The sequence below is a fragment of the Ornithinibacillus caprae genome (assembly GCF_009728145.1).
In the GTDB taxonomy this organism is placed as follows: Bacteria; Bacillota; Bacilli; order Bacillales; family Amphibacillaceae; genus Ornithinibacillus; species Ornithinibacillus caprae.
Genome location: NZ_WOCA01000008.1, coordinates 57672 through 143532, shown reverse-complemented (window position 1 = coordinate 143532; position 85861 = coordinate 57672). Strand labels below are relative to the sequence as shown.

Here is an 85861-nt window from a genome sequence, read left to right as displayed (position 1 = left end):
TTTCCTTTTCCGTAAACAATCTCTTACTCATATTCTTTCCCCATTTACTATTTTTTCTTTATTATTACACAAAAGTACCCTATAGGTAGACTTTTTTTAAAGTGTCTACTCTATAGGGTACATTTTAACCCCTGATGGTATTGTTTTTTCTATAAATCAATTTTTGTACGTGCTGCTTCATCAGCAATGATTGTTACGTTACCATGAGTTTGTAGAATAGAAGCTGGAAAATCCTCCGAAACCTCGCCATGTACTAATCGAGCAAGAGGTTCCGCTTTGTTTGCACCAGATACTAGCAAAATTATCGATTTACTTTCCATTATTGTTTCAATTCCCATTGTAATCGCTTGTGTCGGAACATCATCAATAGAATCAAAAAAACGTGCATTCGCATTTCTAGTTGATTCATCTAATTCCACCACATGTGTACGACTACTAAATGATGTTCCTGGCTCATTAAATCCAATATGACCATTTAATCCTAGACCTAGTATTTGTATATCAATACGGTCTGCCTCTTGAATTAGTTGCTCATAATCCTTACATTCCTGTTTTGGATCTTCAGCCACACCACTTGGAACATGTGTGTTTTCATCTTGAATATTTATATGTTTGAACAGCTTTTCATTCATGAAATATCGATAGCTATTTGGATCATCTTTTGCCAAACCAACGTATTCATCTAAATTAAAGGTAGTTGTATCTTCGAATGTTACCTCATGCTGCTCGTACTTTTCAATTAAATTTCGATATAAGCCTTCCGGTGTTGATCCCGTAGCCAATCCTAGCACTGGCTTTCTTTCGTTTTCTACAACATCTAACAGCAAAGAGCATGCTTTCTGACTCATTTCTTCATAATCTTTTACCTTGATGATATTCATTGATGTTCATCCTCCTCAAATGCGATAACTCCACGACAGATTGTATAGGAAAGATTTAGGTTATCATCTACTATTAACAAATCTGCATCCTTCCCAACAGCAATACTTCCCTTTTGGTCAAACATATTTAGTTGTTTAGCTGGATTTACAGAGGCCATTTCAATTACTTTTTCTAATGACAAACCTTCAATACCAAGCATTCGTTGTGCACCGTGTTGTAATTTTAAAATACTCCCTGCTAAGGTCCCATCTTCTAATACTGCACGGTCCTCTGTAACCGTTACAGGTTGTCCACCTAACTCATATTCTCCAGCCTGTAAACATTTTGCCCGCATTGCATCGGTGATTAAAATCAAACGTTCACTACCAACATTTTGATATATTAATTCTAGCATTTCTGGTGAAACATGAATGCCATCTGTAATTAATTCTGCACGTAGCTCCTCTAACAGAAATGCAGCACCAACTACACCAATATCTCGATGATGAATACCGTTCATTGCATTACATAGATGCGTCACCTGTCGTACTCCATGCGATACAGCCCGCTTCATCCCATTAAAATCTGTTGCGGTATGACCTGCAGACACATTAACGCCTGACTCATATAAATATCGGATAAAAGAACCATCCTCATCATGTTCCGGGGCCATTGTGATCGTTTTAATGTTATTTCCTGACATTTCTTGCCACTTATTAAACTGTGTAATATCAGGCTCCATAATATGTTCTATTGGTTGTGCACCTTTTTTACTTTTTTCAATAAAAGGTCCCTCTAAATGAACTCCAACTACTTCAGCATATCCAGGTTTATTTGTATAATCAGCAATATTCTTTAAAGCTTTCTCTATATTTTCAGGGGATTGTGTAATCGTTGTTGCTAAAAAGCTTGTCGTTCCTTCTTTCGGCAATACCGATGCCATGGAATCTATCGCTTCTTCTGTTGCATCCATAACATCCGCACCATTTGCACCATGGATATGACCATCGATAAAACCTGGAATTACATTTAAATTTGATCCATCTATTATTTTAAATCGGTTTGGGTAGCTATCTGGCTTTTGATTTTCTGAAAAAATTTCTTTGATTTTTCCATTTTCAATCAATACACTACCATTTCTAATCACATCATTTTCACCATATATATTAATGTTTCTTATGTAGAGTGATGATGATACATCTTTCATTAATTCTCATCCTTTCCGTCAACCCTCTGCCAGTACTAAAGTAGCACATCATGAATTAGTTGTCATTTGACAGAAAAATCTAGCGGTGAACCGAGGCTGCCATTCGAATATATGTATGTCTTTTCCCACGAATTGCAATTGAATAGTGCATGATGTTTTCCGGAACTGCAATTCCATGCATTCCTGCATCACCTATATGATGCATATCCGCTCCAGCCATTTTATTATACAATGCCATTTGCTGGATCGTTTCTTTCTCAGCACCTTCTTGACTCGTACCAATGCTTGTTAATGCTAATGCACCTTCCTGATGGGCAATAGATATAAGCTTTTCTGTTTGTTGAGATGTTGCACCTGGAACTGTTCCAACTCCTGGTACAAGAATAATATCTGCTCCAGCTTTAACATATTGTTTTATAGTATCTGTATCTGCAAGCCCTTCTGGTGTATCAGCTTTCACACCTGCTCCATGCATTTTACCAGCTATAATTACAACTTCTTCACCAGCCACTTCATTTGCAACCTCTATTGATTTCAAGATCGCCTTCGTAGATACTCCTGTTTTAGGGTTACCGGTAAGACAAATCAAATCCACACCAAGCTCTTTCGCTTTCTTTAATGAATTTCTAGTCGCTCTTCTTCCCTCTTGCAATACATCTAAATCTTCTAGGTTATCCGCATCGGGATCTACTGGCTCCAAGTTAATTCCTACAGGTCTGCCAATTAGTTTCTTCAATGTATGAATAACTTCTTTCGGTTTTACTTTATCTAATCCTTCAATATGTGGTTGATCGACATCAAAAATATTTAATAATATGATGTCCGCCCCAAAACTAGAGGCATATTCCGCATTTGTTAACCCAGGATATAATGGAACACTTGTACAAACTACTTCTGCAATCATTGTTCTTCCTTCTGAAGCTTGAATGGATTGAAGCAAATCATGTTTATTCATCTGCTCAAAATCGGATGCTGTACAATTTAATATTCGTTTCACAAAAGATCCCTCCAGAGTTTGTCCATAATTAGAGCATGCTTCTAAGCTAGTGCATTTATACACACACTAGCGCTTAACCTTACTATACTATTTCACCAAAAAAATTACTAGCCAAGTACAGCTAGTATAGAGATGGATTAGAGACTTAATTAACCATAGTATTTTTATTTGAGTTTTTCATGTTATTGGAAAGGTGATTTATTAAGGTTTGGACTAGCTCTTCTGAAGTTTTGATCTGGTCATTTTCCGTTTCTTCTATTACCTTTTTCATAACATTTTTAAGGTATTCTCGTTCTCTCATTTCCAACCGCCCTCAAAATTCGACTTAAAAAGTAGTTTAGCATAAAAAATAAGAGTATTGTGTAACTTATTAATTACGTTTCGTTTTCAATTGTTTACAGCAAACTAAAAACAATCCTGCGATAAAAGCTCCAAAGCTATCTAATAGTACATCTCCTACATACGGAGTTCGATTCGGAGTAAAACCTTGATGTAATTCATCAATACCAGCATATGTAACGGTAAACAAAAACGAGACAACGATTATCGTCCTTTTTGATAAATCGGTTGATTTTTTAAAAGCGAGATAAAAGAAGATCATTAGTAGAAAGAATACCGTAACATGTGCACCTTTTCGAGTAAACACAATCCAATTCAGATATGGTTCTAAGAAGGAAAGGTCTATTGTGTTCGATAATAAAGGCTTTATATCTTGTTCCTCATAAGGCTGCGATGAAGAATGAAAATTAATTCTCATCCAACCAAGAGGTAAGAGCCAATACAAATAATTACGCATATGTTTCACCAAAATTTTCTTTGGCAGATAGGAAAGTATAAACTTTCTTACCCTACATAAGTGCAACTAAGGCATTCACCATACAAGCTTAGCGAATGCGAAGTTTTCTAAAGTTTTAAGAGATAAGTTTAACATAATTTTCAATCGAGTTTTTATCTATTGTTTGTGTAGTTGGGTAGGATATCTCCCGTTCCTAGCAAGATAAAGCAAAAAACCGCTAGCAAGGCTAAGCGGTTTTCGTATGTAAATCTATTCTTGTTCTTTACGCCATTTATTAAATTCTAGATATTCTTTAAATTGTTCCTTTGACACACCTGAATCCATTGCCTCTTGAACAATTTTAATCCATTCATCATCTAGATCTTCTAATTGCTTTGATTTATCTGTATTAATTATTTCATTGACAGATACACCTAGAACCGAACTAATCTTCTCGATGAACTGGATCGATGGGTTAGACTGGAGGTTACGTTCGATTGAACTCAAATATGATTTTGCTACATTTGCTTTTTCAGCTAGTTCAGATATAGACATCTTTTTTTCTTGTCGTAATTGTTTTATTTTTTCACCGATCAAGTTCCCTCACCTCTTTCTCTGGAAATTATATCATAAAATAGGTGAGCGGTTCTATTGTAAGCACACTTTTCTTAAAAATTTATCAATTTAGTTGTGCTTCTTTCAAAAATAGCCGAACCTCATCTACCGTCATACCGATTTCCTTCGCTTCTTTGATTAGTTCCACCCATTCATAATCCAGCTTCGTACTCTCCACGACCTTTTCCAATTTCCCATCCCCCATTACTTCTCCAGGTAATCCAGCCATCATAGCATAATGCTTTAGACCTGTGACTTTGCGCCCCCATTTTTCAATGAGTATGCCTTTCACTGGGAATATTTGAAAATGTTTATATGACTATTATACTGTATATTTGAGACTTTTAGGGTGTCTTGTTTTGTCAGATGGACACTAGTTTTGTAAAGATTCTGACATATGCATTTACATTTATATATGTTGCTTATTATTTCTTATCTTTTTTATTGCACTAGCTGCCGCAATAATTACACCCATTCCTAGCAAGATACTTCCTATTAATACGATATTAAACATGTTAGTAGCAGTGTTTGGCAATGCAGACCCAGATCCAGTGCCATTAGCATCATCATCACTACCAACTGAACTCTCAATATTTTCTTCATCTCGATCATTTATATCTGTATCTTCCGTTCCTTCAGCTGTAAATATGAAGGTGAATTGAGAATCTAAACCTTGAAACTCGTTTCCTAAATGCTCTGGATAGCGAACGATAATTTCTAATTCTTCCTCTGAAGATGCTTCTAATTCCCTTATGGGTAAACGTTCGAAGTCTGCAAGCTTTCCATTATACAATTCGTCACTATCATCTTTTATTTCTAATAAAAACTCATTGAATAGTCTTTCAGAACCCTCGTTTTGAACAGACATCTGATAGTTAAAATCAAATTTACCACTGTTTTGGATAACTATTGATCTTGGAGCCCAGTCACCTGGTTTCATATTATCAATATCAAACAACACATCACTTGGAGAAAGGGTAATATCAATCTCTGAAACTTTTTCAGAATTTGATTCATCCGCTAAACTTGTAACTGGACCACTTAATATAGCCATATTAATAATAATCGACAGACACAAAATTAATATTCGCTTCAAATCATCGCCTCCTTTACAGGCTAAATTAATCCCCCTAGATTACGTTAAACTACTACTGTCATTTTCTTTTGACTCTTTTTTATTGGAAAGTTCGAGCTCTTTAATTGCTTGCCATATTGTAAAACCTGCATATCCAATCAGTATAAATCCTGGGATTAATAACAAGAATGCTCCATTTTGTGACTGAGCTAGGTTTACTAGATATCCTAAATATGGGATCGTAACCCCAGTATATTCAGCAACTACATTTTCAGATAAGACAGGATTTAAGTCTTCAGCGTTATTATTGTCCCCTTTCGTACGGTACATCACATTATCGCCACTTTGGATTACTTCTGTGACTCTGTGGGTAATTAATTTACCGTCTTCTTCCATGAATGTGATAACATCATTTTCTTTAAATCGTTTCATATCACCAGCTGGTTTCACTGCAATAATGGAGCCTGTTTTGATATCCGGTTCCATTGAACCCGAAAGAACTGTTTTTAACTGATATCCCATAATTTCAGGTTCCCCGCCAGAAGCTTTGGTCGAGATTACGAGAAAGATCATGCTAATTAGTACTAGGAATAATAGAGCAGTTGTTACATGATTAAGGAAGCTGAATACTTTTTTCTTATTTAGCTTCTTCATCTGATTTACCCTCCTCATTAGTTGCTTTCTCCGTATTCTCTTCTTGTTCTTCTTGTTCTTCAGAAGATTCGTTATGTTCCTCTTCATCACTTTCATTATCATTTGATTCAGTCGAATTATTTTTGGCATCACCTGACTCAGTAGTACTATTTTCCTTTTCATTTGTTTTACTCTCAGTAGTAGAATTTTCTTCATTGTTATCAGTTTCATTTACTGAATCCTCAGATTCAATCGATTCATTGTCCTTAGAGTTATCTTCTTCATTTTCGGACTCCGAATCATTATTATTTTCATTACACTTAACCTTTATCTTTTCACTCCAGATTTCTTTGTCAGACCCTTCATACCCCTCACGTTGAATTGCTTTAAATTCATAAAAACCTTCATCATCAGCTTCAAATACTAGGTTTGCTATTTCGTCTTTTCCTAATGGCTCAATTAATCCCTGATCAATCTTTTCACCATTTACTCTTGGTTCACCATTTTCTACATAGAAAACTTCATACTCAGCTGGACCAATCATCTCAAACCCAACGTTTTTTATTTCTACTATAATATCAACTTCTGGACAAACTTTTATATTTTGATTACCTTTACCTATAAACACTAATTCACTACCATCAAACCATGTACCAGCTTGTAGTGTAAAAGAATCTTGGTTTGATGAATTAAAATATGCATCTGTTGCTGATGAGAGATAACTAAATGAGAAGATTAATAAATAGAACAACAGCGTAAATTTACTTATTAGGATAAACTTTTTCTTCTTTTTGAATTTCTGAAGGCGACTCATTCTCAAGACCCTCCCTCCTCTAAAAGATTATTTTGTTTTATTAAAAAAAGCATTGGTTGCACTATTTAATAAAACAAAATAAAACCAGTTTACGTATATGTATTGATGAATATTAGAAGACTCAATTTTGCCTATGAATTATTGACAAATTCAGTCTCTTTATTATTAACTAACCAAATAATGGATGAGGAGGACAATAAGCCCCCCTCATTTAAGGGAATTTTATCTCATTTCACCTTCTGTTTGATGAGCATTAAATGTCCAAGTTAGCTGTAACGCGTCTCCTTGGAATTCATTTTGATCTTCCCCATTGTCTACGAATTCAAAGGCTACATACATTTGGTCACTATCTCCTGCTGCTAACCCACTTTCTTCACCAGTACCACCAAATAACCAAGTCCAAAAGCTCTCCAAGTCATCTACAGCATCTGGTGTCATAGCTTGTAAATCAGCTAATGTAGTTTCACTCACTACGTCGTTGTAATCCCAACCTTCAATTGGATTCCAATCTGTTTTATCTCCATTTTCTAGGAATAGAACTTTTATATGTTCTCCCATATCTCCCGTATTGTCCCCATTTGCATCATCAACTGTATATTCTGTTGTTAAATCTACAGAAGAGATATCTAATGACCCGTCATTGATTAGTTCAAACTCACGGAAAATTACATCCCCAGGTTTCAAATTGTCAACATCCACTATAGTAGTAGGATCAACTGATAAATCTAACGTACCTGCTGCAAATGTGTTGTTTGTTTCTTCCGCATCACTAAAATACGCAAATGTTCCTCCACCTACTAAAGCAATCCCTAGTGCTGCAGCTGTAATCCCCATACCTAATTTCTTTTTAATACTCATTCTTGTTTCCTCCTTAAAATTTTAGAATTTTCATTTTGAACCCTATGTAGGTCAAAAACAAATTTGTGTTTCTTAATAAAGAACGAACCGTGTGATCACAGGTGAGATTTTTAAATGAGACGTAGAAAAAACATCCTTCCCTTAAAATTCATCCTTTTTACTTAGTAAAAAAGTAACAGCAAACCCACAAGAAAACATCATTCGTTCTTTTTAAAGAACCACAATCAGAGTATATACCATTTCGTTCTTTTTAAAAAACACCAAAAACCGTCATTTTACTTTATAAAGAACAAAATATCTATAATTACCTTCCAAATACTTTGATTTTCTTACAATTCTGTTCTTTTTAAAGAATAATAATGTTTCTGTTAAAAGAACGAACCCGTGAGTATGTATCGTGAATATGTATGCTAACTAACTATAGATACTAATTATTAAAATACTTTAAAAATTAACTATTAAACTTTTCTATTCCTAACTTATTCCTTATAATGAACATAAGAAAATAAAAATAAGGAGCACGTACTATGAAAAAATTTTCCCTCCTACTAATACTTACTGGTGTGATCTTCTTAGGATTCGGCGGCTATCAACTCATCAAAACAAATATGGATCAAAATAAAAGTCTGGCCGAAGCAAAGTCATTATTAAATGACGACAATCCAAAACAAGGCGTTAATTCGTACTCAGAAGATCCAACAATTCCATCTGACTTTGACCCAGGAATGGGAGAAACAGTTGGTATTTTACATATTCCGAAATTAGATTCAGACCTGCCAATTGTGGAAGGAACAGACGAAGATGAGCTCGCTAAAGGGGTTGGACATTATAGAGGTACTGCTTATCCACTACAAAACGATCAAATTGTTTTATCTGGACATCGTGATACCGTTTTTCGACGTATGGGTGAATTGGAATTAGGAGACATTTTAACGATCCAACTACCATATGGGGATTTTTCATACGAAATAGTTGATACGAAAATTGTCGATGCAGACGATCGAACAATTATTGTACCGACTGCCCCAGATGAAGTATTAACCGTAACAACCTGCTATCCGTTCAATTACGTTGGAAGTGCACCTGATCGATATATCATTACTGCATTACCTGTTAAAAAATGACTGAGTAAATACTCCTAAAAAGAATAGACTAAAACTACAATATTCGATATAATTTATCCAAGATTTACTATTTTTCGCACTACTTGAAAAACAAACGTTTTTCTTAAACAGAGGAGAATATATTGTGGCAGAGTCTAGAGTTGAAAAAAAACAGGGCAAGAAAAAACGTAAATGGCTCTATTGGGTCGGAGGAATTATATTAGGAATACTCCTTATTGGTGGAGGATTCTTATCCTATGTATATGATAAGATTGGCGATACCGTATCATCTATGCATGACCCATTAGAACGTGATAATGATCCAAACAGACAGAAAGAAATTGAATCTATTTTTAAAGATAAAAAATCCATGAATGTGTTATTACTTGGTGTTGATCAACGTGCTGGCGATAAAGGGCGTTCCGATACGATGATTCTTTTGTCCTTAAACCCACATACTGACTCCATGATCATGTTAAGTATCCCTCGAGATACATATGTAAATATTCCAGGTCGTGGAATGGACAAAATAAATCATGCCTATGCATTTGGCGATGTAGAACTATCCGTACAAACAGTAGAAGAAGCTTTTGATCTTCCAATCCACTTTTATTCACGAGTGAACATGGAAGGTTTCCAACAAGGAATTGATGCAATCGGTGGTGTAACGATTAATAATGAACAACAATTCTCACAAGGTGGAACTAATTTTTCCGAGGGACAAATTCACTTGAATGGTAAAGAAGCATTGGATTATATCCGAATGCGTAAAAATGACCCTCGTGGAGATTTAGGTCGAAATGAAAGACAGCGTAAGGTAATCACTGCTTCCCTAAATGAAGCAGCAAGCTTTTCAAGTATTACAAAGGTCGGTGAAATTTTAAATATTGTCGGTGGCAATGTAAAAACTGACTTAAACATGGGGAATATGCAGAACTTATTTACCAATTACCTAGGTACAAGAAATAATATCAAAACACTCGAATTGAATGGAAGTGGACAAACTATAGGTGGAGTTTGGTACTACATCGTTCCAGATTCAGAGTTTGAGCGGGTAACCACAGAAATTAACAACCATATGGAAGAGAAGTAAGATGAGTCACCTGTTTTAGCAGGTGACTTTTCACTATTTCTCAATAAATTTTCTATTTAAAAAATGTTATAATATAGGAGATGTAATTCAATAGAGGGGGATTCAAATGAGGAGAGTAACCTTACTACTATCCATCGTTTTTTTCGTCATATTAATTGGATGTTCCGAAGACGATGTAGTAACACCACATGAACGGTTTGATAAATACGTAGAACATTGGAGTAATCAGGAATTCTCAAAAATGTATGAGATGCTGACACCTGAATCTCAACAGGAATACTCAACGGAAAACATGGTTGATCGATATACTAAGATTTATGAAGATCTGCAAATAAGTGATGTCACCATTTCTTATACAAAATTATCTGACGATGAACTGGAAACTTCACTTGAAGAGGGGACAGCAACGCTTCCTTTTACCGTGGAAATGAATAGTATGGCTGGTCCTATTTCATTTGAGTATGAGGCAAAACTTACCCAAATAGACGAAGGAGAAGATGAAGAAAGTCTAAACTGGTTTGTATCTTGGGATCCTGGATTTATTTTTCCAGAGATTAAAGATGGTGGTGAGATTGGAATCTCCACTACTGAGCCTGTTCGAGGAGAAATATTGGATCGAAATCTCATGCCATTAGCAATTAATGATACAGTTTGGGAAATTGGAATAGTACCTGGAAATTTTGATACAGACTCAGATATAGAGAAAGTCGCTAGCTTACTTAATATGTCTGTCGAAGCGATTGATAGTCAATTAAGTCAAGGCTGGGTTACTGAGGATACCTTTGTTCCATTACGAAAGGTTCCCGAATCAAATGAAGAATTATTAAATCAGCTTTGGGAAATTGATGGAATCATGGGTTCTGAAGCAACAGGACGCGTATATCCATTAGGAGAATCAGCAGCACACCTTGTAGGGTATATAAGACAAATTACTGCAGAACAATTAGAAGAAAAGGATCCGGAAGTATACAGTCCGAACGATATGATTGGAAATACAGGTCTTGAAAGGGTCTATGAAGAGCAATTAAAAGGTGAAAAAGGGGTTCGTATCTATGTCACCAAAGAAGGCGAAGAGGATATTACACTTGCCGAAAAAGAAGTAAAAAATGGTGAGAAGATTGTTACGACTATTGATGCAAATATTCAAGAAGAAATCTTCAACTCCTACGATGGTGAAGCAGGAACAACAGCAGCCATTCATCCGAAAACTGGTGAAACTTTAGCACTTGTAAGTAGTCCATCGTATGATCCAAATGATATGGTGTATGGCATTTCCCAAAGTAAATGGGATAGCTTACAAAACGATCCGAAAAACCCATTACTAAATCGTTTCACTTCTACGTTCGCACCTGGTTCTGTAATCAAGCCTGTAAGTGCAGCTGTTGGATTACAAAATGGAAGCATTGATCCGAATGAAACGTTTGAAATTGAAGGATTAACATGGAAACCAGAAGGCTGGAGTGATTATGAAATACGTCGTGTATCCGAATCCAATGGCCCGGTTGACCTAAGAGATGCTATTGTACGTTCCGATAATATATATTTTGCTATGCAAGCATTAGAAATGGGGGAAGATGCATTTCTAAACGGATTACAGCAATTTGGTTTTGGTGAAAGTATACCTTTCGAATATCCTATTGAGACTTCAACTGTTTCAACAAGTGGCAACCTAAGTGATCCGGTTTTATTAGCAAATGCCAGCTATGGTCAAGGTGAATTAGAGATAAGTTCCCTCCATATGGCAACTGCTTATACTACATTCTTAAATGATGGAAATATGATAAAACCAACATTACTTGAATCAGAAGAAACTTCTCAAGTTTGGCAAGAAGAGCTGATTACGAAGGAACAAGCAGACATCATTAGTGAAGCATTACGTGGTGTAGTAACAGATGGAACAGCAGGGTATGCTAAAAACGCTAACCTCCCAATATCCGGTAAAACAGCAACAGTAGAACTAAAGCTGACACTCGAAGATGAAGAAGGAGCTCAAAATGGATGGTTCGTTGGCTACCCAACAGAAGACCAAGACATCCTTATCGCAATGATGGTCGAGGATGTTCATGAACTTGGTGGCAGTAGTATTGCTGTTGAAAAAGTAACCGATATTCTTGAGAAAATAAAATAACTTCAATTAAAGAAGTATATCGCCTTTTTTATTAGGTGATATACTTCTTCTTTTCATCTATAAATACTTCAATAATTGATGGAATGTTTCTTCGTCTCGCTCATCTAATGCGTTATCAATTAAACGTCTTATATTTTGCTGTTCTAATTCATCAATAATTATATCCATATTATCATTTACATTTAATTCTTGAGTGTCTGTTTTTTCATCAAAATATGGTTTCGTTAAGAAATATAGTTTAATAAGAAAATCTGGAATATTGATTAATTCTTTCATTGTGATATATACAATATCATCCGCATTTTTAAATGCAAAAGCAGCGTCTACGTCCTGAATCTTTTTCGTATCCCGTTTAATTTTTATTTCATTTGCTTTTACAGGTATAAAATCATATGCCACGTCTTCTATAGAAATTGAGAAACATTGTTTTTCCAATTGAACGTATAAATATTCAGCGTCTTTCTTTATTGAATAGGGCTCTAACATTTTAACAGTCACCATGTACTTTTTCCTCCCAATTCCCGGCTTAATATACTATTCGTAATGACTTATAAAAATAAATACCCTATTCACATAATAATAAACTTATTTTTTAAAAAATAGGAAAAAAGAAGTATGCCTTATTTAAATAGGACATACTTCTTATTATTAAAGTAACTTAACCAAGTTGTAGAATGCTTCCTCATTACGCTCATCTAATGCTCGATCTATTAAACGCTTCACATTCAGATGTTCTAGCTCATCAATGATAATAGCGCTTTCATTTATTGATTGGTTTTTTTCCTCTTCTACATTTTCATAATATGGTTTGGCAATGGTGTGTAATTGAAATAGAAAGTCTGGTAATGATAGTAATTCACTCATTGTCATATAGACGATGTCTTTCCCTTTTTGGAATGCAAATCTTGCACCTATATTCTCAACTTTTCTAGTTCTTCGGTTTATTCTAATTTCTTTCGCTTCAACAGGAATAAACTGATATACTTTTTTATTGATTACAACTGCAAAATACTGATATGCCAATATAATTCGTACATAATTTTCATTTGACTTAATATAGTACGGTTTCAGCATCTTAACCGATATCACCCATTACACCCCCATTATTTTCTATACTCTCAATTTTCAGTTAATTCATTTTAACTTATTATTTTCAAAAAAACAATAGCTAAATTTTCCCAGTTATTATATTAAAGGAATATAGTTAATTATTTGAAAGGTCCTGCGGAGCAGGACCACATTTACTGAACTATTTTCTCAAGGATAAAATTAGTTATTCGATCAACTTCTTGTTCATTAAACACAAATTGCTGTTCAACTTGTTCTAAATATGCACCAGCATCCCTTAAATGTACAATTCCTTTTTTCATGTAGGCCTTATAATCACGATTCAATTTATCAATCTCAATTGCAAACTTTTCATCTGTTCCAGGGGTTACAAGTTCTTGATAGAGATCTACTATCTCATCTTTTTCATGTTCAGGAAAAAATTCATGTGGATCCGTACTATCAAAAATACAAAAATCAAGTTCACGAACAATCACCATATCAATACTGTTTGGATCGAAACTGCAATGATATAATTCAACGTCAAATCCATGCTCTAGACAAGCATTTTTAATTTTTTTCATAAACGTTGATTTGCCAGTTCCCGCTCTACCTTTAATATAATAATTTTTTGATTGCCCCTTAAGTAGATCCGGCACAATATTGACAACACCGTCTTTTGTATTGGTTCCAAATAATCGATCGAGAACCTTCCCCTTAGCATCTTGCTTATCTACATTCTCTAATAGCTTTTTGATAAAATTCTCTGTAAGCCTATCCGCTTTTTCAAAATCCATTTGATTAATATAAATTTCTTCTAAATCATCATGCAGTTCTAGTCCAATAGAGAAATTCTCATACGCTTCTTCCGTTGCTGTATCAAAATTATTTTTTGCCTCAGTGAATTTTTCATTTCTAGGAATTTCTTCAGCCAAAAATAAATTTAAATCCATCTCAATTGCTCCAGATAAACCTTGGGTTGAAATAGTGTCATTAACTACAGCAAACGATTTCCCCCTTACGATTACACCATCTAAAAAATTTCCTCCTAAAGCACTTAAGAGCACCTCCACTTCATGATCTTTTTTATAATGTTCAATGGCGTTTTGAATTACCGTCGTTTTCAGTGTTTCAGATGGATGGTTTAGAATGATTACGTGATTAAAATTCCTAACATTCGATGGTAAAAAATTAACAAACCCTTTCGCTGTATTTCCACCAACATAATAGGAACTAGCTTTATAATTCAAGGAGACACTTCCTTTATTTTTTTATTTAATGTATGTATATTTCTTCAGCTGAGTGAATTATTCTTAAAATCCATTATTAAAATGAAAACACCGTGACAAACCGCGGTGTTTCAGCTCACAGAAATATCATCACATATTCGTATTTAAAACTGCTCTTTCTTCTTCTGTAAAAACCCTAGACCTTGTTAAAAACCTTTTCCCTTCAGGACCTTCCAATGAAAACATGCCTCCACGGCCATCTACAACATCAATAATTAACTGGGTATGCTTCCAGTATTCGTATTGATCTTTAGATATATAAAAAGGTGTATTCCCAATTTCTCCTAACCGTACATCTGATTCCCCAACACGAAATTCGTCTCTTGGATAGCACATTGGTGAGCTTCCATCACAACATCCACCTGATTGATAAAACATTAAATCACCATGAATTCCTTTTAGCTTCGAAATCAAATTCAACGCTTCCTCCGTTGCCGTGACACGATTAACCATTCTTACACCTCGCTTTATTTGATTACTATCAGTATATGAAGAAAGGAGCTATTGTTTGACATAGCTCCGCTAATTTTTAGATATAGAAAACATAACTATTCACCAAAGTCTATGTTGCAATTTTGCAGGATAATATATCTTTGTTAACTGCTAAAACAAGCCTGCTGGACCTTCACTATAGCTAACAAGTAAATTTTTCGTTTGTTGATAATGATCTAGCATCATTTGGTGATTTTCTCGACCTATTCCTGATTTTTTATAGCCACCAAACGCTGCATGGGCAGGGTATTGATGGTAGCAATTTGTCCAAACACGTCCTGCTTCAATCTCACGTCCAAAGCGATATGCCGTATTAATATTTCTGGACCAAACGCCAGCTCCCAAACCATATAATGTATCATTGGCAATTTCCAATGCTTCCTCAGGCTCCTTAAAGGTGGTAACCGAAAGTACCGGTCCAAATATCTCCTCTTGGAAAATACGCATACTATTATTTCCTTTGAAAATAGTCGGTTCCACATAATATCCTTCTGCTAGCTCACCTTCCAGCTTATTAACTTTTCCACCAGTAAGGACTTCTGCACCTTCCTGCTTCCCAATATCTAAGTAGGATGAGATTTTTTCCATTTGTTCTAGTGATGCTTGTGCACCCATCATCGTTTCCGTATCTAACGGGTGACCTATTTTTATTTGTTTTACTCGTGCAATCGCACGCTCCATAAATTCCTCATAAATGGATTTATGTACTAAAGCCCGAGATGGACATGTACAAACCTCTCCCTGGTTAAGTGCAAACATAACCATTCCTTCAATTGCTTTATCCAAAAATCCATCATCCTGATCCATGACATCTTCAAAGAATATATTTGGAGATTTGCCACCTAATTCCAATGTAACTGGAATAATATTTTCTGATGCATATTGCATAATCAAGCGACCTGTTGTCGTTTCACCTGTAAAGGCGATTTTTGCTATACGACTACTAGAAGCAAGTGGTTTTCCAGCTTCTACACCAAATCCATTTACGATATTAACAACACCTGGAGGGAGTAGATCATGGATTAACTCCATTAGCACATGAATCGAAGCCGGAGTTTGTTCTGCTGGTTTTAACACAACACAGTTTCCAGCAGCTAATGCAGGTGCCAGTTTCCACGTAGCCATAAGTAATGGAAAGTTCCATGGAATGATTTGTCCTACGACACCTAATGGTTCATGAAAATGATATGCAACAGTATCATTATCTATTTGACTAATTCCACCTTCTTGCGCGCGAATTGCTCCTGCAAAATATCGGAAATGATCAATCGCTAATGGTAAATCCGCTGCTAATGTTTCACGAACAGCTTTTCCATTATCCCATGTTTCAGCAACAGCAAGCATTTCTAAGTTTTCCTCGATACGATCTGCAATTTTATTTAAGATATTAGCGCGTTCTGTTACAGATGTTTTCCCCCATGCATCCTTAGCGGCATGCGCTGCATCAAGTGCTGCCTCGACATCCTCTTTGGTAGATCTAGCTATTTCACAGAAAACTTGTCCAGTTACAGGAGATACATTTTTAAAATAGTTACCATTCATTGGCGGTTGATACTCACCACCTATAAAGTTATCGTAACGTTCTTTGAAATTAACTAGAGCACCTTCTGTATTTGGGTTTGCATACTTCATAATAAATTTCCTCCTTCATAAGAAATCCCTTGCATTTTTCGGTGATAAATCTAGAAGAAGTCTCTATTACAACGTATTCGTCCCATTGAAAAATATTCCATTTTTTTTGCAAAGTAAATCCATGCTCGAATTACTGCGAATTCTATACCTTTTATACATTTAACGGAATGAGGACCCACTCCATTGATTTTGTTGGATCCTCATTCTGCTATTCTCTACATTTTCCCCATTGGAAGCATGACTTTGAAGCACCGTACCGATCAATCTACTTCAAATTCACCGAACATAGCGCAAAAAACAATCCTCAAAAAAAGCAAAATAAAAACAACCCCGATTAACAGTCACACCGAGATTGCATTTATATTAGAAAATGAATTACTATTATTTTATTTCTGGAAGCACACGTACTTCCTGAGTCATTGAAGATTTACATAATGGACATTCTGGCTTTTCATTGAAACTCCATGACTCGCGCATCCATCCATTACAATCTTCACTTGTACAAGACCAAATAGTTGTTTCGACTTCTTGCACAGGTTCTTTTGGTCCACGTGAAAAAGACATGACAGCATCCCCTTTCATCGTTCTAATATTATTATACTCTTTTTTCCGATCCAATGAAAGGAATGGTCATACTATTTATTTGTTGCCTTCCAATTTAGGAACTCTATATACTTCTGAAATTCCTCTAAATCTGCTTTTATTGTTCCTTCCTCAATAGCGTTTTTTAAATAAAACACCACTTCGTCATCAAGTTCTTCCTTTAACTGTTTCTCAACTGCAATCATTTCATCCCCTAACAAATATTCTAGAGAACATCCTAATGCCTGAGCTATTCTTGTTAAAACCTGCAAAGAAGGATTTGTTCGTAAATCCCTTTCTAAATAACTCAAATACGACTTAGAAACACCTGACATTTCAGCTAGCAAGGCTAGCGAGTATCCCTTATCTAACCTTATCTTATTGATCCGTTTTCCGATCATTTCCATTTCTCCTTTACCATAAGGCAATCATCATATGTACATTATATAGAACAATTCCAACTTTACAAAATATGATAATTCAAGTAAATAGGAGAAAAATCGCGTAAACGAAAGATAAGTGTTCTTTATAACGTATTAATAGAGAAATTTAAGGGAATTAGGAAACTCACAAACGCCCGGGGCAGAGTGGTACGGACTGGATTTGCGCTTACTCATCATTCTCTCTAGATTCAGCATTATATTTGATTATTCAGCATTTTGGAGAATAATTCAGTATTTCAAGCGACTAATTCAGCATTTCCAAAATTTATTCAGCACATCTACTCACTAATTCAGTATTTCATATATAGCATGTTACGATAATACAAATCGTTCAATAGCTTTTGCTACACCGTCGTTGTTGTTTGTATCCGTTACATAATTTGCTACATTTTTAATGGCTTCCTGTGCATTTCCCATTGCAACACCAATACCTGCTTCTTGAATCATTTTTATATCATTCAAGCTATCACCAACAGCCATTACTTCGTTCATGGTGATCCCTAGCTTTTGACAAACTTTTTTTAAGGCACTTGCTTTACTTACACCCTTTGGATTTACTTCTATATTTGTAGGCAATGAATTAGTTAGTTCAAGACCCTTTAAATAGGATAGCTCTTTGACCATGTGATCTAGCTTATCTGTATCATATGAATCACAACCAAATTTTAGCCATTGATGTTTCTGAAAATCTTCTGGTCGCTCCCCACGGTATACATCCTCCGTAGAAATCATCCACATATGGACACCAATTTCTTCTCCTAATTGCCACATCTTTTCAACATCTGTTGCATTCAATAGATGCTGTTCAACTAATTCTTTCTCCATGGTCCATATTTCACCACCATTACATGTAACCAAATAAGAAGGTAATTGTAATGCTTCTGCGTATGGGTAACAAGACTGTAGCCACCTGCCTGTACTTAAAACAACATGGACTTCCTTTTTCAAAGCTTGAGCAATCACTTGTTTTGTGTAATCAGAGACTTCCTCGTTCATATTTAGGAGTGTTCCGTCCATATCAAGTGCAACTAATTTAACTTCTGACATATCGATTCTCCTTTTACTTAGCTTCTGCTAGTTCTTTTTCCGGTTGAACCCCTCGGTCGAACAGTTTCGTAGTCACAAATGGAATAAAGAGTAAGAACAATAATATATAGAATAATAATTGAATATTAAAAACATCCACAATTACTCCACCAACAACAGGTCCAATCATTCGGCCAGCTGCTGCAACACTATTTATAAATCCTTGATAGAAACCAGCTCTTCCTTTCGGTGCGAGCTCATTTGCCAATGTTGGAATAGCCGGCCAAACAAGTATTTCTCCAATCGTTAAAATTATCATTGCCACTGCGAACACCGTAAACTGTTCTGCAACCATTGCAATTACGAATGAAATAATTAATATGAAATTCCCAATATAAATATGTGCCTTTATATTGGTTACTCTTTCTGTAATCCATTTTACCAAAGGTTGCAGGAGAACGATAAGAAAACCATTTATTGCCCAAAGCGTACTATATTGCTCTAACGGAATTCCAATATCCTGTGTATGGGATGCGATTGTTGATTGCCACTGACTATAAGCTAACCATGTAACAAAAAATCCACTACTTAAAATAATCAACGCCATAATGGAAGATTTGTTTTGAATCTTTTTACTTTGCTCAATAACGGAAGTATGCATTTGGCGATCACGTTCCTGATCCATTCCTTTAAAGGTAAATAAAACCATTAGAAAAAAAATAACAAAAAGAGAAGCGTTCGCTACGAAAATATAATCAAACGAAATACTAGCTACATATCCACCTATCGTTGCACCTAAAGCTACACCTAGATTCTGTGCAACATAGATAGCATTAAATGCTCTTCTACCGCCTTGTGGCCATACTGATCCTGCCATGGCAAACATAACTGGCCCGGTAATACCGGAACCAAATCCAATAACAACCAACAAAATTGAATACGGAACAATATTATGATTAAACGATAAAATAATGGAAGCAACTAAGGCAAGTACCGTTCCAAAAATAATAGTTTTATAAGCACTGAACTTGTCAAATAGTATACCACCTATTAAATTCCCAACAATAGCTGCACCTTGGTTAAACATTAAAATGACCCCAGCAAAAGCAAGACTTTTACCGAGCTCATTGTGCATGTAAATCGTATTAAGTGGCCATAGAAAAGAGGCCCCCGTTACATTGATTGCCATCGCAATTACTAACAACCAAATATATTTTGGCATCTTTATCAACTCTCATTCTAGTTATCTATTATGCATTCGTTCAAATTCATTCAACTTATTCTAATACATTTAAATAAGATAGGCAATGAGAAAACTCTGTGCTAGGATGCCATTTTTTTAATCTTTATCATAAAAATTATAATTGTAATTATGGGGAGAGCAATTATTATTGGAATTAGCAAACCAGTTCCGGTTATATTCCCTTTTGCTGTTTGAATCATCACTACGGTTAGTGCAGTCATAATTAGAGCCATTTCTACATTCATGATCGTTAAAACAAGTCTTCCTAGCTTATATAGATCTATCGCATTTTCCTCTGTAACTTTAACGGGATAATTAATCATGGAAGGAGACTTACTTACGAAATAAAGAATCAAAAAAATCACCTTAAACATAAGTGGTAATATAAAGATAAGTGCCTTATTTCCCCAATTATCCGCTTCCCCTGCTAGATTAAAATGAATCGGGATTTCATCTGGCAAACTAGTGAATGAAATAATGGCATATATCAAGTTACCTAAGATAATACATATTAACGGTTTATTTAAATTTGAAACTATTTTGCTAGTAGGTAATTCATTCATGGGATTATTTTGCATGCTCGTCACCCTAATTACTTTTGGTATATTATTTCAATTGTATCCTGTAGTGAAAGCTTCTTCATCACAATTGTAACGTAAGAATGAAGGTGGCTTTAATATTCTATACGTTCAATCTCTACTTTTATTTTCATAACCACCAATTTCTAAAGACAAGAAACCGCTATCCGAATCCCCTTTTCTAAAACTTCCTGTGCCCAGCTTGGAATATTTTTTTCTACAGCTAGTTCATGGGAAGCTGGAATATGGATAAATCCCGATGGAATAGTTACATTCTGTTGCTTAAAATGATGTAAACCATGATACATTACATTATTACAAAGATATGCACCAGCAGTGTTCGAAATTTTTGCTGGTAGCTTGTTCTCTTTTAGCTTATTAACGATCTCCATGATCGGCAAGGTTGAAAAATATCCATCTGGTCCATCATCAAATATCTTTTCTCCATTTGGTTTATGTCCATTATTATCAACTGGACCATCATTACAATTTATTGCAATTCGCTCTGGTGTAATACAGTTTCTACCACCTGCTAACCCAAGAGAAATGACCGCATCTGGATTCTGTTTTTCAATCAGTTCAAGTAATTGTTTTCCAGATTTTTTAAAATCCACGGATAACACTTCACCAATAATTTCATAATCGTTAATTGTTTCACCATCTAGAGAATTAGCGATTTCTGTTGTTGGGTTAATTGGAAATTCTAAAAATGGTTCAAATCCTGTTAGTAACAGTTTTTTCATGGTAAGCACCTCTTTTGTATTAATGAATATATTTACGAAATATTGTTAATTTACGAAGATATTTTTCCATAGCAATCGCATACTGTTGGGCCTTGTCGACGGATATCGGATAAAAGCTAATTTTACCACGTGGTATTAGTTGGGCTACTTTAGGAAGATCACTAGATATCACCGTTCCAATGCGTGGGTAACCACCTGTTGTTTGTCGATCAGCCATAAGTATGATTGGTTGACCATTTGGAGGAATTTGAATAGCACCAATTGGAACGGCATCTGACCATATACTAGTCTTGCTTTTCCACTGATCTGTATCCGTACGAAGTCGATACCCCATACGATTAGAGTTCGCCTCTAATGTATGAACTTTATCATAAAAATGCTTTCGCTCTGCATGCGAAAATAACTCCGTATGTGGTCCTTCTATAACTCCGACCTTAACATGTTTGGGATAGGTTGGGATACTTGTAGGAAATATACCGACACCAGCTGTTGTAATCATTGGGTTTCCACATATGTTATCCTGTTTTTCTAATGGAGAACCAAAACCACTTTTTACATCCGTTGATTTACTTCCAAGAAAAGTTGGACAATCAAAACCACCTGCAACAGCGATATATGCATATACTCCTGCATGTTGCTGTCCAAAAGTTAAACGGTCTCCTTTTTCAACCCGAAATGAAGTCCACATCCGCTTTGGTTGTCCATTAACTTTAGGCTCAAGATCAGCCCCCGTAATAGCAATCGTCATCGATTGTCCGGCTACTAATTCAGGACCTATTAAGGCTACTTCTAGACAAGCCTCATCCCGCCTATTACCAACCAATATATTAGCTATTTGTAGGGAAAAACGATCCATTGCACCAGAAACTGGCACTCCAAAGCGTTGGTAGCCAACCCGCCCCATATCTTGATATGTTGTCATCAAACCTGGTTTAACAACATGAAAAATTTGTTGACTTGCCATTAGTAACACCTTCTTGATTAACTTGGGATATTTAAGAACTTTATGTTCTCACCTCTTCGGATCAATTCTGATCAAAGGTAACTACTTCCATTCCATCATCCGCTAAACTCTCTCTTAATTTGGTTACAAATCGAACTGGATCTGTACCATCACCATGTATACAAACCGTATCCGCCTCTATAGCAATGGTTTCACCATTCAAAGCCTTTACCTCACCAGCAGCAACCATTTGTGTTACTTGTGTCACTGCTTGATTCACGTCTTCGATAAGAGCACCTTCCTGATTACGAGGGGTAAGACTTCCATCCGGCTGGTAACTACGGTCAGCAAAAACCTCCGATGCAACAGCTAAACCAATAGCACGACCAGCAGCTAATAATTCACTTCCCGCTAGCCCAAATAATACTAATGAACTGTCTAAATCATATACAGCCTTCGCAATCGCATCGGCTACCTGCCGATTACGTGCGGCAAGATTATATAATGCACCGTGTGGTTTTACGTGTTTCATCTGAACATCATGGATATGGCAAAAAGCCTGCAAACTTCCAATTTGATAGATTACCGATCGATAAATCTCATCTGAAGAAAAGTCCATCACCCTTCGACCAAAACCAGCTAAATCAGGAAAACCAGGGTGTGCTCCTATAGCTACCCCATATTGTTTTGCTAACTGTACCGTTCGATCCATGACATGTGGATCACCAGCATGAGCACCACATGCAATATTGGCAGAAGTAATCCATTTCATTAATTCTTCATCGGATCCAATTTTAAAGGCACCAAAACTTTCTCCCATATCACAATTCAAATCAATTCGCTTCTGCAAAACAGCCACCTCACTTTCAGTTATTTTCTATGATCTCTTGTTTAAGTTTATAAACTCCAGCATCTACCTGATCCGTAATGTGTTGAAATTCTTCCTTAGAGACCTCGTAAAACCGAATCATATCCCCAGCTTTAAACTGAAAAACTTCTTCCCTTTGTTCTGGTCGAAACAACTTAATAGGTGTTTTCCCAATGATATTCCAACCACCAGGTGATTCCATTGGATAAATCCCGGTCTGCTCATGAGCAATTCCCACCGCACCAGCAAATGTAGACTTTCTCGGCTCATCCAGACGAGGTGTTGCAATTATAGGATTTAAACCACCTAGATAAGGGAATCCTGGTAGAAAGCCAATCATATATACAAAATAATTTGGTTGTTGATGTAGCTTAATCACTTCTTCGATTGATAGATTATTGTAACTAGCAACCCTCTCTAGATCCGGACCTACATTTCCACCATATAGTACTGGTACATGAAATAACTGAGTTACAGGATCAAACTGATTGGTTTTCGTTGATACCAATCTATTCATTTTCTCAGCTAATTCATGGAATAATATGATAGTAGGATCATAATAAATGGTTACTGAGTTAAACGCTGGTACCCACTCGATCACACCAGAAATCTCAGCATCTTGTAGCGCAACACAAAACTGTTGTATCACTTGATTTAGTTTAGTAGTTACCTCTCCAGGAAACTCTACTTTAATGCCTGAATCACCTATAGCAGTTAATTTCATAGTAATCACCTCGATTGGATTTAGAGGAGTCTGATATTTGGGATTATGTGTCTGATGTTCTTGCTCCTGTGTCCGATGTTTGCGCTCCTGTGTCCGGTGTTCGCGCTTTTGTGTCCGATGTTCTCGCTCCTGTGTCCGATGTTTACGCACCAGTGTCCGATGTTTGCGCTCCTGTGTCCGATGTTCGCGCTCCTGTGTCCGATGTTCGCGCTCCTGTGTCCGATGTTCGCGCTTTTGTGTCCGATGTTCGCGCTTTTGTGTCCGATGTTCGCGCTTTTGTGTCCGATGTTCTCGCTTTTGTGTCCGATGTTCGCGCTTTTGTGTCCGATGTTCGCGCTTTTGTGTCCGATGTTCTCGCTCCTGTGTCCGATGTTCTCGCTCCTGTGTCCGATGTTCTCGCTCCCGTGTCCGATAGTTTCGCTCTGCGTCCGACGATTTCGCTCCTGTGTCCGATGTTTGCGCTTTTGTGTCCGATGTTTGCGCTTTTGTGTCCGATGTTTGCGCTCCTACGTCCGAAAATCCCACTTTAGCGTCCGTTCCTTAAATCACTTCTACAGCACATAACGATTTCTTCCGGCACCTAATCCAAACAGTACCACTAATATAGCTACGATAATTAACGTAAATAAAGGAATCGTCCACACATGAGTTATATCGTATAAATACCCAATAAACATTGGACCAAAGGCCGCTAATATGTATCCAAATGCTTGGGCCATACCAGAAAGTTCTGCAGCTTGTTTAGCGTTCCTTGCTCGCATTGCTAAGAAGGAGAGTGCTAATGCAAAGCTACCACTTAATGCAATCCCGATTAATATCGTACTAATAACCATTACAATGTATGAGGATCCAATTAATAGACCTCCATAACCACTAACTGCAAATGTCCCCATAACAAGAACAATTCCACGTTGGGAAGCAAATTTCTCTGCAATAACTGGAACGAGAAAACTTGCTGGCAATCCAACAAACTGTGTAAAAGAAAGCATCCAACCTGCTGTCTCCATACTTACACCATAGTCATGTAAGATTTCTGGAAGCCAAGATATTGTGACATAAAATAAAAAAGACTGAAAACCCATGTATGCAGCTACTTGCCAGGCAAGTGGTGAACGCCACATACGATTGTCAGTAGTACTCACATACTGCATCTCCATGGTTGTTTCGGCTTTACGACGTTTTGCTAAATATGCCCAAATCACAATTCCTAAAACAGCAGGAATGCTCCATACAATTAACGCTAACTGCCAGCCTAAATTCAATCCACTAGCTAAAGGAACACTAACACCAGAAGCACCTGCAGCGAATATCCCCATTGCTGTTGAGTAGATACTTGTCATTAAACCCACTTTGGTTGGAAACTTTTCCTTAACAACTCCAGGAAGTAAAACATTACTAATTGCAATTCCTAATCCTACAAATAGAGTACCTAAAAATAACAAAAATATCACTGAGATAGACCGAACTAATATGCCAATCAATAAAAGAAGTAATCCTAGTAATAATGCTCGTTCATTTGTAAATCTATTTCCTAATCTTGGAGCAACTGGAGACATTACCGCGAATGCAATTAACGGTAAACTCGTTAACAAACCTACACTCCAATTAGATAAACCTACATCATCACGAATAACACCGATTAATGGCCCAATCGATGTAATCGCAGGTCTTAGATTAAATGCTACAATAATTATTCCTGTAATAATGAAAAAGCGATAGATTTGACTTGCTTTTTCATTAACCTGATGTGTTCCCATGTTGCTCGCCCCTTCAAATAACCTATCTTTAACTATAGCATATTGAAGGAATATTAGAAAATTTAATATTTCATCAACCCACATGTGGCAACACTTAACAGAAAACGCATTTACGTTTCCTAATTATTTCCGAGGAAATAATCGGATTTTGTCGAAGTAACATTTCCCTTGGAAAAAAACTAAGGCTTTTGCAGGATAGGACTTTCCTATCTCCAAAATAAAAAGCTACCAAGACTGAAAATCTTAGTAGCTATCTATCAAAATGAATTAAACAGACCCTTGTATCGTAACTTTTCCTCCATCATCTTCACGCTGTTTTTGAATAAACCATACTGCTAACATAATGACAATACCAATCGAACTGGTAAGAACTTCTGGTAAAATCATTAATATTCCCCCTGCGAATAAAAGGATTCTTTCCCAGCCTTTAGAATTACGGATGAAGAATCCGATAACGGAACTACTTACCGCCATAATTCCTAATAACGCTGTTGTTACAGAAATAATGAACATGACAGGGGTTGCATCCACTAATACTAGAATCGGGTTATAGATGAATATATACGGTACGATAAATGCTGCTATGGCTAGTTTGACAGCATTCACACCTGATTTAAACGGATTCGCCCTGGCAATACCTGCACCAGCATATGCCGCTAAGCAAACTGGTGGAGTAATATCAGCAACGATACCAAAGTAAAACACAAACATGTGTGCAGCGATTGGTGCAACGGCAAACTCGTTAATAAGAACCGGTGCAGCAATGGTTGCTGTTACAACATAGTTTGCTGTTGTTGGTAATCCCATACCTAAAATGATACATGCAACCATCGTAAAGACTAATGCAAATGGTAATATTCCACCTGACAAGGCTATAATACCAGCAGCAAATTTATTACCAAGACCTGTGATACTTACAACTCCTGCGATAATACCTGCTGTCGCACAGGCCGCGATTACTGGAAGTGCAACACGTGCACCTTGCTCGAAAACATCAATTATTTTTCGAAAGCCCATACGTGTCTCTTTACGGATAAAGCTTATAATAAACGCGGAAATAATCCCCATTAGTGCCGCTCTTTGTGGAGTGTAACCAACTAAGATTGTTCCAACAATAATGAACAATGGAAGAAGCATAAAACCATTCTTAACCATTAGCTTACGAAAACTTGGTAATTCTGATTTCGGCAACCCATGAATTCGCAATCTCTTCGCTTCAAAGTGTGTTCCAATAAAGATACCAGAGAAGTATAAAATTGCTGGTACAACTGCTGCTAACATAACTGTGCCATAATCTACACCTAAGTACTCCATCATAATGAAGGCTGCAGCCCCCATAAGTGGTGGCATGATTTGTCCGCCAGTAGAAGCAGAAGCTTCTGTTGCTGCCGCAAACTCTGGCTTAAATCCTGCACGCTTCATCATTGGAATCGTAAATGATCCAGAGGCAACTGTGTTCCCAACTGAACTCCCTGAAACCATACCTTGTAACGAACTAGCTGCTACGGCCGCTTTGGCAGTACCGCCTGTATACCTTCCAGTTAGAGCAAATGCTAAATCATTGAAAAACCGTCCGATTTTCGTATGCACAAGAATGACACCGAAGAATAGGAAAAGGAAGATAAATTTTGCGGAAATTTGGATAGGAGTTCCAAACACACCACTTGTTCTAAACCAAAGGTTAGTAGTTATGTCATTGAGTGAGAATCCAGCATGTGATAGGACTTGTGTTGGAATATAGCTTCCAAAAAGCGTATAAAGAATCATAATCCCTGCTACGATAATAATTGGAACACCAACTGTACGTCTAGTAGCTTCAAGTAATAATACGATACCAATTATCGCTACAATAATGTCGAACGTCGTATACCCGTTAATCGTTGCAAGAGACAATCGATCATAGAATATAATCTTATGATATCCAGCATACATAGCTGTAAACGCTAATAAAACATCATACCATGGAACTGTTTTTTGCTTTTTTTGTAATCCTTTTTTAGCTGGAAAAAGTAAAAAGATAATTCCTAAGGCAGTACCTAAATGAATAGCACCTTGCTGTTGGGATGGTAAAACACTTGAGGCAGCTGTATATAAATGGAAAACTGTTAACGATACACCTAGAAAAGTGATCACCCAGGCCCATTTTCCTATGTTAACTCGGAAATTACTTTCCTTATCGTATTTCTCTAGTATTTCCTTTGTCTTATCTTGATCGACTTGTTGGTTTTCTTTCATCTAACCACACCCCTTCTTAAATTAGGTAGAAAGAAAAGGGATCTTATTTAGCAAAGATCCCTATCCTTTTTACATGCGGTAAGTCGATGTTATGAAATTATCATAATCAGCGTTTTATTTCAAATCTTCGAAGCTGTCGATACCAAATTCTTCACGAGTTACGATTTGAACTACCTCTGGATAGATATGACCAATAAATGCTGCGTTTTCAACTGGAGCATCAAAGTCACCTTGACCTTTTACCGCGTCAATTGCTGGACCATGTACTGACATACCTAAGTCCATTTTATCATCACGAATGCTAGCTAAGTTTTCTAAAGAAGCACCAGTTTCAGTACTTGTTACATTAATTCCATCAATGTTGTTATTCCAAACTGTAGCCATTTCACCACCAAGAGGATAGTATGTTCCACCAGAGCTACCAGTTCCTAGTGTTAACTCATTGGGCTGGTCAGCAACATTAAGTTCTGCAACTAGATTATCAAATTCTAAGCCTTGTTCCTCATAATAACGTGCTGCACCTGGGTGGATAGGTAAATCTTCTAATCCATTTAATGCATTATCAAGTGTCATTTGAGCACCTTGAGCATGACTGATTTCGTTTGAGTTCTCAATCATTGCTTTAGCTAGCTCATATCCTAATTCTTCACTTATTGTATTTGTATTTCCCATTAGAATCGCATAAGCAGTAACTGTTTTCACATCTTCCTCTAGAAAATCATAGGAATCTGCAGGAATAGTCATTTCTCTATATGCACTGTTTTCCTCGATATAGGAAATAGCTTCATCAGAAAGACTGATCATTTTTACATCACCAGCAGAAGCTTGTAAGCTTTCAATACTAGAAGCTGGTAATCCTAAAATACCAACAGAAATGTTGATGTTACCATCTTGAACACCTTCGGCTGCATCTCCAAATCCTTCTTCAAATGTATTATAGTCTCCTTCTTCTAATTCATATGCGTCAAAGATCAGCTTAGAAATGGTGTTTGTAGCACTTCCAGCAGGTCCGATCGCAACGTTATTATTACTCCCACCACATGCGGCAAGTAATAAAACCACACTAAAAAGAATACCTACAAAACCTAGTAATCTCTTTTTTGTCATATACATACCCCTTTTCAATAGTTTTTGTGCTTCCAAATGGCATCGCTTTCACAACTTAAGTACATGAAAGATAAGAATGTTCTATGTACTATGCACATGTATAGAAGCATACTACAATTATACTTGTTTTTGAAAAAAATTCAATACGTTTATTCTCTATTTTCTGATTATTGTAAATTAAGGATAGGTTTTTATTGCTATTATTCATAGGTTAAAGAAGCTACACAAATCAAAAACCAGGAACCAATAATAGCTCCTGGTTTTTGATTGTTCCCTCAGACAAGAACTCCTTCTCCTAAGATTTCTGGTGTCTGAAACGGTTCTATCAACATCTCCATTTCTTACACCTCGAAAATCTGCCTACTAGCTTTATATAGTTAGAGAGAATTTGTATTTTATCTGATTACAGTCAAATATTCGTCTAAACTTATGTTACTTCTCTCCCCCATACCATTTCATAGATAAATCCCTAATTTCTGTTAGCTTAAAATTACAGCCATTCCCTTCATCCGAATACTCAATTAAGTTCTTTGGTTCTGGCAAAGAATTAAAAAATCGATTCATATCCTCACTACGAACCAAGACATCCTGTTTTCCATGGAATACAAGAATAGAAGAATTGTCTAAATCTGGATAAACCGGTAATACTTCCTTCGATTCACCTTCTATAAAATGATCCATCTTATCTTCTAAAAAGTTAGGAATGAAAGCCTCTCCTTCAACTGGTGGACTTACAACTGCAGTTTTATTTACGTTTGAGTTACCAGAGCCATAGATGGTCCATGCTGCACCATAGCTTGTACCAAATAAATTAATAGAATACCCCTTAAACTTTTTAGCGGCATATTCGATTACCAGATTTATAAAAATTTCCCATCGTGCTCTCGTAGCCCGTAATCCATTAAAAGTAAATGTCTCCCCTTGTCCTGGTCCATCAAAGATTACAGTAATATAACCTGATTCATTAAACTGCTTCTCATAGGAATAAAGCTCTTCCTTCGTAGAATCAATTGGGTTCACCATTACAATACAGCCCTTCGAATTTTCTGGAATTCGAATCCTACCTGGACATTCCACACCGTCAACAGTAATGGAGTCGTATTCACAAGGAATATCCATTAAATGATCCGCTTTTTTCACCATATCCAAAGACTTTTGATACCATTTTATTTTTTCTTGATTACAGTATGGAAAAATCCACTGGATTAGGTTGTAATACAAACTAGATAACCGGTACGAATCTTCTGCTTTGTCGCTAAGCCCTTCTTGTTTATAACTATTTGCTGCTTCCTCATGCTTTAATGCAAGCTCTTCAAAGGTAGCTTCCCAATCCTTTAAGGAGATAAGTGTATTCTTCATATAAATTACTTCTGATAAAATGACACCGTGGGCAACCCAACGGTCCCAAAATCCTTCAAATAATCTAGCTGTCATCAATGTTTTTTGAATAGTTGTTTTTTCTTTTATCATATCATCGCGATCCTTTCCGCTATCTAATACGAGAATAAATGTGTACCCTATGTGTGCTTTCCCAGAATACGGAAATATATGTCGCTCACAAAATGTTTACTAAAACAATATACCAGTATAAGTCAAATTACCTAATTTATTTCTAAAAAATATGTTTCATATGAAGATGAAATTTCTTTTACAAATATAGAAAATAAGTTGATGGTACTAACTATAATATGTTATTCACTTTCTATTTGGAATAAGAAGTGATTCTTAAAATCAATAGTACATTTTTCCTATTTTGGATTTTACTTGTTATTTGCTTAGAGATTTGGTTTTCTAAATAATGAAGCTTAATGAGTAATTGATTTGAAATACGTATAACTTCCTAGTAGATTTCACTATCTACTTCTTCAATCAAGTGCTATAATATCGCAAAGGAGTATGCTTCCTCAGTACAAAGTAGCAAAGAAGTTAACTCAAGATGTATGCTCACCAGTCGCCCACGGCATAGTAGACACTGTGAAAGAATAGCAACACGCTTTACAAAAACTACCCTAACCTAAAACTTACTTATTCTATTTATCGTATGAATTTCAAATAGATTAATAGATAACTAACAAATACAAATATTCCCATATGAAATGAATGCTCCATTAAAACCTTGACTATGCCTAGCCTTTATGGAATAAGCCTTCATTATGTTGCCTAAGAACACTCTCTAAAAAAAAAGCCTAGTCCTTTTGAACTAAGCTTTTAAAATAACTATTTATTGTTTTGTTATAACAAATCTCTCTATTTCTTCTTGCATTTGTATGGAATAGGATTCCAGTTCCGTAGCTAAATTATTCAAATGCTCCATGGAGGCCGTCTGTTCTTCAATTGAAGCAGATACTTCTTCCGTACCAGCAGCCGTTTCCTGGCTAATGGACGCATTATTCATGATATTAGCAGTTATTTTCTTCTCTTGCTCGATCATTTTCTCCATTAATCCCATTACATTTTTAATTAGCTCATTATTCGTTTTAATTGTATCTGAAATACTATTAAATGCATTGCCAGTTTTATTAACAGATTGTTCTTGTGTCTGAATCACTTCATCTGTATTGGTAATTAACGTAACAGTAGATTTCATTTCTTCTTGCATTTCTGAGATTAATCCAGATATATCACCAAGTGCATGTTCTGTCTGTTCAGCCAATTTACGAACTTCATCAGCTACAACTGCAAATCCTCGACCATTTTCTCCTGCTCTAGCTGCCTCAATTGCGGCATTTAATGCTAGTAGATTCGTTTGATTAGCTACATCCGTAATTTTTTCAACGATTTTATTTATATTTGTTGACCTATTATCAAGTGAGTTAATAGCTTGCACCATTTCCTTTGTCATTTTTCCAGTTTTAATGGATTGGTCACGTAGTTCTGCAATAATAGTCGCCCCTTCTTCTGAGGCTTCTTTCATTGATATTGATTCTTCATATAACTTGTTATTTTGTGCTTCAATCTGTTTAATCATTTCTGATAAACCACTTGCAGCTGCGGAGCTTTCTTCCATTAGTTCTGATTGGTCCGCTGCACCTGATGCAATTTGTTCCATCGTTGTAGCAACTTCATTTGCTGATGCTGTGTTTTCTTCAGCACTAGCGACTAATGTTTGTGATGCTTCTGAAACACTATATGAAATAGTAGACACCTTCTGCATCATGTTTCGCATCTGATCTAGCATATTTTTAAAGCTTACAGATAATTGACCAACCTCATCTTTTCGATTCGTATCTACATGAGCAACTAAGTTACCGTTTTCTACTTCTTTCATCGTTACTTGTAATTTCTTAATTGGAGTGGTAATTCTATTAGTAATAAATATAGAAGCAATTACTGCTAGTAATATAACAACTCCCAGACTGATAGAGATTGGTAAGAGAATAGATCTAGCTTTTTGTTCAAATTCATTCACATAAACCGTTCCACCTATGATCCATCCTGTAGTAGTATTTTTTGCGAATCCCATAACTTTATCTTCACCATCGAGATGGTAGTCAACAATTCCTTGATCGCCACTCTCTTGAATTTCTATATAATAATCTGTTTCAGACTCGTCTTTTCCAATATATTCACTATCTGGATGAGCGATATAGCTACCAGCTTGGTCCATTAGAACAGCATAACCTGTTTCACCAATTTCAACACCCTCTATCATTTCAAGCAATGTTGTAATAGTTACGTCTATTCCTATTACACCAATAAGATTATTGTTGTTGTAATAGGCTTTAGCGGCTGTTATTACCATTTCACCAGTTGCCGTATCTTCATAAGGTTCTGTCCAAACCGTATCTCCATTTGCAGCGACGGCATCTTGATACCAAGGTCTATCCTTGACATTAAAATCATCCCCTAAATCAGCTACCGGAAATACAATCATGTCCCCTGATTGATCGATACCCGTATAAATATTTAGTATAGAGGTATTACTTTCTTTTGCCTCTCCTAAATTTTGAATTACTTCATCACGATTTTCTGGGTCATACTGAATTAAAAGATCCTTACTTATAAAAAGGTCCAGTGTATTATCAATATTTCGAAAAAATAATTCAAACGTATCATTCATATTAGCCATTTGACCTTCAACACTATTCGTTAATTCATCCGTTGTTGTTTTTACACTATAATTATAACTAACAACCGATACTACCACACCAGCAAAAATGATTAATAATATAAATGGAAATAATATTTGATTTCTAATAGATTTATTAAAAAAGTTAAAACTTATTTTGTTACCTTTCCCTTTTAGTTTCATTTTTTTACCCCATTTCTTTATTTGGACATTATATATATTTTTGTAGTTGATTCGGCCTGCCAAAATAATAGCCTTGCATTAGTGGAACACCTAATTCTTTTGCAGTCAAAAAATCATCTTCTGTTTCTATACCTTCTAGGATCACTGGTACATCATTACCAAAAAGTTGCATGATTAATTGAATCATCGTTTGCTTTTTAGTTGTTTCTGTTAGATTCTTAGCATATGCACGATCAATTTTCACAATATTAGGCTCTAACTCAAGTAAAGCTTTAAAACTTGACTCACCTTTGCCAACATCATCAAGAGCAATTAAATAACCTAGATGTTTTAGTTCCCCTACTACATGTTTAATTTCCGAGAAATTTGTTTCTTTTCCATCTTCGTTAATCTCAAATACGATGGAACTTGGTTTATTGATGGAATGTAGTCTATGGAGTTGTTTTAAAAAGTCTGGATTGATTAAAGTAGATGGAAAAATATTAATAAACAAATAGGAGTCTTTCCTATTTGGTATATCTTTTAACCCTTTACAAGCTTCCATAATGGAACTCATATCTAGATGAAATAAGAGGTCATTTTCTTTATAATGCTCAAATATTTCTTCAGGGTTATGTAAATCAGTAGAACGTAGTAGTGCTTCATATCCGAAAACATTTTTAGTAGATGCTCTTATGATCGGTTGAACAGCATGATAAAATTTTTTATCATTAAATAAATTATCGTTTTCTGAAAAATCCATTGTATTTGCACCCGTTTCAACATGTTAAAATAAATTTTAGAAAATGATGGCCTGTAACAACAAACCATCATTTTCTTATGTTACCTTTATAACTTAAATCGACGTACTAGCCCATTCAATTCTTCTGCTAGTTTAGCCAGTTGCTCTGAGCTTCCTGCTACTTCTTCCATCGTACTAGTTGTTTGTTGTGTGGAAGCCGAAGTCTGTTCTACACCTGCAGCTGATTCCTCAGAAATTGCAGCAATTTCTTCAATCGACGTACTCATTTCTTGGCTATTAGATGCAATCGTAGTTAAATTTTCCGAAACATCTTTAATACTATTTGCCATCTCCGATACGTACATATTAATTCCGTTAAAGGTTTCACTAGTCGTTACCAAGGACTTCTTCCCATTTTCTACTTCTATATAGCTCCCCTGTAATGAATCAGATACCATATTGGATTCTTGTTGTATTCCTGTAACAATTGTCGTGATATCCGTTACCGAGCTAGATACTTGCTCTGCTAGTTTTCTAACTTCATCTGCAACAACCGCAAACCCTTTTCCATGCTCTCCAGCTCTAGCTGCTTCAATTGCTGCGTTTAATGCTAAGAGATTTGTTTGCTCTGCAACATCTTTTATAACTGTTACTAGATTTGAAATTTCTTGAGACTGCTTATCTAAACCTTGTACTTTTTGAATGGCATCTTTTACAATTTCATCGATTTTATTCATTTGGTTCGTAGATTGTTCCATTAATTGAGTGCCTTCGTTTGCCATCCCTAATACATCTGAAGAGGCTTTTTCAATTAGTTCACCTTTCTCATTTGCTTCTTGTACCAGATTTGTAAATGAACTCATCGTAGACGAAAGATCACTTGCACTGTTTGCTTGTGTTTCTGAGCCCGATGCTAACTCCTGCATAGTAGTTGCGATTTGTTCTGAACCTGCTTTTACTTCATTTGCTGATTGAGTTAATTCTTCACTTTGTGTGTTTACAACCTCAGAAACAGAACTAATTTGTGTTAATAGATCACGCATGCTTTCATTCATTTCGTTTGTTGCAACCATCAGTTGACCAATTTCATCTTTAGATTTCGTTTCTAATGGTGTATTATTTAGATTTCCTTCAGCAATCAATTTCATTCTTTCCATTAATAGTTTTGTCGGTTTCGTAATCATTTGAGATGTAATAATGGTTATTAATATACCTATAACGATAATCGCAATAGATAAAGCAATCCCTATCCACAGTGCTAAGTTCCCAGTGGATATAATCTCACTGATCTCATGATCGATCGCTGTTTCTCTTGTTTCCGCCAGTTCCTTAAATTCTTTCATTAGTTCTTCAGCTAACGGCTCAATATCATTAGCCATGATATCCATTGCACGCTCTTTATCCCCACGATCATATGCTTCAAAGACTTGGTCAGTATACGTACCCCATTGTATTTTTTTATCAATTAATTCTTGTACTTTTTCAGAACTACTCAATTCAAGTACAGTATCTTCTAATGCAAAACTCTCTTCTAACGTATCATCAAATTTGGTTCGATAAGACGGGTCGTCAAAAAGTAGAAAACCTTGTATAAGTGCAGTTCGTTCAGCCATATTATATGCTAACTTTTCATCTGCGATTAGCAAAGGAAGCTCTTTTTCTGCTACATCCTTCGTGTTATTAATAGTTAAGTTCGTTGTTATATTATTGTATACCGCCATAACTAATGCTAGTGCAATGATTAATGAAAAACCAACTAATAGTTTAGTCCTTATACTTTTAAATTGAAACTTACTTTTCATTTTTTAGTCACCTCAAGTTGTTCATTTATAATACTTTCTCAACAGACTCTTTAATCCGATCAGGAGTAAATGGTTTTACAATAAAATCCTTCGCACCTGCCTGAATTGCTTCAACAACCATTCCCTGCTGTCCCATAGCAGAGCACATAATTATTTTTGCATCTGGATTAATCTTTTTAATCTCTCTTACTGCTTCAACACCGTTCATTTCTGGCATTGTAATATCCATTGTTACTAGTTCAGGTTGCAACTCCTGATATTTTTCAACAGCATCTTGACCGTTTTCTGCTTCACCTACGACTTGGTGTCCTAGCTTTGTTAATATATCTTTCATCTGCATTCTCATAAATGCAGCATCATCGGTAATTAGTATATTTGCCATCATCTTTCTCCTCACAAGTTACTCTATTATTTCTTTTATTTCGTTTGTTTGTTCTAAATCAAGTACACGACCTAAATCTAGCATTATTAATAATTCACTTTCTAATTTAGCAACACCTTGCAAAAAGACTTCCTGTACTCCTCCAATCATTTTAGGTGCAGGTTGGATCGCATCTGTATTAATATCTAAAACATCTGTTGCTGAATCAACAATTAAACCAACCTGTACATCCTCCACTTGAACAATAAGAAATCTATTATTTGGTGAGGATTCTGTCTGCTCAATTTCTAATCTTTCTTTCAGATCAACAATAGGGATTGTTTCCCCGCGTAAATTAATGACACCTTTAATAAATTCGGATGTCCTCGGAACCTTCGTAATTTCTTGGATTTTTTCAATAGAAATAACCTGTTGTACATCTACACCAAAGCGTTGTCCCTTTAGCGTAAAGACAATAACCTTCATATAGTTTTCCATCTAATTAACCTCCTTTTACTTCACCAATGCATTCGGATCAATAATTAATGACACTTGTCCATCACCTAGAATTGTTGCCCCTGATATGGCAAATACATCACGCAAATAGTTTCCTAATGATTTTAAAACGACTTCTTTTTGACCAATAAAGGAGTCTACTAATAAACCAGCCATCTTATCTCCTTTATGAATAATTACAACTGCATTTTCTTCCTTACTCTCATCTTGTCTAGGTACATCGAATATTTCCCTTAATGAAACGATTGGTACTACTTTCCCTCTAAAATCAATTACCTTCTGTCCTTGAACAGACATAATTTGCGTTTCATCTAGGAGCATCGTTTCAACAATCGCTGATAAAGGTACTGCGTAAATTTCATCTTGCACATTAACTAATAACGTAGATAATATCGAAAGTGTTAATGGCAGTTGAATGGAAAACTTGCTACCTTTACCAGGTTCCGATTCTACGATAATGTTTCCCCCTAAAGATTCAATCTTACTTCGAACTACATCTAGCCCAACTCCTCGGCCGGAAATATCGGATATTTGATCAGCCGTACTAAATCCAGAAGAAAATATTAGTTGATAGATTTCCTCATCAGATAATACCTCAGAATGCTCTGCACTTAGTAAGCCATTTTCAATAGCTTTTGCCTCAACCTTGTCTCGGTTAATACCAGCACCATCATCTTCAATTTCGATAAATACATGATTCCCACTATGAAACGCTCGAAGGGAAACATTTCCTTCCTCTGGTTTACCAGATTCCCTTCGTTTAGCAGGTGACTCCACTCCATGGTCTAAGGAATTTCGAATCAAATGAACTAAAGGATCCCCTATCTCATCAATTACCGTTCGGTCTAGTTCCGTATCTGCACCAGTAATTTCAAGGTTAATTTCTTTCTCTAGTTCTTTAGCTAGACCTCGCACCATCCTTGGAAAACGGTTAAATACTTGCTCTACTGGAACCATACGCATCGATAACATTAACCCTTGCATATCTTCTGTTACCCTTGTCATATTTTCAATCGTTTCAGTGAGCTCTGGTTCTTTGAGTTTTTGTGCAAGATCTTCCAATCTACTTCGATCAATAACAACTTCCTCAAACAGATTCATTAGATTGTCAATTCGTTCTAAATTCACTCGAATTGTTTTCGATTGTTTTTGTTTTCCCTGAGGTGCTTCTGTATTCGTATCAGGTGTAACGGATTCAGGTTTGCTCTCTTGTTTCTCGTTGTTATTTGCCTTCTCTAGTGTAAACTCTGAAACTTCCACTTGATTAATTTCTGATACGCTATGGATAACTTTTTCAATATCTGTATTCGTTTCTTTTGTAACCATAAGCAATGAAAAATCTTGCTCAAAATTACCCTCTTCAATTTCTTCAACGGAGGGGATGGTTTGAACAATCTCACCTTTATTCTCCAATTTCTCGAATACCATGTATGCACGAGCTGCTTTTAGAATGCAGTCATCATTTAGTTGAACCGTAATCTGAACAACCTGGTATCCTTGTTCTGCTGCTTGAGAGATAATCGTTGATTGGTATTCATCCATTTCAAAAAGGGTATCAGACGTTTTACTTGGAGTAGATTCATGGAGTTCATGTGTGGATGATCCATTTTCTATTTTCTCAAGCTTAGAAACTAGCTCTGTGACATCTTTCTTTCCATCATTCCCATTACTAATCGACTCTACCATCTCCTCTAGCGCCTCAATAGCAGAAAAGGTTACATCAATAACTTCTGTCGTGACTACTAATTCACCGTTACGAATTTTATCAAGTACATTCTCCATTTGATGAGTAAGGGATGCAACATCCTCAAATCCCATTGTTGCTGCCATTCCTTTTAGCGTATGAGCTGAACGGAAAATCTCAGAGACAATTGTTAGTTCCTCAGGTTGTTTTTCAAGCTTTAAGAGATTGTCATTGACCGATTGTAAATGCTCACGACTTTCGTCTAAAAACACTTCGATATATTGGTTCGTGTCCATAATCTACCTTCCTTTCGTTAATCTACCAACAAGTAAATACCTAGTTCACCGACAGATTCAAAAAGTGCTTTAATATGTATTGCTTTTTCATAACCAGATAAAGTCGTATTTCCTTCGATGATCGTTGGAGCTGTTATATCTGTTTTTATTCCATTTTCAACAATATTAGTTGAAAGCTGACCAGCAATCATATTCCCTAATTCTCCACTGAAAGAAGAAAGCATTTCACCTTCTAGTGGCATCCCAAACATTGCTTGCCCAATTGATCCAAAAACCGAGGTATCTCCAGATAACACGATCTTTCCTTTTATATCTCCAGTAATTCCAATAAGTACTCCAAAGCTAATTTTTAATGATTGTTGCAATAATTGAGGTTTGTTAATTTCATGTTGGATTGGTACAACCCCTTTAATGGATGTGATTGTTCCATTCAATAATGATGTTATCGACTTACTTTTTTCACTTGCTACTGTTGTCAATATGACACACTCCTTTTAATGTAAAGCCAAACCAAAAATAGACTGTTACAATAAAAAAGACTATTCCGAATATAACAGAATAGCCAAATTTTAATTCTAACTTGGTAGCCAGGCGATCATGGTTAATAAACTTTAGACCCTAGGCTTTGCGTCCTATTTTTTCAAATAGTTTGCCTTTTTCAATGAATTTATATAGATTGATAGTTCTTTTTTACTACATCAATAGTATTACAATCGTGTTACGAAATCAATAGTATCACAAGTATTTTAAATATATATTTATTTTAAAAACTGGGTGTTTTGGTGATAAATGGATAAAATTTAATACAGTTAATCATGTTAATAAACTAAATCACAATGAGTCTGATAATTCTTTTATTCATTACAAGCATTTGTGCTGACTTTCTTAAGAGATGCTTCGTTTTGTAACATTTTATTATCCTGCAAAAGAGTAGAATTTTTTGAAAGTAAAAACATCTCGTATTCAAGGCTTACTCTGGAAAAACTAGGCCTTTTGCTATGAATTTTATGGCAACGGTCCTAGTTGCACTCTTATACTGTCCAAAAAGTAGCAGCCATTTGGTGCTACTTTATGTTATTCATCTATTTTAATTTCATAGTTTGGTAATATTAAAACCTCAACTCGTCTATTTTTCTCACGAGAATCATCGTTGTTATTAGGAGCAATTGGCTTATGTTCCCCATACCCTTTTGCACTAAACTTCGTTGGATCAAGATTATCATTATGAAGAATTAAGTCCATAAAATTAACAGCTCTCATCACACTTAGTTCCCAATTCGAACTAAACTCACTACTACGTATCGGAACATCATCTGTATGACCACTAATAACTATTTGACGTGGTGGGTCCGTATCAAGGAATTTAGCGATTTCAGCAGCAATCTCTATTCCATCTTGTTTCACGGTAGCACTTCCAGAATCGAAGGTAACATGGTTCATGATCGAAATCATTAATCCTTCTTCGGATAACTGTGTACTTAGAACATCTGTTAAGCCATTTCCTTCTATATACTGGTCTACCTCTGCTTTTAATGCATACATATCGTTCAGTTCATTTGCTTCATCCCGTTGTTTAGATTCCAATTCCATTTCTCTTAGTGGATTTTCTTGATATTCTAGCATTCCTGATCCATCAGAAAATTCACTTCGAAAAAACTGAGCTAATTCTTCATATTTCTTCGTATCCACTTCACTCATCGCAAATAGAACGATAAATAGTGCTAATAAAAGGGTCAGCATATCGGCATAAGGAAGTAGCCATGACTCATCCGTATGGTGTTCATCCTTTTTCCTTTTCCTATTAGCCATTGTCTTCCTCCTGATTCAACATTGCGATTTCTTTCGTAGATAAGTAAGAGCTTAATTTTTCTTTCAAAACTTGTGGTGAGTCTCCAGTTGTTATCGAAACTATACCCTCGATTATGATTTCCTTAATAAAAACTTCTTCTTGTGATTTCTTTTTTAACTTATTTGCAAATGGATGCCATAACACATACCCGGTAAAAATTCCAAATAATGTTGCAATAAATGCGGCTGAAATAGCTGCTCCTAATTTATCCATATCTTCCATGTTTCCAAGGGCAGCAATCAAACCTACAACAGCACCCAGCACCCCTAATGTTGGTGCATACGTACCAGCTTGATTAAATACCGCGGCCCCTTCTTCATGTCTTCGCTCCATCGCATCTACTTTTTCCATCATTACTTCTCGAATAAAATCCGGTGTTTGACCATCAACTGCTAACTGTAGTCCTGAAGCCAAAAATGGATCATCCACTTCATTTAATTTTCCTTCTAATGATAAAATTCCTTCTTTACGAGTAATATCTGCCATTTCAGAAAACGAGTTAATAAGCCCTTTAACATCTGTTTGCTGTTCATCTTTGAAAATAATTTTTAGCCATGCTGGTAATTTTTTTATAGTACGCATAGGGAAAGCTATAAGTACTGCAGCCGCTGTCCCTACTAAAATGATTAATATGGCGGCTGGGTTAAATAATGCTCCAAGGCTAACCCCTTTCATTACCATACCTACTCCAATTGCTAAAACACCTAATATAATACCTATTAATGATGACTTATCCATCTATTAAAACCTCCAATAAGTGAAAATGGACTTAACTCCTATAATTATAAGGGCCAAGTTTGTCTACTTGTAAAAAAGGTGACTATCCATGACAGCTGAATAGTCAACTAATTTAAGAAAAACTATTATTCTTACAAGGTAACCCAGTTATTTTTAACTGCTAAAATAACAGCATTCGTTCGATCGGATACATGCAATTTTTTCAAAATCGAACTAACATGGTTATTTACGGTGTTAGCAGATATAAATAGGCTACTAGCTATACTTCCGTTGTTATGTCCTTTTACGATATGTTCTAGCACATTCCATTCTTGTTCGGTTAGGATACCTGAAGGACGTGTAGGCTTTCTGTTCGTTACTTTTATATAATCATTTAACAAAACAGCACCTAGTTTTGGGTGAATATACTGTGTCCCATTTAACATGGTCTTAATTGCAAAAAGTAATTCGCTAATTTCCATTCCATTGTAAAAATAACCATGTAATCCTAATCGAAATAATTCAGTTAATCGATCACTTTCAAGCTCTGATGACCAAACAGCAATCTTTACATTTCGCTCTGTGTACGTATGAACAGCATCGATAATGTTTATAGATGTATTCATATCGATAATCATTAAATCTGCTTCGTGTTCATCATGCCTAAGCAATCTAAACTCATCGGAATTATACGCTGTAAGAATATGTTCTGGCAGCATTTCCTGTAGTTTTTCTAACACAACATCCCGAACTAAATCTTTTTCTTTAATTATTGAAATTTTCCCCATAGCCATCGACTCCTGTTCTAATTTTTCTTTTCACATCAAAGGCCTTTTGATTTTCCCAATAAAAAAGACTATTCCTAAAAAAGAACAGCCAAAAAAAGATTTTATGTAATCAAAAATCCATCTTGGCAACCAGGCGATCATAGTATCGTGACCTTAGACCCTAGGCTTTGCGTCCTACCTTTTCAGATAGTTTGCCTTTTTCTATTGGAATTCAATATTATTATAGTAATAATTTACTATAGTAATAGTATCGGAATTTGTCGAAAATGGCAAGGGGAATCCCTTACTTATTTGGTTGGGAAAGTTTACTAGGTATATAGTCATGGTAAAAAAGGAGTTATACATTGGAAAACTAGGACAAAAGAAATGGATTAAAGACTTCCTCAAGCTTTGTTTTCCATTTGTTAAATCTCGGCATTAGGTTGAATTGAAACACCTCTTCGACTTTGGCATAGTTTTGATCTTCGTATGAAGATACTATTATATTTAATGTTTCTTTTATTTTTGCAGTCATTTCATTGATATCGTCAGTTACTACTTCCTTAGGTATAACTCTCAGTGTGCTTTCAATTGTTGCAAAAGCTTGTACAATATCACTAAATAGTGTAATTGTTGCTTCATATTTCCCAACTTTAAGTAGGGACTGTATATGTTCCAACCCTTCTTGTACGGTTTCTTGTAGGTTTTGTGATTGTTTCATTATGGAGAGGTAGTTTTCCATGTGGATTCCCTCACTTTTATCTTTTTTAATAGTTTACTTTATAGTATAATTTATACAAAACATGCGTTCTCTTTATGGGGTGTTATTATGCAATCGTGGTTAAATTCTAGTCCTTCTTTTAAAGCCATGATCATTGGCAAATTGCTAGGAGATGGATGCATTACTTTGCAAAAAGGTAGAAAACCAAGGTTTCAATTTACTCATCGTAAAAAAGATTACCAATGGATCTATTATTGCTATAGTAAACTAGGAAAGGAAATTCCACTCAATCCACCAAAATATAAGAAAGTAATAGATCATAGGTTAAAACACGGTAGTAGTGAGTGTTATTATGTACAATCTAAAACCTCCGATATCATTACATACTTAAGAGCACAATGGTATCCTAATTCAGTTAAGATAATTCCATTTAATCATTTAATGAATTATTTTAATGAACAAGCATTAGCCTGGTGGTATATGGATGATGGTCACCTTAAATTAAATGAAAATATTCCTGAAAAAATAATATTATCAACTGACAGTTTTACTATTGAGGAAAATCATATGCTTATTGAATTTCTTCAGCAAAAATATAGTCTACAGTTTCATCTTGATAAGCAAAATCGAATTATTTTGTATAACCAATTTCAAATTTATTATTTTCTCTGCTTGGTAACTCCTTACCTTCATGAAAGTATGAACAGAAAGTTTATCTCAAGTTACAACATTCAATTTAATTCCCCTTCTAGAAGGACTACAATATACCTACCTTCATTTTATGACTTGAAGTACCCAACAAAGGAAATAAATAACGTACTTAACAAACTAAATAATATTATTGGATTGTATAAAAACGATTTATTCTATGATACATACTTTACAGTACCCTTTGATCAAAAAGAAACAAAGGGATATCAAATAGTTATATATAAAGAGAATATAAATAATTTAGAATTCATGCATAGAGTTACAGGTTTAAACTATAGTAAACTAACAGAGTTATGTTTTAGTTTATAAAATAAAAGGAATCCCTGCAAAGCGAGGATTCCTTTTATACTATTTAAATTAACGAAGTAATTGTAATACTCCTTGAGGCTGTTGGTTTGCTTGCGCCAACATGCTCTGAGCCGCTTGTGAAAGGATGTTGTTCTTAGTGAAGTTCATCATTTCTTTCGCCATCGTGCGAACATTTACTTTCATAAATGACTAGACTATATCTTCACCCTCTAGTTTTCTAGTAGGGGCCGGGCACTTCGGATTCAGAGGCTTAAGCGGCACCTCTTTCACCTACGAATTTCATCACCATAGCTTACGCTTTAGGTGGTCTATTCTAGTCGTTGAACCTTCGCCAGGTTTTCACCACAGGCGCTTGGCTGCTCGATTGCCCAATCTCTCTTCTTTTCGCTCCTTCACGCTTGCCGTTTCCAGCTACGTTGTGGAGAAGAAAGCTCTAAGGGGTTTCCAGCAATTCACCCGATCATACTCGCTAACCGTTACCAGTTAGGACGACTGTGACTGTTACTGCTTATGCAGCAGCTAAGTCATAATCAACGTCACGGATACGTGATTCTGCAGCAGTTAGGTTTTCTGCAGAAGTTCCTAAGTTGTTAATAGTGTGTTCTAAGCGGTTTTGAGTCGCACCAAGTTTTGAACGTTCAGCAGAAACAGTTTCAATTGCATTATTTAGAGTTGTAATTGCAGTATCAGCCGCTCCTTGTGATGAGATATCAATTCCAAGCGCACCTTTTGTACCTTCAGATAAAGCTGCTTCTGATTCAAATAATAAGTCTCCATCAGTATTATAATAACCAGCAGGGGCAGATTCATCATCAGGAGTAGCTGGATCATCATCCACTGCATCTGTAAAACTTCCAAGTGAATTTCCATCTTGACCAATCAAATCACCAGCAGAATCAACAGTATAAACTTGTCCAACATTTAATGTATCAGAACGCATATCATTTATTGCAATTTGAAGGTTTTGACCTTCATTCGCTCCAATATGAAAAGTTCCAGAGAATGAACCATCTAATAGGTTCTTTGTGTTAAATTCTGTGTTGTCACCAATTCTTGTTATTTCTGAGGCAAGTTCATTAACTTCTTTTTGTAACTCTGCACGATCAGCATCTGTATTAGTATCATTAGAACTTTGAACCGCTAATTCACGCATACGTTGTAAAATAGAATGCGTTTCATTCAATGCACCTTCAGCAGTTTGGATTAATGAAATTCCATCCTGTGAATTTTTTTGAGCCATTTCTAATCCACGGATTTGTCCACGCATTTTTTCAGAGATTGCAAGACCCGCTGCATCGTCTCCAGCTTTGTTAATTTGAAGACCAGAAGAAAGTTTTTCTAAAGATCCTTGTACTGCATTGTTGTTTGCTCCCATTTGGCGGTGTGTGTTTAACGCCGCGATATTATGATTGATAATCATGTTTTCCTTACCTCCATGTAAGTGTATTTTTATTTTTTGTGAGTCACATCCTTGTGCCACACATCTATAACAACTCAATCAGAGTTATTACCAAATTTGTGAATGTTACGGCCATAACATTTATACATCTTGATGATGTACTTTATATATCGACAGATTTAAATAATGTTTAACACTTTTTGATAAAAATTTTATAAAATTATTTTTATCCATACTAAAATTAGAAGTATCAAGTTTTTTATTACAACAAAATACCTCTCTCCCAATAAGAGAACGGACCTACACAAATAATTCTACTTCTCTCCCAAAATCCTCCCCGCCAACGCATACAACACAACCGTACTCACAAAATGCGAGGAATTATCATTCACGTCCTGCTGCGGATACACCTCCACATAATCCATCCCACGAATACCAAGCTTCGCAAACTCATGAACTAACTCCACCAATTCAAATGAAGTCAATCCATTTCCATCAACAGGGCCACCTGGATTAAACGCGAAATCTAGTACATCACTACAAATACTCAAGTAAACCGCTTCTGTCCCTTTAGATGCAATCTCGTATGCCTTTTTAGCCAGGTCTATCAAATCACCAGACAACCGAATATCCCTTGAAGAAATTGTAGTCGCCCCAACCTTCTTCGCATACTCCCCGGTTTCCGGCTTATTCCTTGGTCCATGAATCCCCATATGAACAATACTCTCATTTCTTACACTATCACTTTCATAAATTCGATGGAATGGAGTATTACGTGCAAATAGCTCTCCTTCATAATCTGGGTGATTATCATAATGTGCATCCAAGTGAATGATCCCTACTTTTCCATCAATCTCTTCACTTAACGCTTTCACAATCGGATATGTAATTCCATGATCCCCACCAAATGCAACAGGAAACTTTCCTGTTTTCCAAACCTCACTTGCAAAATTTTCAATTCGATACATTGTCTCCAGAGTGTCAGCAGGAACGACATCCACATCTCCTAAGTCTCCTATGGAATAATGGCTTAGTACGTCGATATGATTCAACTCGGGCAAGTAACCCGAATATCGTGCCGAATTCAATCGAATTACTTTTGGCCCTAACTCACATCCAGTATAATCCCCCCAAGTTACTGAACCTTCCCAAGGTACTCCATACACTAGAACATCCCTATCTTTAAAACTATCATCTCTAAAACTCACTTTTTTACCGTCTAAAAAACAAGGTGTATTACCATATAATTTTTCCTGACTCACAATCAATCTCCTTTCCTTTTATAGATACGGGACAGCAATACAGCTGTCCCGTAAACAAACTATTTTACTTTTGCAACCTTATCGTATTCTTTCAATATCTCCTCTGATGGTCCATTTCCAATTAAACTAAAGACTACAATTGCGACACTAGAGAATATAAATCCAGGCACCATTTCATATAATGCCGAACCGGTTAATGGCCATAGGAATACAGTCAGACCACCAACTAATATCCCAGCAACTGCTCCATTTCGAGAAGTTTTTCTCCAGAATAATGAGAACAAAATCGCAGGTCCGAATGTTGCACCAAATCCTGCCCATGCATAGGACACTAGGTCTAGCACCGAACTGCTTTCATTCCATGCAAGAATCAATGCAATGACAGCAATGATTAATACTGACATCCGTCCGAACCACACCAACTCTTTTTGACTAGCCTCTTTACGGAAATATCTTCTATAGAAGTCTTCCGTTAACGCACTAGATGATACAAGAAGTTGAGAATCAACCGTACTCATAATCGCAGCCAATACAGCAGCTAATAAAAAGCCTGCAACCCATGGATCATACATAAATTGAACTAACTGAATAAATACTTGCTCTGGATCGCCTAATGGTTCATTAAAGGAAACAATACCTAACATCCCTACAATTAGAGCACCATAAAGGGGAATAACAAGCCCAAGTGTTACACTGATCAAACGAGCTTTCCGGACTTCTTTATGGGAACGAATTGCCATAAAACGTGCTAGAATATGTGGCTGTCCAAAATATCCAAGTCCCCAAGCTAATGCGGAAATAATACCGACAGCACCAATCGCACCCGCTGCTTCCCACAGCACTCCTCCAGCTTGGTCATACGAAGTATCAGCAAAAGCATCTATTAAACTCGTATTAATAGAACCTAGTTGATTAAACAGTTCCCCAAATCCACCAATCTTAAACAATCCATAAATGGAAGTAAATAATAGCGCAGCAGACATCAATGCTCCTTGAATAAAGTCCGTATAGCTTACCGCCAAAAAACCACCTAGGAACGTATATGCAACAATAATGATTGCACCAACAATCAATGCCATATGATAATCAATTTCAAAAGTCCCTTGGAATAATTTAGCTCCAGCAACGAGCCCTGATGCGGTATAGAAAAGGAAAAACGCCAAAATGAAAGCAGCAGACACAACCCGAAGCAGGTGGGAGTTATCGCGAAAACGATTTTCAAAGAACTGTGGCAACGTAATCGAATCATTCGTGTATTCCGTATAAATACGAAGGCGTTTTGCAACAAACTGCCAGTTAATCATTGCACCAATTGCTAAACCAACAGCAATCCATAAGCTCCACGTACCAAGACCAGCCGCATACGCAGCACCTGGTAGACCAATTAAAAGCCAACCACTAAAGTCACTGGCCGAAGCTGAAAATGCACTTACCCAGCTGTTTAATTTTCTGCCTCCAAGTACATAATCCGATAAGGTATTTGTCATACGATAGGTTATTATTCCAATGGTGATCATGATCAATAAATATAGAACAAAGGTTACTAACGTTGCATTCATTCTTCATCATTCCTCCTCTCTGTGAAAAATGTAATAGCCGCCCATACCACAAGCAGTGGCATCGGAATAAAGAACCAAAACCATGTCCAGCCTGTTAAGGCATACTCCATACAAACTCCTCCTATTGGTTTAATACAGGACTTAATTCCTGTCCTATATGTTAGGCATATGAGCGGGGTGGGAAGAATATGAGTATGTATTGGAATTAGTGACAGGGACGGAGGATCGGGTGCGGGACGGGGGGGCAGGAAAGGTGTCCCATATTGTCAAAATTGTGAAGAGTTTCTTGTCCGAGACCACTGAAATAGTCCACTGTTGTATAAAACTCAGGTATACTTCCACTATTTCTGGTAGCAAACTGTAATATTTCCATCTATATCTTGCGACTATAAATTAGTCAATTTAATCTTCAGTGGCTAATTCCTATTCCCCGTCCCTTTGACGAATAAATGGAAGTGTACCAAGTCAATAAGGGAATCTACCAAATAATGCAAATTTTACCGAAGTAGATTGCAAATATAACGGTTAAAATGATTTGTACATTCAGAATGAAAGTAAATGAAAGTAATAGTTCAGCATCTAAATCCTTGTTTCCTATAAATCGTCCAAAAAAAATAAGCCTGCTTTTGCATGCTTAAAGGTTTCATTACTATTTTAGTTTCACTTCTTTTTGTAAAAGTGCCACATCGGCCCTTGCATTACCAAGGTCTTCGCTAAAAATGTTAATCTTTTGATCAATTCTACGCGTATCTTTTTTAATGTCTTTTGTTTCTTCTCTTAGTTCATGAATATCCTGTTTCAATTCAATCTTTACCGTATCAATTTTTTCATCTAACTTATTTACTTTTTCATCTAGCTTATTAACTTTTTCATCTAGCTTATTAACTTTACCATCAATTTTGTTCACCTTTTCATCAAGCTGTTTAACATTTATAGAAATTTCTTTCATTATCTGGTACATATCTTTCATCGTAAATTCGCTCATCCGATTCCCTCCCTATATTGAAGTGAATGAATATTATGTTTTAGTTTATCATGTTCTCATATTACCAACAAGCGAATAAAAAGTTGTATTATAGCAAGCCTTGCCACTAAAATTACTGTTTCACACAAGTAATATATTAATTTTTGCTTGTATATCTTCATTGCTTTTTAATTTTCACTGATATAAGAAGGACTTCTAGTTATGTACGCGAATTTCCTGCAACATTAGTACCACTCTCGCACGTGAAGAGAGGGACGAAGATTCACAGTCCGAATACTGTTGGGATGGGACAAGGTTCCTGACCCTCTATCCCAAAGAACTAACCGCTTATCCGATTCACTGGATAAGCGGCTTCTTTATATTTATTAATCGAATACTATTGGAAGAAACTTTAAAACAACCTTATTTGTTCTATACTTTCTTTTCTATTTGACCCTGGTTCCTCTGTTACATATCCTAACGACTGATAGCTGTAGAAGATAAGATGTTATTTCTTTCTTAGCTATATAGATTCCATTTTTAACATTAATCTTTAACTTTTGAGTCATATTTTCATTGGAAAAACGTTTAACGAGTTGCTCAATAAACCATTTGAAGCTGAATTATCTTCGTTACTCTTTATACTGGATACAATCATTAAAAAAAGGGGAGCTTTTCCCCTTTTAAAACACCTCTTCTAACCGTACTTCAAATCCAGCTAAAACTTCTGATTTGATCATTCCTGTTTCCTTCATAACTTCCGTTTGCTCATACAAATGATCATCATTCAAGGTATATATTTGAATGACATTTAACATCGGATTAATGATCCAATATTCCTCAACACCGTATTTCATATAGGCTTCCATTTTTACAACTAAGTCATGGGACTGATTGGATGGACTTAAAATCTCGATGATTAGTTTTGGGACACCTACATATTTATTTTCAACTAACCCACTTTTATCACAAATTACAGACAAATCAGGGATAAATATCTTTACATCATCCAAATCATCACGATATAGCTGAATATCATATGGAGCAGCAAATACCTCACAATCACTATATTCTAGGAAATTGAATAATTTTGCTTGTAACTTTCCTGATATTCTTTGATGCTTTGTTGATGGTGACGGAGACGTTAAAATCACACCGTCTACGTATTCTAATAACTGATTGGTATCTTCTCTCATCGTATAAAATTCTTCAAGACTAACTTTTCTTTCTTGTGGTAAACTCATAAAAATTTACCCCCTGGAATTTATTTGTATTATTATAACACGATATCAGGAATACTGATAATTCTGTTTCCTTCGTGTATCAGAGGGCTAAAAAACTATTCAACCAATTGAGGTTCATTGTGACTACTTCATCAGCGCATCCACCATCTTAAACACCATCTTAATTCCTTTCCGATGATCTAAATAATTATTCAAACTCCCAACAAAATAAGTCTCTAATTCTGGATGATAAAACATGAACGTGCCCGTAATACCAGCATTCCCCCACATATTATATCTCTTCGGAAGTACAAGTGGTGTTGACTTAAATTTCATAATTCCATATCCATAGTCGATCCCTGGAGCGAACTTCGCCCAATCATGCATACGCTCCAATGCCTCCTTTGAAAGAATCTCATGATTCACTACTGCCTTCATAAACCTCAATAATTCCTTAGATGAAGCTACAACCCCACCACCAGCATAGTCGATACTCAAACACCGATAATTGGTAGCTTTATTATCATTAATAAATACATCCGCCATTGGATAATTACTTTCTTGAATTGGAGTGGAATAATGCAGTAAATACGAATTTTTCATACCAAGTGGTTGAAAAATATATTGTTTCAATACTTCCTGAAACGGCTCACCTGTCACCTGCTCAATTACTAATCCAAGCAAGTGATAACCTGTATCCGAATAATGAAACCCTTCACCGGGTGGAAAATGTGATGTAAGATTCTCCTTTGACCATTGGATAGCATCTCGAGGTGTCCAATATCTATCTGGTTCTTCTAGAAGCAAATCAACAATAGGTTTTCCCTCTTTTGGTTTATCCTCAAAGAAGTCATGGATCCCTGCTGTATGATTCAATAAATGCTTCACTTTAATGTCATACGTATAATCCGTTCCTTCATATACATGCAACGCTTGTACCATATCTTCATCTAAATACCTTGCAATAAAATCCTCATAGGACAGATTTCCTTCCTCTACTAACTTAGCAACAACAACAGCCGTAAACATCTTCCCTACACTAGCCACATAATAGGGTTGGTTGGCAGTAGCCTTCATCTCACCTGTAATACCCTCTGCCAAATTCACATGAATGCCCTTCCGATCTGAATGAACCAGTAAGTAGGCATTATGTACATTATTATCTTTTTGAACCATTTTGCGGAACTGACTTTCTAGTAGGTGAATTTTCTCTTTTACGATCATAATAAACACCCTTCACTTTTAATGAGTCACTTTCTTAACTACTATTCGGTGAAGTCGTGATATATTCAATTATCATTTATTCTGTAATGCACTCGTAAAGTTAATTTTGTTTCTTTAGTAGGGAAACTTGAAATGGATGATATTTTAATATTCTCGTTGAGGAGTAATTTGCTGATAAACGTGACCATTCCACTTAGTCCTGCTCATTACCTCTTCGTTCACACTACCATCGCGAATCCAACACCCTCCAGTTCAGCGCTCCACAACCCACCCTCAAAATAACCCACATTAGAAAACTTGGCATTTTCCAAGCCTTTATGGTGAATGCCTTAGTTGCAACTATGCAGGATGGAAAAATTTATACTCCTATCTGCCAAAAAATCAGCTTCTCAATTGAACCGATTCCCAATACAAGATAAAATGGTTCCATGTGCGTCTAAAAACCACATACAATATGTCGGGCAATTGCGAATGTTAAGAATAAAATGTAGTAATTCTATCATATTAAAAGGAGGTTATTCTATGTTCGGTTCAATTACTGCTTTTTTTGACCGCATGGTGCGAAGGTACTTACCTGATGCATTTTTATTTGCTATCATTTTAACCTTTGTTGTATTTTTATTAGGTGTATTTTTTACCGATAGTTCTGCTGTGCAGATGGTGGAATATTGGGGTGGAGGTTTTTGGGATCTATTAGCCTTTGCCATGCAAATGTCCTTAGTCGTGGTGACTGGTTACATTTTAGCAAACAGCCCTATTGTTAAAAAAATGCTGGGGAAAATTAGTAATCTAGCTAACTCGCCTGGACAAGCTATTATCTTGGTAACATTTGTTGCGGGAATTGCAAACTTAATTAACTATGGTTTTGGGCTAGTTGTTGGTGCACTACTTGCCATTCATGTTGCGAAAAGAGTTCCATCGGTAGATTACCGTCTACTTATGGCAAGTGCGTATAGTGCATTCTTGCTTTGGCATGGTGGATTATCAGGATCTGTTCCTTTAACCATTGCAACAGAAGATCACTTTCTAGCTGATCTCGTTGGTGTTATCCCTGTTACCGAAACATTGTTAAGTAGTTTTAACCTATTTATTGTAGGGACGCTTCTAATTACACTACCACTATTAAACCGTTTAGTAATGAAGTCTACGCAAGGATTAGGTAAAATCGATCCTGAGCTACTAGACTTGCAGGCAACCCAAATTGAGGTACCAACAGAAGCACCTAAGGAAGAAATGACTCCTGCAGAGCGTTTGGAAAACAGTCAGATTATCTCTTTAATTATCGGGGTATTAGGTCTTGTGTTTATTATCTACCATTTCATACAGAATGGATTAGATCTAAATATTAATATCGTTAACTTTATCTTTCTATTCTTAGGTATCATTTTTCACCGTACACCGCGCCGCTTCTTAAATAGTGTAACGGATGCAGTAAAAAATGCGGGTGGAATAATTATTCAATTTCCGTTCTATGCAGGGATTATGGGTATGATGGTGACATCAGGATTATCGGAGCAAATGTCAATGTGGTTTGTGAATATCTCAACGGAATTCACACTTCCTTTATTCAGCTTTATCAGTGCAGGAATTGTAAACTTCTTCGTTCCTTCTGGTGGAGGACAATGGGCAATCCAAGGGCCAATTATGATTCCAGCTGCAATGGATCTTGGCGTAGATACAGCAAAAACAGCTATGGCAGTTGCCTGGGGAGATGCGTGGACAAATATGATCCAACCATTCTGGGCATTACCACTACTAGCAATAGCAGGATTAAAAGTAAAAGATATCATGGGATTCTGCGTCATAATACTAATCTACAGCTTCATCCCAATATCTATTGGACTATTATTCTTCTAAATGGGACAATGGGGACAGGTACACTGTCCCATTTTCAATTCCGTGCAACTTAGGGACAGGTTCACTGTCCCCTTTTTATTTTCCAGCAAAACCCTATTTAGACAAGGAATTTTCTTCATTTTCTCTGTGGGACAAGGGACCTGACCCCACTAAGAAGTTTCGTAATCTATTGTTAAATAAGTCTGGTTCGCTTAGGTTGATCATGTGGGCAGAGTGTTTAAAGGAATCTTTTTCACTATGGTTTATGTTGGAATGTAGAAATTCTACGCCAGTTGTATAATCCTACAGTTACAAACGGATATGTGGTTATTTGGAGGAAGCTCTGAGGTTGAAGTTTCCAAGCAAAATGAAAGATTATATCAATCCATGCTAAAAGAAAACTTTCAAAAGCCAGCAATAAACAGGAAGCCGATCTTTCTTGGAAATACTCAAGAGAGACTAGGGGAGGTTCAGGCAAAAACTTTAATAATATATGGAGAAAAAGATTTTTTAAGCTATCAACAAGGTTGGGATAGACGATAGCTAATTCTAGAGCAAGTAATGAACCGAATGAAAGCCCAACTACATGCACATTATCTATATTTAGATAATCCAATACACCTTTTAAATCCTCATAGTTAGTAAACGGTTCCTCAGTAATCTCTGTTTGGCCAAAGCCACGGAGGTCAAGGCGAATAACTTTATGGGTTTTAGCGAATTCGTGAAATTGATCCTCCCACAATCGAGAATCTAAAAAAAGCCCATGTAAAAATAAAATCGCTTCACCTTCCCCTGCCACTTCAAAATATATGTTACCTCCATTTACAGCTACAAAACCCTTTTCAATGTTACTCATTATACAATCCCCTCTCCAAATGTGAATTAACGTAATGCATCAAAAGATAGAAAAGCATGAACTCCTTTAACATGATTAACAACTTGGGTAATATGTAGATCGACAACAAGGGATGCAAATGCATAAGCTTCTGTCCGTGAAATTTGATAGTTGGTTGACATCAAATCTAACATTTCGCTTAATGCTAACCACATAGCTTCTTCAAGGTTTTCATGAAATCCCATCGTTATCCAACCGTCTTTCGTTTTAGCTCGAGGCATATTTATAGGCATATCATTTAGTACGTTAAATGTTAAACTGACTCTCTCCATCGGACACTCTAACGCTGGTCCACTAACCTCACCATCCCCTTGTGCAGCATGACCATCTCCAACCGAAAACAGGCCGCCTTCAACTGGAACGGGTAGGTAGAGAGTACTTCCCGCCTGTAATTCTTTACAATCTATATTTCCACCCCACCGTCTTGGTGTAATCGTCGTGTGTTGCCCATATTCCGCCGGTGGCATTCCCATAATCCCCATAAATGGATTCAGCTTGACCGAATAATCAAAACTTCCAAACTGACTACGGCCAATCATCTTACTATGATCAAGTTCAAAGTCTAAAGTTACCTCTTTTTCATCTACCATACCCATTTTTTCATTCCAATAGCTTTTAAAACCTCCAGCAGAAGCCCATCCCCATGTTCCAGGAATGATTTCATTTATCTTAATTTCTAACGTTTGGTTCGGCATTGCCCCTTCTATAAATATAGGACCAACTAACGAATGGCCAAAGGTTTTACTTTGACGATGTGTAGCGATATCCGAAAATTTCTTTCTCGGACTACCAGCACTGGATCGTTTCTCTAGCCCCCATGCTGAATCAAGTGTTTTAAAAACAACAGTATCTCCTGGTTGAATCTCTAAAACTGGTTCTAGCTCTCTACTAAAAAATCCATGTAGGGTCTCTCTTGATGGAGATACATGGTACACGTTAGCCATCCAAACCACCTACATACAATAGATCTTCAACATCTTTATGATCAACGACACCATCTAACACTTTACGTACCTGCTCAATCGTATCCTGAAGGCTTACCCACTCCCCTTTTTTCTTTGCCACTGGTTCTGCGACATAAAATGGTTGAGTAAGAAAAGCTTCTAATCGTTGTCCTCGGCGATAAACCAATAAATCAGATTCAGATAATTTTTCTATTCCCCATTGATCAACGATAAATGTTAATTCCTTATATCGACGTAATAGTTTTCTAGCACGTTGTTGGATGGAAAAATGGGGTGAATCTAAATACGCACCTTCTAGAATAGAGGAGGTTGAAACAACTGGATCTACCGCTGGAAACATCTTTCTGGTCGCTAAATCCATATCAAATCGCCAAAACGTTTCCAAAGGACCATACGGTAAATCTTCATCAACTACCTCCCCTAATGTATCAACTAACACAATTGTGACCGGTCGTACTGTAGCCTCTTGTAGTTTTTCTTGAAAATCAAAAAGATCACCAGTAACTACCATTGTACGATCTACCCCAATAACGATATTTGATTCCTCGTTCATTTCTTGAACTCGGTTGTAAATATCATCTGGGTAAGAGCTGCTATAATCGACTTGCTCAATGACATCATTTACACCTGCTATCTCTTCACTAGGCATAAGAAATAAAGTTGTAAAATGGAGTTTTTTCAATCGATGGAAGATCTCTGCCATAAGTACTAATTGTCCCATTCCAGGTCTAGCAACTAACCCAGCGGTGCCCCCACGTACTAGAGGTGCAAACAAGTCCAATACTTTGATACCGGTTTCAATTTTTTCCGTATCATTTTCCCTGATGATTAATTCATCAAGTGTACAATCAGCAATAGTTGCTAGGGCAACTAGCGTTTTAACCTCAGATTTTGCGATTGATATTTTCCCTGTTGTGAGGTTAGATACTGTTGCTGGTCGTAATCCTACTGACTTTGCTGCGATCGTAAGGTTTGGAACACGTCTCTTTAACAAAGCTACATTTAAACGAATGTTTTCCTTCATTAAATAAAACCTCCTTTACTATATATAGTAATTTAAGTTACTTTAAAACGCAACAATTATTTCGTTTAAAAGTAATTATTTTTACCTTGAAACAAAAATAACCAATAAAAAAGCAAAACCACACGAAATGGCTTTGCTATTTTCTAACTTTTGGGACGAGGGACCTGACCCCTAATCGGCTTTGGGACATGGGACCTGACCCCAAATAATCAATTCTTCAATAGAACTTATAACATAATTGGGGATACCTTCGTTTACAAATGGGGCAGTAGACCTGTTTTCTGCTCTCCATTTAACCTCACATAATTTTAATAATTGATCATCTTCATTCCTTTTATCGAAAGGAATTTCTATGAGATTGCTTGGTAGATTTCTATGTATCAATACGGAAGTAATTCCCAGCTTATTTGCTAGAATAATATCATGATCGATTCGGTCTCCAATATGGGCAAAAATTTCTCCATCATCTAATAATTGATTTAAAATTCTTTCGTCTGGTTTTGCATAACCACATAAGTCAGGTGTAATAACCTTGTCAAATAGTATATCTAAGCCCAATTCTTTCATGACTGGTACTTGATAGAAGGAATATCCATTTGTTACCGCAGCTAATGAATATCCCGTTTTCTTTAATTCGTTTAAACTCGTTAAAATATTGTTTTCTAAAAGATATATTTTAGGTATCACAGCATGCTTTTTGACCAACTGCGTAACGTCAACTTTTATTGGTATATTTAATTTTTCTATTACTTTACTTACAATATCATCCCAATCATAAGCATCAACTATTCTATTTTCTTTCATTCTTATTTCGTGTTCTTCCAATATTAGCTCCTGTATATCAATCACTTGGTTCAATTGTTGATTAATAGTACATACAATCTCTGGAAAAATCCATTCTACAAATGGGTTCTGCATTAGCGTTCCGTCTAAATCAAACGTAATCCATCGTTTCATCATTACTTCACCGCTCCCTGTGTTAATCCGTCCATAAATTGTCTTGATGCAAAAAGGAATGCAATAATCATTGGTAAAGAAGATAAAGTTAATCCAGCGAATAGTAGATTCCATTGTGTATCGTATTCACCAAATAATGTTAACATTCCAAGTGGTATCGTTTTAAAAGATTCCGATCGAATATGGGACAGAGGGTCAGGTCCACTGTCCCCATCTTGCTTTGAACAATGTCCCTCCCCCTCTGTTCTACCCTAAAAATAAGATCGTATTATATTATGTAATCTCGGTCGCAAACGTAATATTGGAGGTTTTCTTCCAAAGTGTACACGATTGGTTAATAATATTACATGTAGATCTACCTCTGGATCAAACCACATACTTGTTCCGGTAAATCCTGTATGGCCATATGCTGCGTCAGAAAAATAATCCCCACAGGACGAATAATCTGGACTTTTTAAAATCCAACCTAGTCCTCTAAACTCACTATCAAAAGATGTATAATTCTTTCTTGATAAGCGAAGTGCTGCTTCAGACAAGATTTGCTTTCCGTTAAAAACTCCTTCATTCTCAATCATAGTAGCAAAGTTTTGCAAATCATGGACCGTTGAAAACAGCCCCGCATGCCCACTTATTCCACCCATAAATTCTGTATTATCATCATGAACAATTCCGTGTTTATAGTCTTGTAGTTTTTCATTGTATTCCGTAGCAGCATAACGTTCTCTCTTAAACGATGGATTAAACATAGTTTCATTCATTTTAAGAGGTGACAAAATTTCACCTTCAACCAATTGTTCGAATCGTTTCCCTGTAATTACTTCTATCACTTTATACAACGTAATTAGTCCAAGATCACTATATACTACTTTGCCTCCTGTCGCATATCCTAATTCTTGTTTATAAATTCTCTCCAATACCTGTTCTGCATTCAATTCTTCACGGAAATACTCTCGATGAGCCGGTAAACCCGAGGTATGGGTAAGTAAGTGACGAATTGTCACTTTTTCTTTTCCGTTTTGCGCAAAGTCAGGTAAAAAGTAGCCGATACGATCATCCAACCGTACTTCCCCTTCATCCATTAGCTTTAATATCACGGGTAAAGTTGCGATCACTTTTGTTAAGGATGCAAGGTCAAACACTGTATCCAACTGCATTGGTGCTTTTTCTGGATAAACGACGCGATTTCCGATCGCTTCCTGTAAAATCACCTCTCCCTTATGGGAAACATTCACCACCGCTCCAGGAATATGCTCTAAATTGATTTCTTTCTGCAGAAATGCTCGTACTTTTTCTCTCACGAATAATCCCTCCGAATCTATAGATCTTTCTTATAAGAGTTATAGCTTTTTCAGACGTCATAGCCTAGCTTTTTATAAAAATCTACTAATCCAGTCCAATCGATCACAACCCGATTAATTCCACGTTTCCTTAAAAATGCTACCCCAGCCTCGACAATTGCTAAACCATAGCCGTTCTTTCTCTCATTAGCGTCGATTCCTAAAGGTCCAATCCCACCTAACTCATCACGGAAAAGTGGTGCCCAATAAACATTTTGAGCGATGATCGGTGAATGAGAATCATTGATTCTACAAAAGCCGATAATACCCCCTTCTTTCTTCAATAATACGAACTCCCTGCCATTTCCACCTTTTTCAAAATAGTGAATTGCTTCATATTCCCACCTGCCAGGAAAACAACGATGAAGAAAATCCAAAAACTGGTCTTTCTCTTCTATAATTAATAGGCTAAACTCGACTTCTTCAAAGTCTGGGGTAGAGGCTATAGAACTAGAATCATAGTTACACATTAAATCATAATCTTTTCCCTGCTGCTCATACCCCTGCCTTTCAAACCAACGCTTCGTATCTTCCAATTCATGAGGAATTCCTGGAAAGTAGTGCCAAGGATCTCTTCCGATTAAAATACGTTCGATACCTTTGTCTTTAAATATGGTCTCCACATGCGTAAGCATTTTCTTACCAATTCCTAGATTTCGGTAACGGTGATCAATTAAAATTACTTGAATCCAACCGACTTCCTTTCGCATTCCTACTTGCAGTTCCTCTTGCCAGCGTTTTGCAACGACAAATCCGATAATACGATCACGTTCATCAACTGCAATTCGAGAACCATCTAAACAAACATTTTCATCTAAAAAACTATTTTGCTTCAATAATTCTTCTCTCATAGGAAAACTATTGTGAAGCTCTTTATTCCATAGCTTAACAATCTCCGTGATTCTATCTAAACTCCAAGGAATTAATTTCATGATGACACCTCCCTTATTGATTGAAATTGTCCACAAAATTGCTATGTATTTCTGCTTTTTCTTCCTTTAATGCAGCAATAACTGCACCTCCAATCGGTTCGACTAAAGGAATAATGAATTCACCTCTTATATCACTCTTTACTAAAACTTCCTGCATCGTATCCATTAGCAAGTCATGTCGCTTAAATACTCCACCGGTTAACACCACCGGAACTTTACATGTATGAGGAAATAGTTTTTTAGATAAACAAACAATGGATTGCCCTAAATCTTCTCCATTTTTCTGATAGATTTTTGCAGCTACCTGATCACCAAGATCTGCTGCCTCTGAAACTATCTTGCTAATAGAAGCTAATTCTGTACGGGGATTTTTGCTCTGATAGATAAACGGAATTATATCTGGTAGACTGGTCACCTGGTAATGCATTTCCAACAACCGAATGAGCACCGTTTCTTCTGTTATACCATCATATGCCTTAAAGGCTTCACTTACACCATCTCTTCCGATTGCATAACCGCTTCCATAATCACTAAACAAATATCCCCATCCACCAACCCGTTGTCTTTCACCATGTTCATTTACACCAAATGTAATTGATCCAGTTCCAGAAATCTGAACCACTCCTGGTTTACCTAATGTCCCTGAATATAATGCGGTTATCGCATCATTATCGATGTTCACTTTCACATGCTTCGGAAAGCACCCTTCTAAAATGGATTTTAGTAGCTGTTGATTTTCTTGATGGTCTCCACCAGACATCCCTGCAAACACGTTTGTCACTTGGGCAAATACCTCAGGCTGTTGCTCACGCAAGCTATAACAGATTTTTTCTAGTTCGCTCTTTACTAGTGAAGTGTCCACGCTATTTGGATTTGACGGACCAACCTCGGACTTAGCATAAACGTGACCACTTTCATCCACAATTGCACCTATCGTTTTCGTACCTCCACCATCAATACCAATCACATACATTGATGCTTCCCCCTTTATAGAAAAAGGAGCCACCATGATGATAGCTCTTGCTCTGATTTTTATTTTCTTTTCCCATTATTCGTTAAAAAATCAATTGCCTCTCTTGTAGTATCAATATGTTTAACCGTTTGATCATATTGCATAGAAGCAACACACATAAATAAAATATCAATCACCTGTAGTTGAGCAATTCTCGATGATGTCGCACCGCTTCGAAAAGTTGGCTCTTTTGTGGCCGAAGTATATAATCGAATATCCGCCTGCTCCGTTACATTGGAACTTCCATACTTCGTCAAGCTAATTGTAGTAATATTATTTTGCTTAGCTAATTTAAGTACATTGGCAACCTCTAATGTTTCTCCAGAAAAAGAAATTCCTACAACTACATCATTCTCTTCTGCATTCGCTACTAGGGTTGCAGCCATATGAATATCAGAAAATGCATAGGACATTTTATTAATTCGAAGAAATTTTTGCTGGGCATCCTGTGCAATAATGCCGGAAGCACCGACACCAATAAAATGGATTTTATTTGCTTTTTGTAGCACCTCTACAGCCTTCTGTAGTTCTTCAGTATTTAATAATTCCACCGTTTCACGAATGGTTTGGATACTATTATTAGTCATTTTTTCAATAATGGATGGTAATGGTTCGTTCGGTTCAACATCGCGAAAGCCTTGATCATTTGTCTTCTGAAGGTCTCCAGCAATCCGAAACTTTAAATCTTGAAATCCTTTTAAATCTAAGGATTTACAAAGTCGAATGACTGCCGCCCCACTAGTTGAGCTTCGCTTACCTAATTCTTGGGCTGTTAGTGTAATAGCTTCCTGTGGATTTTCAATAATATAAGAAGCAATTTTTTTCTCGGATGGAGGTAATATTGGAAGCATTTCGGTTAGCATTACAAGTCCCCCAGTCATAAATGACATTGATATCAGCTCTCTTTCTAGTAATTTATCATTTTGCTATATTTCCTTACTCATTACATGAAATGTTCTTGTTATATGAAATCCTGTCTTTTTGTATAAATAACCTGCAGAGCTCTTTTCACCAGTCCAAAGGAACCATGCACTATGCAGCCCTTCTGCTTTCATGTTGTGTAAGCATTCATGTAGGATTAATTTCCCTAATCCCTTTCCTTGTTGTTTTGGATCTACTCCAAAAGGTCCAAAACGTTCTGGTACCCCTTCATAACCACCATAAATACAAAATCCAACGAGCTTTTCGTCGTGACGAGCTACTAAGATACGATCTAATGGTAATCCCTGCAAGATTCCTTCTCGTATTGCTCTTCCCCAATCCGGATTAAATTTCGTATTAGCAAACTGAATTACCTCAAATAAATCTTTATCTTCTGCCATTGCAATACGATATCCCTCTTGCTCTCTTTCTTTTTTCAAATTAATTATATCCTGTGAACGCTTGAAATCCACTAAACTACGATCCATTGCAACAGGAGAATATAGTTTTTTAAAGCCTTGATCTAATAAAAATCGATAGCCCTCTGAATAGTTATCTTCATCAATACCAGGTAAAATATAGTTCGGTGCATAGGAAGCAAAGAACACCTTTTTTCTGCCATGATTCTTTAAAAATTCAATTGCTTCATTTATTAATTGAGCACCAACACCTAATTTTCTGTATGCTTCATTAACAAAGAAGAATGGAATCCAACCATTTTCTATTTCTAAGTCATCCCCATACATTGGTAATAGTCTACGTACCGCATACACACAACCTATCAGCTTTTCACCGTCATATGCTAATCTTACTCCTTCTGGATCAAAATTCGCATCGAGTAGAACCAGGTTTCGAAATCGCTTAGGTGTAATTGGATCAGGAGACAAGCATGTATTCCATAGTGAAACAATCTCCTTTTCATCTCCTGGCTGATAATATCTATATGTGACCATAATCTTCATTACCTCCCTGTAAAGCTATTTCGATAGCCTTTCTTACAAATCCATCTGCTTTATCGATAGAAGACTTAGCTTCGTCTAGTGTTACTTTTGTTTTAATCATGACGATTGCTGGTTTAACTTCAAAATTCGTTTTTTCTAACGTTCCTTTTGCTTCACTATAAGATACCTTTGTAATTGTTGATACGATATTAATTGCACGCTCCATCAACTTTTGATTGCTAACTTTTACATCCACCATTAAATTTTCATACACCTTTCCAATTTTAATCATCGAAGTTGTCGTAATCATATTCAAAATTAGTTTATGTGCGGTGGCAGCCTTCATTCTAGTTGAACCAGTTAGCACCTCAGGTCCCGTTAAAACTTCAATATTAATGTCTGCAAATTCACTAATAACCGAATGTTGATTACTAGATAGACTTACCGTGTGAGCTCCTGTTTTATTTGCATATTTTAATGCTCCAACCACGTAGGGAGTTCTCCCACTTGCAGCAATTCCAACTACAACGTCTAATTCTGTTACATTTCTTTCTTGTAAATCCTTTGCGCCAAGTTCTTCACTATCCTCTGCACCTTCAACTGCTCTTTCAATTGCTTTCGTTCCACCGGCCATTACAGCTTGAACAAGATTAGGTGGTGTACTAAATGTGGGGGGACATTCAACCGCATCAAGAATTCCCAATCTCCCACTTGTTCCAGCTCCAACATAAAATAATCGACCACCAGACTTTAATGCTGCATAAACTGTTTCAACCGTTTTTTCAATTTGAGGAATAACCTTTTGAATCTCGACAGCTACTTTCATATCTTCATTATTAATTACAGTCAATATTTCATTAGTGGACATATTATCGATATTTGTAGAATTCTCATTTCGCATTTCCGTTGTCAATGTTGATAATTTGTTCATCTCATCCCATCCTAATTATATAAAAGATATGGTTTCCTTTGGTTTTTAAACCTTTCTAATTCCTCATCACATCTCGATAAAAAATCGTTGGATTTACCATTTATAATACTATCTCGTAATTTTTTCGTACCCGCTAATAAATCAAAAAAATACTTTCCATTCTCATGCTTCAAAAAACTAAAATCATTTGGATACATATTAGCGATCAATTCAATTAGCAAAACTCCCACTTCAAAGGAATTTAATTTATTTCGATCTACAACATGTAATTGAATCCCACCACAAATCTTGCCTTCATACTTTTGATAAGTGGGAATAAACGAAGTTGGTCTTGCTAATACTCCTGGCATGTTTAGGGCATTAAATCGTTGTGCCAACCGATACCCATCCACAAACGGTGCGCCAACATATTCAAAAGGGCGCGTCGTCCCTCTACCTTCTGATAGATTCGTTCCCTCTATTAAACATGTACCTGGATACAGCGTACACATATCAATATTTGTTGTATTTGGTGATGGGGAAACCCAAAATAGATCTGTATCATTAAAGTATTGGTTTCGATTCCACCCAGACATCGGAACAATAACCAAATCACAAGTAATGCCAATTTCTCCTTGATAAAACTGGGCAATTTCCCCAACTGTCATTCCATGGCGGTTCGGAATTGGATATAACCCTACAAAGGATCGAGCATCATCCTCTACCAAATTTCCTTCCATTTTCATACCGGAGATTGGATTGGGGCGGTCCAACACAACAAATTCCTTCCCGTATTCCCCACAAGCTTCCATTACATAAGCCATCGTATAAATAAATGTATAATATCTTGAGCCGATATCCTGAAGGTCAAATACCATTACATCTACATGATGAAGCATTTCTTCCGTTGGTTTTTTCGAAGTCCCGTATAAACTGTATACAGGTAAATTTGTTATCGGGTCTATTGTCGAATCAACCTGATCTCCTTCTCGTACATCTCCACGGATTCCATGTTCTGGAGCATATAATGCCACTATTTGTATATCTGGATGTTGAACAAATAAATCAATGGCTGGAGTCAAATGTTTATTGACACCAGTCATATTGGTTACTAATCCAATACGTTTACCAATAAATTGTTTATAGTTTTCTTCTAAAAACAGATCGAGCCCTAGCTTCAAACTGGATCACTCCTATGGAAGGTTGAGACTCTTGCCTTTTCAAACAAAAGTCGATTCATTTCACTATTCCTTCACTCCACCTAATGTTAATCCTTTTACAAAGTGACGTTGGAAAATAAGGAATACGATAATCATTGGAATAGCTGCAATTGCCGCACCACTCATTAGCAATTTAAAATCTGCTAAGTTGGCATCCTGTAATGTCTTTAATCCAACAGGAAGCGTATATAAATTTGCACTGTTTAGAACAATAATTGGCCATAAGAATGAATTCCAAACGTTCATAAACGTAAATATTCCTAGTGCAGCTAATCCTGGTTTCGCTAATGGAAGTACAATACTCCAGTAGGTTTTCCACTCACTAGCCCCATCAATCTTAGCTGCTTCGATTAATTCATCTGGAATCGAAAACATAAATTGCCTCATGAGGAAAACACCAAAAACCATAGATAAATCTGGTAATATTAATGCCCAATGGGTATCCATTAAACCCAAATCACGAACCATAATAAACATCGGTACGAGGGTCACTTGAGATGGAATCATCATTGTCGAAATGATTAACCAGAAAATGATATTTCTCCCTGGAAATCGCTTTTTGGCAAGAACATATCCTGCCATTGAATCAAATAATAGGATTCCTACGGTTACAACAACACCAATATACAAACTGTTGAAAAACCACATTCCCATATTATTTTGCTGGAATAACCGTTTAAAACCATTGAATGTATCTTCCACAATATATGACATTATATCTCTATGATATGTTGCTTTTTCTAAATCATTATTTTTCTCAGCTTCTCTTGCCTTCCCCCAATGTTCGAAGTATTCTGGAATCCCCATTGGATACATCTTAGGTGGATTTGCATTAACATAGGACGTTGGCTTTTCTAAATCTTCATCCTGATAACTACTTAATTGCATAGACGTACTAAACACCCAATATAACGGTAAAAGGGAAACAATTGAGAATATCAATAACATGGAAACTATAAGTGTCTTTTTCGTATTAAATTTTTTCATTATGTATTTCCCTCCTATTCGTCATGGCGTAGCGCTCTGTATTGTATGATTGATATAACTAAAATTATAAAGAATAGTACAACAGACTGTGCTGCTGCTAATCCAAACTCAAAATCTCTAAATCCAGTTTTATAGATTAAGTGAACAATTGTCTCGGTTGCATAACCTGGTCCTCCACCGGTCATTAAAATAATTTGGGTAAATACTTGGAAAGATCCTATTGTACTTAATAACACCAAATAAACGGTAGATGGCTTTAACATCGGAATAGTAATCTTGACCCATTTTTGAAATGCATTCGCTCCATCGATAGTTGCTGCTTCATATAGGGATTCTGATATAGAACTCATGGAAGCAAGGTATAAAATAATACCAACTCCAAATGGAATCAACATCTGCATGATTATGATTGCCCATAAGGCAGTATTGGATTGCCCTAACCAGTTTACTGATTCAAAACCAAACCAACCAATAACATAGTTGAATAAACCAAATTCATAGTTATACATCCATCTCCATACCATTGCTATAATTACCATTGAGGCAACTGTTGGCAGATAAAAAGCTGCCCGAAAGAAGCTTTGAGCAAATCGGCCAAGTGAGTGAATTAAAGAAGCTGCAATTAATGCAGTTATTACATTAAAAGGAACGGTTACTAGCGTATATATCGTAGTATTCATAAGGGCTTTTTTAAAAGCTTCACTCTTAAATACATCTGTATAATTTGCTAACCAAACCCAATCATTACCGCCCATTATTTTGTATTCTTGAAAAGAAAGTATAAATGCCCAAACTACAGGAATGGCTATAAATGTAGTAAATAAAACTAATTTAGGGAGCAAAAAGAGGTATGCGGCATAATTTTTTTTCATTAAATACCAGGTTCCTTTATTTTTATTCATCGTCATAGATGCTTTTGATCCTTTCACGTTTTTCCCTCCCGGCTGTTAAAAGAATTTACAGGTACATGATCATTATTTAAAATTGGTAGACTTTAGAATTGCTAAAGTCTACCTTTTATTAGAAAACTCGGCATTCACCAAGCCTTTATGGTGAATACCTTAGTTGCACTTATGCAGGATAGGAAAGTTTTTACTTTCCTATCTGCTAAAAATTTACTCTAATAAAGATTCTACCTCTGGCTTTGCTGCTTCCATTGCCTCAGCCGCTGTTTTTTCACCGTTAAATACTAATTGAAGTTCACGTTGAATGACTTCATCAATTTTTTTCCACTCTGTATGACGTGGTAACATGACTACTTGTTCAGACATCTCAAGTGCACGTGCCATTTCAGGGTTATCTGCATATGGATCCATTTCAGCTGCACTAATAAGTGCTGGGAAGACACCATATTCTTTAGACATTCTATACTGTTCATCTGTAGAAGAAATGTGTTTAATAAACTCTGCTACAACTGCTTTTTTACCCTCATCTTCTTGGTGGAACATTGTCCATCCACCAACACCACCTAATGTAACTGGTTCACCAGTTGAACCTGTAGGGTAGTTTGCTACCATAAAATTCGTTGGGTATGATGTTTGAGCTGCTGTAATCGCCCAAGTTGCCCATGGTTGCATTGCAACTGTACGTTGTTCTTCATTTGCCCATGCTTGGAAAGTACCACCTACGTCGGCACCACCCATAGATACTGGAGCTACCTCTTTTTCAAGTTTCAAGTCAGCTAACTGTTGGATAGCTTCAATTGCTTCTGGGTCATCGAAAGTAAATTCAGACAGATCATCACTTAGAGGTTGACCTCCATTAATGTAGAAGAACGGCCATGCTTCATAATACCCTTCTAAAATGTACGTTGAAAATCCATATACATCTGTTTCTCCATCGCCATCTCTATCGAAAGTTAATTGTTCTGCAGCATCAACAAACTCTTCCCAAGTCCACTCGCCATTTTCTGGAGGTGTAACACCAGCCTCTTCAAATAGATCTAAGTTTAAAAGCATAGAGTGCACTGTGATTGAGTTAGGTACACCATATAATTTATCCTCATGCGTATAGGCTTCTAATGCATTATCATAGAAATCAGCTAATTCTTCTTCTGTAAAGAACTCATCTACTGATTCAATGACACCTTGCTCAATATGTTCGATACTTACTGCACTACCACTAATATCAACTGGTGCAATATCTGGCCATGATTGACCCGCAATGTTTACACCTAATTTATCTGGAAGCTCTGCCCATGGTACTTGAACTAATTCAATTTCAACACCTTCGTGCTCTGCTTCAAATTCTTCAATTTTTTCTTCTAACCAAAAATATTTATTTCCTTCTCCGTCCTCACCAGAATCGTCACCTTCTTGAGCCCAACGGGGACCATCCCAAATCGTAATTTTTCCAGTCCACTCTCCATCTTCATTCGTATTAGACGAATCATTACTACAAGCTGTTAATAATCCAATAAGTACAACCATCATCAATAATGTAAAAAAATTAGTTTTACCTTTCACTTTTCTTACCCCCTAGATTTTAGTTTCAAATAGGTATTACGATAAATTGATTTTTCTTGTACCATTCACCCCCTTAAAAATCCTTACCATGCAATCTTTCCCATCACTACATTTCGCTTGGAGCCTGTAGCTGCTGGTAGATTATTGGTTCTTTTCTTTAAACACTGATAACCAAGTAAAGCAAATATCATTGCTTCCTTTGCATCAGGATTGATGCCATAATCATGTGTTCCTTTTACCATTACATTTGAAGGAAGATAGTTGGTAATGTATTTCATTAATGTTGGATTATTACTCCCTCCGCCACTAATTAATACTTCTTTTATGCTAGTCTCTGTGATATAACGTATAATTTCAGCTGTCAATGTTGAAGCAGTTAATGCAGTAATCGTTGCGATTCGATCCTCATAAGGAATCGATCGCTGTTCCGCTTGCTCCCATAAAGCTTTTGCATAGTCTCTACCAAACATCTCTCTTCCGGTACTTTTTGGTGGCGTTTGTGTGAAATATGGATGCTGTACTAAATTATCAAGCCATTCCATCTGTACCTTACCGTTTGCTGCAAGAAGACCATCATGATCATATGATAAGTTTCCACCGGTAATTTTTTCTGCAAAATAATCAATGATCATGTTACCCGGTCCCGTATCGTAGGCTAGCACATTGGATTCATCACCATCCTTTGGTAGTACGGTAATATTAGATATTCCACCAATATTAACTAGTACTCTACCAAAATCCTTTTTTTGAAATAATAGATAATCAGCATATGGGACAAGTGGTGCTCCTTGCCCTCCTGCTGCCATATCTCTAGTTCGGAAATCCCCAACTGTCGTAATACCAGTTTTTTCAGCAATGACTGCTATATCACCAATCTGCAGGGTCGAAGCAACAGAATGCCCCGAAAATGTTATCGCTGTAGGCTGGTGAAATATCGTTTGACCATGAGAGCTAATTAGGGAGATGTCTTTATGATCCAGTTCAGTATCTTGTAATACTTGATTGACTGCATCAGCATATAAGCTACCTAATAGCATGTTCATGTTTGATAGATTTTCAACCCTTGCTGTATTCGGATCACATAGCTTCAATATTTCTTCTTTTACTTCTTGCTCATACGGAATCGTATCAAAATGTACTAAATCCAAAGCTATATCATTTTGTTCCTCAGTTATTTTTACGATTGCTGTATCAATTCCATCTACTGATGTTCCTGACATTAATCCAATAACATATTGAACTATTTGCTCCGTAGTCACTTTCACACTCCCCTTCGTTTCGGTAGTGTAACTGGAAGCTTCCCTTTCACCTTTACTTTGCCAAATAATGCATTTGCTACTGTAATCAAAGCAGGGTGAGTGAATTCATAGGTTGCTAGATATGCTGGAACTTCTGGTAAATAAGCAATGTCATAAGGGCTTCTAGTCGCTACCACGATGACAGAATCATTTTTACGTACAATCTCTTGGACTAACTTCACTTGAGCATCTTCATGTTTTACCGTCAATGTACCAACAATCACTGCTTCATAATCATTAGCAAATGAAGCGACATGGTCTATTTCATCTTTAGTAGGAGGATTGGACAACTCAAGAATATCCGTATTTTGATGAATATCCTTTATTGCTTTCCCTAATGAAAACGTAGAATAACGTTTATCCTCCACTTGCATTGCATAGCTATTTTGTGGGTAAACAACTAGTAGTCTGTCTGATTCCACTGTTGATAATGGCAATATGTCATTTTTATTTTTTACCATCGTAATTCCCTGTTTATAAATTTCATAGGCTTCACTTTCATGAAACTTACTGCCAAAATCCGAAGAAAGTTTAGGTGCTTCATGAAGAGGAATGTCTTCCCATGTTAAGTATTTATTTTTTAATTCCATCACTCTTTGATAGGCACTATTTAGTATTTCCATTGAAATCTCTCCAGAATCAACTGCTTTTGCTATCAAATCAATCGTTTCATATTGTCTAGATTGCAAATGGGATACCATTATTAAATCTACCCCAGCTTTTATTGCTTCTACAGCTCCTTCAGCAGTTCCGATCGTTTCAGATATTGCATTCATTTCCATGCAATCTGTTGTAACTACTCCGTTAAAACCTAGTTTGGTTCGTAACAGATCGGTAATAACCTTTTTCGATAGTGTTGCAGGAACATTTTCTCGTTCTTCAATTGCAGGAAAATAGACATGCGCAGACATAATCGTATCTGCACCTTGTTCCATGCACTCCATAAACGGTTTCAATTCAATATTCTCTAACCTCTCTAAATCATGAGAAATCGTAGGCAAATCTAGATGCGAATCTACACTTGTATCCCCATGTCCTGGGAAATGTTTAAGTGTTGTAATGATCCCAGCATCCTGCATCCCTTGTACTGCCTGCTTCCCAAATTCTGAAACCATTTCAGGTGTTTCGCCGTAAGAGCGCACACCAATCACAGGATTTTTTGGGTTATTATTGACATCGAGTACTGGTGCTAAATTCCAGTTCACACCGAGTTCTTTTAATTCCTTTCCAGTCAATAATCCAGTTATATAAGCATTTTCACTTCTTCCTGTTGCTCCGAGTAACATTTGTCCTGGTAATACAGTTGAGCCTTCTCCTAGCCTTCTTACGACACCATTTTCTTGATCGATACAAATCAATAAAGGCTTTTCGTGTCCAGCATCCTTTGCTATTCTTTGCAGATCTGTCGTTAACTGTAGAACTTCATTAGGAGTTCCTATATTTCTACCAAATAAAATAATTCCGCCTACATGATGTTCATGTATTAGTTTTTTTATTTCAGGAGTAGGAGTTTTTCCTTTAAATCCAAAAACCATTAACTGTCCTATCTTTTTTTCTGTTTCACTAAGATTCATTTCGTTTCACTCCATTATGTATTTGATCTATAAATCGAACCCTGGTATACCTGATCCTTTTCTTCGATTTGTTCCAGTAGGAAACTTCAGCGTCTGAGCATACTCTGTTCTATTTAGACAGCCTCTCATTGTTCCTAATGCTTTATAATAATCGTAATATCTAAAGTCACGAGAATTCATAATGAACCAATAGTGGGATAAAGCCTCTAAATAAGTTTCAAATTCATCTGAAACATCCACAAAAATATCTGGCTCGTAACCCTCCATGTCTTCCCAGTTTTCACTATGAAACATTCGAGTTAGAGAGTGTGGTGGTAATCCATCAATCTCAAAACCTGGTAATGCTGCCTTAAGCCATGCTGCTTGCACAATCTTTGGACATATTGCATGATCTGGGTGCATGCTATTTTCCCAATGAGTAATTACTAGAGTTGGTTTTAGCTCACGGAGTAGTTTTGCTACTCTTGTAACTGTTTCATCATCTTCCTTTAATTCCGCATCTTTATAGTCCAACGTAATACTTTTAGCTCCTAAAACCGAAGCTGCCTTTTCCGCTTCTTCTATTTTTTGTTTCCGATATTCTTCCACAGAAATATGTGGTGGATTACCTTTCTCACCAGCAGTTAAATGTAGAAATGTTACTTTATGCCCTGCTTTTGCATACTTATGGGCAATTGCTCCCGCTTGTATTTCAGCATCACCACAATGTGCACCAACAATCATTAAATGGAATTTATCAGACACTCTCCGCCACCTCTTTACTAAAGTATTTTTCTGTCATTAAAATCTTTTAAAATAATGATATCGCTTACATTTATCATTTGAAATAAATGGTTTAAATATGTGAAACTCCCCTTATTGAATAGTACTTTTTTTCTAATTATTTTATCACTTTCATTATACATAAAAAAAATAAAAATGAAATAGTAATTCAAAAATAACTTTAAAAAGTTGTATTTAAATTTCAATTTAACTCATATACATGATAAGAAACTACATATTTTGAACTAGTTTGTAATAAAAAACGCTCCTATTGACCTAGAGGATTATTTCTCATTGCTGTTGAATAGTAATCTATGAAAGCGTTTTAAAAAATATGGAGGTGGTTAGGCTTGAGTAAAAAACTATTTGGTTTATTATTCATAGTTTTATTTGTTTTTTCTACAGTATTTAGTAATACCGGAGTAAGCTTTGCAGAGGAAGAAGACACGCAAATGATACGAATTGGAGTCGTTCCAAGTGCAGAAGCAGTTACAGTTGGAAGTGATGGTAATTTTTCTATTACTGACAAAGAAACTAAAGAGGTACTATATTCTGGAACAAGTGAATCCGTTCAGGTTGCACTTGATTCAGTTGCTAATATTCAAACCAATTACCGACTGCAAGTAGCATGGACCACAAGTAATGCTTATGTGGAAGATTGGTTAAATAGAGCAGAAATAGGGGGATATGCAACATATATCGAACCATATAACAATGGTTGGAGATTACTGATCGGTGAGTTTCCTGCAGATGCAGGTTGGGGAGAACGCGAAACATTCAGACAAGAAGTTATTGCAAATGGGTTAGCAGAAAGTGATTCCTACTGGAGGCTTATTACCATTTCAACTGGTGAATCCCAATTAAAAATTTCAGCAGAAAACTATGAAGAAATTGTTTCCAATCCTGTTCAAATCGAATCTTCGGATGATTTAATTGAAATTAACGGTAAAAAATACCGTGGAATTGGTGAAGTAGCTTTCAATAGTAGCGGTACGCTAGCAGGAATCAATGAATTACCTTTAGAAGAATATTTATATGGAGTAGTTCCACTAGAATTACCACCAGTACCTTATGGTGAATTAGAAGCACAAAAATCACAGGCAGTAGCTGCTAGAACATATGCAATCTCAGGTCTTGGAAAACGCAATAGTGATGGGTACGATTTGCTACCGACAACATCTGATCAAGTATATGGTGGTTATGAAGCAGAACATTCGGTTTCTACACAAGCAGTTCAAGAAACAACTGGTGTTGTTGCTACTTATAACGATAATCTAATTAACGCTGTTTACCACTCTACTACAGGTGGATTTACTGCTAACAATGAAGATGTTTGGGAATCCGGTCCGGTTGATTATTTACGAGGTGTACCAGATGCACAACGAGGCAAGGCTTTTGAAAATGTACCTACTTTAGAAGTGTTTAAGAATAGTAGTAATCTAAAATCATTACGCGCAATGAGAAATGGTGACTTCGAAGCAGATTGGTCTAGATATCATCGCTGGCATTTTGAGTGGACTAATGAAGAAATAAGTAATGTACTTAGCTCCTATTTCAATACAGATGTTGGAGAAGTCTATGAAATTAATGTACTTGAACGATCTGATTCTGGTAGAGTACTGGAAATTGAATTTGTTACAGAAAATGGTAACTTCTATGAATATAAAGACAGAGTTCGCTGGGCATTACAATACATTAATACAAATGGAACTCCAAGTGTATTACTAAGTACTCTTTTCTATATAGAACCGGTAATCGATAACAAAACAAAAGAGCTGACTGGATTTGAAGTTTATGGTGGTGGATGGGGCCACGGTGTTGGACTATCCCAAACGGGTGCAATGGGCATGGCTGTTAAAGGACATACCTATGATGAAATTTTAAAACATTATTACCAAGGTATCGAACTAGAAGAACGTTATTAAGGTTAAAGAGGCTGTTAGGTTCGCAGCCTCTTTTCAATTTCAACTTGCATCAGAAGGCTTCACTACCTGACACCCATTCGCTACAAACCTTTCACATCTTTTAACATCCTCTCGATCAGGCTCCAAATCCACTTTCAACCTTTCCCTCATAACAACAGCTCCTCGTTCCATCAACCGTTCAGCCATCAAATCAACAGCTCCACAGAATTCATCATAAAAAGTATCCCCAGATCCAAATACACCACAATGTACTCCAGATAAATCGATGTCGTCCAATTCATCATAGAAGTCCTCGACTTCATACGGAATTTCACCATCATCCCATGTGTAGGTTCCGACTAATATCACATCATATCCCAACAGCTCCTCCACATCAATTCGGTCATACTCAAAATGCTTCATTACAACCTCATGTTTTCTCTCCTGCAAATATGTTTCCATAACCTTTGTCATTATTTCTGTATTTCCAGTAGAGCTTGTATATAAGATTAAGAATCTGCCCATCAACAAATCCTCTCCTTTATTGAAATTCCTTACACTATCAGTTTAGTTGATAATGATAATCACTTTCAATAAAGATTGGTAGTTTAATTTGTCGATTATGTGGCAATTTGGCCAAGGGGATGATTTTATTTGGAATGAAAGATCATTTGTGCTGGTTTATATCTGCGATTCCTTTGATCAACCGTCCTCCACTCACGGAAGAAAAGCGCAAGCGTCTTATACAGGGAGGTACGGACTAGACCTGCGCTTACTCTTCATTCTCTCTAGATTCAGTATTATCTTTTATTAATCAGCATTTTGGAGTATAATTCAGCATTTCAAGCGGTTAATTCAGCATTTTGGAATGTAATTCAGCATTTCAAGCGGTTAATTCAGCATTTTGGAATGTAATTCAGCATTTCAAACGGTTAATTCAGCATTTCAAGCAGTTAATTCAGCATTTCAAGCGGTTAATTCAGCATTTCCGAGATTTCGCACTCGTGCAGGATAGGAAAGTTTATACTCTCCTAACTACAAAAAACCGCCCCACTAAGGACGGTTTTTCCAATTATTCAATCTCACTCACGGAATCTCGATGTACAATTTTATACGGAATAATAATTCGCTTTGCAGGTTCGTCTTTATTTTTTGTTTTTTCAATGAGAACCTTGGCTGATTGTGCGCCTAGTTCATATATTTGAATGTCTACGGTCGTTAAAGCTGGACGCGTTATTTCAGATAAGTACACATTGTTGAAGCTAACAAGTGATACATCGGTTGGAACCTGAATTCCAGCTTCCTCCAACCTAGCTAAAATACCTAGACTAATCAAGTCATCACTTACCACTAATCCAGTTGGTCGTGTCTCAAGCGACAATAAATATTCGATCGCTTCACGACCTCCCGATTTAAGGAATTCGGTGTGTATTTTATATTCATCACGAATTTCCAGACCATTTTCCTGTAAAGCAGCTATATATCCTGCCTCACGATCCATGGTCACAAATAACTCCCGCGATCCACCGATAAAACCAATTCTTTTATGACCCTTTTCGATTAAATGCTTGGTTATCTCCTTCCCAGCATTAAAGTTATCATTATCAACATGGGTAATTGCTGTTTCGTAATCATAAGGCTTTCCGACAATCACAAACGGAAAGTCTTTTTCACGTAAGAAATTGGTAATTCGGTCGTTAACCCGGGAATAGAGCAAGATAACGCCATCCACATAGCTTCCATATACCATCCGTTGCACTTCTGCAAATATCTCCTCCTCCGTTTCACCAGTCGAAAGCGACATTGAATATTGCATTTTATGGATAACAGAGCCAATTCCTCGCAAAATTTCCGGAAAGAACGGGTTTTGCAAAGCAGTATTTGCTGATGATGGCATGATTACACCAATTGCTTTAGTAGATTTAGCTACCAGATTTCGTGCACTAATATTGGGATGATAGCCTAATTGCTTCATCGCTTTGCGCACTTTTTTCTTTGTTTCCTCTGTAATTCGTGGATTGTCAGCAATTACTCGTGAAACTGTAGAGGGGGAGACCCCACTCGCCTTTGCCACATCTTTAATTGTTACCATATCTAATCTTCCACCCTCTACATTTTTTCTTGTAAACTCTTATAACTGAATTGTCGTTTTCTTTTCGCCATTTATTATAACATCTTGATCCTCATTTAGACCGATAACATGTAACTTTATTTCTTGGTAAGCAGGTTTGAACGCACCCTGTTGGTCTACTACTGTAATTTCTACTGCATTTTTAGTAGAAACAACCTCAATATCTAACTCTAAAAATTGACCATTTTCATATGCAAATGTTTCTCCATCATCATCATAGTACGTAAAGCGATATGATTCACCGGATATGCCTGCATAGACATTCATGCTCACTTGTTTTGGTGTTTTATCTTTATTAGAGATCCATTCACCTTGCATGATGGCACTACCTTTTCTCACAAAGATCGGTAATTCATCCAATTCTGCATGAATTAAATGTGTTTTCTCACCCTCATAATTAACTCCAGTTGAAAATTCTACCCAATCACCTTTTGGTAAATATACAACACGATCTGTGATAGAAGGCTGTAGAATTGGTGCTAACACCACATTATCTCCGATCATAAATTGGTCATTTAAATTATACGTTTTTGCATCTTCTGGATACTCCATTAATAATGGACGCATAACAGGAAGACCTTTTTGACTTGCCTCATAGAATAACGAATAAAGCTGAGGCATCCATTCGTATCGCATTTTTATATATTTTTTCATAATTTCCTCGTGCTTTTCGCCAAACTGCCATGGCTCCTGATAACGGAAGCCAATCGCTGAATGGTTACGGAAGAATGGGGTAAATGCTCCTACCTGTGTCCAACGAGTAAGAAGCTCAGCGTTTGTATCATGTGCGAAACCACCTACATCTGGACCAGTAAATGCTACACCTGAGAGTCCGAGGTTCATAACCATTGGTAATGACATTTGCAAATGCTCCCAGAAGCTACGGTTGTCTCCTGTCCATACCGATGCATAGCGCTGAACTCCAGCATAGCCAGCACGTGTTAGTAAAAATGGACGTTTGCCATGAAGCTGTTCCTTCATACCTTCATACGTTGCTTTCCCCATTAATAACCCATATACATTATGCAACTCACGGTGAGTTGTAGGTTCCCCATCATTACGATGCATTACATTAACATCCATTGTCTTGGTTTCATTAAAGACAGCTGGCTCGTTCATATCATTCCAAACACCTTCGATTCCCATATTGGTGTAGAATTCATGCTTTTCTCCCCACCATTTTCGAGTCTTCTCATCGGTGAAATCAGGGAAGGCACTAATTCCAGGCCAAACCTCTCCAAAATAAGTTTCCCCTTCGATATATTTGCAGAATTGATCCTGGTTTACACCTTCTTGATAAATAGGATACTCCGCGTCCTTCTTCACTCCTGGGTCAACAATTGGCACGACGCGAATCCCCATTTCACGGAGGTCAGCAATAAGTTTTTCAGGATTCGGAAACCGTTCGTTATCAAACGTAAACACTCGATATCCATTCATATAATGAATATCTAGATGGATTACATCTACTGGAATATCTTTTTCCACAAAGTTTTTCGCTAAATCACGGACTTCCTGCTCTGTTTCATAGCTATAGCGTGATTGATGATATCCTAATGACCACTTTGGTGGCAATGGAATTCTACCAGTAAGATGGGTATATTGTTGCAATACAGCCTTTGGTTCAGGACCAGCCATTATATAATAGTCTAACTGTCCACCTTCTGCTGAAAACGAGTAATAGTCGTTAGATGTTTTCATATCAAATTTCGTACGGAATGTATTGTCAAAAAACACACCATGTGCTTTTCCATCACGTAACGTCATGAAATATGGAATCGATTCATATAATGGATCAGTTTCCGGGTTATGTGGAGCATAAACATCTGAGTTCCACATTTCATAGGATTCTCCACGTTTATCTAGGTGACCCGCTTTTTCTCCAAACCCATAAAAATGATCGGTATCATGCATCCTTTTAAATGCTACAACTTCTCCGTTCTCACGGTAAGCCATACCACGGTCACCTTCCGCAATAATTTCTCGACCTTGACCATCAAACATGGTTAAGCGAAACGGTTCTTTCGTAATGTTCAATTCTATTTTTGCAGTTGAAAGTATTAGTTCTTCATCTTGGTTTGTTTCGTGAATACTCACTATTCCTGGTTCAGCTACTACTGCTCTTGAACCATTTAATTTTGGTTGTTCCTTTTGGTTCATTACAATACGAACAATGGAATCCGTATAAAATTGAATCACTACGTTCCCATTTTCACAATTGATTTGATACGCATTTTCTTTTACTTCATAATTTATTAACCTACCGATATCTCGATAAACCACTGGTCCAGATTGTTGTTCTTTCCCGGGGTGGATTGCAAAGCTAGTATCTTCAAGCATAGTTGTACCTCCTGTTCAAACATTATTCAGGAGAAATGTAGTCCTCCGCTAATTTAACGAAGGATCTCTCATTTCTCTTTCAAAGTTAATTACCCTTTTGTTGCTCCAGAGGTTAAACCGGAGATAAGGTATCGCTGTAACAATAAGAAAACAAGCGCAATTGGTATTGCAATTAAAATTGCCCCAGCTGCGAATCGTGTAAAGTTTGTAGAGAATTGGTTATTAATAAAGTTAAATAAGCCCAATGCTAGCGTATAGTTTTCAGGACTTGATAATACGATACGTGGCAATAAGAAATCCATAAATGGTGCCATAAAGTTGAACAATGCTACAACCGCTAATATTGGTTTGGCAAGTGGTAACATAATCGTCCAAAATATCTTTAAGTGACCAGCACCATCGATTTTCGCTGCCTCATCTAATTCTCTCGGAATCGTATCAAAGTATCCCTTCACTAACCAAGCATTAAACGGTATTTGGCCACCTAGATAGATTAGTAATAATCCCCATAATGAATCTGTTAAGCCAATTGTGTTTAATAGGATGTAAAGAGCAACCATTCCCATTAAAGCTGGGAACATTTGTAGTAATAAGAACATGTACAAACCGTATTTTCTCCCAATAAATTTATACCGAGAAAAAGCATATGCGATTAACGACGTAATCACAACTGATCCTGCTGCGTTTAAAACAGCAACGAACAGACTGTTTTTATACCATATTAAATAGTCGCTATTAGGGCTGGTAAATAGCCATTTGTAATGCTCTAGCGTTGGATTCTTAGGGAATAATTCCGTTACCAGCATATTACTACCTGGATTCAAGCTCATCATGATCGCCCAAAATAATGGATAACCGATAATGACAAACATAATTAGGAAAAAGATATAGATGAACGTTACTTCTATTTTTGATTTTGTTTTTCTATTCATTGCCATTAGTAACGTCCCCCTTCCTCTTTAAATGCAGCTGTTTTTCTAAATTGATAGAAAGCAAACCCCATAACTAGAACACCCATAATAATGGTGATTGCCGCAGCCATGTTATAGTTGTTCGTTTGAAACGTTAACTTATAAACCCAGGAAATTAAGATATCTGTTCCCCCTGCATTTTGACCACGCACAGCTGGGTTCCCTTCATTAAATAGATAGATAATATTAAAGTTATTAAAGTTCCCTGCATATTGCATAATCAATAATGGAGCTGTAGCAAACAATACATGTGGAACGGTAATATGACGCAGTTTTTGCCAACGTGATCCACCATCGACATCAGCAGCTTCATACATATCTGCTGGCACACTTTGGAGTACTCCTGTAAATAAAGCAAACACAAACGGAAATCCTAACCATGTTTGAATCATAATTAAGGCAACTTTAGCCCAAAATGGATCAGACAACCATGGAATCATAATTTCAAATGTACTTAAAATATCACGGTTAATGGCCCCAAAAGTGGGGTTAAACAAAGCTGAGAATATTAAGATCGAAACAAACGCTGGTACAGCCCACGGTAAAATAAGAACTGTACGAATGGTTCGTTTGAACTTAATACGCTTGTCATTCACCAATAATGCTAAGAAAAATCCGAGGACAATTTGTAATGAGGTTGCTACAACTGTCCAAACTATTGTCCAGGCAAATACACTAAAAAACGTATCTTTCCAAATATCTATATTAACAAGGTCAACAAAGTTATCGAAACCAACCCAGTTTAATAGGTTACGTGGCGGTGCATTGTATTGGTTGTAATCCGTAAATGCTAAAGCCACCATAAATAATAAAGGCAATACAACAATAAAAATAAGCATGATCAGTCCCGGTAATACCATAAAGTATGGAAATCCACGATCATAAAAGTTTGTAATTGCTTTTATTAAAGTTGGATTTGGTTTTCCTTCTTCTCTTGCTATTGCACCCTTTCTAGCATCTACTATATTGTAGATATAGATAACAATACCTACAAAAAGTACAATTAGTGAAATAAGTCCTTGTAATAATAATTGTATCGAGTGATGTTCTTTAGGTATGGTACCTAGTGTAAACAATCCCCAAATACCGATATCTAAATAATCCCACGTGGTAACTAGAAAAGAGAGTGCAACAATAAGAAGTATAAGTCCTTTTAATATACGACGATTATATATTTGGCCTAACCCTGGAACCAAGACAGATAATAATGTAGCAAGATTACGAGGTTGCGTAATACTGTTTTTCTTCTTGGTTTGATCATTTGCCATTTTAGTTTCCTCCTAAATCATACAATTAAAGCATCGAATGAAAGATAACCATTATATAGGAGCTGTTAGCCCCCATATAATGGTTTATATTAATCTATAAATAATTAATTACTTGCTCCAGATGCATCAATGTTATCTTGAATCATTTGAACAGCTTCATCTAACACTTCATTAACAGGCTCTCCTTTTGAAATAAAGCTTAAAGCATCATTAATAGGGTCCCAAACCTGCCCCATAGCTGGTACGTTTGGCATTGGCTCACCATACCCAGTTTGTTCAGCGAAAGCAGAATAAATTGGATCATCTGCAATTGTTGGGTTCTCTACTGCATCATGACGTGGTGGGATTTCACCAGCAACCTCATAATAAGTGATAGAGTTTTCTGCATTGGTAATGTACTTCATTAAATCTTGAGCCCACTCTTTGTTCTCAGAGTAGTACGATAGCATATACGATTTCACACCAACGAAGGATTTTGGATGCTCACCATTTTCAAGCTTTGGTAATGGAACTACACCTAAGTCATCACCAAGTGAATCTTGATACTCACGAACCATCCATGGTCCATTTAATACATAGGCAACTTTACCTTCTTTAAATAGGCCATTCATAATATCTGGAGTTAAATCTTGTGGAATGTATCCATTGTCAAACCAAGATTGAACAAGATCTCCACCTTGTTTTGAACCTTCATTTGCAAGTCCGATATCATTGATATCATATCCTGAACCATCAAACTGGAATACATATGCTCCAAATCCAGAGAAGTACGGATATACAAAATAGAAGTTAGCAGCCTCCATTAAGAAACCATATTGGTCTTGACTAGGATCTGTAAAATCTTCAGCAACTGCCATAATATCATCCATTGATTCGGGTTCCTCTGCTAGTGCTTTGTTATAGAACATTGCATATGTTTCCATTACAGCTGGGTATCCCCAGTAATCGCCATCATATGTGACAGCATCTAAAGCAATATCCGTATATTCTGATTCAATGTCACCTAATTCAACGTAATCTACTAAACCACGCATTGCTAAATCTCCAACACGATCATGAGGTTGGAAAATGATGTCTGGGCCATTCCCTGCCGGTCCTTCTACATCTAATTTTTCCACTTGGTCTAGCATACTAACTGGAACTAGTTCAACTTCAATACCAGTTTCTGATGTATAATTCTCCGTAATTTGTGTAACAGCTTCTACTTGTTTTTCTTCATCATTCACCCAAATTGTTAGACTTTCGGGTTTTTCCGGCATTTCCGTTTCAGCATTTTCCTCATTTCCCTCTTCCGAAACATCAGAATCGTCCTGCACTTCATCAGGTCCACATGCTGCAAGGACACCAATAATTAAAGCTAAAGCAAATAATGCTCCTAACCACTTTCTCATCTAATTAACCTCCCCAAAGGAATATAGTTTGTTAGCGTTTGCATGACACTTTTTGTGAAAACGTTTGCGCAAACACTTTAATTTTATTATACATTGATTTTTGAGAAAATCAACTACAAATTATTCTTTACTTAATATTATATTGACAATATAGTTACCGCTTTCATAAAATGTTCATAAACACATGTGAACAAGTAAGTATATATATCCATAAATGGTGAATTACTTTAATATAATGCAAACGTTTGTATTTTAATTGACAAAATAAAGCGCATACAGTACATTTAAAGTAACAAATTCAAGGGCAATGCTTTGTATTGAATCAACAACCCCGTTTTCAGCATAGAAAACGGGGTTGTTTTATTAGAAAGGAGACTATGAAATGTTAAAAGAAGCAATTTACCATCGCCCCAAAAATAATTTTGCATACGCTTACGACAAAAATACATTACACATTGTTCTTCAAACCAAAAAGGATGATGTCGAATCTGTAAGTCTAATTTTTGGTGACCCGTATGACTGGGAGAATGAAAAATGGCAAACACAAACGATAGAGATGACTCTATCTGGTTCGACTGCTTTACACGATTATTGGTTTATTTCCGTTAAACCCGAATTTCGCCGTATGCGATATGCTTTCCAATGTTCAGACAAGGTAGAAACTATTTTTTATACAGAAGGTGGTATCTTCCCCACTAAACCAAGTGAGATTTCAAACTACTTCTGCTTTCCATATTTAAATTCAGCTGATGTATTCATGGTACCATCTTGGGTAAAAGACACTGTATGGTATCAAATTTTTCCAGAACGTTTTGCTAATGGTGACTCTAACCTAGATCCAGACGGTACATTGGAATGGGGTTCTACTGATCCATCTCCTACTAACTTTTTTGGAGGTGACTTTCAAGGGGTGATCGACCACCTGGACCATTTGGTAGAATTAGGTATTGGTGGAATCTACTTTACCCCAATATTTAAAGCGTATTCCAATCACAAATACGATACCATTGACTATATGGAAATTGATCCACAGTTCGGTGACAAAGAAACCTTCCGCAGTTTAGTACAGGAATGTCATAAACGAGGGATTCGTGTCATGCTAGATGCTGTATTTAACCATAGTGGATACTACTTCCCTCCTTTTCAGGATGTATTAAAAAATGGTGAGGAATCCATTTATAAGGACTGGTTCCACATTTGGGATTATCCAGTCATTACCGAACCTAGACCAAACTTTGATACATTCGCTTTTGTCGGTTCGATGCCAAAATTAAACACAGAAAACCCTGAAGTGAAAGAATATCTATTAAACGTAGCTCGCTATTGGATCGAGGAATTTGATATCGATGGCTGGCGACTAGATGTTGCCAATGAAGTAGATCACGCATTTTGGCGAGAGTTTCGTCACGTCGTAAAAACTGCCAAAAAAGATGCCTATATTTTAGGGGAAATCTGGCATGATTCAATGCCTTGGTTACAAGGAGATCAATTTGATGCGGTGATGAACTATCCATTCACAAATGGAGCGATCGAATATTTTGCTAAAGATAATCTGAGTGCAGAGTCGTTTGCTAGTTCTATCACAAACGTATTACACATGTATCCAAAGCATGTTAATGAGGTTGCTTTTAATTTACTAGACAGTCATGATACCCCTAGAATCCTAACATTAGCTAATGGGAATAAGGATCGTGTAAAGTTACTCTATCTATTCCAGCTTAGCTTTATTGGTTCTCCATGTATTTATTACGGAGATGAGATAGGGATGGCTGGTGGTCAAGATCCTGGCTGCCGTGCATGTATGGAATGGGATGAGAAAAATCAAGACCGTGAGTTATTTACCTTTGTAAAAACGTTAATTGACCTACGTAAAACAGAGCCTATATTCGGAAACCATGCTGATTTCCGATTGATCGAAGCAAATCATGAACAGAATTATATCATCTATGAAAAATATAATTCTGAGAGAAAACTAATTTTCTTATTAAATAATAGTACGAATTCAGTACAAGTTGATTTGAGTAATAGTAGTAGCAAGCCGTTTGTAGAGTGGAAATTAGAGGAAAAAGAAATTCGAAAAAAATCCGTTGATCTGTTAACTACTGTTCATGTAGGACCGTTAAGCTTCCGAATTTTTGAAAGTAGCGAAATGCTTTAATTATGGTTAGTTGACTACTCTTAACAGTTAAAAATAGAATGAGGATCCGACATAATGCGGATCATCATTCTATTGTTCTATAGAAGGGTGAATAGGATCGACCTCTCTTCTAAATCTCCTTAATGCCTAACTTCAATCTCTACCTTTGCTCTAAAAACTATCTTCTCATCTTTTTCATTTTTTCCTTCTATATAAACTACATTCGAATCTACCTGGGATGTATCCTTAAATAATGTAATTGTCTCCCCTGGCAACGCTTCATTGGTAAAGTTAACCTCGATTGATTTCACGTTATACTTCCGATGGTCTTCAAGATTAAAACAATCCATCATATAATCTACATACTTTGAATTGTTTAGATGGCCATTAAAATCAACGTCACTATATCCAATTACTTTTTGATAAGCTCCTTCTAGTTGTCCAGCACTTTTTAATTTACCTAATGGATCATCTAATGCCCTTTTTTCCACAACATTTGGATAGGTTAATGAAATGAAGCTACTTCTTTTTAGCTTTCTTTCCTTCACATCCATAATCACCCATGCAGAAACCGCTCGTATAATAATATTCCCCTCTTGATCCCGAACTATAAAATCACGCTCAAATTCTAGTTTTTTCGGTTCCTGTGGCCATGTCTCTATAATTATTTCCTCATCCAGCTTTGGGTTACGAATAATCTCTACCCGGATCCGCATAAGCACCCATGCTACACCATACGTTTCTTCTAATGTCTCAATGCCAGCCCCTAAATTCTCCGCTGCTAAACTAGCAACATCCTGAAAATAACTTAATAAGGTACTAGCTCTTAAGCTCTTCGTAAAGTCGACATCACTTAAATCAATATGATAATTTTTCTTATAAATCGTCGTTTTCACCATGTATGCTCCCTCTTTCATCGTACCTCTATCTTACCATATCGCAGATAACCTAGCTTTTACCATGCTTATATAGAATAGTATTAAGTTTACAACTGTAAAAATGAAACATAAACACCAACAATCAATAGGAAGATATTCCTATTCTACGTTTCCTATTGATTTTATCAAAAATAAGAATAGTAGGTGATACCTTTTTCAATAGTAGTACAGGACAATAGAACTACATAATAAATCGTTTACTTCTTAGGTTAACTTCGTAAAAAGGGGAATGTATCATGAGTGGTTTTTCGCCAAATAACAATAGAGATAAAATAACCAATAAAACTTCTAATCTAGCTCCAGGAGAGGTATCCAAAAAAAAGACGGAAGGAACAGATCTAATAAGTCTTGAAATTGCCCAACAGGCTGGTAAATTGGGAGTTTGGGAATATGACATCGTTCAAGATCAATCCTACTTAAGTAAACAATTACTAGAATTAGCAGGCATTGATCCTAATGCTAATTTTACACCATGCCTCCAAAAAGCGTTAGATTTCATTCATTCAGATGATCGAAATGTGTATAAAAACATCGTAATGAAATCAATTAACAATAAAGAACATTTTAGTAAAGAATTAAGAATTATACGAGTCGATGGCAAAGTGATACATGCTTATGTTCAAGCTCAGCTAGTCTTCGACGAGAATAATAACCCAATCCGTATGGTAGGAATCGTAAAAGATATTACGAGTATGAAACAAATGGAACATGAGCTACAGGAAACCGAAAGCAAATTTCAACATTTAGCTGATAATCTACAAGCAGGAATATGGACGTTTGATGCAAAAAATTCAGAATATTGGACATCTAAAGGAATTGAAAAAATAACAGGATATATACCGAATGATTTCAATTCTAATTTTACTTGGGATTCTATCGTTCATCCAGATGATAAATCATTATATTCTTCGCAGCAGAGTAGACTCCAGCAAGGAATAAACCTGTTTCATCAATATCGAATTGTTCATAAAAATGGAGATCCTGTTTGGGTTCAGGATCAAACCTTACCAGTACTAGATCGGCATGGAAACTTAATAAGATTAAATGGAATCATAACGGACATTAGTGATCAAAAAGTGTGTGATGAGAAAATTAAACGATTAGCCTATCATGATCATTTAACTGATCTTCCAACAAGATCACTATTAAGTCAAAAAATAGAAGCGTTGATGAAAGCATATCGTCAAACACCGCACGAATTTTCGCTTATGTATGTAAATATTGACAGGTTTAAGAGCATTAACAACACACTTGGCTACCATATCGGAGACAAACTACTAAAACAAATTTGTAAGCGAATAAATAGTTTTTTGTCTAACAATGAAATGCTTGCAAGAATTAGTGGCGATGAGTTTGCTGTTTTACTAAGCAATTACGATCAACCCGATTATCCGATAACAATCGCTAAAACAATCATTGATGGCTTTCATGAGCCGTTTATCGTAGATGACTATGAATTACATTTAACAACAAGTGTAGGAATAAGCACCTTTCCACATAATGGGGAATCTGTAGAAGAGCTATTACAAAATGCTAATAC

The 85861-nt window shown here is 36.4% G+C and carries 79 protein-coding genes, 2 pseudogenes and 3 riboswitches (1 of these 84 running past the window's edge); of the genes and pseudogenes, 9 read left to right on the top strand and 72 right to left on the bottom strand.

What is annotated here, in order from left to right; translation table 11 throughout:
• Positions 1–149 precede the first annotated feature (149 nt).
• The 11 genes from nagB to GMD78_RS11935 all read right to left on the bottom strand — a co-directional run bounded on the left by nagB (position 150) and on the right by GMD78_RS11935 (position 7835).
• Positions 150–881 carry a glucosamine-6-phosphate deaminase gene (nagB, locus tag GMD78_RS11980; protein ID WP_155669040.1) on the bottom strand — a complete coding sequence of 244 codons (732 nt, stop codon included), beginning with the start codon at positions 879–881 and terminating at the stop codon, positions 150–152.
• A complete protein-coding gene (gene nagA / locus GMD78_RS11975; protein WP_155669039.1) occupies positions 878–2068 on the bottom strand; it encodes an N-acetylglucosamine-6-phosphate deacetylase in 1191 nt (396 codons plus the stop codon). Before nagA ends, nagB begins: the two co-directional genes overlap by 4 nt.
• A 79-nt stretch (positions 2069–2147) precedes the next feature.
• A complete protein-coding gene (locus tag GMD78_RS11970) occupies positions 2148–3065 on the bottom strand; it encodes a DUF7916 family protein (RefSeq protein ID WP_343042282.1) in 918 nt (305 codons plus the stop codon).
• Between the two features lie 145 nt (positions 3066–3210).
• Complete coding sequence (locus GMD78_RS21365; protein WP_196493797.1) at positions 3211–3366, bottom strand: hypothetical protein; 156 nt, start codon at positions 3364–3366, stop codon at positions 3211–3213.
• Between the two features lie 69 nt (positions 3367–3435).
• Entirely contained in the window at positions 3436–3861 is a 426-nt protein-coding gene (locus GMD78_RS11965; RefSeq protein WP_155669057.1) for a VanZ family protein, read from the bottom strand.
• 249 nt (positions 3862–4110) lie between these two features.
• The gene (locus tag GMD78_RS11960; RefSeq protein WP_155669038.1) at positions 4111–4437 is read right to left on the bottom strand and encodes a helix-turn-helix domain-containing protein; all 327 of its coding nucleotides are present in this window, start codon (positions 4435–4437) and stop codon (positions 4111–4113) included.
• A gap of 82 nt (positions 4438–4519) precedes the next feature.
• Entirely contained in the window at positions 4520–4645 is a 126-nt protein-coding gene (locus GMD78_RS11955) for an anti-repressor SinI family protein (protein WP_246187644.1), read from the bottom strand.
• A 22-nt stretch (positions 4646–4667) separates the two neighbouring features.
• Positions 4668–4751: riboswitch (cyclic di-GMP riboswitch) on the bottom strand.
• Positions 4752–4864: 113 nt separating this feature from the next.
• Positions 4865–5551 carry a CalY family protein gene (locus GMD78_RS11950; RefSeq protein ID WP_246187643.1) on the bottom strand — a complete coding sequence of 229 codons (687 nt, stop codon included), beginning with the start codon at positions 5549–5551 and terminating at the stop codon, positions 4865–4867.
• A gap of 39 nt (positions 5552–5590) precedes the next feature.
• On the bottom strand, positions 5591–6184 hold the full coding sequence (gene sipW, locus GMD78_RS11945) for a signal peptidase I SipW (RefSeq protein WP_155669037.1): 594 nt from the start codon (positions 6182–6184) through the stop codon (positions 5591–5593).
• Entirely contained in the window at positions 6168–6977 is an 810-nt protein-coding gene (tapA, locus tag GMD78_RS11940) for an amyloid fiber anchoring/assembly protein TapA (protein ID WP_196493796.1), read from the bottom strand. Before tapA ends, sipW begins: the two co-directional genes overlap by 17 nt.
• 222 nt (positions 6978–7199) lie before the next feature.
• A complete protein-coding gene (locus GMD78_RS11935) occupies positions 7200–7835 on the bottom strand; it encodes a CalY family protein (protein WP_155669035.1) in 636 nt (211 codons plus the stop codon).
• 527 nt (positions 7836–8362) lie between these two features.
• On the opposite strand from GMD78_RS11935, the gene GMD78_RS11930 reads away from it, so the two are divergent.
• The 3 genes from GMD78_RS11930 to GMD78_RS11920 all read left to right on the top strand — a co-directional run bounded on the left by GMD78_RS11930 (position 8363) and on the right by GMD78_RS11920 (position 12159).
• Positions 8363–8959 carry a class D sortase gene (locus GMD78_RS11930; protein WP_155669034.1) on the top strand — a complete coding sequence of 199 codons (597 nt, stop codon included), beginning with the start codon at positions 8363–8365 and terminating at the stop codon, positions 8957–8959.
• A gap of 124 nt (positions 8960–9083) precedes the next feature.
• Complete coding sequence (locus GMD78_RS11925) at positions 9084–10031, top strand: LCP family glycopolymer transferase (protein WP_343042280.1); 948 nt, start codon at positions 9084–9086, stop codon at positions 10029–10031.
• A 106-nt stretch (positions 10032–10137) separates the two neighbouring features.
• Positions 10138–12159 (top strand): penicillin-binding transpeptidase domain-containing protein, encoded by a 2022-nt coding sequence (locus GMD78_RS11920; RefSeq protein WP_155669033.1) that lies wholly within the window; start codon positions 10138–10140, stop codon positions 12157–12159.
• A 57-nt stretch (positions 12160–12216) separates the two neighbouring features.
• On the opposite strand, the gene GMD78_RS11915 is transcribed toward GMD78_RS11920, so the two are convergent.
• The 14 genes from GMD78_RS11915 to pxpB all read right to left on the bottom strand — a co-directional run bounded on the left by GMD78_RS11915 (position 12217) and on the right by pxpB (position 23769).
• Entirely contained in the window at positions 12217–12660 is a 444-nt protein-coding gene (locus GMD78_RS11915; protein ID WP_155669032.1) for an IDEAL domain-containing protein, read from the bottom strand.
• 147 nt (positions 12661–12807) lie between these two features.
• The gene (locus GMD78_RS11910) at positions 12808–13248 is read right to left on the bottom strand and encodes an IDEAL domain-containing protein (protein ID WP_343042279.1); all 441 of its coding nucleotides are present in this window, start codon (positions 13246–13248) and stop codon (positions 12808–12810) included.
• Positions 13249–13400: 152 nt separating this feature from the next.
• A complete protein-coding gene (locus GMD78_RS11905; protein ID WP_155669031.1) occupies positions 13401–14456 on the bottom strand; it encodes a hypothetical protein in 1056 nt (351 codons plus the stop codon).
• A gap of 129 nt (positions 14457–14585) precedes the next feature.
• The gene (locus GMD78_RS11900; RefSeq protein WP_155669030.1) at positions 14586–14948 is read right to left on the bottom strand and encodes a DUF779 domain-containing protein; all 363 of its coding nucleotides are present in this window, start codon (positions 14946–14948) and stop codon (positions 14586–14588) included.
• Between the two features lie 150 nt (positions 14949–15098).
• Positions 15099–16619: an aldehyde dehydrogenase gene (adh, locus tag GMD78_RS11895; protein WP_155669029.1), complete on the bottom strand. Its 1521-nt coding sequence runs from the start codon at positions 16617–16619 to the stop codon at positions 15099–15101.
• Between the two features lie 381 nt (positions 16620–17000).
• Positions 17001–17183: a cold-shock protein gene (locus GMD78_RS11890; RefSeq protein WP_155669028.1), complete on the bottom strand. Its 183-nt coding sequence runs from the start codon at positions 17181–17183 to the stop codon at positions 17001–17003.
• Between the two features lie 71 nt (positions 17184–17254).
• Positions 17255–17602 carry a helix-turn-helix domain-containing protein gene (locus GMD78_RS11885; RefSeq protein ID WP_155669027.1) on the bottom strand — a complete coding sequence of 116 codons (348 nt, stop codon included), beginning with the start codon at positions 17600–17602 and terminating at the stop codon, positions 17255–17257.
• Positions 17603–17956: 354 nt separating this feature from the next.
• Positions 17957–18691: a Cof-type HAD-IIB family hydrolase gene (locus GMD78_RS11880; protein WP_155669026.1), complete on the bottom strand. Its 735-nt coding sequence runs from the start codon at positions 18689–18691 to the stop codon at positions 17957–17959.
• Positions 18692–18704: 13 nt separating this feature from the next.
• Positions 18705–19892, bottom strand: coding sequence for an MDR family MFS transporter (locus GMD78_RS11875; protein ID WP_155669025.1), 1188 nt, complete (start codon positions 19890–19892; stop codon positions 18705–18707).
• Between the two features lie 101 nt (positions 19893–19993).
• On the bottom strand, positions 19994–20491 hold the full coding sequence (locus GMD78_RS11870; RefSeq protein WP_155669024.1) for a DUF1648 domain-containing protein: 498 nt from the start codon (positions 20489–20491) through the stop codon (positions 19994–19996).
• Positions 20492–20637: 146 nt separating this feature from the next.
• The gene (locus tag GMD78_RS11865; protein WP_155669023.1) at positions 20638–21234 is read right to left on the bottom strand and encodes a pyroglutamyl-peptidase I; all 597 of its coding nucleotides are present in this window, start codon (positions 21232–21234) and stop codon (positions 20638–20640) included.
• 19 nt (positions 21235–21253) lie between these two features.
• Positions 21254–22198, bottom strand: a complete 945-nt coding sequence (locus tag GMD78_RS11860; RefSeq protein WP_155669022.1) for a 5-oxoprolinase subunit C family protein — start codon at positions 22196–22198, stop codon at positions 21254–21256.
• A gap of 61 nt (positions 22199–22259) precedes the next feature.
• The gene (locus GMD78_RS11855) at positions 22260–23027 is read right to left on the bottom strand and encodes a LamB/YcsF family protein (protein WP_155669021.1); all 768 of its coding nucleotides are present in this window, start codon (positions 23025–23027) and stop codon (positions 22260–22262) included.
• Positions 23028–23043: 16 nt separating this feature from the next.
• Complete coding sequence (gene pxpB / locus GMD78_RS11850; protein WP_155669020.1) at positions 23044–23769, bottom strand: 5-oxoprolinase subunit PxpB; 726 nt, start codon at positions 23767–23769, stop codon at positions 23044–23046.
• A 14-nt stretch (positions 23770–23783) separates the two neighbouring features.
• On the opposite strand from pxpB, the gene GMD78_RS11845 reads away from it, so the two are divergent.
• Positions 23784–24299: a hypothetical protein gene (locus GMD78_RS11845; RefSeq protein WP_155669019.1), complete on the top strand. Its 516-nt coding sequence runs from the start codon at positions 23784–23786 to the stop codon at positions 24297–24299.
• Between the two features lie 21 nt (positions 24300–24320).
• Here the strand turns inward: GMD78_RS11845 and GMD78_RS11840 are convergent, their stop codons facing one another.
• The 15 genes from GMD78_RS11840 to GMD78_RS11770 all read right to left on the bottom strand — a co-directional run bounded on the left by GMD78_RS11840 (position 24321) and on the right by GMD78_RS11770 (position 42575).
• Entirely contained in the window at positions 24321–25526 is a 1206-nt protein-coding gene (locus GMD78_RS11840; RefSeq protein WP_155669018.1) for a CynX/NimT family MFS transporter, read from the bottom strand.
• Between the two features lie 267 nt (positions 25527–25793).
• A complete protein-coding gene (locus GMD78_RS11835) occupies positions 25794–27761 on the bottom strand; it encodes a TRAP transporter permease (protein ID WP_155669017.1) in 1968 nt (655 codons plus the stop codon).
• 114 nt (positions 27762–27875) lie between these two features.
• Complete coding sequence (locus GMD78_RS11830) at positions 27876–28868, bottom strand: TAXI family TRAP transporter solute-binding subunit (RefSeq protein WP_155669016.1); 993 nt, start codon at positions 28866–28868, stop codon at positions 27876–27878.
• A 432-nt stretch (positions 28869–29300) separates the two neighbouring features.
• Positions 29301–30338 carry an alpha/beta hydrolase family protein gene (locus GMD78_RS11825; RefSeq protein ID WP_155669015.1) on the bottom strand — a complete coding sequence of 346 codons (1038 nt, stop codon included), beginning with the start codon at positions 30336–30338 and terminating at the stop codon, positions 29301–29303.
• A 751-nt stretch (positions 30339–31089) separates the two neighbouring features.
• Positions 31090–33120, bottom strand: a complete 2031-nt coding sequence (locus tag GMD78_RS11820) for a methyl-accepting chemotaxis protein (protein WP_155669014.1) — start codon at positions 33118–33120, stop codon at positions 31090–31092.
• A gap of 28 nt (positions 33121–33148) precedes the next feature.
• The gene (locus GMD78_RS11815) at positions 33149–33862 is read right to left on the bottom strand and encodes an EAL domain-containing protein (protein WP_155669013.1); all 714 of its coding nucleotides are present in this window, start codon (positions 33860–33862) and stop codon (positions 33149–33151) included.
• Between the two features lie 86 nt (positions 33863–33948).
• Positions 33949–35643 (bottom strand): methyl-accepting chemotaxis protein, encoded by a 1695-nt coding sequence (locus GMD78_RS11810; protein WP_155669012.1) that lies wholly within the window; start codon positions 35641–35643, stop codon positions 33949–33951.
• Between the two features lie 25 nt (positions 35644–35668).
• Positions 35669–36025 (bottom strand): response regulator, encoded by a 357-nt coding sequence (locus GMD78_RS11805; protein WP_155669011.1) that lies wholly within the window; start codon positions 36023–36025, stop codon positions 35669–35671.
• An 18-nt stretch (positions 36026–36043) separates the two neighbouring features.
• Positions 36044–36502, bottom strand: a complete 459-nt coding sequence (locus GMD78_RS11800) for a chemotaxis protein CheW (protein WP_155669010.1) — start codon at positions 36500–36502, stop codon at positions 36044–36046.
• Between the two features lie 15 nt (positions 36503–36517).
• Positions 36518–38500, bottom strand: a complete 1983-nt coding sequence (locus GMD78_RS11795) for a chemotaxis protein CheA (RefSeq protein ID WP_155669009.1) — start codon at positions 38498–38500, stop codon at positions 36518–36520.
• 17 nt (positions 38501–38517) lie between these two features.
• The gene (locus GMD78_RS11790) at positions 38518–38979 is read right to left on the bottom strand and encodes a chemotaxis protein CheX (RefSeq protein WP_155669008.1); all 462 of its coding nucleotides are present in this window, start codon (positions 38977–38979) and stop codon (positions 38518–38520) included.
• Between the two features lie 100 nt (positions 38980–39079).
• A riboswitch (cyclic di-GMP riboswitch) is annotated at positions 39080–39164 on the bottom strand.
• A 410-nt stretch (positions 39165–39574) separates the two neighbouring features.
• Complete coding sequence (gene motB / locus GMD78_RS11785) at positions 39575–40309, bottom strand: flagellar motor protein MotB (RefSeq protein ID WP_155669007.1); 735 nt, start codon at positions 40307–40309, stop codon at positions 39575–39577.
• Positions 40302–41087 carry a flagellar motor stator protein MotA gene (gene motA / locus GMD78_RS11780; RefSeq protein WP_155669006.1) on the bottom strand — a complete coding sequence of 262 codons (786 nt, stop codon included), beginning with the start codon at positions 41085–41087 and terminating at the stop codon, positions 40302–40304. The genes motB and motA overlap by 8 nt, the downstream gene beginning before the upstream one ends.
• A 131-nt stretch (positions 41088–41218) precedes the next feature.
• Positions 41219–41854, bottom strand: a complete 636-nt coding sequence (locus GMD78_RS11775) for a response regulator transcription factor (protein WP_196493794.1) — start codon at positions 41852–41854, stop codon at positions 41219–41221.
• 121 nt (positions 41855–41975) lie between these two features.
• A riboswitch (cyclic di-GMP riboswitch) is annotated at positions 41976–42060 on the bottom strand.
• Between the two features lie 146 nt (positions 42061–42206).
• The gene (locus GMD78_RS11770) at positions 42207–42575 is read right to left on the bottom strand and encodes a DUF8042 domain-containing protein (RefSeq protein WP_196493793.1); all 369 of its coding nucleotides are present in this window, start codon (positions 42573–42575) and stop codon (positions 42207–42209) included.
• A gap of 87 nt (positions 42576–42662) precedes the next feature.
• Here GMD78_RS11770 and GMD78_RS11765 point away from each other — a divergent pair, with 87 nt between their 5' ends.
• Complete coding sequence (locus tag GMD78_RS11765) at positions 42663–43574, top strand: endonuclease (RefSeq protein ID WP_155669003.1); 912 nt, start codon at positions 42663–42665, stop codon at positions 43572–43574.
• A gap of 48 nt (positions 43575–43622) precedes the next feature.
• On the opposite strand, the gene GMD78_RS11760 is transcribed toward GMD78_RS11765, so the two are convergent.
• From GMD78_RS11760 to GMD78_RS11730, 7 genes are all read right to left on the bottom strand, one after another.
• Positions 43623–43724: a flagellin gene (locus tag GMD78_RS11760; protein ID WP_425495055.1), complete on the bottom strand. Its 102-nt coding sequence runs from the start codon at positions 43722–43724 to the stop codon at positions 43623–43625.
• Positions 43725–44082: 358 nt separating this feature from the next.
• On the bottom strand, positions 44083–44994 hold the full coding sequence (locus GMD78_RS11755; RefSeq protein WP_155669002.1) for a flagellin N-terminal helical domain-containing protein: 912 nt from the start codon (positions 44992–44994) through the stop codon (positions 44083–44085).
• A 293-nt stretch (positions 44995–45287) separates the two neighbouring features.
• Positions 45288–46235: an agmatinase family protein gene (locus tag GMD78_RS11750; RefSeq protein ID WP_343042276.1), complete on the bottom strand. Its 948-nt coding sequence runs from the start codon at positions 46233–46235 to the stop codon at positions 45288–45290.
• A gap of 59 nt (positions 46236–46294) precedes the next feature.
• Entirely contained in the window at positions 46295–47794 is a 1500-nt protein-coding gene (putP, locus tag GMD78_RS11745) for a sodium/proline symporter PutP (RefSeq protein WP_155669000.1), read from the bottom strand.
• Between the two features lie 649 nt (positions 47795–48443).
• Positions 48444–48779 (bottom strand): hypothetical protein, encoded by a 336-nt coding sequence (locus tag GMD78_RS11740; RefSeq protein WP_155668999.1) that lies wholly within the window; start codon positions 48777–48779, stop codon positions 48444–48446.
• 662 nt (positions 48780–49441) lie between these two features.
• Complete coding sequence (locus GMD78_RS11735) at positions 49442–50002, bottom strand: Uma2 family endonuclease (RefSeq protein ID WP_155668998.1); 561 nt, start codon at positions 50000–50002, stop codon at positions 49442–49444.
• Positions 50003–50125: 123 nt separating this feature from the next.
• Positions 50126–51205 (bottom strand): serine hydrolase domain-containing protein, encoded by a 1080-nt coding sequence (locus tag GMD78_RS11730; RefSeq protein ID WP_155668997.1) that lies wholly within the window; start codon positions 51203–51205, stop codon positions 50126–50128.
• 522 nt (positions 51206–51727) lie between these two features.
• Between GMD78_RS11730 and GMD78_RS11725 the strand changes: the two genes are divergently transcribed.
• On the top strand, positions 51728–53062 hold the full coding sequence (locus tag GMD78_RS11725) for a short-chain fatty acid transporter (protein WP_155668996.1): 1335 nt from the start codon (positions 51728–51730) through the stop codon (positions 53060–53062).
• Between the two features lie 235 nt (positions 53063–53297).
• Here GMD78_RS11725 and GMD78_RS11720 read toward each other — a convergent pair whose 3' ends face one another.
• The 18 genes and pseudogenes from GMD78_RS11720 to GMD78_RS11635 all read right to left on the bottom strand — a co-directional run bounded on the left by GMD78_RS11720 (position 53298) and on the right by GMD78_RS11635 (position 71223).
• A complete protein-coding gene (locus tag GMD78_RS11720) occupies positions 53298–53897 on the bottom strand; it encodes an alpha/beta fold hydrolase (RefSeq protein ID WP_155668995.1) in 600 nt (199 codons plus the stop codon).
• Positions 53898–53923: 26 nt separating this feature from the next.
• Positions 53924–54880, bottom strand: a complete 957-nt coding sequence (locus GMD78_RS11715) for an acetamidase/formamidase family protein (RefSeq protein WP_155668994.1) — start codon at positions 54878–54880, stop codon at positions 53924–53926.
• Positions 54873–55925, bottom strand: coding sequence for an ATP synthase beta subunit C-terminal domain-containing protein (locus GMD78_RS11710; RefSeq protein ID WP_155668993.1), 1053 nt, complete (start codon positions 55923–55925; stop codon positions 54873–54875). The genes GMD78_RS11715 and GMD78_RS11710 overlap by 8 nt, the downstream gene beginning before the upstream one ends.
• A gap of 171 nt (positions 55926–56096) precedes the next feature.
• On the bottom strand, positions 56097–56885 hold the full coding sequence (locus GMD78_RS11705; protein WP_155668992.1) for an HAD family hydrolase: 789 nt from the start codon (positions 56883–56885) through the stop codon (positions 56097–56099).
• Positions 56885–57055 (bottom strand): annotated as a pseudogene (locus tag GMD78_RS11700) (carbohydrate ABC transporter permease); the annotation flags it as partial. The pseudogene GMD78_RS11700 and the gene GMD78_RS11705, both read right to left, overlap by 1 nt.
• A gap of 78 nt (positions 57056–57133) precedes the next feature.
• Positions 57134–58180: a serine hydrolase domain-containing protein gene (locus GMD78_RS11695; protein WP_343042275.1), complete on the bottom strand. Its 1047-nt coding sequence runs from the start codon at positions 58178–58180 to the stop codon at positions 57134–57136.
• Positions 58181–58230: 50 nt separating this feature from the next.
• Positions 58231–59151, bottom strand: coding sequence for a GNAT family N-acetyltransferase (locus tag GMD78_RS11690; RefSeq protein WP_155668991.1), 921 nt, complete (start codon positions 59149–59151; stop codon positions 58231–58233).
• A gap of 13 nt (positions 59152–59164) precedes the next feature.
• Positions 59165–60124 carry an N-acetylglucosamine kinase gene (locus tag GMD78_RS11685; RefSeq protein WP_196493792.1) on the bottom strand — a complete coding sequence of 320 codons (960 nt, stop codon included), beginning with the start codon at positions 60122–60124 and terminating at the stop codon, positions 59165–59167.
• A gap of 59 nt (positions 60125–60183) precedes the next feature.
• Positions 60184–61053, bottom strand: coding sequence for a MurR/RpiR family transcriptional regulator (locus GMD78_RS11680; RefSeq protein WP_196493791.1), 870 nt, complete (start codon positions 61051–61053; stop codon positions 60184–60186).
• Between the two features lie 36 nt (positions 61054–61089).
• Entirely contained in the window at positions 61090–62037 is a 948-nt protein-coding gene (locus tag GMD78_RS11675) for a GNAT family N-acetyltransferase (RefSeq protein ID WP_155668988.1), read from the bottom strand.
• Positions 62024–62956: an N-acetylmuramic acid 6-phosphate etherase gene (murQ, locus tag GMD78_RS11670; RefSeq protein ID WP_155668987.1), complete on the bottom strand. Its 933-nt coding sequence runs from the start codon at positions 62954–62956 to the stop codon at positions 62024–62026. The genes GMD78_RS11675 and murQ overlap by 14 nt, the downstream gene beginning before the upstream one ends.
• 11 nt (positions 62957–62967) lie before the next feature.
• Positions 62968–64116 (bottom strand): exo-beta-N-acetylmuramidase NamZ family protein, encoded by a 1149-nt coding sequence (locus GMD78_RS11665; protein ID WP_155668986.1) that lies wholly within the window; start codon positions 64114–64116, stop codon positions 62968–62970.
• Between the two features lie 63 nt (positions 64117–64179).
• Positions 64180–65142, bottom strand: coding sequence for a carbohydrate ABC transporter permease (locus GMD78_RS11660; RefSeq protein ID WP_155668985.1), 963 nt, complete (start codon positions 65140–65142; stop codon positions 64180–64182).
• Positions 65143–65156: 14 nt separating this feature from the next.
• Entirely contained in the window at positions 65157–66071 is a 915-nt protein-coding gene (locus GMD78_RS11655; RefSeq protein ID WP_343042274.1) for a carbohydrate ABC transporter permease, read from the bottom strand.
• A 186-nt stretch (positions 66072–66257) separates the two neighbouring features.
• The gene (locus GMD78_RS11650; protein WP_343042273.1) at positions 66258–67607 is read right to left on the bottom strand and encodes an extracellular solute-binding protein; all 1350 of its coding nucleotides are present in this window, start codon (positions 67605–67607) and stop codon (positions 66258–66260) included.
• Between the two features lie 83 nt (positions 67608–67690).
• On the bottom strand, positions 67691–68866 hold the full coding sequence (locus GMD78_RS11645) for an anhydro-N-acetylmuramic acid kinase (protein WP_343042271.1): 1176 nt from the start codon (positions 68864–68866) through the stop codon (positions 67691–67693).
• Positions 68867–68868: 2 nt separating this feature from the next.
• Positions 68869–70479, bottom strand: a complete 1611-nt coding sequence (nagZ, locus tag GMD78_RS11640; protein ID WP_155668984.1) for a beta-N-acetylhexosaminidase — start codon at positions 70477–70479, stop codon at positions 68869–68871.
• A gap of 27 nt (positions 70480–70506) precedes the next feature.
• Positions 70507–71223, bottom strand: coding sequence for a PIG-L deacetylase family protein (locus tag GMD78_RS11635; protein ID WP_343042270.1), 717 nt, complete (start codon positions 71221–71223; stop codon positions 70507–70509).
• A gap of 368 nt (positions 71224–71591) precedes the next feature.
• Between GMD78_RS11635 and GMD78_RS11630 the strand changes: the two genes are divergently transcribed.
• Entirely contained in the window at positions 71592–73166 is a 1575-nt protein-coding gene (locus GMD78_RS11630) for a SpoIID/LytB domain-containing protein (protein ID WP_155668983.1), read from the top strand.
• Positions 73167–73205: 39 nt separating this feature from the next.
• Here GMD78_RS11630 and GMD78_RS11625 read toward each other — a convergent pair whose 3' ends face one another.
• The 6 genes from GMD78_RS11625 to GMD78_RS11600 all read right to left on the bottom strand — a co-directional run bounded on the left by GMD78_RS11625 (position 73206) and on the right by GMD78_RS11600 (position 81246).
• Positions 73206–73670: a flavodoxin gene (locus GMD78_RS11625; RefSeq protein WP_155668982.1), complete on the bottom strand. Its 465-nt coding sequence runs from the start codon at positions 73668–73670 to the stop codon at positions 73206–73208.
• A 547-nt stretch (positions 73671–74217) separates the two neighbouring features.
• Positions 74218–75237 carry a LacI family DNA-binding transcriptional regulator gene (locus GMD78_RS11620; protein ID WP_155668981.1) on the bottom strand — a complete coding sequence of 340 codons (1020 nt, stop codon included), beginning with the start codon at positions 75235–75237 and terminating at the stop codon, positions 74218–74220.
• 39 nt (positions 75238–75276) lie between these two features.
• Positions 75277–77616: a glycoside hydrolase family 31 protein gene (locus GMD78_RS11615; RefSeq protein ID WP_155668980.1), complete on the bottom strand. Its 2340-nt coding sequence runs from the start codon at positions 77614–77616 to the stop codon at positions 75277–75279.
• A gap of 89 nt (positions 77617–77705) precedes the next feature.
• Entirely contained in the window at positions 77706–78548 is an 843-nt protein-coding gene (locus tag GMD78_RS11610) for a sugar ABC transporter permease (protein WP_155669047.1), read from the bottom strand.
• Between the two features lie 5 nt (positions 78549–78553).
• A complete protein-coding gene (locus GMD78_RS11605) occupies positions 78554–79855 on the bottom strand; it encodes a sugar ABC transporter permease (RefSeq protein ID WP_155668979.1) in 1302 nt (433 codons plus the stop codon).
• Between the two features lie 104 nt (positions 79856–79959).
• Entirely contained in the window at positions 79960–81246 is a 1287-nt protein-coding gene (locus GMD78_RS11600) for a sugar ABC transporter substrate-binding protein (RefSeq protein WP_155668978.1), read from the bottom strand.
• A 382-nt stretch (positions 81247–81628) separates the two neighbouring features.
• On the opposite strand from GMD78_RS11600, the pseudogene GMD78_RS11595 reads away from it, so the two are divergent.
• Positions 81629–83266: pseudogene (locus tag GMD78_RS11595) on the top strand (glycoside hydrolase family 13 protein); the annotation flags it as partial.
• 257 nt (positions 83267–83523) lie between these two features.
• Here GMD78_RS11595 and GMD78_RS11590 read toward each other — a convergent pair.
• Entirely contained in the window at positions 83524–84282 is a 759-nt protein-coding gene (locus tag GMD78_RS11590) for an acyl-[acyl-carrier-protein] thioesterase (RefSeq protein WP_155668976.1), read from the bottom strand.
• A gap of 275 nt (positions 84283–84557) precedes the next feature.
• Between GMD78_RS11590 and GMD78_RS11585 the strand changes: the two genes are divergently transcribed.
• A protein-coding gene (locus GMD78_RS11585) for an EAL domain-containing protein (protein WP_155668975.1) crosses the window boundary here: on the top strand, positions 84558–85861 show its beginning. The gene runs 1336 nt beyond the window's last position; only the first 1304 of its 2640 coding nucleotides appear in the window; it begins with the start codon at positions 84558–84560; its stop codon lies off the right edge, out of view.

What these genes read in the sequence shown, in the direction of transcription:
- GMD78_RS11920 (WP_155669033.1), top strand. Translation starts at nt 10,138, where the DNA reads ATGAGGAGAGTAACCTTACTACTATCCATCGTTTTTTTCGTCATATTA.
- adh (WP_155669029.1), bottom strand. Translation starts at nt 16,619, where the DNA reads ATGAAGTATGCAAACCCAAATACAGAAGGTGCTCTAGTTAATTTCAAA.
- GMD78_RS11690 (WP_155668991.1), bottom strand. Translation starts at nt 59,151, where the DNA reads ATGAAATTAATTCCTTGGAGTTTAGATAGAATCACGGAGATTGTTAAG.
- tapA (WP_196493796.1), bottom strand. Translation starts at nt 6,977, where the DNA reads ATGAGTCGCCTTCAGAAATTCAAAAAGAAGAAAAAGTTTATCCTAATA.
- GMD78_RS11755 (WP_155669002.1), bottom strand. Translation starts at nt 44,994, where the DNA reads ATGATTATCAATCATAATATCGCGGCGTTAAACACACACCGCCAAATG.
- GMD78_RS11775 (WP_196493794.1), bottom strand. Translation starts at nt 41,854, where the DNA reads ATGGGGAAAATTTCAATAATTAAAGAAAAAGATTTAGTTCGGGATGTT.
- GMD78_RS11660 (WP_155668985.1), bottom strand. Translation starts at nt 65,142, where the DNA reads ATGAAAAAATTTAATACGAAAAAGACACTTATAGTTTCCATGTTATTG.
- GMD78_RS11810 (WP_155669012.1), bottom strand. Translation starts at nt 35,643, where the DNA reads ATGAAAAGTAAGTTTCAATTTAAAAGTATAAGGACTAAACTATTAGTT.
- GMD78_RS11840 (WP_155669018.1), bottom strand. Translation starts at nt 25,526, where the DNA reads ATGGGAACACATCAGGTTAATGAAAAAGCAAGTCAAATCTATCGCTTT.
- GMD78_RS11875 (WP_155669025.1), bottom strand. Translation starts at nt 19,892, where the DNA reads ATGCCAAAATATATTTGGTTGTTAGTAATTGCGATGGCAATCAATGTA.
- GMD78_RS11885 (WP_155669027.1), bottom strand. Translation starts at nt 17,602, where the DNA reads ATGATCGGAAAACGGATCAATAAGATAAGGTTAGATAAGGGATACTCG.
- GMD78_RS11590 (WP_155668976.1), bottom strand. Translation starts at nt 84,282, where the DNA reads ATGGTGAAAACGACGATTTATAAGAAAAATTATCATATTGATTTAAGT.
- GMD78_RS11890 (WP_155669028.1), bottom strand. Translation starts at nt 17,183, where the DNA reads ATGTCTTTTTCACGTGGACCAAAAGAACCTGTGCAAGAAGTCGAAACA.
- GMD78_RS11740 (WP_155668999.1), bottom strand. Translation starts at nt 48,779, where the DNA reads ATGAGCGAATTTACGATGAAAGATATGTACCAGATAATGAAAGAAATT.
- GMD78_RS11705 (WP_155668992.1), bottom strand. Translation starts at nt 56,885, where the DNA reads ATGATGAAACGATGGATTACGTTTGATTTAGACGGAACGCTAATGCAG.
- putP (WP_155669000.1), bottom strand. Translation starts at nt 47,794, where the DNA reads ATGAATGCAACGTTAGTAACCTTTGTTCTATATTTATTGATCATGATC.
- motB (WP_155669007.1), bottom strand. Translation starts at nt 40,309, where the DNA reads ATGGCTAATAGGAAAAGGAAAAAGGATGAACACCATACGGATGAGTCA.
- GMD78_RS11615 (WP_155668980.1), bottom strand. Translation starts at nt 77,616, where the DNA reads ATGCTTGAAGATACTAGCTTTGCAATCCACCCCGGGAAAGAACAACAA.
- motA (WP_155669006.1), bottom strand. Translation starts at nt 41,087, where the DNA reads ATGGATAAGTCATCATTAATAGGTATTATATTAGGTGTTTTAGCAATT.
- GMD78_RS11930 (WP_155669034.1), top strand. Translation starts at nt 8,363, where the DNA reads ATGAAAAAATTTTCCCTCCTACTAATACTTACTGGTGTGATCTTCTTA.
- GMD78_RS11610 (WP_155669047.1), bottom strand. Translation starts at nt 78,548, where the DNA reads ATGAATAGAAAAACAAAATCAAAAATAGAAGTAACGTTCATCTATATC.
- GMD78_RS11820 (WP_155669014.1), bottom strand. Translation starts at nt 33,120, where the DNA reads ATGAAACTAAAAGGGAAAGGTAACAAAATAAGTTTTAACTTTTTTAAT.
- GMD78_RS11685 (WP_196493792.1), bottom strand. Translation starts at nt 60,124, where the DNA reads ATGTATGTGATTGGTATTGATGGTGGAGGTACGAAAACGATAGGTGCA.
- GMD78_RS11675 (WP_155668988.1), bottom strand. Translation starts at nt 62,037, where the DNA reads ATGGTCACATATAGATATTATCAGCCAGGAGATGAAAAGGAGATTGTT.
- GMD78_RS11600 (WP_155668978.1), bottom strand. Translation starts at nt 81,246, where the DNA reads ATGAGAAAGTGGTTAGGAGCATTATTTGCTTTAGCTTTAATTATTGGT.
- GMD78_RS11625 (WP_155668982.1), bottom strand. Translation starts at nt 73,670, where the DNA reads ATGGGCAGATTCTTAATCTTATATACAAGCTCTACTGGAAATACAGAA.
- murQ (WP_155668987.1), bottom strand. Translation starts at nt 62,956, where the DNA reads ATGAACAAATTATCAACATTGACAACGGAAATGCGAAATGAGAATTCT.
- GMD78_RS11620 (WP_155668981.1), bottom strand. Translation starts at nt 75,237, where the DNA reads ATGGTAACAATTAAAGATGTGGCAAAGGCGAGTGGGGTCTCCCCCTCT.
- GMD78_RS11965 (WP_155669057.1), bottom strand. Translation starts at nt 3,861, where the DNA reads ATGCGTAATTATTTGTATTGGCTCTTACCTCTTGGTTGGATGAGAATT.
- GMD78_RS11735 (WP_155668998.1), bottom strand. Translation starts at nt 50,002, where the DNA reads ATGAGTTTACCACAAGAAAGAAAAGTTAGTCTTGAAGAATTTTATACG.
- GMD78_RS11860 (WP_155669022.1), bottom strand. Translation starts at nt 22,198, where the DNA reads ATGGCAAGTCAACAAATTTTTCATGTTGTTAAACCAGGTTTGATGACA.
- GMD78_RS11715 (WP_155668994.1), bottom strand. Translation starts at nt 54,880, where the DNA reads ATGGCTAACGTGTACCATGTATCTCCATCAAGAGAGACCCTACATGGA.
- GMD78_RS11730 (WP_155668997.1), bottom strand. Translation starts at nt 51,205, where the DNA reads ATGATCGTAAAAGAGAAAATTCACCTACTAGAAAGTCAGTTCCGCAAA.
- GMD78_RS11825 (WP_155669015.1), bottom strand. Translation starts at nt 30,338, where the DNA reads ATGATAAAAGAAAAAACAACTATTCAAAAAACATTGATGACAGCTAGA.
- GMD78_RS11725 (WP_155668996.1), top strand. Translation starts at nt 51,728, where the DNA reads ATGTTCGGTTCAATTACTGCTTTTTTTGACCGCATGGTGCGAAGGTAC.
- GMD78_RS11835 (WP_155669017.1), bottom strand. Translation starts at nt 27,761, where the DNA reads ATGAAAGAAAACCAACAAGTCGATCAAGATAAGACAAAGGAAATACTA.
- GMD78_RS11605 (WP_155668979.1), bottom strand. Translation starts at nt 79,855, where the DNA reads ATGGCAAATGATCAAACCAAGAAGAAAAACAGTATTACGCAACCTCGT.
- GMD78_RS11900 (WP_155669030.1), bottom strand. Translation starts at nt 14,948, where the DNA reads ATGGTTAATCGTGTCACGGCAACGGAGGAAGCGTTGAATTTGATTTCG.
- GMD78_RS11800 (WP_155669010.1), bottom strand. Translation starts at nt 36,502, where the DNA reads ATGGAAAACTATATGAAGGTTATTGTCTTTACGCTAAAGGGACAACGC.
- nagA (WP_155669039.1), bottom strand. Translation starts at nt 2,068, where the DNA reads ATGAAAGATGTATCATCATCACTCTACATAAGAAACATTAATATATAT.
- GMD78_RS11720 (WP_155668995.1), bottom strand. Translation starts at nt 53,897, where the DNA reads ATGAGTAACATTGAAAAGGGTTTTGTAGCTGTAAATGGAGGTAACATA.
- GMD78_RS11680 (WP_196493791.1), bottom strand. Translation starts at nt 61,053, where the DNA reads ATGTCATTTATGACTGGGGGACTTGTAATGCTAACCGAAATGCTTCCA.
- sipW (WP_155669037.1), bottom strand. Translation starts at nt 6,184, where the DNA reads ATGAAGAAGCTAAATAAGAAAAAAGTATTCAGCTTCCTTAATCATGTA.
- GMD78_RS11770 (WP_196493793.1), bottom strand. Translation starts at nt 42,575, where the DNA reads ATGGAAAACTACCTCTCCATAATGAAACAATCACAAAACCTACAAGAA.
- GMD78_RS11805 (WP_155669011.1), bottom strand. Translation starts at nt 36,025, where the DNA reads ATGGCAAATATACTAATTACCGATGATGCTGCATTTATGAGAATGCAG.
- GMD78_RS11765 (WP_155669003.1), top strand. Translation starts at nt 42,663, where the DNA reads ATGCAATCGTGGTTAAATTCTAGTCCTTCTTTTAAAGCCATGATCATT.
- GMD78_RS11865 (WP_155669023.1), bottom strand. Translation starts at nt 21,234, where the DNA reads ATGAAAAAACTGTTACTAACAGGATTTGAACCATTTTTAGAATTTCCA.
- GMD78_RS11710 (WP_155668993.1), bottom strand. Translation starts at nt 55,925, where the DNA reads ATGAAGGAAAACATTCGTTTAAATGTAGCTTTGTTAAAGAGACGTGTT.
- pxpB (WP_155669020.1), bottom strand. Translation starts at nt 23,769, where the DNA reads ATGAAATTAACTGCTATAGGTGATTCAGGCATTAAAGTAGAGTTTCCT.
- GMD78_RS11830 (WP_155669016.1), bottom strand. Translation starts at nt 28,868, where the DNA reads ATGACAAAAAAGAGATTACTAGGTTTTGTAGGTATTCTTTTTAGTGTG.
- GMD78_RS11880 (WP_155669026.1), bottom strand. Translation starts at nt 18,691, where the DNA reads ATGTCAGAAGTTAAATTAGTTGCACTTGATATGGACGGAACACTCCTA.
- nagB (WP_155669040.1), bottom strand. Translation starts at nt 881, where the DNA reads ATGAATATCATCAAGGTAAAAGATTATGAAGAAATGAGTCAGAAAGCA.
- GMD78_RS21365 (WP_196493797.1), bottom strand. Translation starts at nt 3,366, where the DNA reads ATGAGAGAACGAGAATACCTTAAAAATGTTATGAAAAAGGTAATAGAA.
- GMD78_RS11915 (WP_155669032.1), bottom strand. Translation starts at nt 12,660, where the DNA reads ATGGTGACTGTTAAAATGTTAGAGCCCTATTCAATAAAGAAAGACGCT.
- GMD78_RS11815 (WP_155669013.1), bottom strand. Translation starts at nt 33,862, where the DNA reads ATGGATTTTTCAGAAAACGATAATTTATTTAATGATAAAAAATTTTAT.
- GMD78_RS11935 (WP_155669035.1), bottom strand. Translation starts at nt 7,835, where the DNA reads ATGAGTATTAAAAAGAAATTAGGTATGGGGATTACAGCTGCAGCACTA.
- GMD78_RS11870 (WP_155669024.1), bottom strand. Translation starts at nt 20,491, where the DNA reads ATGCAAAATAATCCCATGAATGAATTACCTACTAGCAAAATAGTTTCA.
- GMD78_RS11795 (WP_155669009.1), bottom strand. Translation starts at nt 38,500, where the DNA reads ATGGACACGAACCAATATATCGAAGTGTTTTTAGACGAAAGTCGTGAG.
- GMD78_RS11760 (WP_425495055.1), bottom strand. Translation starts at nt 43,724, where the DNA reads ATGATGAACTTCACTAAGAACAACATCCTTTCACAAGCGGCTCAGAGC.
- nagZ (WP_155668984.1), bottom strand. Translation starts at nt 70,479, where the DNA reads ATGAATCTTAGTGAAACAGAAAAAAAGATAGGACAGTTAATGGTTTTT.